Genomic DNA, 115,343 nt, shown 5'->3' with positions numbered 1-115,343 from the left:
GTTGCATGGCGATTTCGGTTGCGGTGCCGGTGGGCAAGGCAACGGCGGATGCGCTGGTCGAAAAGCTTGTCCCGCGCATTAACGAACTTCGTGTTGCACCGGGGACCGATCCGGCCGCCGAGATGGGGCCGCTTGTGACGGCACAGCATCGCGACAAGGTTGTCGGTTATATCAACAAGGGCGTTGAAGAAGGCGCGAAGCTGGTTGTTGATGGCCGCGACATTCGTTTGCAGGGCTATGAAGACGGTTATTTCGTTGGCGGCACCCTGTTTGACAATGTGACACCCGACATGACGATTTATAAGGAAGAGATTTTTGGCCCGGTCCTGTCGATCGTGCGGACCGATGATTTCGAAACCGCGGCCGATCTTGTTGATAGCCACGAATATGGCAATGGCACCGCGATCTTTACCCGTGATGGCGATACGGCGCGTGAATTTGCCAACCGCACCCAGACCGGCATGGTCGGCATCAATGTGCCGATCCCGGTTCCGATGGCGTTCCATTCATTTGGCGGATGGAAGGCATCGCTGTTTGGCGATCATCACATGCATGGCATGGAAGGGGTGCGGTTCTATACCCGCCTGAAAACCATTACCTCGCGCTGGCCAACGGGCATTCGCAAGGGTGCGGAATTCGTCATGCCGACGATGAAGTGATGCCGCTGGCGGCAGAAATCTTAAACTGAGCCTATCGGGCGGGGAACATCGGTTTCCCGCCCGGTTTTTATTGGGCGCGCGCGAGGAACTTTGAGGAATGCGACCAACGGTTTTGCTTTTCATGTGCTGCTGATCTAATCTTCGAAAAAATAAAAACAAAATGACCGGGAAGATCGGCGGAGGAATATCAATGAGATCGAGTGCAATGGGTGCGCCGGATTTGGCGGCATCTTCACCTGCATCGCAACCGGATGGCAAGCCGGGGCCGGAATTCGGGCCGTGGTTGGAAAAGGCATCGATCCTGATCGTCGATGACGAACCGGGCATGCGCAATTTCCTTGTCCGCACATTGGGGCCGCGCGCCAAACGGGTCGAAGAAGCCGCCGATTGCGAAGAAGCGACGAAGCTTCTGGATCAGCATCATTTTGATGTCGTGATCCTTGATAATATCATGCCGGGCAAGTCCGGGGTTGAGTGGCTGACCGAGCAGCGCGAGATCGGCTTTTTTTCCGATGCCATCCTGATGACTGCCTATGCCGATCTGGATACCGCGATCAAGGCATTGCGGGCCGGTGCGGTTGATTTTGTCCTTAAACCGTTTCGATCCAACCAGATTTTGAATGCGGTGGCGCGCTGCCTTGACCGGATGCGGTTGCGGCGTGAAAACCATGTTTTGCGCCATGAATTGCGCGCAACATCCGATCACGTCCTGTTACGCGACAAGCTGATTGGCTATTCTGCGCAAATCCAGGAAATCCGCGAGACCATTGCACGAGTGGCACCACTTCCGACATCAATCCTGATTTCCGGCGAAAGCGGCACGGGCAAGGAAGTGACCGCACGGTCATTACATGCGTTATCTGACCGAGCCGAAAAGCCGTTCGTGCCGATCAATTGTGCCGCCATTCCGTCCGAGATGATAGAGGCCGAATTGTTCGGGCACCTGAAAGGGGCCTTTACCGGGGCGCAAACCACGCGCGACGGGCTTTTCATGCATGCGCAGGGTGGTACATTGTTTCTGGATGAGGTCGGGGAATTGTCGCTGGCGACGCAAAGCAAGCTTTTGCGCGCGATTGAAAGCCGCCGTATCCGCCCGGTAGGGTCGGAGCGCGAGGCACCGGTCGACTTGCGGTTTGTCTTTGCCACCAATGCCGATCTGGAGGCCGAGGTTGAGGCGGGCCGTTTCCGAGCCGATCTGTTTTACCGGATCAATGTCATGCATATCGCTATGCCGCCGTTGCGGGAGCGCGGGGATGATGTGCTGGAACTGGCCAGTTTGTTCATGAGCAAACTTTCAAAGCAGCTTGGCGTGCCGCAAGTGGCGATGGATGGGGCGGTGCGGGCCGGATTGACGCGATATGACTGGCCGGGGAATGTGCGCGAATTGCGCAACCTTGTCGAACGCACCCTGATCCTTGGGCGGTTCCCGGCCGAGTTTCGTGATGAACAGGCCGGTGCCGAAGGACATGCCGACCATGACGAAACGCTCGAGGAAATGGAGCGCCGTCACATTATGGCGATGGTGCACAAGACCGACGGCAATCGTAGTGAAGCCGCAAGGCGTCTGGGCATTTCGCGCAAGACAATTGACCGCAAATTTGCCGATTGGGCCGACTGATGCAGTGGCCGGGCCGCCGCACCAAACGCACGCGGTCTGTGCGGTTCAAATTGCTGGCGATTGCGTTATTGCCAACACTGGTCATCCTGCCGCTTTTGCTGGGCGTGATGATGGTGCGTTGGAACAGCAAGTTTGACGCGCTTTTGACATCAAAGGTCAATGGCGACCTGACGATTGCCCATCAATATTTCACCCATATCCTTGAAACCACCGGGGAGCAGATCGAGGCCCTTGGCCAATCGGTGACGTTTCGTGAGGTTCTGACATCGGGGGATCGGGCGCGGATTGATGATCTGCTGGCGGCGAAACGGGCCGAGCTTGGTCTTGATTTTCTGTATATTGCCAACCGGCAGGGGCTTGTTTCGGGGGCGGCCCCCCGGCAGGCCAACCCGCGGCTTGATGCAGACTGGCCGGTGATTTCAACCGCCCTTTCGGGGGCGTCCTTGACCGGGGTGGACATCTTTGACAATGCCGATCTGGCGGCGATTTCGCCCGATCTGGCGGCACGCGCGCGGCTTGATCTGGTGCCGACACCCAATGCAGTGCCAACCACGCGCGATGCCGAAACGCGCGGCATGGTTGTGCATTCGGCAAGTCATGTTTCCCTGCCCATGGTGGGGCCCGAGGACATTGATGGCGCGCTGGTCGGGGGCATATTGTTAAACCAGAACCTTGTGTTCATTGATACGATCAATGATCTGGTTTACCGCGAAAGCAGCCTTCCGGAAGGCAGTCAGGGGACGGCGACGCTTTTTCTTGATGATGTGCGAATCAGCACTAATGTGCGGCTGTTTGAAGGGCGACGTGCGCTGGGCACCCGTGTTTCGAGTGCGGTGCGCCAGAATGTTCTGGAAGACGGGAAGGTGTGGCTTGATAGCGCGTTTGTCGTCAATGACTGGTACATTTCGGCCTATGAGCCGATTGTGGACAGCTTTGGCGACCGTGTCGGGATGCTGTATGTCGGGTTCCTTGAAGCGCCGTTTGCCCAGACGAAATATGAAAGCCTGCTGATCATCATTGCGGCGTTTCTGTTTGTCGCGACGCTGAGCGTTCCGATCTTCCTGCGATGGGCGCGCGGTATTTTCAAGCCGCTTGAACGTATGACCCAGACGATTGCACGGGTCGAGAGCGGAGACTTTGGCGCACGAACCCATATTGATCAGGTGCAGGATGAAATATCGCTGGTGGCGGAACATCTTGATGATCTGCTTGATCAGGTGCAGGAACGTGACAAACGTTTACGCGCCTGGAACGAGGAACTGAATGCGCGGGTCGATGCGCGCACCAGCGAACTTCGCGAAGCCAACCGCCAGCTTGAAGCGACGACCAAGCAATTGATCATGTCCGAGAAACTGGCAGCCATCGGTGAAATTACCGCCGGTGTGGCCCATGAAATCAACAATCCGGTGGCGGTGCTTCAGGGGAACCTTGATGTGGTGCGTGATTTACTGGGCGAAAATGTGCGAATTGCCGAAACCGAATTCCGCCTGATTGATGAACAGGTCAGCCGCATCAACCTGATTGTCACCAAGCTTCTGCAATTTGCCAAACCCGAAGAATATGCCGGATTTGTCGAACGCCATTCACCAGGCGAGGTGATTGGCGACTGCCTGCCACTGGTCCAGCATCTGTTGAACAAGGCCGATATCGAGGTTGCGCGCGAGAGCCAGGCCAGACGGCTTATTCTGATGAACCGGACGGAATTGCAGCAGGTGGTGGTCAATCTGATGGTCAATGCCCTGCATGCCATGCCCGGAAGTGGCACCCTGACCCTGATTGACGAGGATTTTGATCGAAACGGAAAACCTGGCATTCGCATTTCGATCCGCGATACGGGAACGGGGATGTCGCAAGACATACTGGGGCGTATTTTCGATCCTTTCTATACGACCAAGCGCCGCGAAGGCACGGGGTTGGGCTTATCGATCAGCAAAACCCTGATTGACCGGCAGGGCGGGGCCATGGCGGTTGAGAGCGAGCCGGGCAAGGGCACGTTATTCACCATCTGGTTGCCTGAAGCGGATTGATTGTTCTGCCATTAGGTTGGACATTTTGTCCGGATGGTGCATTGCACAGTAAAAATTTGTTGGACATTTTGTCCACCCGCGTGCGCTGCAATATGATGATTGTCTTTCCAAAACTTCCAGAAAATCAGGCAACAGGCTGAATGGCATAGCGATTGCGACGGTGTGGTTTCCGGGTCTTACCGATATGGCCTTGCAGCATTCATCCGATTTGGGGGGATGGGGCCGCCGGATGAACATAATACCGGGAGGAAAAAAACAAATGTTTGATCGCCTTAAAAAAGAACATATCGTCGCAGGGGACGATTTCAATCGCTGGAAAGTTCCGCCAGCATCCATCGCCATCCATCTTTGTATCGGCTCTGTCTATGCTTGGTCGATTTTCAACCCGCCACTGATCAAGGAATTCGGCGTGGTTGCGTCAAGCTCTGGTGACTGGGGCCTGCAATCTGTTGTCTGGATTTTCTCGGTCGCGATTGTATTTCTGGGGCTGGCCGCGGCATTCGGCGGAAAATGGCTTGAAGAAGTCGGCCCGCGTATGGTGGGTGTTGTTGCCGCATTTTGCTGGGGCGGTGGTTTCATCATCGGTGGCATGGGCATTGCGACCCATCAGCTTTGGCTGGTTTATCTGGGTTATGGCGCGCTTGGCGGTTGTGGCCTTGGGCTTGGCTATGTGTCGCCGGTATCAACCCTGATCCGCTGGTTCCCGGACCGTCGCGGCATGGCAACCGGTATGGCGATCATGGGCTTTGGAGGTGGTGCGATGATCGCAACGCCGATCAAGGAAAGCCTGCTTTCATTCTTCTATAAGGTGCCGGAATATCTTGGCCCGGAAAGTGCCGTGAACCTTGTCACCGAAGGCGGCAAGCGTATGGCCGAAGTCGGTGGCCAGATGGTCGAGGTTGTTGTGGCCGGTGCGGCACAGGTTGCGTCGGCGCCGGTGGCGATCGAGCAGGGTGTATATGTTGCGGGCACGGGCAATACCGGTGCGGCGGCGACCTTCTTTACGCTTGGCATTGCCTATTTCATCGTCATGGTCATTGCGGCGTTTTCGTATCGTGTACCACGCGAAGGATGGCTCCCGGCTGGCTGGACACCGCCGACCGCGGATACTGCATCCAAGCGCATGATCACCCAGAACAACGTTCATATTGATCAGGCCCTGAAAACCCCGCAATTCTATATGCTTTGGATCGTGCTGTGCTTTAACGTGACGGCAGGCATCGGGGTGATTGGCGTTGCCAAAACCATGATGAGCGAGATTTTCGGCAGCACCCTGCCGTTGGTGGTCAATTCCGGCTTTGCCGCGACCTATGTGTTCATGATTTCGGTCTTTAACATGTGTGGCCGGTTCTTCTGGGCGTCGATTTCGGACTATATCGGACGCAAGAACACCTACTACTGCTTCTTCATCCTTGGAATCATCCTGTATCTGTCGATCCCGTATGCTGCGGGTCAGGTCAGTGTGAACCCGGTCGTGACGTGGCTTGTGATGTTCTATGGCGCAACCATGATCATCTTCACCATGTATGGTGGTGGTTTTGCAACCATTCCGGCCTATCTGGCAGATGTGTTCGGCACCAAATATGTCGGTGGTATCCATGGTCGTCTTCTGACCGCATGGAGTGTCGCGGGCGTGCTTGGCCCGCTTGCCATCACCCAACTGCGTCAGACGTCGGTCGGCAATTCGATCAAGGAACTGGCAGCCAAGATCGATCCGACAGCGTTTCAGGCAAAGTTCGGTGCGGGTATGGAACAGCTTGATCCGCTGATTGCGGCCAAAACCGTGACGATTGGCCGTCTGATGGAAATCGCCCCGGCTGGGACGGTTGATCCGACGCCAAGCCTTTATAACACCACCATGTATGCCATGGCGGCCCTGCTGGTGATTGGCCTGATTGCCAACGCGCTGGTCAAGCCGATCCATGACAAGCATTACATGGAAACCGCAGCGGACCCCGCCAAACCGACCCCGACCGGTCGCGAGGCAACGTCTGAGGCGTAACGCCGAACCCCGGTGCCGGTCGGCTTTGGCCCTGACCGGTATACCACTGGGCCCGGGTATGTTTGTCTGTCCCCGGCCCCGCCTGGACATGATAGTGCATCAATGTCATGTCCGGTCCTGTTGCAGGATTAACCTTTCGGCTTTTATGGCCATTCGGGTTATCCTGCAATCAGGACACCCGCCCCGCAAATGGTGTCCATCAATCACATAAAGTGCGCCAACAGACGGGGGTTCCCCGAAAGGCGCCGGATACGCCATGATCGACAAACTCGAAATGTTTATCGTGCTTGCCAGAGAGCAGCATTTTGGTCACGCCGCCGAGGAATGCGGTGTGACACAGCCGACCCTTTCCAGTGCCCTGCGCCAGCTTGAAGACCATCTTGGTGTGGTGCTGGTGCGTCGTGGTTCGCGCTATCAGGGGCTGACGCCAGAAGGCGAGCGGGTTCTGGAATGGGCGCGCCATATTGTCGGAAGTTCGCGTTCGATGCGTGATGAAATGCGTGCGATGCGGTTCGGTCTGACCGGCCAGGTGCAGATTGCGGTGATCCCGACCGCACTTTCGATGGTGCATGAATTGACCACACCGTTTCGCGAAAAGCATCCCGATGTGACCTTTGCGGTACTGTCGCGGACTTCGACCGAAATTCAGGCGCTGCTTGATAATCTTCAAATTGATGTCGGAATTACCTATCTGGATAATGAGCCGCTTGGCCGTGTGACATCGATCCCGCTTTATTATGAGCGTTATCATCTTGTGACATCGAATTTCGATGATATCGGTGACCGCGAAAGCATCACTTGGCGGGAGGCGGCAGAGTTTCCGTTATGTTTGCTGACACCCGATATGCAGAACCGGCGGATTATCAATCAGCATCTGACCGAGGCAGGTGCGCGCGTTAATCCGACGCTTGAAAGTGATTCGATGATTGCCCTGTTTACCCACGTTCATACGGGGAACTGGGCCAGCATCATGCCGGTCAAGATGGTCAAGGAATTCAGCATGCGTGATCGGGTCAAATCGATCCCGATTGTTGATCCGGATGCGTCGCATCTTGTGGGTATGATCGCGGCAAAGCGCGAACCGGCAACACCGGTTGTGTCGGCATTGCTGAAAGAGGCAAAGAATATTTCTGAACTGGAGCCCGCCTGAGAGGGCTTGATAGGTTTTCGCTATCGCGTAACGGGATGGCTTTATTGAACCGGCGTTGGCAATCACCGACACTGTTAAGAATAACAAAGAATTCAATAGACTGCTAAGTGAGAGAGGCTTGCATGTCTGCGACAGAGACGACCGAGGAAATATCCGTCCGGGTTGGTACCATTTGTGATGGTCTGGCCGGACTTGAAGGGCCGCTTTTGCCGATTCTGCATGAAGTGCAGGAGGAATTTGGCTTTATTCCCGAAGGCGCGCTTCAAACCATTGCCAAGAAACTGAACCTTAGTCGGGCGGAAGTCCACGGGGTTGCCAGTTTCTATCATGATTTCCGAGAGGAAAAACCGGGCAGGCATGTGATCAAGATTTGCCGAGCGGAAGCGTGCCAGTCGATGGGCGCAGACGATCTGGGTGATCATGCGAAGCGCAAGCTTAAAGTCGATTGGTCGGAAACGACCGGCGACAAGAGTGTGACGCTGGAGCCGGTCTTCTGCCTTGGGCTTTGTGCCTGTGCACCGGCGGCCATGGTGGATGGCAAGGTTGTTGGCCGGGTAAACAAGGATCGTCTTGATCGCATCCTGAGCGAGGTGGGATCATGACAATCAAGATTTACATCCCGCTTGATTCTGGTTCTGTCGCCCTTGGTGCGGATGACGTGGCAAAGGCCATTGCCGCCGAGGCGATCAAACGCGGTGAAGATGTGAAGATCGTGCGTAACGGTTCGTTTGGCATGTATTGGCTGGAGCCGATGGTTGAGGTCGAAACATCGCGCGGTCGTCTGGCCTATGGCCCGGTCGCGGTCGAAGATGTCGACAGCCTGTTTGACGCCGGTTTCCTGAACGGGAGCGATCATAAACGTTTCCTTGGCCACACGCAGGATATCCCGTTCCTGAAGGCGCAGACGCGTCTGACCTTCCAGCGGTGCGGGATTATCGATCCTGTGTCGCTTGACGATTACCGTGCCAATGACGGGCTTAAGGGGCTAGAAAATGCCCTTGGGATGACGTCCGAGGATATCGTCAAGGCGGTTACGGATTCAGGCCTTCGCGGTCGCGGTGGTGCCGGTTTCCCGACGGGTATCAAATGGAATACCGTGCGTCAGGCGCCCGGTGATCAGAAATACATCGTCTGTAATGCCGACGAAGGCGATAGCGGCACATTTGCTGATCGCATGATCATGGAGGGCGAGCCGTTCGTCCTGATCGAAGGGATGATCATTGCCGGTCTCGCGACCGGGGCGACCAAGGGATATGTCTATACCCGGTCGGAATATCCCGATGCGATCCGCATCATGAACGAAGCGATAGAAGTCGCACGAGCAAACAAACTGCTGGGTCCCAAGGTTCTGGGATCGGATTACGCGTTCGACATGGAAGTCCGCATGGGGGCGGGGGCCTATGTCTGCGGCGAGGAAACCTCGCTTTTGAACAGCATGGAAGGCAAGCGGGGCGTTGTCCGCGCCAAGCCGCCCCTTCCGGCCCTTGAAGGGTTCATGGCCCGACCGACAGTTGTTAACAACGTTATCTCGTTGTGCTCGGTGCCGGTGATCCTTGAAAAGGGTGCGGAATATTACCGTGATTTCGGCATGGGCCGTTCACGCGGAACCATTCCGATTCAGATCGCGGGCAATGTCAAACATGGCGGCCTTTATGAAACGGCCTTTGGTCTGACATTGGGCGAAATCGTTGAACAGATCGGTGGCGGTACGGCAAGCGGTCGCCCGGTCAAGGCGGTTCAGGTCGGTGGTCCGCTGGGCGCGTATTTCCCACGCGAACTGTTTGACACACCATTTGATTACGAGGCATTCGCCAAGGCGGATGGTCTGATCGGTCATGCAGGTGTCGTCGTGTTTGACGACAGTGTCGACATGATGAAACAGGCCCGTTTTGCCATGGAATTCTGCGCGATTGAATCATGTGGCAAATGCACACCATGCCGCATCGGGTCAACACGTGGCACCGAAGTTGTCGACAAGATCGCACGCGGCGAAGATCCCGAAATGCAGAAGGAACTTCTGGCCGATCTGTGTGAAACGATGAAGTTCGGGTCGCTGTGTGCGCTGGGCGGATTTACGCCCTATCCGGTAATGAGCGCACTGACCCATTTCCCTGATGATTTCAAGCCCCATGCGCTTGATATAGCCGCGGAGTGAGAGCGATGTCCTTGATACAAGAAGTCGACTACGGAACCCCCGCCGCGAAATCCGAAAAGACTGTTACGATCAATGTTGACGGATTTGATGTCACTGTGCCCGAAGGCACGTCGATCATGCGGGCTTCAATGGAGGCGGGCATTCAGGTGCCGAAGCTATGCGCGACCGATATGGTCGATGCGTTCGGTTCATGCCGTCTGTGTCTGGTGGAAATCGAGGGCCGCAATGGCACCCCGTCATCCTGTACGACCCCGGTCGCGGATGGCATGGTTGTTCATACCCAGACCGAAAGATTGAAGAAAATCCGCAAAGGCGTGATGGAACTTTATATTTCCGATCACCCGCTGGATTGCCTGACCTGTGCGGCGAATGGTGACTGCGAATTGCAGGATATGGCCGGTGCGGTTGGCCTGCGCGACGTGCGTTATGGTTATGATGGAGGCAACCACGTCAAGACCCGCCAGAATGGTGAGGAAAACCCGCGCTATATGGCCAAGGACGAGAGCAACCCGTATTTCACCTATGACCCGTCGAAATGTATTGTCTGTTCGCGGTGTGTGCGTGCGTGCGAGGAAGTGCAGGGGACTTTTGCCCTGACCATCGAGGGGCGCGGGTTTGAAAGCCGGGTGTCGCCGGGCATGCATGAAAACTTCCTGGATTCAGAATGCGTGTCCTGTGGTGCCTGTGTTCAGGCCTGCCCGACGGCAACGCTTCAGGAAAAATCGGTGATCGAAATCGGTCAGCCGGAACATTCGGTCGTCACTACCTGTGCCTATTGCGGGGTCGGCTGTTCGTTCAAGGCGGAAATGCGCGGCGATGAGTTGGTGCGCATGGTGCCGTACAAGGATGGCAAGGCCAACCGCGGGCATTCGTGCGTTAAGGGGCGGTTTGCTTATGGCTATGCCAGTCATAAGGACCGTATCCTGAACCCGATGATTCGCGAAAACACGTCTGATCCGTGGCGCGAAGTCAGTTGGGAAGAAGCCCTTAGATACACGGCGGACAAGTTCCGTTCGATTCAGGCAAAATACGGCAAGGCCGCGATTGGCGGGATTACGTCATCGCGTTGCACGAACGAGGAAACCTTCCTTGTGCAGAAGCTGATCCGGGCCGGGTTTGGCAATAACAACGTTGATACGTGCGCGCGCGTCTGCCATTCGCCGACCGGTTATGGCCTGAAAACCACATTTGGGACATCGGCCGGGACGCAGGATTTTGACAGTGTCGAACATACCGATGTGGTGATCCTGATCGGGGCAAACCCGACGGACGGGCATCCTGTTTTTGCGTCGCGCCTTAAAAAGCGGTTGCGTCAGGGGGCGGAGCTGATCGTGATTGATCCGCGTCGTATTGATCTGGTGCAGTCGCCGCATATCAAGGCCGCCGCCCATCTGGCATTGCGTCCGGGGACGAACGTTGCGGTTCTGACGTCGCTTGCGCATGTGATCGTTACCGAAGGCCTGTTTGACGAGGCATTCATTCGCGAACGGTGCGACTGGGATGAATTCCAGGATTGGGCGGCGTTTGTATCCGATCCACAAAACAGCCCGGAAGAAGTCGAACGCCAGTCGGGTGTTCCGGCAGAAACCGTGCGCAAGGCGGCGCGTATTTTTGCGCGCGGTGGCAATGGCGCGATCTATTACGGGCTTGGCGTGACCGAACATAGCCAGGGATCAACCACGGTAATGGCGATTGCCAACCTTGCAATGGCGACGGGTAATATCGGGCGTCCGGGCGTGGGTGTGAACCCGCTGCGTGGGCAGAACAACGTGCAGGGTTCGTGTGATATGGGATCGTTCCCGCATGAATTACCGGGTTATCGCCATATTAGCGATGATGCGACGCGCGACGTGTTTGAAAAAATCTGGGGCGTCAAACTTGATGACGAACCGGGTCTTCGCATTCCCAACATGCTTGATGCCGCTGTCGAAGGCACGTTCAAGGGTATTTATATTCAGGGTGAAGACATCCTGCAATCGGACCCGGATACCAAGCATGTTGCCGCCGGTCTTGCGGCGATGGAATGCGTTGTGGTTCATGACCTGTTTTTGAACGAAACGGCAAATCATGCGCATGTGTTCCTGCCCGGTTCGACCTTCCTTGAGAAGGATGGGACATTTACCAATGCCGAACGTCGTATCAACCGTGTTCGCAAGGTGATGAGCCCGAAAAACGGCTTTGCCGATTGGGAAGTGACCCAGAATCTGGCGCGTGCGATGGGGCTTGATTGGAGCTATACCCATCCGTCGCAGATCATGGATGAAATAGCCCGCACCACGCCAAGCTTTGCCGGGGTCAATTATGATCTTCTGGAACGCGAGGGTTCGGTTCAGTGGCCGTGCAATGAAAAGGCACCGTTGGGTACCCCAGTGATGCATATCGACGGGTTTGTGCGCGGCAAGGGCAAGTTTGTTGTGACCGAATATGTTGCGACTGACGAGCGTACCGGTCCGCGGTTCCCGCTATTGCTGACCACCGGGCGTATCCTGTCGCAATACAATGTTGGGGCACAAACCCGCCGTACAGCAAACAGCGCATGGCACAAGGAAGACCTGCTGGAAATCCATCCCCATGATGCCGAACAGCGTGGCATTCGCGAAGGGGACTGGATCCGTCTGGCCTCGCGGTCGGGTGAAACGTCGTTGCGAGCAACGATTACCGACCGGGTTGCACCGGGGGTGGTTTACACGACCTTCCACCATCCGGGCACACAGGCCAACGTGATCACCACCGATTATACCGACTGGGCGACCAACTGCCCGGAATACAAGGTTACCGCGGTTCAGGTCACGCCGAGTAACGGGCCGACCGAATGGCAGGTGGAGTATGACAAGCAGGCTGAACAGTCACGCCGGATCCTTCCACGTGTCGATGCGGCCGAATAGGCGCGAAATGTTGCCCGGTTTCATGATAGGATCGTGTCATGAAACCGGGTGTTTTCGTCCGTAAAATCAAGAATTCCGGCGGGAGATTAAACGTTAATGGAACCTGACAAACTCGTCTATATGGCCAATCAGATCGCGACCTTTTTCACATCAAAACCCCACGCCGAAGGGGTCGAGGGGGTGGCCGGGCATATCAGCGATTTCTGGGAACCGCGCATGCGCAAGCAGCTTTTTGACATGATCGAAAGAGGCAATGGCGGTTTCCATCCGCTGGTGATCGAAGCCGTCCCATTGATCCGCAAGGTCAAACAACCGGCGTGACAGCAAAAATGACATCGGCAAATCGCATCATTGATGGCCGTGACCATGATCCGGCGCGTGCCGTGACGCGCGGCGATGGCACTGGTGATGCACCGATGATCCTGCAGCCGGAAATCCCGGCGGCACTGACGTTCAATGGCACGTCCCACGCGGTAATGATGGTGTCGCCGCACGATCTTGAAGATTTCATGATCGGGTTTGCCCTGTCCGAAGGCATTGCCGATCATGCCGGGCAGATCAATTTGCGTGATGTGCGGAAAACCTTGCAGGGTTATGTGATCGAGGCCGATCTGGATGAGGATATTCTGGACCGGCTTGCAATCCGTAAGCGCACTCTTGAAGGGCGTTCGGGTTGCGGGCTTTGCGGGGTGCAGTCGCTTGAGGCGGTGGCGATGGACCGGATCGGTAAGGTGACGCCTTCAAATATGCCACAAGACATCGTGCTTGGTGCGATTGACGCCCTTCCCGATCAGCAGACACGCAACCGCGAAGGCGGCGGTCTTTTGCATGCCAGTGCCTTTGTCGATGCGACTGGCTCCATCCGCATTGTGCGCGAGGATATCGGGCGTCACAATGCGCTCGACAAGGTTCTGGGTGCTGTGGTGCGTCAGGGTGTTGATAAAGCCGGTGGTTTCATCCTTATGACCAGCCGCTGTTCATATGAAATCGTCACCAAAACCGTGCAATGCGGGGTGGGCGGACTTGTAACCCTTTCGGGACCGACATTAACCGCGGTCAATCTGGCGCGAAAGGCGGGATTGACGATGATCTGCCGCGAACGGCGCGGGTTGTTCCGGCGTTTTGCCTAAGCCAAATCAGGCGGAATCCCGTTCGACAATTTCAAATCCGATATCGATGCAGTTTTTTTGCAGCGGCTTTTTGTCGATGCGTGCCATTAAGGCTGTCGCCGCCTGAGAGCCCAGATAAGCCCGGTCAACGTGAAGCGATGTCAAACTTGGTACTGTGAAAGCGGCAAAATTCTGGTTCCCAAAGCCGATCACTGCAATGTCTTCGGGGATGCGCAGATTGCGTGTCTGTGCTTCGATGATGACCCCATGCGCCAGCAGGTCGGAGCTGCACATGACAACGCCGTTCTTGAAGCCCTCATCAATAGCCTGTGCAAGCGATTTTCGTCCCAGTTCCAGACTGGCGGGACTATCTAGGCATATCTCTTTGACGGGATTGTTGCCTAGCTTGCGAAAGGTTTCGCAGAAAGCATCCTTACGTCGCAGCGCACGTTCGTCGGCGGCCGAAATGGCCAGCGCATTGCGATAGCCCTTTTTATGCGCAAACTTCGCGGTTTCCTCGCCCGATTTTGCATGTGAAAAGCCAACACAGGTATCAATCGGGGATTCCGTCATGTCCCAGATTTCAACAACCGGAATTCCGGAGCCCAGAAGCATCCGTTTGCATTTTGCCGAATGATTGATCCCGGTCATCATGATGCCATCGGGACGGCGGCTTAGCATGGTTGCGAGGACCGATTCTTCTTCTTCCATCGAAAGGCCGGTTTCAGCAGTCAGAACATGATAGCCATGCCCACGCATCACCTGAATGAAATGCTTGATGAATTCGGAATAGGCGAAGTTGGTGATGGACGGGATCAGGGCAACAATCAGGTGACTTCGCTTGGATGCCAGAGCCCCGGCGACCATGTTTGGTACATAGCCGGTCAGTTCGATTGCATCTTTGATGCGTTGAAGTGTCTTTGCGGAGACTTTGGACGGATCGTTAAGGGCACGCGAAACCGTCACCTGCGACACACCGGCAAGTCGCCCGACAGATTCCATCGTTACGGTGCCCGAATGGTGTTCTTTGTTCTGAGACATTGTGTGCGATGTTTCGTTTTTCGGCAAAACGGTTTCTCTGTTGAAGTCATTTTGTGAAGGCGCCCTTGGCATCGGCTTGATCCGAGGGCACCTGCACATTGGCATCACTGGATGGCAATCGCGTTTTATCTTAATTGCCAGATGCCGTCAGGTCCCGTTTCTTTTTGTGAGAAATTGCAACCGAGAACCAGACGGAAAGTGCAATCAGTATCCACAACAGAACCGCGATCCAGCTTTTGGTGAAGAAGATCGAGAGCGTACCAAACGATTCAATGCTTTTGACGAAATAGATTTCCGCCGACGGACCAAGGATAAAACCGATGATGAAGGGGGCGATTTCCAATCCGATTTTATGGGCAAAGTAGCCAAATAAACCGAATATCAACAACGTCCAGACATCAAACATCACGCCGTAATTGATGGTGTATGCGCCAACAACGCACATCATCAAAATGATCGGAAACAGGATGTTTTTCGGGATCATCACCACCTTGGCGATGTGCCGGATGGCAAAGATCATGACAATCAGCATCACGATGTTTGCTGCAAGCATGGCAACAATCATCGCATCCCAGGTTACCGGATTGTTGCCGATAAACAGGGGGCCGACCTGAATGCCCTGCAAGGTGAAGGCACCGATCAGGATGGCGGTTGTCGAATCACCGGGAATGCCAAGCGAAAGCAACGGTACCAGCGCGCCGCCGGTCAGGCCGTTATTCGCACTTTCCGATGCCATGACGCCGGAAGGTTCGCCTTTGCCAAAGCGTTCCGGATTTTTTGAAAAGTTTTTTTGCTGGCTATAGGCCAGGATCGACGCGGCACTGCCGCCGACACCGGGCAAAATGCCCACAAAAGTACCAATCCCCGAAGATCGTATCAGGTTGACGAACTGACCTTTGAAGACGGAAAAATCGAAACGTTTGCCTTTGCCAATCTTGACCGATGAAAGACCTTTTTCGTCCTTCATGCCACTTTCGGCTTCGATCAGGATGGTCGACAGGCCAAAGATCCCGATCAGTACCGGCAGCAGCGAGAAGCCACCTTCAAGGTAATATTCCAGAAATTCCGGTACCAGGCGCAATTCGCCATTGCCGCCGCGCGAAATATCGTAGGCACCTATCAGGCTAAGGAAGATACCAAGCACGCCACTGAAAACGCCAACGAGCATGTTGCTGCTTAGTGCTGCCATAACGGTCAGCGCAAAGAAGATGATCAGGAATTTTTCAACATATGAAAATTTGATCGCAAAGTCGGCAAGTGCGGGGGCAAAGAAGAAGAGTGCCGCCAGACTGATGATGCCGCCGACAAAAGATGAAATGACTGCGATCCGAAGGGCGCTTTCACCGTCGCCCTTTTGGGTCATGGGGTAGCCGTCAAATGTGGTGGCGATTGAGGATGGCGTTCCCGGGATATTCAAAAGAATAGCCGGAACAAGTCCGCCCGAAATGCCGCCAACATAAAGACCCAGCAAAAGGGCCAGACCGTTTTCCAGACCAAGGGAATAGGTCAGCGGTAAACACACCGCGACCGCCATGGTTGCCGTCATTCCGGGGATCGCACCAAAAATGATGCCGATCACCGTGCCGGATGCAACCAGGGTAAAGAAGAACGGCGTTAAAATGGAAAGAAAATCCATATCAAATCTCTCGTGTCGTTCTTGGCTTAAGGAAGCGATATGTTGAAAAGTTCCGACAGCAGGTACCAGACAACGCTCGGTGCTATCAGGGCATTCAGGCCCGCGATCAGCAGATGCCGCTTATCGCGCTGCTGCAGGTAAAGCACGCTCATGGCAAACAGGTAGGGGATCGAACAGATATAAAACCCGAGGCCGGTATTCGGATAAAAGTCGCCCACCCATGGCATGGCGATGAAATAAAGAACGGTACCGGCGAGGGTTCCGAAAAAACGCATATGGTCAATTTTGGCCGGCCACCAGGGGACGGAGCCAACCGTTGCCAAAATCGCGCGACTGCGCGTTGCCAGTATCGCAACCAGTAAAATGCCAAGCACAATGGCAACGATGGTTGGAAATACCGTGTGCGATGTATCGAAATCAATGGACACTGATAAAAGCGATTCCAGTGACATGAAGTATCTCCTTCTTATCCCGCGCTGCCCAATGTGCTGAAAACGTGTCGGTTTTAGCGGCGGGCACGGTTGTCGGGATAGTCTTCATCTGTCGATGTTCCTGTTGGCCCGGCAGATGGCCGGGCCAACAGGGAATGGCTAGTTCGTTGAAATCGAAGAGATGATTTTCCGGATGGTTTCGCTTTTACCTTCAAGATAGGCAGAGGCTTCTTTCGATGGCAGGAAGTTCGGAATGAAGAAGGAATTCTTCTGGGTTTCCTGAATTTTGCCTTCGGCATAGATTTCGGCAAGGGCATTGTCGATGGTTTCGACGATTGCCGGATCCATGTCTTTGTTGAAGAGGAAGAAGAACTCTTTATCAAAGGTGAAGTCGTTCGTGCCGTCCATCGTGACGCTTACATTCGGTGTGGTGTAGCCGAGCAATTCTTCGCTGGTCGTGTTGCCCATGCCTTCCGGATTTGCCTGTTTGATGGTTTTTTCACGGGCTGTTACCCAGATGAAACGCATCGCTTTCTGGTCGTCCTGCGGAAGCTGGGTGAACTGTTCGTTTGCCTGTACGGAGCCGTTGATCACATCGGCCTGACGATCAAATAGAAGCTGGTTTTTATCTGCCTGCGAACCGGTATTGACGGCGACGATGTTTTCTTCAGCGCCCGGATACATGATTTTTGCTGCGTTTTTCATCGCAGAAAGACCGATTTCCGAAACGCCACCAGCCTGAATGGCGACGCGAATGCGCTGTCCGGCAGCCGCAGCGGCAAAAACGTCTTCCATTGATTTGAATGGAGAGTCTTTCGCGACAAGGTATGCGTTGCCCGGATTGATCGAGACGGTGGCACCGACATTGTATTTTTCAAAAATATTGTCGTAACCGCGAACGCCATAAAGGTTGCCCATATAGGCACCGTCATGGAACATCATAAGCGTCGTGCCACGTGAATCGCGATCAAGTGCCTTGAAGGCTTCGCTCACACCAACGGCATCAACCTTGACGTTGATATCGAGTTTTTTCGAAAGTGCTTCGGCGATGATTGCGCTGTTCTGATAGGTGTCGCCACCGGTTGACTTCGAGCCGATGACCAGTCGAACGTTGCTTGGCAGGTCGGCTGCGTTGGCAAGAGACGGTGCTGCGAGCATGGCTGCAAGCCCGACGGCAGTGGCGAGGGTTTTGAAAAGTCCGGTCATTGTTTCCTCCCGAATGACGCGATCCTGAATAAGGGCTCCTTGCCCGAGATGCCCGGCCGGGGTGGTTCCCGATAGGCCTGCGCTTTGCTTGTTCTTGTTATTGTTGCCTGTAAAATTCCAAGCTTAATGAAAGCGCATACATAAATTCATACAAGTCGATTTAACTTCTGTCAATCTCGGAATATTTGGTCTTTTTGTATAAGCTTCACACGGGAAAATACCTGTAAGATAACTTGACAACATTGATGTGTATGCGCATACATGGCATCATAAATGAAATTGCATTGTTCTGTCGGGTTTGCATGTGCATAGTCACCCGGCAGGGCAGATACACGGGAGGAACGCCATGTCCGAAAAGCAAAAAAAATCTGCCGAAGACTTTAGAAGCGCGCGCTGGTTTGCGCCCGACGATCTGCGTTCGTTTGGTCACCGTTCGCGTCTGATGCAGATGGGGCTTGATCCGGAAGACTGGACAGGTCGCCCGGTCATCGGAATTCTGAATACCTGGTCGGAATTGAACCCGTGCCACGCTCATTTCCGCGAACGTTCCGGTGACGTCAAAAAAGGCGTGCATCAGGCGGGTGGTTTCCCGGTCGAACTTCCGGCGATTTCGGTTGATGAGTCTTTCACCAAGCCGACCTCGATGCTGTATCGCAACCTGCTGGCGATGGAGACGGAAGAGCTGATCCGTTCGCATCCGCTCGATGGTGTGGTTTTGATGGGCGGTTGCGACAAAACCACGCCGGGTCTTGTCATGGGTGCGATTTCGGCGGGTGTGCCGATGATCTATCTTCCGGCTGGCCCGATGTTGCGGGGGAATTATGCCGGTAAAATCCTTGGTTCCGGGTCGGATGCGTGGAAATACTGGGATGAACGCCGTGCGGGTAACATCAGTGACGAGGAATGGGTGGGGGTCGAAGGCGGCATCGCACGTTCTTATGGTCATTGCATGACCATGGGCACGGCATCGACCATGACCGCGATTGCCGAAGCCATGGGGCTTTGCCTTCCTGGCGCGTCGTCGATCCCGGCACCGGATGCCGGTCATATCCGTATGTCGACCCAGTGTGGTCGTCGTATCGTCGATATGGTCTGGGAAGATCTGACGCCTGAAAAAATCGTCACCCCGGCGTCGGTAAGAAATTCTGCCGTTGTTGCGATGGCGACCGGCTGTTCGACCAATGCGGTGGTGCATCTTCTGGCGATGGCGCGCCGTGCCAGCATTAAGCTTGATCTTGATGATCTTGACGCTCTTGGCCGTACCACGCCGCTGATTGCCAATATCCGGCCGTCGGGCAAGGGGGATTACCTGATGGAAGATTTCTTCTATGCCGGTGGTCTGCGCGCCCTGATGGCGGAACTTGGCGACAAGCTTGATACAAGCGTTACGACGGTGACCGGCAAGACGCTTGGCGAAACGCTTGAGGGGGCGACGGTTTATAACGACGATGTCATTCGTCCGCTGTCTAACCCGGTCTATCACGAAGGATCGCTTGCCGTGCTGCGCGGCAATCTGTGCCCGGACGGGGCGGTGATCAAACCGGCCGCCTGTGATGAACGGTTCCGCAATCATCAGGGGCCTGCACTTGTATTTGACAGCTACCCGGAAATGAAAAAGGCGGTTGATGACGAAAATCTTGATATCACGCCCGATCATGTGATGGTTCTACGCAATGCCGGGCCGCTTGGCGGGCCGGGATTCCCGGAATGGGGGATGCTGCCGATCCCGAAAGCGCTGATCAAGCAGGGGCATCGTGACATGTTGCGCATTTCGGATGCGCGTATGTCGGGCACGTCTTATGGGGCGTGTGTGCTTCATGTTGCGCCGGAAAGCTATATCGGCGGGCCGCTCGCCCTTTTGAAAACCGGCGATATCGTGAAGCTTGATCTTGATAACCGTCGTCTGGACATGCTGGTGGATGAAGATGAACTCGAACGGCGTCGCGCGGCTTGGAAAAAGCCCGAGGATCGCTATCAGCGCGGTTATGGCTGGATGTTTGGCAAGCATGTCACCCAGGCCAATGAAGGCTGTGATTTCGACTTCCTGTCGCCCGACTTCGGCAAAACCGCCGGTGAGCCGGATATCTTCTGATCCGCCGGTTGGTTGATCCGGCAATGATCGATGACAAACTGGTGGCGCACCCATCGCGCCACCTCCAACAGAATTCAGGGACTTTGACCAATGGCACTTTCCAAAGCCGATTTGCGTGGCGTGCTGTCCGGGATTTCCGGCATTCTTGTTACGCCTTATGATGAAAACGGCGATGTCGCGCCGAAAAAACTCTCCCCGATCATTGATCGTGCGCTGGCCGCGGGTGTCCATTTTCCGGTGGTAAACGGCAATACCGGCGAATTTTATGCGCTGACTACGGACGAGGCCATCGCCATGGCCAGATCGGTTGCCGAAATGCTTGATGGTCGCGCGCCGATGCTGGCCGGGGTGGGGCGTGGCATTCGCGATGCGGTTGCATTGGCAAAGGCATCGGCGGACGCCGGTGCCGAGGCGCTTATGATCCATCAGCCACCAGATCCCTTTGTCGCGCCGCGTGGTGTTGTCGACTATCTTAAACGCATTGCCGATGCGTCGGATGGTTTGCCGATGATGCTGTATCTTCGCAACGATACGATTGGCACCAAGGCGATTGCCGACCTATGTGCAGTTGAAGGTGTTGCCGGTGTCAAATGGGCGACGCCAAATCCGATGAAGCTGGCCGAGGCGATTTCAGCCTGCGATCCTGATATCGTCTGGGTTGGCGGGCTTGCCGAAGTCTGGGCGCCGACCTTCTATGCGGTGGGCGCGCGCGGCTTTACGTCGGGTCTGATCAATGTGTGGCCGGAACGTTCGATGGCGATCCATGCGGCCCTTGAAGGCGGCGATTACGAAACCGCCCGCAAACTGATTTCGGAAATGCGGGCATTTGAAGATGTCCGAGCCGAAGAAATGAACGGTACCAACGTGACCGGGGTTAAATCCGCGTTGCAGATTCTGGGCAACGATTGCGGACCGACGCGCCCGCCATCAGCTTGGCCCCTGACGCCTGCGCAGCATGACAAGCTTGTCGTCTTCATGCGCGAAAACAAACTCGTGAAATAAGCGCCGGGATATCCCCGCGTAAAGGAGGCACCAATGTCCTATAACCTGACAGGAAAACATCTGATTGCTGGCCAGTGGGTCGCAGGCGAGCAGACCTTCCAGTCCGAACCAGCCCATGGCCCGGCCAATACTTTCCCGGTCGGCACCCCGGCCCTGGTCGATCAGGCTGCCAGGGCCGCCGAAGACGCATTCTGGTCCTATGGCTATTCCACCCGCGAAGAACGGGCTAAGTTCCTGAATAGGATCGCCGATGAAATCGATGCCCGCGGTGCGGAAATCACCGAAATCGGTACCCAGGAAACCGGCCTGCCGGAAGCGCGCTTGAATGGGGAGCGCGGTCGTACGGTTGGCCAGCTTCGCCTGTTTGCCAGCCATATCCTTGCCGGTGATTATCTGGATCGCCGTCATGACGAAGCGCTTCCGGATCGCGCCCCCCTGCCGCGTCCGGACCTGCGTCTGATGCAGCGCCCGATTGGCCCGGTGGCGGTGTTTGGTGCGTCGAACTTCCCGCTGGCATTCTCGGTCGCTGGTGGCGATACCGCCGCCGCCCTTGCAGCCGGTTGCCCGGTCGTGGTCAAGGGCCATTCGGCCCATCCGGGTACCGGCGAGATTGTTGCGCAGGCGATTGATGTTGCGGTCAAGGCATGTGGCATTCATCCCGGTGTGTTCAGCCTGATCCAGGGTGGCAAACGCGATGTCGGCCAGAGCCTGGTGCAGCATCCGCTGATCAAGGCGGTCGGCTTTACCGGGTCGCTGGGCGGTGGTCGTGCATTGTTCGATCTGTGCGCGCAGCGCCCGGAACCGATCCCGTTCTTTGGCGAGTTGGGCTCGGTCAACCCGATGTTCCTGCTGCCGAACGCCATGAGTGCGCGCACCGAAGAACTCGCCAGGGGCTGGGTCGGGTCGCTGACCATGGGGGCAGGGCAGTTCTGTACCAATCCGGGGATTGCGGTTGTCCTTGACGGTCCGGATGCCGATGCGTTCGTCGCAACCGCCAAGGCGGGCCTTGGCGATGTGGCGGCGCAAACCATGCTGACCGATGGTATGGCTGATGCCTATCGCAGTGGGGCGAAACGCATTGCCGCGACATCAGGCGTCAAGGAAGTCCTGACCACGTCATGTGATCTTCGCAATGCGACGCCGTATCTGTTTGAAACCAGCGGTGAAAACTGGCTGGCCAATCATGTGCTGGGCGAGGAAGTGTTTGGGCCGCTTGGGCTTGTTGTCCGGGTCAAGGATATTGCCGAAATGCAGGCGATTGCCAGGGCGCTTGAAGGTCAGCTGACCTGCACGATCCATATGGATGGCGGGGATGCGGCGGATGCGCGTTCGCTGTTGCCGATCCTTGAACGCAAGGCGGGTCGTATTCTGGCCAATGGTTTCCCGACCGGGGTTGAGGTTTGCGACACCATGGTGCATGGCGGGCCGTACCCGGCATCGACCAATTTCGGGGCGACGTCGGTTGGCACCCTGTCGATCCGTCGCTTCCTGCGTCCGGTCTGCTATCAGAACATCCCGGCGGATGTCCTGCCCGCTGATCTGGCCTGATCGCCTTTCATTGATTTGCTGGGGTGATCGCACCCCGGCGTACTTACGGAGTTAAGATAATGAGCGATTATGTCCTTGGAGACGCGACGCGCGAGAAGCTTAAACGGGTCAGCACGGCATCGCTTTGCACCGCCCTTTTTAAACGCGGCCTTCGGAACCAGTTTATTCAGGAGGTTGGCCCGGTTGCGCCAAAAGGCGAGAACATGGTCGGGCAGGCCTATACCCTGCGCTATATCCCGGCACGTGAAGACCGCAACCCGATCGAGGTTTTCCGCGATCCTAACCATCCGCAACGTGTAGCGGTTGAGCAATGCCCGGCTGGTCATGTTCTGGTGATGGATAGCCGCAAGGATGCCCGGGCGGCATCGGCGGGCTCGATCCTTGTAACCCGTCTGGTGAAGCGCGGCGTTGTCGGTATCGTTACCGATGGTGGTTTCCGCGATGCGGAGGGTATTGGCAAACTTGATATTCACGCCTATCACAACCGTCCGTCGGCCCCGACCAACCTGACCCTGCACGAGGCCTATGACCTTAACGTGCCGATCGGGTGTGGCGATGCGCCGGTTTTCCCGGGGGATGTTCTGGTCGGGGATAAGGATGGCGTTGTTGTCATTCCGGCCCATCTTGCCGACGAACTGGCCGAAGAATGCGCAGGCATGGAGAGCTTCGAGGACTTCGTTCTGCAAGAAGTTCTGGCCGGCAAGCCGATCATCGGCCTTTATCCGGCGACCAAGGACGAAACCAAAGCCAATTATGAGGCATGGCGCAAAAAAACGGGTCGCTGATCCCGTTATGCTTTGCTGAATATCGCGTAAAGCCGCCCCGTCTCGGGCGGCTTTTTGCATTTCGGGTCTAGCCAAGTGATCCGGTCAGTTTGCCGGTGGATTGGCGAACATGCTTTCGTCATGGCGCAAAAGGCTTTGGCCGATTGCACCCTGCAATGCCAGATCCTTGTCCCACGGCAGGTGGATGATCTTGGGCCCGTTACGCAGTTCCGGCACCTGTGCCTCGCGAAGGCCACGTTCGATTTCGGGTTCCATCAGATCGTAGGCCCGTGCGCCGGAACCGGTGATCAGGATGCGTTCCGGTCCCAGAAGGGCGATCAGATTGGCAATGCCATATCCGAGTACCTTTCCGGCGTGGCGGAACAGATCGGCAAGATCTTCGTGGCCGTCACGTGCCCGTTTGACCAGATCCATCATCTGTTTTTCGCTGGGATGCAGGTTGTTGGCATCGGGCATATCAATCAGGCCACTGGCATCGCGCAGAATGGCGTAATCCCCGATATAGGCTTCGATACAACCGCGTCGTCCGCAATTGCAAAGCGGGCCATCGGGTTGATATTTCATGTGACCGAATTCGGCGGCAGCGCCAAAATGGCCATTATACACCGCCCCGTTCAGGACAAGCCCCATGCCGACGCCGTAGCCTAGCATGATGACGGCAAAATCACCATTGCCGCCAAGATCGTTATTCTGGGTGATGGCAGTTGCAATGCAGTTAGCATCGTTTGACATCTGTACAATGCCGCCAAAGCGTTCGCGCAACGGTTTGGTGATTGCGATATGTCGATTGCGAAGGGCCGGTGACCAGATGATTTCGCCGCTGTTGCTGTCGGCAACGCCCTGAATGGCGATACCGATCCCGATGGGCGGGTTTGGTGCAATGTCGCGGTTATCGGAAATGAACTGATCAATCAGATCGCAAAGTGTTGTCACCAGCGATGTTTCATCAAGATCACGTGTGTTGATGCTGTGCTGGATGCTGCGTTCAATCTCGCCCTTGAAATTGCCCAGTGCGATTTCAACCAGATTGATCGTTAGTTTAACGCCAACCACACAGGCCGCGCCGGGCACAAGATCAAGTAGAACCTTGGGGCGGCCGCGTGTAGCGCTTTGGCCGTTATTGCCATTTGTGCCGTTTGGTGCGCCTTGTGTTTCCTTTACCAGCCCCTGGGCAATCAGATCGGCGGTCAGCGATGTTACTGTCGCCGGGCTTAATCCGGTGGCGTTGCCGATATCGATACGGGCGGCAGGGCCATGAATACGCAGAAAACGCAGAATGGCAATCTGGGATGGCTGGCGTGGGGTATCGTGATCGGTTCGACGGCTCATCGGCGGGGCCTGTTATTCTGCAAGGCGGGATCGGAACCGGGGGCAAACCCGGTTCCGGATAAGGGCATGTTTTTTATCGTTTTGGCAAGCTGGTGATGCGGCGGGTTAAAGCAATCCACGTGCGGCCAGATTGGTCATCAGTGCCGTAATGCCAAAGGTCCATGGCGCAATGGTATCGGACCGCTCGACCTGATTGCAAAGCTTGCCGAGGCAGGGGGTCGAAATGGTAACGAGATCGCCCATTTCGTGGGTGAAGCCCTTGCCAGCACCACCACGATCATCGGTGGGCGCAAACATGGTGCCCAGAAACAGCATGAAGCCATCCGGATATTGATGATGTTTGCCGCATGCCTGTGCGGCGAGGCTTTCGGGTGAACGGCTGATCTGGCTCATGGAGGATCCAGCATCAAGGTGATAGCCATCCTGCCCGTCGACCGCCATTTTAAGATCGGCCTGCTTGACGGTTTCAAGCGTGAAATTACCATCAAAAATGCGGATGAACGGCCCGATGGCGCAGGAGCCGTTATTGTCCTTTGCCTTGCCCAGAAGCAGGGCGGAGCGGCCTTCGACGTCGCGCAGATTGACATCATTGCCAAGGGTGGCGCCGACGATTTTGCCCTTTGAGCTGACAGCCAGAACCACTTCGGGTTCCGGGTTGTTCCAGTTTGAAATCGGATGCAGGCCGACATGCGCGCCATGACCGACGGCGGACATCGGCGGGGATTTGGTAAAGATTTCCGCATCCGGGCCAATCCCGACTTCAAGATATTGCGACCATGCGCCTTTGGCGATCAGGACTTCCTTGATGTCGGCGGCCTTTTTCGATCCCGGTTCGATTTGCGACAGGTCATCGCCGATGATGCCGGTGATTTCGGTGCGAATCAGATCGGCCTTGCTGGCGTCCCCACGCGCCTGTTCTTCGATCACACGTTCCAGAAGGCTTGCGACAAATGTCACGCCACTGGCTTTGATCGCCTGAAGGTCATTGGGGCTGAGCAGATGAAGGGTTTGCGATCCTGCACCGGGTTTTGATGCGGCAACAATGTCATCCAAAGTACCCACCAGCGGGAAACCGGACGGATTGCGAAGCTGCGATACCAGGTCGTCGCGTTCAAGAAGCTGACTTATGGTTGGGGCCAGTTTGCTGATATCGCGAAGGTTGCCCTGATCGACAACAACCGGGGTTGGGCCGGAAACGCGCGGGTCCCAGACGCGACCAACCAGAATGGCATTGCCATGATCGTCGGGCAGGATGTCGCTTGCGGTATTTGTGAAGTCGATAGTCATTGAAGGGCCTCTTTGTTCGGGGCGTTGGTGGCACCCGGTCCGGCAAGATGCAAAAGATGATCGGGCATTTTGCCCAGAATGATCATTCCAAGAACGTCATCATGGGTAACATCTTTGGTCGGGACGGTGCCGACCAGCTTGCCGTTCTTCATAACATGCAAACGATCAGACAAATCAAACACATCATGAAGATCGTGACTGATCAACAAAATACCGAGACCGTCACGTTTTAGCTGATCAATCAGTTCACCGACCATGCGGGTTTCATGCACGCCAAGGGCGGCACAGGGCTCATCCATGATCAGAACGCGGGCTTCGAACAAAAGGGCACGCGCAATTGCCACCGATTGCCGTTGCCCGCCCGAAAGTGCAGAAACGGGGGATGTGAATTTATGGAAATTCGGGTTCAGGCGATGAAGCACTTCACGCGCCTTGTGTTCCATCGCGGCATCGTCAAGAAAGCCAAATTTATCAACGATTTCACGGCCGAGAAACAGGTTCTGCGCGGCATCAAGATTATCGGCAAGGGCAAGGTTCTGATAGATGGTTTCGATATTGTTGTCGCGCGCATCGCGGGCGTTTTCAATCTTGGCTTCGCGGCCATCAACAATGATCTGGCCGGTGTCGGCCTTATATGCACCCGAAAGCACCTTGATCAGGGTTGATTTGCCAGCGCCATTATGACCCAGAACGCCGACGACTTCGCCGGGATAAAGATCAATGGAAACCCCATCGACCGCCTTGACCCCGCCAAAGCTGATATGGATGTCGCGCATTTCGACCAGCGGGCTTTGACCGGTTTTGATATCGTTCATTTCCCCATACTCCTAACTGGTCGGGTCGCTATAACGACGATGGAAATATTTGTCGCTGAACACGGCAAGGACAAGCACAAGGCCGATGACGATGCTTTGCAGTGATGTATCAACACCCAGAAGCGCCATGCCGCTTTGCAGGCTTTGCATCACAAGGGCACCGATCAGTGCGCCATAGATGGTGCCGACACCGCCGGCCAGCGACGTTCCGCCGATCACAACCGCGGCAATCACGCGCAATTCGTCAAGCGTGCCAAGGTCATTGCCCGCCGATTGCAGGCGTGCCGATGAAATCGCCGCACTGATCGCGCACAGAACTCCCATCAGGGCAAAAACCGCAACCGTCATGCGTTTGACGTTAATGCCTGCCAGTTCGGCGGCCTGTGGGTTGCCGCCCATGGCGAAAACGTAGCGCCCGAACCGGGTGCGTTTGGCAACGATGGTCAGAACAATCGCCACAAGGGCAACAATCAGAAGCGGAATCGGAATGCCGTGCGAAATCATAAGGTTTTCCGGCGTCACCGGAATACCGCGATCTTCAAGAATGCGTTCGGCTGCACGTTCGGGTAGATGATAGGCGTTCAATGTGATGATCGCCACCAGAACCAGCCCGGCCTTGATCAGTGTATTGGTATATTCCGCCCAGATCGGTTTGACCGGGAACTGGAAGGAAAGCCTGCGGCGACGTTCCATGATGGCGGCATAGATGATGGCGACAATGGAGATGGCTGCGACAATCCAGCTCCAGGTTGCGCCAATCGTGCCTTCGATCCCGCCGCCCAGCAGCATGAAATTGTGATCAAGCGGGGCAACAGTACGCCCTTGCGTGACCCACCATGCCGCCCCGCGCCAGACCAGAAGCCCGCCCAGGGTCACGATAAAGGCCGGAACGCCAAGATAACCAACGGCAAGCCCCTGTATGCCACCAATTGTCGCCCCGATCACCAACCCGACAAGAAGGGTGATGATCCATGTCATCGGGTGGTTGTATTCAAGGAATTGCGGCAGGATGTCGGATTGCACGACACCCATGATCATCGCAAGAACACCCAGTATCGCACCGACCGAAAGGTCGATATGGCGGGTGACGATAATCAGCACCATCCCGCACGCCATCACGGCAACGGATGCCGTCTGAACCGACAGGTTAAAGATATTGCGCGGGGTGATGAAGCGTCCGCCGGATGCGATGTCAAAGCCGATCCAGATAACCAGAAGCACAACGGCGAGCCCCACAAGGCGGCGGTCGACTTCCATCTTGGCAAGTAGTCTTGTCATGTAAAATGCTCGTCAGGCAGCGGGGCCGGTCGATCAGATGCGGCCGGCCCCGGGGTTTAACAAGGTCGGAGGGAGGAAACCTGCCTAGTTACAGGCAGCGACCTTGCCGCTTTCAACCCCTTTGCAGACGACGTCCTTGGATACCCAGCCCGCGTCGATCACAAGATCAAGCTTGTTCTGGGTGATCGCGACCGGATCAAGGAAGTAGGACTTCATGGTGACACCGTTCGGGCTGTTCCAATCCTGGGTTCCTTCGACGTCACCCAGTTTGGTGCCTTTTGCCAGTTCAACCGCGATTTCGGCCGCGCGCTGTCCCAGAAGGCGGGCATCTTTCCAGACCGAAACCGTCTGGGTGCCAAGCGCAACACGGTTAAGGGCGGCGTGATCGCCATCCTGACCGGAAACCGGAATGCCTTGCATGCCCTGTGCGGAAAGGGCGGCCACAACGCCACCCGCCGTGCCGTCATTCGAGGCGACAACGGCGTCAACCTTGTTATCGGCAGCAGTCAGGAACTGTTCCATGTTGCGCTGGGCGATGGCTGGCTGCCAGCTATCGGTATAGGCTTCGCCGACGACCTTGATGTCGCCGCTATCGATTGCCGCCTGAAGGATTTCAAGCTGCCCTTCATGGAGGATATTGGCGTTCGGATCGGTTGGTGCGCCTTTGATGAATACGTAATTGCCTTTCGGCTGTTGGGTAAACACGGCTTCGGCCTGAAGACGGCCGACTTCCTTGTTGTTGAAGGTAATGTAATAGGCGTTCGGGTCTTCGATCAGGCGGTCATAACCAACCACCGGAATGCCTTCATTGATCGCCTGCGTGACTGCAGCACCAATGGATGAGGAATCCTGTGCCAGAACGATCAAGGCATCTGCGCCACGCGAAATCAGGCTTTCGATATCGGAAAGCTGTTTGGAGGGCGAGCTTTGGGCGTCGGCGCTGATATATTGTGCGCCAGCTGCTTCAAGCGCCTTCACAATGGCGGCTTCGTCGGTTTTCCAGCGTTCTTCCTGGAAGTTCGACCAGCTGACACCAACGATCAGATCGTCGGCAAAGGCGTTAGCGGAAAACAGCACGGCACCGGCCAGTGCGACCGAGGAGAGGAGTTTTTTCATCTGTTTCTTCCCTGAATGATATGTGTCTTGCAGTGACATTTATTTTTGTTGTCGAAAAAATGTTGACGCCTTCGATCCGTCCTGTCAAATTTTTTTTAATGAACAAATTAAAAATCTCGCTTATTACGCTCAAATCCACCGTTAATCCGCATCATTGGTTGATTTCAGGCGGATTTGAGTTGGTGCAGTGCAGCATTTAATTTGATAGTGAAAAATAAAAGATGAAAACAAGTCAGGGAACGTCATGACAGCGAGTTATCACGACATAAAGGGCAAATCGGTTCTGGTGACCGGTGGCGCGTCGGGCATCGGGGCGTCTATCGTCCGGGCCTTTTGTGCGCAGGGTGCGCGGGTCGGCTTTTTTGATATCGATGATGCTGCCGCGGAAAAACTGTGTGCCGAAATCGAAAACGATCTGGGCGTGCGCCCGCATTATATGTCGCTTGATCTGCGTGATCAGGTTCGGATTCCCAAGGCCGTTACCGAAATGGCATCGAAAATCGGTGTGATTGATGTGCTGGTCAATAATGCCGCCCGCGATGACCGCCACAGTCCAGAAGAAACCGGGCCGGATGAATGGCGTGAGAAGCTTGATGTCAATCTGTCACATCAGTTTTTCTGTTCGCGTGCCGTGGCAAAGGGCATGGCCGAAAAGGGCCGTGGCAGCATCATTAATTTCAGTTCGGTAAGTTACTTGATGGGGTTGCCCGATCTGGTCGGTTATGAAACCGCTAAGGCAGGAGTGGTTGGCATGACGCGCGCACTGGCGAGGGATTGGGGGGCGGATGGCATTCGGGTCAATACGGTCATTCCGGGCTGTATCATTACCCAGCGGCAGCTTGATCTTTGGATCAGTCCGCAAGACGAAGAACGCATTCAGCAGCAGCAATGCGTCAAGCGCCGTCTGGTCGGGGATGATGTTGCGCAGATGGTTCTTTTCCTAGCATCCGACGTATCATCGGCGTGCTCGTCACAAAGCTTTATCGTCGATGGCGGGCTTGTCTGATAGTCTGCCACCAATCAAGTAAATTCGCACCATTTCGTCCCGTTTCCCGCAGTCAGAGTCCATCATGCTCCAATCCCGATCCATCCCTAATGCCATTACCATCGACGAAAAAGCCAATCCCTATCGCGACTGTATTCAGGGACTGGCCAATCAGCCGATTACGGTTGTGCGACTATTGCGTGATGCGGTGAATGAAAACCCGGTTGTTGCCAGCGACCGGAAATTCGATGTGCCCGAAATCCGCGATGTGGTCGGGCGTTTGGTGGAAAACCGGCCACGCATTGCGATTATTGGCGGGGCCCCGGATCATCCGGCACATTTGCTGGATCGGCCACAGGCTTTGATGGCGGCAATTCGCATATGGGAAATGGGTGGGGTGCCGTTCCTGTTTCATGTGCCGGTGATTTGCGATGGCACCGCACAGAATAATATCGGCCAAAGCTATTCCCTGGCGTCGCGCAACCACACGGCTGCTGCGGTCAATATCACCTTTGAAGGTCACAGTTATCATGCGGCTTATGTCATTGCCGGGTGCGACAAATCCCCCGCCGCGGTAGTGGCCGGTTTGGCGGCCGCCGATCAGGCACGCAAATATCGTGGTGATCAGGCCCCGGTCTGGGCGGTGTTCGCCCCGTCCCACGTTCTGAAGGGCGGGGAAATCCCAGATGGGACGCGCCGGTTGCTGGATAAAATTGCCGATGATGCGGACCGGGCGGGGCATGATGACCTTGGTTCGGATATTCGAGAAAACATGCGCTATATCCTGCAATGCACGTCTGACGAAGCCTTTGCCGGATTGCTGGACCGGGCGCGGTTATTGGGCATTATCGATTGCAAGATGGAACGCCGGGTTCTTGATGAGCTTGCCGGGGCGACCTGTGATTCCAAGGGGGGAATTTGCGCCTTTAACGGCACGGGCAATTCATCGCGGACCATGCTGGCAGCCTTTGGCCTGACACCGCCCGAACTGGAATTGCTTACCGATGTGCCGCCCTATGCAGCAGTGGCGGCCGGGATTGATGCGCTGTTTGGGGTCTTCAACAAACCCGAATATGCGATCAGCAATCTGTTGAAACGCAACTTTGCCAATTTCGTGCGTATTCATAATGCCACGGGGTCAAGCAGCAACATGCTGCTGCATTTGCCCTTTATGATGCGCTATGCCGGGTTTGACGTGACGATTGATGATTATCAGGATGTGCGTCTTAAAACACCGGTGCCGGAAATCTTCGCCCATAGCCTGACGGAAAATCGCGATACCTTTGTTCTGGCCCAGCAAATGGCCGAAGGCAAAAATCGTGGTATGGAGAGTATCTATCGCGTTTTGGCCGATCTTGGTGTGGCGATGGATCTGGATGCGCCGACGGTTCTTGGCAAAACATGGGGCGAACGGATTGCCAATCTTGAAAACCCCGTCGATCTGTCACTTGGCGATAAATCGGTTATCCGGGCGACCCCTGTACGCAAGCGGTCCGGCGTGGATGTTCTGACCGGCAGCTTCTTTGAAAATTGTGCGGTCAAGACATCGGGCATGAGTGACCAACTGATCGAACATTTCGACAATCACGTTTTCATCGTGCGTTATTACGAAAACGAGCATGTCTGTAACGCTGATTTTGCCTCGCCCGATCTGGTGACGCGTTTGATTGAAACCGATGGCGTGGACGAAGAACTGATTGCTGCCGTGGTCCGGCGCAATGGCGGCAACCGGGTTGATATGGATGCGCCCAAGGACATGCTGGCACAGGGGCATTTGTCCTTTGCCTTTGTGATTGGCGGGCAGGGGCCGGAAGCCTATGGCATGCCGGAAATGTTTTCACCTTCACAGAATCTGCGCCACCATCGCATCCTTGAAGCATCCAGCATGCTGATCACCGATGGTCGTTATTCCGGCGTGACCAAGGGGGCATGTATCGGCCATATGGTGCCAGAGGCATTCGTGGGGGGCGGTATCGGTCATTTGCGTGATGGTGATGTGTTGCGTCTTGATCTGACCAAAAATACGCTTGATTGGCTGGATCGCGATGCGTTCCTTGCAGGCACCGAAACGGCCGGAAGCCCGGTTGATCTGGACGATCGTGCGCCATTATTTGCCGAACGGCAAAAACGCATGATCGCGCGTCAATTCGATATCGCGGCCAGCAATGTGATGGATCATGTATCGAACGCGGCACGCGGGATTGTCCCCGGTGTGGTGGATCGTCGTGCGGTCAATCCGTGGCGAAACTGATCTGAGGGGCAGGGATTTCTACTACGCCCTTGCGAAATCAGTATGATCCAATACCTCATCAGGGAAAGAACCGGCGTCGCCGGAAAATCCGATATCGACAAGGAGGATCATCATGACCAGCAAGCTGACCGTGCAGACGCCGGACGGAAATTTCGATGCCTATGTCGCCATGCCGACCAAATTACCGGCACCGGTGGTGGTGGTTATTCAGGAAATCTTTGGTGTGAATGCCGTCATGCGCGGAATTGCCGATGATTATGCCAAACAGGGCTATATCGCGGTTTGTCCTGATCTGTTCTGGCGGATCGAGCCGGGGATCGAAATCACCGACAAGACCGAAGAAGAATGGAAACAGGCATTTGGCTATTATCAGGCATTCAATGTCGATAAAGGCGTCGAGGATATTGCGGCAACCCTGACGGCAGCACGCAAGATTGATGGTGCAAATGGTAAGGCAGGTGTTGTCGGTTTCTGCCTTGGCGGCCTTTTGACCTTCCTGTCGGCGACGCGCACCGATGGCGATGCCTTTGCAGTCTATTACGGCGGCGGCATGAACAATTATGTCGGCGAAGCCGGGAAGATAAAACAGCCGGTGATCATTCACTTGGCCGGGAATGATGAATATATCCCCGCCGATGCACAGGCCGTTATCAAGGATGCGCTTGATGACCATCCGTTGACCGAGCTTCATTTCTATCCCGGTCGCGATCATGCGTTTGCGCGCAAGGGCGGGGCGCATTACGACGAGAAGGATGCAGAAACCGCCAATGCGCGGACGGCCGAGTTTTTCCAAGCCAATCTTGTGTGATCGTCACAACGTGATCCCAACGAGGGCCGCAAATCTGCGGCCCTTTTAATTTACAAGATCAATGATCGTTGCTGGACCAAGGGATGGTTTATTTGTATGAGGAATGCAAATAAACCGATCATGGGAGGAATAAGTAAATGAAACTTCTGCGTTTTGGAGCTGCCGGTGCGGAAAAGCCCGGGCTTCTTGATCCGGATGGTGTAATCCGCGATCTTTCAGCGGTGATCGAGGATTTTAATCCCGATACCATTTCCGATGCGACCTTTGCCAAAATCGCAGCCCTTGATCCCAAAAACCTTCCGGCAGTTTCGGGCAATCCGCGAATTGGTGCCTGTATTGCCAAACCGGGCAAGTTCATTTGCATCGGTTTGAACTATTCCGATCATGCCGCCGAGGCGGGCATGCAGGTGCCGCCCGAGCCGATCATCTTTTTCAAGGCAACATCGGCGGTTTGCGGCCCGAATGATGATATCGAAATCCCGCGTGGGTCGGAAAAATCTGACTGGGAGGTTGAGCTGGGCATCGTGATCGGCAAGCAAGCCAAATATGTGACCGAGGCGGAGGCGCTTGCCCATGTTGCCGGTTATTGCGTGGTCAATGATGTGTCTGAGCGCGCGTTTCAGCTTGAATATGCCGGACAATGGGTAAAGGGCAAAAGCCACGATACTTTCGGCCCGATTGGCCCGTGGCTGGTGACGCGGGACGAGATTGCCAACCCACAGAACCTTCGCCTTTGGCTGGAGCTGAACGGCGAACGCGTTCAGAATGGCAGCACGGCAACCATGGTTTACGGCGTTGCCCATCTGATCAGCTATCTGTCGAAATTCATGACCCTGCAGCCGGGCGACATCATCACGACTGGCACCCCGCCCGGTGTTGGCATGGGCATGACGCCGCAACGCTTCCTGAAACCCGGAGATATCATGCAACTTGGTGTTGAAGGGCTGGGAAGCCAGCGTCAGAAAACCGTTCAGGCCTGATGAGGCTTGTGAACAAAATGAAAAGCCCCGCAGTGTATGTTGCGGGGCTTTTTTGATGAATCAGCCTACGGCCATGGCATCAAGTTCCTGCCGGTGGGCATGAAGCTTGTGAAAAATGGCATAGCGCCGATCATGGGCGTCCTTTGCGGTTTGGTCCGGGGCGAGGATGGTTTCCTTGCCAGCCATCCGGCGCGATGCAAGGGCAAGACCGCCTTCGGGATCAAGGGCCGCAGCACCAAGCATGGCGGAACCCAGTAGGACCGGTTCGGCGCAATCGGACATCACGACATTGCATCCGGTAACATCGGCATAAAGCTTGACCAGAAGCGGGCTTGCGGTGTGTCCGCCGCTGAGATGGATGTGTTTGATGTCATAACCCGTCGCGTTCAGCGCATCGATGATATGGCGTGTGCCATAGGCAATCGCGCAGGCAGTTGCCCAGTAAAGGTCAAGGAAGCTTTCCTCGCTTTGATCAAGGCTGAGACCTGAAATCACGCCGAGTGCTTCTGAGTCGGCAAGTGGCGACCGATTGCCATGAAAATCGGGCAGAACATGCAGTCGGGGCGCAAGATCGGGTGTTTCCATCATCCGGGGCAAAAGTTTTTCCCCTGCAAGCTTGTGCGCATCACGGCCCATGTCATGCGAAAACGGATGCATCGCCACGATATGATCAAGCAGCGCACCGGTTGCAGACTGACCGCCTTCGTTGAGCCAAAGACCCGGCGCAATCGCCCCGAAATAGGGCCCCCAGACACCTTTAATGAAACGCGGTTCGGAGGATAGAGCCATATGGCAAGTGGATGTTCCGGCAATCATGGCAAAGCGTTCATCAAGATTGCCATCCAGATATTCGCCAAGCGTACCAAGGGCACCTGCATGAGCATCAATCAAGCCTGCCCCCACGACGCAATCGGTGGTCAGGCCAAGTTCGGCGGCCCCCCGATCTGACAGATTGCCGATCAGATCACCAACACCCAATGCCTTGCGGTCAATTCCGGCCTTGGCAGGGAAATCTTCCAGGCCGATCTGATCAAGAAACGCGCGATCCCAAGGATATTTCTGGTGAGCCAGATAAGTCCATTTACAGGTGATCGTGCAGCAGGACCGGTCGTTGCTGCCGGTTGCGCGGAAAGACAGGAAATCGGCAAGGTCATATGCCGCGCCCATTTTATCCCAGTTCTGACGATGATGGCGTTTCAGCCACATCAGTTTGGGCAATTCCATTTCGGGGGACATGGTGCCGCCGATATATTCTAGCACCTTGGCGCCGGTTTTGGTGCATTCTTCGGCTTCGCGGATGGCACGGTGATCCATCCAGACAATAACATCCCAGTTATCCGCACCACCCGGTGTTACGCCAAGCGGACGGTTATCGGTATCGCGGATCACGAGCGAACAGGTGGCATCAAATCCGATGGCTGCGACCTGATCGGCGGCAATATTTGATTTTGCCAGCGCATCGCGAACCGACTGGCAAACCGATTGCCAGATATTTTCCGAGTCCTGTTCGACAAAATCAGGTTTTGGCTTGTTCATGGCGATGGCATGGGCAGCGCTGCCAAGCAAATTTCCATCGGCGCTAAACACGCCTGCGCGTGCGCTTCCGGTGCCAACATCCACACCGATGATGAACTTATCTGTAGGGCTCATTTGATCTTCCTCCCGCGGGGCCGATTGGTAGTGTGATGCGTTTTGAGCGCAAATCCGACCCTGATTTCAAGCGATTTCCGCGTATCTTTTTGTCCGCAATAAATTTACATGATGCGTAATTGAGCAAAAGTGCATCATTTGGTCAAATGCTCATTTTGGTTGACGGTGATATTCGCATTTGTATAGGCTTTTGTCATCAAACCCAATGAAGCCAGGTTCAACATGGCCCCCGGAAATGTCCAAGATAACGCCCGTACCCAGACACTGGCACCGATCATGACCGGTAAGGGTGTCGTTCTTTTTGATTGTGACGGTGTCCTGGTCGACAGCGAACCGATCTCCTTGGCGACACTTGTCGATGTGCTTGATCATTACGGTGCACCGCTAAGTCTAGCAGAAGTTGCAGCACGCTTTACCGGGCGATCAAGTGCCGCCCCGATCGAACATATCCGCCTTGAAACCGGACGTGACATCGCCCTCGAATTCAAGCCGTTCTTTTATGAGCGCCTGTTTGCCCGCTATGACGTTGAACTTCGGAAAACAGACGCAATCGATACGGTCCTTGCCGCGCTTAAAAAACGCAAGATCGCGTTTTGCATTTCATCAAGCAGTTCGGTGCAGCGGCTTGAACGGACAATGAAGGTGACGGGACTGGGCCATTGGTTCGGAACCGATATTTACAGTGCCGATTTCGTCCTGAACGGTAAACCGGCACCGGATCTGTTTTTATATGCCGCTGATAAAATGGGGTTTCGTCCGGATCAGGCAATCGTGATCGAGGATTCGATTGCCGGGGTGAAGGCCGCCGTGGCAGCAGGCATGACCTGCATCGGTTATATCGGGGGCGGGCATTATGCCGGGCAGCGTGAAGATGCATCGACCCGGCTTTATGACGCCGGGGCCGATATTGTTTTCGATGACATGCGTGATATCGTCACCCTGATCGAGCAGAGCTAGAGTCTGCCTAGCGCTGCCGCAGCAGGCTTTGATAGCGGGCCTGACTTTGGCTGAGATGTTCGCGCATTGCGGTGCGGGCCGTTTCGGCATCACGCGATGCAATTGCATCAAAGATGCGATGATGTTCGGCCAGAATTTTCTGCATATAGTTTTTCTGGTCTTCGACCTCGGGAGGGCGGCGGCGCAATTGCGCGCGCGGGATGGTTTTATCGCCCAGATGTTCGAGAAACTCGACATAACGCCGGTTATTGGTCGCATCGGCAATCGCGCGATGGAATTCGAAATCGGCCTTTTCGGTCGGATTGCCGCGTTCAAAGCAGTCGGTCATTTCCTGCAGGGCTTCGTATATTTTGGCCTGCTGTGCGGCAGAGCTTCGTGCACAGGCAAGACCGGCGGCCTCGATCTCGACGGCCATGCGCAGTTCAAGAATTTCCAGGACATCGGAAATCTGCGCGGAATCGACGGCAAAGATCGTACTGCCTAGTTTGCGCGGATTGGGAGCCAGCACAAACACGCCTGCTCCTTGGCGCGGTTCGAGCAGGCCATCGGCCTTAAGGGCCGCAATGGCTTCGCGGACCACCGTGCGGCTGACTCCGAACTGTTCAGTCAAAACCGGCTCGGTCGGAAGTTTGCTGCCGGGCGTGCGCATGCCGCTTTCAATTTCGTGACGCAGGCTTGCAATGACCTTTTCGGTCAGCGAAACTTTTCGTGGCGCGTTCTGCGCGGAGTTGTTGCTCATTTTCTTGCTCTGCAAAACCGCTATGATCGGAACCAGATGTTAATAATGATGAATTTAACATCCTGAAATAGTCCTACGATGTTGGTGACGGAAAGTCATCATATGATTTTGATATAGTGATGAGGCGACGACAATGGCCAAATCGGCCGAACCGGAATATCGCTGGAACAGTGGCCCGTTCAGGGTCGGAATTGTCCCACGGGGCGGGGCCGTTTCGCGCATCGACTGGGTGCGTCCCGACGGTAACGGGGTGGTCAACCTGTTGCGTCCGGTTGACGATTATTCCCTGACATCGGGCAACCCTTCGCATCTTGGATGTTTTCCGATGGTACCCTTTGCCAACCGGCTGGGTTATGCCCAGTTCGAATTCGATGGCAAAACCATCAATGTTCCGGCAAATCGGGCGCCGGACCCGCATGCCATTCACGGATTTGGTATTTCAAGTATCTGGGAGATCGAACGTCCAACGGTTGATACCATGCGGTTCAATCACAAACATGATGATCCGCAGACCGGTTTTTGTTATGTCGCCTGGCAGCAGATCAAGGTCGCAAACGATACCATTTCAATCGAAATCGGTGTGCGCCATCTTGGCAAGGACCCGATGCCATACGGGATCGGGTTGCATCCATGGTTCCCTGGCGGCGAAAGTGCGTGGGTACAGTTTGTTGCGACCGACTGTTTCGGAACGGACGAAGGCAAGTTACCCACTACGCGCACGGTGATCGATCTTGGTCGCGATTTTGCCGATGGAAAAATGATCCGCCATCACAAGGGGCTGGATATTCATTATATCGGCTGGAACAAACAGGCGACGATGGTCTGGGCAGACCGGCAGTTAAGCCTGCTTCTGGAAGCCAGCGATACGTTGGCGAACCTGCAATTCTATATCCCGGACAACGGCCAGACATTTTGTGTCGAACCGGTATCGCATGTGCCAAACGTCCATAATCGTCCCGATTTCAAGGAATTCGGCGATGTCAGGGTGCTGGGCTATAATGATACGCTTTCGGGTGTCATGACGCTGACGCCAAGCCTTTTGACCGGATCGGGTCATGGTCTTGTCGATCAGGATGAAAAACAGATTGGCAGGCGCGATTATTCACTCGTCGACTGATTGCTTCCCCTTTACCCTGCAAGTATTTGCCGATAAAACTTACAAGTAAGAATGACAAGATGACAAGTTGACGGGGATTGGGGAAATGACCGGCTTGCAACTTAAAATCCAGAAGCGTGAAAAGCTTGCGGATCAGCTTTACGGGCAGATACTTGAGCAGATTGTATCGGGCAATCTGTCCGAAGGGGCCAAGCTGCCCTCTGAAAATGAAATATGTGCGTCCTTTGGTGTGTCGCGACCCGTGGTGCGCGAAGCCCTGCGCAAATTGCAGTCTGACGGGTTGGTCTATGCCCGTCAGGGCGTTGGATCATTCGTCAAGAAACGACCACCACAAGGGTTGATCGAGTTTGGCGGGATCAATGATGTGGCCGGGTTACTGCGCTGTTTTGAAGCCCGCATTGCGATCGAGGGGGCAACCGCGCGCATGGCCGCCGAACGCGCCACACTGCGTCATCATCGCGACATCGAACGTGCGCTTAAGATGCTTGAAGAAGGCATTGCAGCCGGTGATATAGCCGATCAGGCGGATTTTGAATTCCACATGTCAATCGCACGCGCCAGCGGCAATGATATCTTTGTCACCATGCTGACGTCCCTACATGGCGTGATTGCCAAAACCATGAATGTCGCCTTGAACATCACGCGCACCGGATCGGCCGAAAGGGTAAAAAAGGTTCTTTTGGAACATCGTCAGATTTATGACGCGATCAGTGGACAGGACGGCGAAAGCGCGGAATTGCTGATGCGCTATCACCTGCATCAAGCCCGCCAGCGGGTAACCGACCATGCGCGTGATATGTAACGTCGCGACTTCCACGCACAGAACATCCTGTAAAGTTTCCACGCAAATTTGTTGACAAGTGCCCCTGTGCGCCTGCACACAAGTCATATGACGAATTGCGTCGGAAAGAATACAGGAACGGATCATGTCAGGTGATATTTCAGCCGTACAGCAGCCCCGCATTCTGCTGGAGGAACGGTTTGAACTGGGCGAATGCCCGAACTGGGACGGCGACAATAACCGCCTTTACTGGGCCGATATCATCGGTCAGAAAATCCATGCGCTTGATATCGAAACCGGGCAGCGCCATAGCTGGTCATTTGAAAGCGAAGTCGGCTGTTTCGGTCTGACCGATCAGGGGCGTCTGGTCGTGGCGCTGAAAAGTGACATTATCCTGTTTGATCCGAAAACCGGGGTGCGCGAAAAGCTTGCCGCGGTCGAAGGCGATAATGACATGAGCCGCACTAACGACGGCAAAATCGGCCCGGACGGGGCATTCTGGGTCGGCACCATGGATCAGAATGCCGACAAGCAGCCTGTGGCATCGCTTTATCGCGTGACCGGATCGGGGGAAGTCGAACACAAGGTCGGCGGGATCAAGATTTCCAACGGTCTGGCATGGTCGCCCGATGGTCGCATTATGTATCATTCGGATTCTCGTGGGCCTTGGGTCAATCGCTGGGATTTTGATGCCAAGACCGGCGCGATCAGTAATTGCGAGCTTTTCCTTGACCTTAACGACACGGTCGGACGCCCGGATGGTGCGGCGGTTGACATGGAAGGCTGTTATTGGAGTGCAGGCGTTTCGGCGGGCAAACTGAACCGGTTTTCCCCTGATGGTACCTTGTTGCTATCAATTGATATGCCGATGCCAAATCCGACCATGCCGTGCTTTGGCGGGGTGGATATGAAAACGCTTTATGTCACCAGTCACATGGAAAATTACCCGGCTGATAAACGCGCCGAATTCCCGGATGCGGGCAAACTTGTCATGCTGCGTGTCGATGTCGCGGGGGTGCCGGTCAACCGGTTCCGCGAAGATGTATAGATACTGAAAACAAAAGGGCCGTGCGGTTTGCAGCGCAAGGCCCCTTTGCCATTTTCTGTACGTTTTCAGGTGGTTTTGATTTCGGCGCGCACGATGCCGACACCTTCAAAAATCGCTTCGATACGGCCATGTTTGGTCAAGGTCGGCGGGGCGCAGGCCCCGGTGGTGATGACATCGCCTGCTTTTAAGTGCTGACCGCGTTTGGCGAGGAACCGCACCAGATAGGCCAATCCGCCAAACGGATCAGGCCATGCGGCGGGGTCGCTGTTTTGCGCCAGAACCTTGTCATCGGACCGTGTTTCTACCGGGCCATTCAGAAACGTCATATCGCGCCAATCGGCAATTTCCGGGCCAAGCACCAGATAGCCGGTGGAATTCAAATCGGCCAATGTCGAGACCGGCCCCTGTTTTTGGGTAAACCGGCGATCTGCGATCTCTATCGCCAGATGCACGCTTTTGATGTGATCAAGGATCGCTTTGGCGGTAGCATTGGCACCAGGAGTGCTCGCCATGACCACGGCAATCTCGGCCTCGATATTCGGGAAATGGACATCATTTGTGGTGATGGTGGCTCCGTCGGCAATGATCCGGCCATCAAGCAGCGGCCCGATCAACGGCCCGTCAAGCCCAAGCCCCGCCTGTGCGGCACGTGTTGCCACCGAGAGCTTCCAGCCGGTTTGTTTTGCACCTGTCAGGGCAAGGGTTGCCTGCTGAACCTCGTACGCCGTTTCGAAGTCGGTCGGGTTGGCACCGTCGGGCAGGGGATCAATCAGAATGTTTTGGGTGAAAGCATCGGCCAGAATTCGGCTTGCCTTGGTGATGTCGGTCATTCCCTGTGCCTATCCTTCTGTTTTTGGAGTTTTTTTCGTGGCGTTCTCAGCAGCCTAGCGGAGCATTTGGATGAAGTCATCATATCAATTTCCGGGAGTCGTATCTTTTTGATGTAGGCTGCGTTTGTATGATGATTTTCGATAAAGGCGATAACGGTGAATAATCCCGGAAAGTGGCGGTTTTACACCCATACTAAAGTCGCTAAGTAATATGATTGACACAATGATATGATGAATTTATAGAATCATCATAGGTTATGTCGCTGACTTGTGAATTGAAGGACGTTTTATGCATTATCAGGATCTGAAAACGGCAATTGGTGCCGGTCTTCTGTCTTTCCCGGTCACTCCGTTCAGGGCGGATGGTTCGCTGGATATGGATACCTACCGCACGCATGTCGGCTGGCTGGCGCAATTTCCGGCAGCAGCCCTGTTTGCGGCTGGTGGCACTGGGGAGTTTTTCTCTCTGACTCCGGCGGAAGTCGTTCAGACCGTGCGTGTCGCCAAGGAAGTCGCAGGCAACACTCCGATCATTGCCGGTTGCGGTTATGGCACCGCCATGGCCGTCGAACTGGCCCGTGAATGCGAAAAAGCCGGTGCCGATGGCCTGCTTTTGCTGCCGCAATATCTGATCGGTGCCAAGCAGGAAGGTCTGTATGAACGCGTCAAGGCGGTCTGCAATGCGGTCAAGATTGGTGTGATTGTTTACAACCGCGACAATGCGATCCTGTCTGCCGAAACGCTTTCTAAATTGTGTGATGAATGCCCGAACCTTGTCGGTTTCAAGGATGGTCACGGCGATATCGAACTGGTCACGCGCGTTTGTGTTACGATGGGCGATCGTCTTTCCTATATCGGTGGCATGCCGACGGCCGAAGTTTTTGCCAAGGCTTATAAGGCGGCGGGTGTGACCACCTATTCGTCGGCAATATTCAACTTTCTGCCCAAGCAGGCGTTGGAATTCTATGACGCGTTGACGAATGACGACGATGCAACGATGAACCGCATCCTGACCGAATTCTTCTATCCGTATCTGGCGGTCCGTGATCGCGGCACAGGTTATGCCGTATCAATCGTCAAGGCCGGCATGCGGGTTATCGGGCGCGATACCGGCCCGGTGCGCAGCCCGCTTACTGATCTGAGTGCAGAAGAACATGACATGCTGGCTGAAGTTATCTGCAAGGCGTTCGGCGAGGACGTATTGAAGGTCGCCTAAGCTGCACGAACCGGCAGGTGGCTTCTGCCGGGACTACCTCTGCGACGCTGCAAAAGCAAATGGCGCGCAAAATTCGGTTGTCAGAAAAACCATTACTTGTTGTTACAAGTAACAAGATGTAAGATTTTCTGACAACAACTGGTCCCATCAGGGAAAACAAGACTTTAACGTTAAACGACATAAAGTCACGGGAGGAATATCAATGAACAAGTTTATGAAAACCACGACGCTGACACTTGCCGCAGCGGCGATGTCGGTCGCTTTTGTTGCCGGTGCGCAAGCACGTGAATGGCGCGGCTGGAATATCCATCCGGCAGACTATCCTGTTTCGACCGGGATGGAGGAATTCGCCCGCCTGATCAATGAAAAATCCGGTGGAAACCTTGAAGCCAAGGTTTATCACGGCGGCGTTCTGGGCGATCAGCCCGATGCCATCCAGCAGGTTCGCCTTGGCGGTCTGGACTGGGCTGTTTTCAACCTTGGCCCGTTGGGTGAAGTCGCACCCGAAGCCAACGTTGTTTCGCTGCCTTTCATCTTTAAAAACGTCGATGCCATGCATGACGTCATGGATGGTCCGGCAGGTCAGCAGATCGCAGACGGCCTTGCAAATGCGGGCCTTCAGGCACTTGGCTGGTACGATTCAGGTGCGCGTTCCTTCTATAACACCAAGCACCCGATCAACACGCCAGAAGACCTCAAGGGGCTTAAATTCCGCGTGATGAGCAACGATCTGTATGTACAGATGGTTGGTGCCCTTGGCGGTAACGCAACCCCGATGCCGTATGGCGAAGTTTACCAGTCGCTGAAAACCGGTGTGATCGACGGTGCAGAAAATAACTATCCGTCTTATGACAGCTCTGGCCATTTCGAAGCGGCGAAATACTATTCCGTGACCCAGCACCTGATCCTTCCGGAATGCCTGTGCGTCAACAAGGCGCTGTATGACGGTCTGTCGGATGACGAAAAGAAAATCCTTCAGGAAGCAGCCGATGAGTCGGTCAAGGTTCAGCGCGCTGCCTGGGCAGAACGTGCAGAACAGTCCAAAGAGAAAGTTGTTGCTGCCGGTATCGAAGTGAACGAAATCGCTGACAAGGCCGCGTTCCAGGATGCGATGAAGCCTGTCTATGACAACTTCATCAAAGCCAACCCGGATCTGGCCGGTCTGGTCAAGGCGATCCAGGACGCCCAGAAATAATTGATCAAGCCATGGAAGGGCGGCGACATTCTCGCCGCCCTTCTTTACGCTTGTATCCAGTCTTTTTCGTTAATCCATTTCTGGCGGCGTGCGAATGTTTTCTCAACTCACCGGGATGCTTGACCGTTTGGGTGGCAGACTTGCCAAAATCCTTAATCTGATCGGCGGAATTGCGCTGGTGGCGCTTATTCCCGCTTTTGCCTGGCTGGTTTTCGGGCGCTATGTGCTCAATGAAACCCCGACCTGGGTCGAGCAGCTTTCTCTGATCCTGATCGTTCTGATCACCTTTCCGGTTGCGGCCGCCTGTATCCGCGACAACAGCCATCTTTCGGTATCGTTTTTCCGCGATGCATTGCCGCCCAAGGCGGCGGCGTTCATGGCCCTGATCAGCTATGCCGCAATGGTGGTGTTTGGCTATTACATGTTTATCGGCGGATATGATCTTGTTGTCTTTAACTGGGCCAAGAAAATGCCGATCATTCACATTCCCGATGGCATGCGGTCGATCCCTATGATGGCCTGCGGGGCAGGCATCGCTTTTTACAGCGTTGTCCATATCCTTAAAATCCTCAGTGGCTGGAACACCATCGCACAAAGCCGCTTTTACAGTGACGAATTGCTTGATAAGGACACCGAATAAATGGGCATGACCATTCTTTTGGGCCTGTTTGCCATTGGCATTGTCATTGGTATGCCCGTTGCCCTTGCACTTGGCGTTGCTGCCCTTGCGACTTTCTTCTTCGAAGGTCTGCCAACCCTGATCGCATTTCAGCGCATCGGTTCGGGGATCAGTGCCTTTTCGCTTCTGGCCATTCCGTTCTTTATCTTTGCCGGTGAACTGATGCTGCATGGCGGGATCGCCAACCGGCTGGTGCAGTTCGCAACCGCCCTTGTCGGCAGCCGCCGTGGCGGACTTGGCATTGTAAACGTATTTTCATCGATGCTGTTTGGCGGCATTTCCGGGTCTGCTGTTGCCGATACCTCCGCGCTTGGCTCGATCCTTATTCCGGTGATGAAAAAGGAAGGCTACCGTGCGGATTATGCGGTCAACGTCACGGTGACCTCGTCGATTGCGGGTATCATGATCCCGCCCAGCCATAACATGATCCTGTATGCTGTCGCGGCCGGCGGCGGGATTTCGATTTCCAAGCTGTTCATGGCCGGTCTGGTGCCGGGTATCATCATGTGTCTGTTGCTTGGGCTTGCCACGTGGCTGGTAGCGATAAAACACGGTTACCCGTCGGTTCCGTTTCCGGGATGGCGCGTTGTCGGGGTTACGGCCATTCGTGCCATCCCCGGATTTTTCACGGCGGTCATTATCGTCGGCGGCGTTCTGAGCGGTATCTTTACCGTGACAGAATCCGGTGCGATTGGCGTGGCTTATGCGTTAATCATTACCGGGATTGTTTATCGTGAACTCAATTGGGCGGGCTTTGTTGCTGCGGTCAAGCAATCGGCTAAAACGACGGCTCTTGTCATGTTGCTGGTCGGGTGTGCATCGGCCTATGGCTATATGCTGGCCTTCTATCAGGTGCCCGATGCACTGGCCCATGCGATTACATCGATCACCGATAATCCGATCATGGTTCTGTTGCTGATCAATCTTATGTTGCTGGTGGCGGGCATGATCATGGATATGGCGGCATTGATCCTGATCTGTACGCCGATCTTCCTGCCGCTGGCGACCCAATTTGGCATGGATCCGATCCAGTTTGGCATGGTTTTGATGATGAATTTGGGCCTTGGCCTTTGTACGCCGCCGGTGGGTTCCTGCCTGTTTGTCGGTTGTGCGATTGGCGGGGTGAAGATTGAAAAGGCCGTCATGACGATCTGGCCGTTTTATCTGGCGATCCTGACGGCGCTTATGCTGACAACCTATGTGCCTGCGATTTCGCTGACGTTGCCGAACCTTGTGTTTGGTGGTGGCTGATCGCGGGGCAAGATGACTTCAAAGAGGAAGACAATGAAACGTTTGCTGATTACCGGTGCTGCTGGCAACCTTGGGAAAATCCTGCGTGAGGGGCTGAAAGGCTATGCCGATGTGCTGCGCCTTTCGGATATCGCGCTGATGGATCCGGCTGGTCCGGGCGAGGAAGTCGTGCCGTGCGATCTTTCGGATCGTTCGGCTGTTCATGAATTGACCAAGGATTGCGACGGGATCATTCATCTGGGCGGGATTTCGGTCGAAGCTGCATTTGATGACCTGCTGCAGGCCAATTTCCTTGGCACCTATAACCTGTATGAAGGTGCCCGCAAAAACGGCAAACCACGCATCCTGTTTGCCAGTTCGAACCACGCCATCGGGTTCCACAAGCGCACGACCAAGCTTGATGACAAATCCGAACTGCGCCCTGACAGTCTGTATGGCGTCACCAAATGCTACGGCGAGGCCTTGGCGAGTTACTATTTCGACAAGTTCGATGTTGAAACCGTCTCGCTTCGTATCGGGTCATGTTTTGAAAAGCCGCGCGATCGCCGGATGTTGTCGACCTGGATGAGCCCGCGTGACTTCATTTCCCTGATGAAGGCAGTGTTTGATGCACCGATGACCGGCCATCTGGTGATGTATGGGGTTTCAAACAACCGCACCAAATGGTGGAGCAACGACCATGCCGAACTGATCGGCTGGCAGCCTCAGGATAGTTCCGAGATATTCCGCGCAGAAATCGAGGCAGCCTTCCCGATCGAAGACCGTCACGACCCGGCTGTGATCTATCAGGGTGGTGGTTTTGCTGCCAAAGGCCACTTTGAAGACTGATCAAATCACCGCTCACTTTAAAGTCAAAGGTCTGCGCAAGCGGGCCTTTTGCTTTTGGGATTGACCCTGAAACCGTGCGCTGTATAAGCATTGATGAAAATGATAACCGTTATCATTACTGACTAAGCCGGTGAGAGACATGACGGTCAGGGACCGTTTCTGGGATGGGATATATCAACAATACCACGGGCGCCTGTTGCGTCAGGTGCAGAAATATCTGCCCGCTGGCGAAGAAAGCCATGATGTGTTGCAAGACCTTTATATCCAACTTCGCAAACGTGCCGTCGACCCGCGCGAAGTTGACAATCCGCCTGCCTATCTGATGCGAATGGCAACCAATCTGGCGATTGATACGCTGCGCCGTCGCAATCGAAATCCGCTTGATTTTACCGATCCCGCCGACCTTGCCGATATACCCGATGCAATTGGGGATAGTGTGACACCAGAACAAATAAGTGCAGACCGGCAACGTATCGCTATTGTCGGTCGGGCGATTGATGGATTGCCGCCGCGCTGCCGGGATGTTTTCCTGTTGTGCAAGCGCGATCATCTCAGCCCGGCGGAGGCCGCAGAAGCCCTTGGCATCAGTCGCAATATGGTCGAAAAACACTTGCGTCATGCTCTTAAACATTGTCGAACGGTGCTGGCGCGATATGAAAACTGAATATCCTCTTTGTGCGTTGCCATTCGTCTTTTACATATCAAGCTATTCGATCAATTGCCGGATCCCGCCATTGCCATGACAGAGTTTCGCTATCCCGACGACTGCCAAAGCAATGAAGACATTGCCGATTTTTGGGCAATCCGACTTGACCAGGGGGATCTGGATCGATGTGAGCAGATGGCTTTTGAGAACTGGCAGGCTGAAAATTCAGGCAATGTGCGGCTTTTGATGCGGGCACGCCAGACATGGCGCAGCATGGAAATAGCCGTAACGGATAGTCCGCGACCAGCGCAGGAAAACACTGAAAGACAACCCGTCGATCTTGACGGCATCCGCGCCGATCTTGAACGTCTTGGCGCACTTGAAGGCGGGCAGGGGCGATTGCCGGGAATGCGATCCGGCAAACGCCGGTTTCGGCCGAAGCTGGCGGCAGCTATCGGATTGGTCCTCGCTGGTCTGTTTGTGCTGGGCGGGCTTCGTCGCGATCCAGATCTGATCGCAGCCAACGATGCCAGCGCGGTCCGCGAAATTCACGAACTGACAGATGGTTCACGGGTCTGGATGGAACCGGGAACACGGCTTGCGGTCAAATATGATGATACCGGGCGCGATATTACGGTTCTTGAAGGTGGCATTTATATTGAAGTTGCTCCTGACAAATCCCGGCCTTTACGGGTTCGTCTGAATGATATTACCGCCCAGGCCGTCGGCACCGCCTTTGTGGCTTCGAAATGGGGGGGGCTCGCCCGGGTGGAAGTCAGCGAAGGTTTGGTCGATCTGCGCCAGAGTGACGGCAACATACGTTTGGCAAAGCTTTCCGCCGGGCGTGCCGCGTGGCAGTTGCCAACGGGTGACATGCGTTATGGTACGCGCGATGTGGATCGCATTGCCGGATGGCGGAATGGTCGCTGGATGGTTAACGAGATGTCGCTTGAGGAATTGATCGCACGGATTTCGCCGCTTTTGCCGGGGCAGAACTTTATCCTTGATCCGCGTATGGGCGATATTTTCGTTACCGGAAATTTCGATCTGGCAAAACCCGACAGTGCGATGAATGCTCTGATGGCAGCCTATGACCTTGAAAATAAGGCCTATCCGGGTGGTTTTCATCTGATTTCAAAAAAATAAACAAAATGACCTCCTCATTCCCGCGAGCCATTCGTCATGAGGGTAATAGTGATTTGCATTATTATCTTTCAGATATGGGGGAATGATCTTGAAACACGAACGAAGCGCGATGATGCGCCTGCTTGGAACAAGCGCACTTGTGTCTGTCCTGATGATCTGCAGTACCGGAATGGTGCAGGCACAGGACGCTAATACGGTCCATACAATCCGCATTGAAACGCAAGATCTTCGCGCGGCACTTGATCAACTGGCGACCGAGTTTGGTTTGCAGCTGATTGTACAGGGCGATCTTGCAGGGGTGGTTGCAACGCCGTTTGCAGGGGATGTAACCGCGGCGGAAGCATTGCGGACCCTGCTGGCAGGTAGCGGGTATGATTTTGAGTTTATCGGGGCTGACAGCGTAAAAATCATTCCGGCGGCAAAGTCGGATAGTGGCGAGATCATCCTGCAGGATATTGTGGTTTCGGCAAGTCGTTCGAAACGCTCAATAAAAAGCATGTCTCCCTCAGTGGTGGTAATTGGCCGCGACCAGATTGAGGCGCAGCTCGCAAAGTCCAACAGTCTTTCGACCCTTTTGCGGGATGCTGTTCCCGGCTTTATGTTCGATGCGCAAATCCTGACCAGCAGCACGGAAACTTTCCGAGGGCGCGACATACAGGTGCTTGTTGACGGGATTGGTCGCAATACGCCGCTACGTAATTCCAGCCGCATTCTGTCTATGATTGATCCGGAACTGATCGAAAGCATCGAAGTTATTCCGGGTTCAAGCGCCCTGAACGGAGAGGGTGCAACCGGGGCGACGGTCAATATCGTAACCAAGACCGGGACACCGGGGGAGAACATCTTTGTTGTCGATACCCATGTAAAAGCATTCACTCAGGATATCGGTGACAGCCTTGCGCCGTCGCTTACGCTTTCCGGCAGCGGTGGCGTGGGGAAATTCGACTATGCTGCAAGTGTTACCGGATCAACATCCGAAAACCAGTATAGCGGCTATGGGAAACAAATGCCGTCCGACCCGATGATGGGGCAGGGTAGTTTTGACAATGCCGAGAACCTGAACCTGTTTGGCAAGCTCGGCTATGGTTTTCTTGAAGGACACCGGGTTTCGCTTTCGACCGAAATCGTCCGGTTCAGTCAGAAGCCGGATTACTATCCCGACGTGCGGGCCAATCCTGCGGCAGTGAATTTTTTGGCCCCATATGACGGGCAGCCGCTTGAGGAAGAAAGCGAATATTTGACTGCTGGATACGAGTTTGATCTGGGGGCTTTGGGCCGTGGCGATCTTAAACTGTTTTACAATGACACCTACAAGCAGGCGTCGCGGGCACAGTATGATGCGACCTATAATTTTGCACTGGTCGCATTACCGGGCAGCCCCGCGGTTGAGGATCCGCTGGGACAGTCGGTTATTGATGCGCAGAAATATGGAATCAAACTTTCAACCGATACCGGAATTGACGATTTGTATGACGGACTGACACTTAGCTGGGGCGGGGATCTGACATTTGATGAGATCAAGTATCGCACCGTTAGTGGACGCGACATCGGCGCACCAATGGATCAGGACGGCAAGGCGGTTTTTGCCCAATTAAGTGCGCCGATCACGCGTTTTGTCGATGTTTCTGGCGGCGTTCGTTATGAGACATATGATCTGACGGTCGATGATTTCCTGCGGCCTAACTATATGCGCTATGTCGGTGGCGTCGCGACTGCCTTTTTCCCTGCAGCGCAATTTACCGGCGGCAGCACGACCTATGATGCGGTTACCTATAACGCATCTGCGGTGGTTCACTGGACCGATCAGTTTGATACATCACTGAGCTATAGCGAAGGTTTTGCCGTTCCCGATGTTGGTGCCTACACCCGTCGTGCCGGGACCCAAGGGGTACCACTGAATTTCTCGCAGATCGATGTCGAAGCATCCAAGGTCAAGACATATGAACTTGCCGCAAGTTATGACACGCGTAATTTCCGGACGTCTGGGGCGGTATATATGAGCACCAACGAACACGGTAACAATTTTGACCCTGCGACCAATGCGCTCAGTCAGGAAAAAGAACGCATCATCGGTGCGGAGCTGAGTGCGGAATATGATCTGACCGAAAATACCTATGTCGGGGCTTTGGCGTCTTATGTTGAAGGAAAATATGACAAAGATAAAGACGGCGATCTGGAAAGCTGGCTGCCCAACAACCGCATTCCATCGCCCTTCCGGTTCACGGGCTATGTCGACAGTTATGTCTGGGATGATCTGAATGTTCGGTTTGATGGCTCATATACCGCCCAACGTAACCGTATCAAAGACGAGACAATCAAACCAAGTCTGGTTTTCAACCTGTCGGCCAATTACCCGGTGATGGGCGGAACGGCGCGGCTTGGCATCGAGAATATTCTTGATACCAGCTATGAAAACCCGGCAGCAACCGCCCTTCGTGGATATTCCATTGCCGGACTTGGCCGGACGATCCTGATCGGATTCCGTCGAGAATTCTGATCTGGCGGCATAGCAGCATAGCAACCCGGCGGGGCGTCCCGCCGGGTGTTTCGGTGTTCAGGAGACGGAATGTTTACAAGTTCGGAACCGCGTCACGGGATTGTCCTGTTTGAAATGAAAGATGCCCAAAGCGAAGCGGACGGGGCTGCCTATATCACCGCCCTTCATGCGCTTTCGGTCCGAACACAACCGGTGCTTCTGATCATGACGGTTCAGGGCCATACTGATCAGGATCACGAAACCCGCAAACAGGCCGCCCTTTGGTTTAAGCAAAATCGTGACAGGTTATCGGCGTTTCTGTATGGCGTGATCCGGGTCGATGACCACGACCACGAAGGTCATGCAGAAGAATTGGAGAGCAGCAACTTTGCAAAGATGCTGCCATTTCCGATTAAACATGCTGATAGCCTTGAAAAGGCTTATGCGATGGCTGAGAACTGGCCAAAGCGCTAGCGTTTTCGGATTGCCAGAAACAGGAAATAGGCCGTCCCAATCAGTGCCGCGATCAGGCCGGTTGGCAGTTGTTGCGGATAAAGCAGGTTTCTGGCCATCCATTCGGCCACCATCATTACATTCGCCCCGATCAGAACCGCACCAAGCAAATGGCCGCCTGCAAGCCGATACCCGGCAATACGCGCCAAATGCGGTGCCATCAGTCCGACAAAACTAAGCGGCCCGACAAGCAGGGTGGCACTGGCGGCAAGGATGGCAGCAAGCAGCATGATGAAGAACTGAAAGCCTGAAATGCAAAGGCCTAGCGAGGTGGCCTGATCATTGCCAAATGATGCCAGTTCAAGCGGACGACGAACCGCAATCACCACAATCAGCAAGGCTACTGTAACCCCCGCGACGATGAGGACTTCGTCCATGCTGGTAAAATATGTGGTCCCGGCCAGCCATGAAATCAGCATTGAGGTCTGTGTGCCGCTGCGGGTCAGAGCAATCCGTACAATAGCCCCCAAAATGGCGGTTAAAGCAAGGCCGTTGAGTAATAGGTAATGCGGGGCGTGGGTGAATTTTCGGCATAGAAGTAATAAAATGATCAGCGAAATGATCCCACCGACCGCCCCGACAAACATCAGATCGGCGCGTTGCCCGAAGCCAAAGAAGACAAGGGCGATGATCATGGCAAGTGCGGTAGCAGAACTGACGCCCGTAATTTCAGGGCTGGCCAAAGGATTACGACCAACGCGTTGAATTAACGTGCCTGAAACCGCCAGTGCCGCACCACAAATGATCGCGGCAAAGGTGCGTTCGGAACGCTGGAGGAGGATGTCATGGAAGCTTTCACCGCCGGTCAGAAGCACGAAATCATGGCCGTTAAACGATACAAACAAAGATAAGCCGAGGCCTGTAACCAACCCTAATACCAGTACCAGGCTCAGCACATTTTTCGAGACAATCTGCTGATCGGGGTGGTGGTCCTCGCTTTGCTGGCCGGGCATGATCCGTGCCTTGCGCAGGATCAGAATGATGAAGGGGGCACCGATCAATGCGGTGGCCGCACCTGTCGGAACGATGTCACCGCCAAGCCCATTCATCTGCCGGACAAGGAAGTCGATGCACAGCAATGCAAAGCCCCCGGTCAACAGCGAATAGATCATCAGATCGCGCGAACGCGTCAGACCGGCAATGCGCAAGGAGGCTGGAACCGCCAGACCGATAAAACCGATCAATCCGGCGGCCGAAATGACCGATGCGGTAATGAAGACGGCAAAGCCCAGAATCAGCAGTCGCAAGATGGTTACACGCGCACCAAGCGAGCTTGCGATGTCGTCACCAAGGGCAAGAAGATCAAGCGGGCGTGACAGCAACAGCACAACCGCAACACCAACCAGCAGGCGGGGCAAAACAAACTGCGTTGAGTCCCAGCCATTTTGCGCGAGGTCTCCTGCCCCCCACATGAAGACCGATTGCAGATATTGTTCGTTAAACAGCAGGAAAATCTGCGTGCCCGATTGCAGCATCAGATTGATGATCATCCCGGCCAGGATCAGCCACAGTGTCGCATTGGCGCGCCGCGATGCAATCAGATAAACCGCGCCAAGGGCGATCATGCCACCGGCAAGGGCAGCGGCTTCCTTGAATGGGGCCAAGGCCGCAGGGGCCAGAAGCAGAAATACCGTCAGGGCAAATTCAACACCGGCACCAACCCCAAGGGTGGTCGGCGATGCCAAAGGGTTGCGCAATACCGTCTGGATCGCCGCCCCAGCCAAGGCCAGACCGGCTCCGCAGATAAAGGCCATCGCGATACGGGGCAGGGTGCTGAAATGAAACAGGATTTGGTCGAAATCGGTTTCGTCGGGATGAAACAGCACATTCATCCCGGCGCCGTTTTGCAGGAACGGCCAAAGGTCGTTGATCAGGATGGCAACGGAACAGATCGCAAGGACAAGGCACAGGATCGCCGGGCCGCGATGGAAAAAGCGGTTCATGTCACTATTGATGGCGCGTGTCATTGCAGGGTTCGCTTCACGGGACTTTTGGCCGCTCATTTAACCGGGCCGCTTTCCATACTTTCGGCAAGAAGCCGGGCAAAGCGCAAGGCCGATGGCATGCCGCCATAGGCCCATACGACGGGCAATTCATAGACCCGGTCATTCTTAACGAAATCAAGGATGTTCCAGACCGGGGATGCCCAGACTTTTTCACGGATCACGTCGGGCACCGGGTTCAGATACACCAGTGTATCCTGCGCGCGGGGCCCAAGAATCTCGACGCCACCCTTGGCAAAGCCCCAATTATTGACTGGCCCCTGATAGGCCAGCGGCAGGTCCATTTGTGCAAGTACTGTGCCGGGCAGAGATGATTTGCCATAAAGTCCGATATGACTTTCGGAGACGAACTGGGTAATGGCAAGGGCGCGACCCGGCGGCATGGCGGCCCGGACACGATCGCCATATTCAGCGAATTTGACATCGGCATCGTCAAGCCATGCTTTGGCTTCGGCTTGACGATCAGTGGCCTTGGCGAGGGTTTCGAAAAGTTTTTGCGCCTCGGGCAGGGCATCGCGATTGTTGTTATAGACCGACAATACGATGGTTGGGGCGATGGCATTGAAACTGTCATATGCCATTTCAAGGTTCTTGCTGATCACGATCAGGTCGGGCTTGGCCGCGCGCAGGGCTTCCATATTGGGGGCGGCGCGCTGGCCAATATCGGTGAAGTTCTCGGGAAGGTCCGGCTTGGCAACCCAGTCAAGGTAATCGTCGGGATCGGCAATTGCGACCGGGTCCAACCCCAGTGCAATGACGGTTTCGGTTGTTGCCCAATTGGTCACGGCAATGCGTTTAGCAGGGGCATCAAGCTTTAGGGTGCCGTGCTCATGTTCAATGGTGATCGGATCGGCATGGGCCATTTGGGGCGTAAGTGGTGCGGTTAAACCGGCGATCACGAAGAGGCGAAGAAACAGGTGTCTGATCATATCGGTTTACGATCCCTGTGCGGTGGTCTTGGTCACGGCATCAGCAAGCTGTTCGGCAAAACGTGCTGCCGACAAAAGCCCGCCAAATGTCCAGCTTGCAGGGACTTCATAGATGGTGTTTTGTCGGTTGAACGGCAGCGCCTTCCAGACCGGAGAGGCAAAAAGTTTGGCCTTTACCGGATCGAGGGTGGGTTCGATATAGGCGACATGAGCCGGGCCGAGTTTGGCAAGATCGCCAATTTCGCCATTGCTGAAACCCCAGCCATTAAGCGGGCCGGTCCATGCATTGGCAAATCCCATCCGCGCCAGTGTCGATCCGAAAAGCGATGTAGTGCCGTGAATGCGGAAATGGGCACCATCAAGGATACGTACGACCGAGAATTTGGCATCATCACCAACGGCCTTGCGGATGCGGTCGGCGGCGGCGGCGATCCGTTGATTGGCCGACGCGATGATTTCCTCGGCCTTGTCGCTGCGCCCGGTCAGTTTACCGATATTGCGTGTGAGCTCCTCGGCCTTTTCAAGGGCGGACTGATCGCTGTTATAAATCGAATAGACCATGGTTGGGGCAAGAGCCGATAGCTTGTCATAGGCCATGGCGACTTCGTTACTGATCAGGATGACGTCGGGGCGACTATCGCGCAGAACTTCGAGGTTAGGGGATCTGCGTTCGCCAAGATCGGCAAATTCAGCGGGTAGGGCAGGTTCGACGACCCATGCGCGATATCCGTCGGCCTCCGGGATGGCGACCGGATCAAGACCAAGGGCCAGAACCGTTTCCGTCAGTGACCAGTTCGATACGGCAATCCGGGTCGGGGATGTTGCGAAATTTACCGTTCCCATTTCATGGCGATAGGTTTCAGCCAATGCGATTGTCGGGGCGATGGTCGGTGCAAGGATGCCGGTTGCAATCATGCAGGAACAGGCAATTGAAGCGATCAGACGGTTTCGCATGGTCAGGGTCCTAGGCTATGTAACTGACATAATGAGTGGATTCCGGCAAGCGGATCACACCTATTTCGGTTTGGAAAATATCGCGAAGCGTATCGGCCTGCATGAAGTCGGCTGCTGTGCCCTGCCAGCACGTTCGGCCGCCGCGAAGTGCGAGGATATGATCGGCAAACCGCCCGACCATGTCGATATCGTGCAGAACGGCAATCACGGTAAGGCCGATTTCGGATTTAAGATTGGCGACAAGTTGCAGGATGTCGCGTTGATGACCGACATCAAGGGCGGATGTCGGTTCATCAAGCAACAGAACCGGGGCATCCTGGGCAAGCAGCATGGCGAGCCAGACACGTTGGCGTTCCCCACCCGAAAGACTTGCGACAAAGCGGTCGGCAAATTCGGTGACGTGGGTCATTTCCATGGCACGGTCGATTTTTTCGTGATCTTCCGCGCGATATCGGCCAAAGGCGCCGCGCCACGGATATCGGCCAAAGGCAACCAGTTCGCGGACACTGAGATGGGCTGGGACAATCGGGCTTTGCGGCAGATAGGCGACCTTGCGGGCGAAATCGCGTGTGCTGTGGCTATCAAGGATTTGCGTATCTAGCGTAATCTGGCCGGATGCCGGTTTGTTTTTGCGGGCGAGCAATTTCAAAAGCGTGCTTTTGCCCGATCCGTTATGTCCGACAATCGCGCTGAATTCGCCTGTCGGGAAGCACACCGATATATCGCCAAGCAGCGTTTTCGGGTTCTTGCCTTCGCTTTGGAAGGAGACATTTTTCAGATCGAACATTGGGCGGAAACTCGCAAGAAGTCGGTGCCGATGCGAAATGACGGATTATATCCGGCAACGCAGGCAACTGAATATGAGAATGCCTATCAATAACCAAATGAAAATGCAACCGAGTTGCGATTGAGATCCATGGTTTAAGTCAATCATCATACAAAATGACTTTTCAGTTTCTCCCTTTCGCGATAGCAATAGACATAATGATTTCCCTGCGCCGGATCGTGGCTTGATGGCCGACTGGTTTGCATTAAGGGGACAGGTTAAAACGGGGGAAACCCGCCAGAATATCAGGGAGATATTATGTCCAAAGTTAAAACGGTCCTGCCAAATCTGCGCTGTACGCTGGGCGAAGGACCGCATTGGGATGTCGAGGATGGTGTCCTTTATTGGGTCGACATTGTCGGTAAAACCGCATTCGCCTTGCGCCCGAGCGATGGCGGATCGCGCAGCTGGACTTTCAATCAGCCAGTATCGGCCATCGTACCACGCACGATTGGCGGGCTGTTGGTGGCCTTGGCCGACGGTTTGGCGTTTCTGGATGCCGAAAGTGGACAGACCACGCCGTTTGTTGCCCCAGATGCAGACCACCCCGGCAATCGGTCGAACGAGGCGCGTGTCGATCCGGCAGGGCGGTTCTGGCACGGGACCATGCAAAACAATATTGGCCCGAATGGTGAAGACCTGCCAGTGACGGTTTCGACGGGAACTTTGAACCGGGTCGAGCCGAATGGCGATATCAAACGCTTTGTTGCCGATATCGGGATTTCCAATACGTTGCTGTGGTCGGCCGATGGCAAAAAAATGTTCTTTGGCGACACGATCAGGAACACGCTTGATGTCTATGATTTCGATATGGCGACCGGTGTGCCTTCAAACCCGAAACCGTTCTTTGGCCCGCACGCGCGCGGGAATATGGATGGATCGGCAATGGATGCGGATGGCTATATCTGGAACGCGCGTTGGGGGGGAAGTTGCCTGATCCGGTTTGCACCCGATGGATCGGTGGATCGTATAGTCGAATTGCCGGTGACCCAGCCGACCAGTTGTGTTTTTGGTGGCCCGGATCTCAAGACGCTTTATATCACGTCAGCATCCGTCGGGCTGGACGGCAATGGCAACGATCTTGAAGGTGCTTTGTTGTCGATTGAAACCGATGTGGCGGGGCAGGTTTGCACCCGCTTTGCCGGTTAGGCAGGTACTGGGTTCCATGGTGTCAGGCGGTTTTGCCGCCTGAGTGTCGTGATGAAATAACATAACTTTAATCAGTAATTTTGCCGCTTTTTGGCCTTGGTTTTCTTGCTGTTTGCGTTCACGATTAGGGGTGGGGGACTACACCCGATAAAAACACGAGCAAACTGAGGCCATAATGAAACTCTCTTCATGGATTTGGGGAAGGTTGCAGGCGGTATTGATGATCGGGCTTTTGGCCCTGGTCACGGGCTGTACCGGACTACAATCCAATCAGCACCGGGTTACCGGCACCGTCGTTTTCCGCGAAAGGATTGCGCTGGCACCAAACAGTGCAAACCTTGTCGTGCGACTTCTTGATGTATCAAAAGCCGATGCGCCGTCGATGGAAATTGCATCCATCACCCATCCGGCGACCAATCCGCCGATGGTATTTATCCTGCCCTATGACGCCAAACAGATTGATCCACGCCATCGTTATGTGATCGAGGCAAAGATCGAGACCAAGAATGGCGATCTTCTGTTTCGCAATGATCAGGCATATCCCGTGCTGACCAATGATGCGCCCGATGATGTCGCGGTTCTGGTCAAGCGGGCCGGACCGGAATCCGCCGCCGCCGCACGGAATGGCGGCAGCTCCGATGTTGATCGCGATGTAGCGGCCATCAAGGCGCAATTGCCCGATCTGCGCGTGATCCCGGGCAGTTATAGTGCCGGGGACAGCAAGGCGACATTCAAGGCCTATGTCACGACAGACGGTGAGCCGGTCTATGTCGAGGAACATCGTGACCTTGGCGATTATGGCAGTTCGGACATCAAATTCTATTACCGTAATGGCACATTGCTGCGCTTCACCGAAGATGCCAAGCGTATCAATTTTGGCGGCAGCAGCGATGGCGAGACATTGAACTTTACCCTGAATCTTGATTTTGCGATGGGACGGTTTGCCGGTGGATCAAAAACCGTCAATGGCACGCCGGGTACCCCGGATGAACATGAAGTCAGCGGTGCGATGGCACAAAGCAAGGTCGCATTAAGCCGGATCGAAGCCGCCCTGGGCGAGGCGGCAATGGCCCCGGTTACCGGACGCCAGACCTTTGTCTGCGAGGATAAAAGCCGGTTCTATGCAACATTTGAAGGCCGCAAGGGTGAGGCGGTCGTGGAATTCCTTGGCCGGGAACCCCTGATTCTGAACATCAAGCGGACCGGGTCGGGATACGAATATGCCAACGAGATATATTCAATTCGTGGGAAAGGGCAGGAAGCGATCTGGACCGGGCCGAGTGGTTCGACCAAATGTGCGGTTTCGGCCGAAATTACCGGGCTTGCACTGGCCCCCGGCGATTTCCCCGTCGTCGATATCGAGGAACTTGAAAAGCCCGACAATCCGGAATGGACACGTTTGATCAACGAACTGATGCCAGCAATCAATTCCTGTCTTGCCGTATCAAGCGGTGATCTGACATCGGTTCTGAAAGCCTGGCCGTTGAACCATGGCATGGTCGGCGTTCGCACGATCAACAATAATGGCGGGCGCTATGACTGCCTTGCGCCAACCGATGGACTTGGCGAGGTTCATACTGAACTGGTCGAGGCCAATACCAACCGTCTGCCAGGCGAGGGAACCGTGCGCTTCACTCCGGCAAGCGGGGCCTATCCCGGCGGAGAATGTTTCAGCCATCAGCGGCTTGAACATAACGGTATCTTTATCGGCTGGCTGTCGCGCAACAACTGCACTAGTTGATGATCGAAAAGCCCGCAACAGAGAAACCCCGCAGCATCGGCTGCGGGGCTTTTTCATTAGATTAAGGTCGGTTTTCTCAATGTGCCAACTTAATGTGTCATCTGGCCAGTGGCCCGAAGGATGCCCGTGGAACCTGAAAGGGCATCGCCATTGCCAAGATTGATGCCAAGGAACCGGTGGCGATCAAAATGTCCGGGCATCAGAAGCTCGTTGGCAGGGGCCGCATGGAAGTTGAAGCGCGCGTAATAATCCGGGTCGCCGACCAGCAGAACTGACTGGTGCCCGGCTGACTGTGCAGCATTGAGCGCCGCATACATCAAACCCGCACCAACGCCCGAGCCGTTATAGGCTTTTTCAACCGCAAGCGGCCCCAGCAACAGCGAAGATCCGCTGTCACCGGCTTTGACATTCCACAACCGGACAGTTCCGATCATGTGTTTGCCATCAAAGGCGACAAACGCCAGACCATCAGCCGGAAGGCGGCCACGACGCAGCAATTCAGAGGATTTCTGAAAGCGCGCCGGACCCATGACGCGATCAAGCAGCTTTTCACGTTCAACGTGCGAAAGGCTGTTTTCGCGATCAATCACGATCATTGATGCGATCCCTAGATCACATAGGCGGTCAGCGGTGCGAAACCGTTGAACGCCACCGAGGCATAAGTGGTGGTATAAGCACCGGTTGCTTCGATCAGAACCTCGTCACCGATTGTCAGTGCAACCGGCAGGTCGTAGGGTTTCTTTTCGTAGAGTACGTCGGCCGAATCACAGGTCGGACCGGCAAGAACGCACGGTGCAACATCGCCGCCGTCATGGATCGTGGTGATCGGATAACGGATTGCCTCGTCCATGGTTTCGGCGAGGCCGCCGAATTTACCGATATCAAGGTAAACCCAACGCACATCGTCATCGGCATGTTTGCGCGAAATCAGAACGACTTCAGCTTTGATCACGCCTGCATCGCCAACCATGCCACGGCCCGGTTCTATGATGGTTTCGGGCATGTGATTGCCGAAATGGGTGTGAAGCGCGTCAATGATTGCGGCACCGTACGCTTCGGTTGCCGGAACGTCGCGCAGATAACGGGTCGGGAAACCGCCGCCCATATTGACCATGCGAAGGCCGATGCCCTTTTCGGCCAGGGTGCGGAAAATCGAAGAGGCTTCTGCAAGGGCGATGTTCCAAGCATCAAGATTGCACTGCTGCGATCCGACATGGAAGGAAACGCCATAGGCGTCCAGACCCATGTGATGGGCATGTTCGAGTACTTCAAGCGCCATGCTCGGCGCGCAACCGAATTTGCGCGACAGCGGCCATTCGGCACCTTCGCCATCGGTCAGGATGCGGCAGAACACACGCGAAGCCGGCGCAACACGGGCAATCTTTTCGACTTCTTCGACGCAATCAACGGCGAACAGACGAACACCCATTTCGTAGGCACGCGCAATATCGCGTTCTTTCTTGATAGTGTTGCCAAACGAAATACGCTCTGGGCTCGCACCTGCGGCCATTGCCATTTCGATTTCGGGCACGGATGCAGTGTCGAAGTTGCTACCAAGATCGGCAAGCAGGCTGAGAACTTCCGGTGCCGGGTTTGCCTTGACCGCATAGAAAATGCGGGAATCCGGCAGGGCACGGGTGAAGGTTTCGTAGTTACGCTGAACCACGTCAAGGTCGACGACCAGGCACGGACCTTCCGGTCGGTTCTGGGCGAGAAAATCGATAATACGCTGCGTTGCCATTGGGGCGTTCTCCCATTCCACGATATGGCAGCTTGCGGTACCTGATGCGTTTAGGCGCGGTGGAGGCGCATTAACGCGGACTACCGTCAGGCTGATAAGCTCCGGTGCCTACCGGAACTTGCGAAACTTTTTGCCTCGCTATGGATGGGAGTTTCCCGTCCGCACGTAGGGCAATGATGGTGTGCCTCTTCAGTGTCGGTGGTATTTGGACAACCACCTGAGACCAAAAAAGCCCTACACCGTCGTTGCTTTAAGTAAGTCCTACAGGGTTCCATAAGCAGGACCACCACAGGCACGTGCGACTTTGGGCAAGTCGCGATGTACGCCTGTTAAACTCCACGTGCAAGTGAAATTTTATGGCGTTTTGTCATGGAACAACCGCAGAAACGTCGAACAAAGCATGTTGCTTCGCACAAAATGGCGCGAAAGGCCGGTTTTTGGATTGGCAAGAAGGTGATTTATCGGATTTCAACATGGGGCATTGCAATTTGTGCATATCCCGCAGCCTGCCCGAGATGTGATTGACCGCGTCCGATTACCAGAGTAGCGGTAAATAACAGGCTGCTATTGCGCGCCGAATTTAAACAGGATGGAACGGATTGGACTGGCTGGTTGTTGCCGTATTTGGCGGAGTCTACATCGGCATGGCGCTGGGGCGTTGGCCGGGGCTTGCGATCAATCGCACGGGGATTGCGCTGATCGGGGCGCTGGTGCTTTTGTTAAGCGGCGCGGTTGATGGGGATGCGGCACTCGCATCGGTCGATTTCGCGACACTTTCGGTTTTGCTGACCCTGATGGTGTTGTCATCGCAATATGCCGCCAGCGGTTTCTTTGACTGGATCGGTAGCCGGATCACCCATCTTGATTTGACTCCTCGCGGGCTTCTGGCCGGGGTGATTGCAATTTGTGGCGGCCTGTCGGCGGTGATGACCAATGATGTTGTCGTCTGGGCGGTGACGCCGATCCTGATACAGGGGGTAATGGCGCGCCGTCTTGATCCGCGTCCCTATGTGATTGCCGTGGCGTGTGCGGCCAATGCCGGATCGGCCGCGACCCTGATCGGTAATCCGCAGAACCTGATGATTGCCGAATTCGGGCAGCTTGATTTCACAGCCTTTCTTCTGGCGTGTGGTGTGCCTGCCCTGATCGGGCTTTTGATTGTTTATGGGGTGATTGCCTTTGGCCCGATGACGCGCGCCGCGTTTGATCAGGTGCCAAACGGTGCGGCATTGGATGAAGGCGCGCCGATCCGTCTTGACCGGCCGATGCTGATCAAGGCATTGGCCGCGACCCTTGCGGTAATTGCGATCTTTATCTTTGTCGAGGACCGCGCGCTTTGGTCATTGCTGATTGTGGCCGTGCTGTTGCTCAGCCGAAGGCTTGGCACTGATCAGGTGTTGGGCAGGGTCGACTGGCATTTGCTGGCCCTGTTTTGCGGGCTGTTCATCGTTACAGGGGCAATGGCCGGGGATGATGCGATTGCCGCGTTTTTCCGTGATGCTTTGTCCGGGCTTCGGATTGATAATCCGGCGGTGCTGGCAACCCTTTCGCTTGCGGGCAGTAACACGATTGGCAATGTGCCGTTGGTCATGATGTTGCTGTCGCTTGGCCCGGACTGGACGCCGGAGCTGTTGCATGGGCTTGCGGTTTTCAGCACATTGTCGGGCAACTTTTTAATTGTCGGTTCGGTTGCCAATATCATCGCGGTCGAACAGGCCCGTGCCGCCGGTATTACCATCGGCTTTGGCGATTATGCCCGCATCGGCATCCCGGTTACCCTGATCAGTCTTGCGTTTGCGTGGGGCTGGATCATGCTATTTGTTTGAATGGATTTATCATGACCAAGATTAAAATCACCGCTGGCCCTTTTACCTTTGACGGGGTGCTTGAAACCGACAAGGCGCCGCAAACCTGCAAGGCTTTCATGGATCGCATGCCGTTTGAAAGCAAAGCCGTCCATGTCCGATGGAGCGGCGAGGGCGTGTGGATGCCGCTTGGCGATTATCAGTTTGGTGTCGGTTACGAAAACCATACCAGTTTTCCGGCTCCGGGCCAGATCATCCTCTATCCCGGCGGGATCAGCGAAACCGAAATCCTGCTGGCCTATGGCGGTGTGCATTTCGCATCCAAGGTCGGCCAGCTTGCCGGAAACCATTTCATCACGGTCACCAGCAATCTTGAGGACCTTGATAAGCTCGGCAAGATGACGCTTTGGGAAGGTGCCCAGCCTATCCGGTTTGAGATGGTGTGATCGCGTCCGCAGTGTGAAGCCGCACACTCGCTTATATGACCTGACTGATCTAGAAGCCTTCTTATCTTTGGGGCAGGCAGGCGAGTGCGGACGTGTTCGAGACAATAAATCTTTGGATTCAGGATCATCAGCAACTGGTCTATACGCTGATCTTTACCTATTGCGTCAGCAAGGCCAGCATCCTGCCGGTTTTTGTCGGCATCTTTGTCGTATCCGAAAGCCTTCTGATCGGGCCATCCATGGCTGCGATGATTTCCGGCGCATTTGTCGGAGACATGGTGCGCTTTTGGCTGGGCCGGAAATATGGCGATGCGATTGTCAGAAAACTTCCTGACTCGTTTTCAAAGTGGCTGGGCAAAACCATGTGCCTGTTCGAGCATTATGGTGTCGCCTATATCATGCTGTGTCGCTATCCCAACACCGTCCGCTCGATCAGTGTGTTTCCGGTCGGCATGAGTTCCATGGCATTTATGCGGTTCCTGCCTCTGAGCATCATCTCGATCCTGATCTGGATCGGAGCGTTCTTTGCGCTTGGATACGTCTTGGGCGAGGGGATGTCGGAACTTCTGGAACGCAATCTGACGCTACTCAGTCCGATCCTGCTTGTTATGTTTCTTGCCTTGGGCTGGCTGGGCTTGCGCCGGATCGACAAGCTTGAGCAACAGGCCGAAAAGGCAATCAGGTAGCCAAAAGAAAACGGCAGCCTGATCTGACTGCCGTTTCTGTCTTCGGGCTTGGCGCGAGCTTATTCAGCCGCAATCGTTTTGCCGTCTTTTTCGAGCATCTCGCCCTGTTTGCGTTTGGCAAGAATTTCACGCGCCTTGGCGTAGCTTTCATCGTGCCAGAAGATCAGGCAGCCATTACAGCCACGGCCGCAGCATCCCTTGGTGCCGATGCGGGGCGTTCTGAAAGAGCGTTCTTTCTGGCGGTCATCAAGGGCGCTCTGAAGCGCTTCGCGTTTGGCGTCATAGCGTTCTTCATTGCCTTTGCCCATTTCGATCTTGTGGCCTTCCTGATCAAGTTTCAGGCGTTGCCATTCGTCTTCGGACAGGGCCTTTTCCTTGCGCACGATGGTCATCGGCAGGATTTCGCGCTTCAGGAATTCAGGGTCTTCCTGTTCAAACAGGGAGAACGGCAGGCGGATGCGTGGATGGGTGTTGGCATGAACTGCTTCGCCGACCTTACCGGTGGCAGCATCAATGAATTCATACATGCGGATGAAAATGGTCTGGCGCGAGCGCGGCGGTACGATTTCGATCACATCGCCGGGCAGCATGCGGTTTTTGACCGACATGATGAAGGCGTCGTCTTCGACTTCCTCGATCATCCCGGCAAATTCCCAATCGGACACATTGGTGTTGCTGTCATAGCCATGTGCATAATTGGTCAGGCGGCCGTCATGGAATGCAAGCGTATAGCCGCGGTTCGGGATGGTCGCCAGTTCCTTCATATATTCTTCGGCAGACCAGTTTTCAGGATCTTTGTACCAGTCATCAATCGCCATGCGATAGGCACGTGCAACGAGGCCAGCGTAATAGGGGCTTTTGCCGCGGCCTTCTACCTTGAGGCTATCGACACCGATTTTCAGGTAATCTTCAAGTTTCGGCATGATGCAAAGATCGCGCGAATTCAGGATATAAGAACCACGTTCGTCTTCCTGAATTTCCATCAGTTCGCCCGGACGCATGTCTTCTTCAAGGAAGAAGTCAAACATTTCGAGGTTTTCTTCGGTCAGTTTGAGTTCCTTGACCGTGCCGTCCTTGAGCTTCATGTGGACTTTGTATTTCCAGCGGCACGAATTGGCACATGCCCCCTGATTGGCACCACGTTCGGCCATGAAGTTTGACAGCAGGCAACGCCCGGAATAGGTCATGCACATCGAGCCATGCACAAAGGCCTCGATCTTGATGTCCTGGCATTTGGCGCGGATTTCGGTCAGTTCCTCGTAGGAAACCTCGCGGCCCAGAACGACCAGTTTGGCACCGATGCTTTGCCAGAATTTGACCGATTGCCAAGAACAGACATTGGCCTGGGTCGAAACATGCAGATCAAGTTCCGGGGCATGTTCGCGGACGAACATGAAAACACCGGGATCGGCAACGATCAGCCCGTCGGGGCGGACCTTGCGCACGGTGTCGACATATTCCGGCAGCTTGTCGATATCCTTGTTATGCGAGAACAGGTTCAGCGTCAGGTAAACGCGAACGCCATGTTCATGGGCAAAGTCGATCCCTTCGACCACATCATCAAGCGACATCTGGCTTTTGACCCGAAGTGAGAGGTCCGGCGTGCCCATGTAAACCGCGTCAGCCCCATAAAGGACGGCAACTTTCAGTTTTTCGAGCGAGCCAGCGGGCATCAGCAATTCGGAACGGCGCGATTGATTACTCATCACTTGCGGGTCTTTTCTATTTTGTCGTCTGCGGGAAATCTTGTGCTGCGGCTTCTATCACAGCCTGCTGCTTGTGCCGATTAAAATCGCATATTTGCGCTATGTTGCATAGGAGCATTGCTGCGCAACAGCCATGTCCTTGCATTACGCAGTGTTGCTGTCACTCTCTATCAGGCGACGGTGATGCAGACCCCTGCCTGTTCAAAGGCATCATTGATGTGGGGCGGTGGGATCATGTCGGTAACGAAATCACTGAAATCCGTGGTTTCGGCAATTCGCATGAAGGGATGGGCTTGGAATTTCGATTGATCCGCAATCAGGATGCTGTGCCGTGACGAGCGGATCGCTGCATTCTTGATCGCGACTTTTTGCCTGTCATGATCGAGCGGGGTGCCATTTTTATCAAAGCCCGAACACCCGATCACGCAGTAATCAAAGGCAAAGCGTCGAATGGCTGCGGGGGCGTCGTTGCTGACCAGGGATCCGTCGCTGCCATATATAAGGCCACCGATAACGTGAATCTCCTGATGCGATTGCGCCGAGGCGATTGAAGCGCACAGCAAGCTGTTGGTCACCAGTCGCAGGTTACGATGTTTACCAAGGGCACGAGCAAGGGCTTCGACCGTGGTGCCGACATCAAGAAATACAGATGCCCCGTTCGGGATCATGCGTGCTGCGCGCTCTCCGATACGTTGTTTGGCTTCTGGCGAAAGGCGGTTTTTCTGTTCATGCCCCAGACGGACCATGCTGTTGGGCAGGCCTGCGCCGCCATGAAAACGTTGCAAAAATCCCTGTTTGCTGAGATCGATGACATCGCGACGAATGGTTTGTGTCGACACGTCAAAAATGTCGGCCAAAGCTTCAAGAGTTGCAAATCCCTGATCACGGATGATGTGAAGGATTTCATTTTGTCTGGGGCTCAGATCGACTGGAATATCGTGCGTCGTCGGCGATGTCATTCTTCTGCCTTGTAATCTTTTCTGGTTTCGAATTGTAAATTAGTTTACATAACGGGCCAGTTTATTGCGATGGAAAAAGGATATTGCAACATGCAATTGCATATTGATACGGGAAACTCTGTCCTGCGCTGTGCGGGCAAAGTATTTGATCCTTGGACACTTTGCTGGAAAGCTCGGGACTATGAGGTCGCCGGTTTGGTTGCGATATCCGAGGTGAACTTACAGGCGGTTACCCCACAAGAGGCTGTGCGCTGGTTGTTTCAGAATCAAAAAGTGCGTCAGGTTCCGGTTGCGGTCATTGGCGCAAAGATTGCTAGTGACGCTGAGTGCGCGGATGCCGAAGCGCTTGGGAAGGGGTTGGCTGAAATTGGCTATACCCTGCTGACTGGCGGGCGCACTGGTGTTATGGAAGCCGCGTCACGCGGGGCTTATGAGGCGGGGGGCCTGGTCCTTGGTCTGTTGCCCGGTGATGAGTTCGAGACGGCAAATCCATATGTCACAATCCCGTTGGCAACCGGTATTGGTCCGACGCGTAATTCCGTTATTGCAAGGTCCGCACGGCTTTTGATTGCTGTGGGCGGTGGATATGGCACGATCACGGAAATGGCTTATGGACTGCATTATGATCGTCCTGTTTTCGCTCTGCCCAGTGCGCCTGTTGTGCCCGGCGTCGTGCGTTGCGAGGATGTCGATGCTGTTTTGTCAAAGATCGCCAGTGCATTTTTGGGGCTGGGTGTGAATTGACAGGCGCGGCGATTTTTGTGTTCGCAAATGTCATTAAACTTACATTTGTGTAAATTTTCAGACTCGCATAGCTTGGCCCTCGGACGATGTTCGGTGGGCCATTTTTTTGGCCGCGATATCGTTTCCCTTCTAATCTTGCCACTCTGGAATTTTTTTATGGGTCTGGTGACTTTTTTATATTGTTTGTATCTGGTGACACCGATTCTTCTGTTGGTGGTAGGGTCATTTGGCACGAGCTGGACCAACAGCCTGCTGCCCAGCGGTATGACATTCGATTGGTACCTTGAGGTCGCCGGGGATTCCAGTTTTCAGCGAGCCTTTCTGACCAGTTTGCAGGTCGTTGTTGCTACATGTGTTATCAACGTTCTGCTTGGGGTGCCGTTTGCTTACGCTGTGTTTTCGGCAGCTAACCGTGGCATTCGACTGGCCGCGCGTATTTTCACCTTATTGCCCGTTGCTGTACCTGAGCTTGTCTTGGGCTTTGGATTTATTATCGTATTTTCAAGCAATTATACCCCTTGGCTCGGTACGACCTGGCTTCTGGTCTGTGCGCATGTGGTGTTGACGCTGCCATATCTGGTGGGAACACTCCTTGGGGATATGGATCGGCTTGGTATTGCTGGAATGGAAAGGGTTGCCGAAACGCTTGGTGCAGGTTTCTGGCAGCGTTTTCGCGATATCGTTATTCCCTCACTCCGCTACAGCCTCTTGTCCGGTCTGATGATGGTTACAGCGATTTCCATTGGTGAATTCCAGATTTCCAACCTTGTGGCGGGCTTTCTTTCGCGAACCTATCCGGTTGTCCTGTTGCAGGCATTTTATGGTGCGACCGGGTTGGCTTGTGCGGCCACGGTGGTTTTGATCTTTCTTGCCTTGATGGCGGCATGTGCCAGTGCTGCCGGGGCGCATTTCTCACATTTTCGTCAAAAGGCACGCCCATGACCATCCGTTTTGAAAATGTCACCTATCGTTATGCGGATGGCAAAGGCGGTCTTACTGATATCAATTTTGATGTCAAAACCGGAGAACTGTTGGCGGTGATCGGTCCCTCCGGTTCCGGGAAGAGTACGCTTTTGAAGCTTCTCGCCGGATTTATGGACCCGCAGCAGGGACGCATCGAGATCAGCGGTCGGGATATGAAAGGTGTTGCTGCACGGCATCGTGATCTTGGTATTGTGTTTCAGTCCTACGCCCTGTTCCCGCACATGACGGTGCTTGAAAACATAGCCTACCCGCTTCAGCTTCGCCGTGTTGCACGCGATGAACGAATTGAGCGCGCATGCAAAGCCTTGCAGGAGGTCGGTCTGGCTCATGCCGGTGATCGCCTGCCCGCGACCCTTTCTGGAGGGCAGCAGCAGCGTGTTGCGCTTGCACGTGCGCTTGTCTATCAGCCAAAGGCGCTTTTGCTTGATGAACCGTTGTCAGCGCTTGATGCTTCTTTGCGTGGCGAGATGCGTGATCTGATTACCCATATCCAGCGCACGGCCAACATCGCTGCGATCTTGGTTACCCACGATCAGGAAGAAGCCTTGTCCATGGCAGACAGGGTCGCCGTCATTCATGAAGGCAGTTTGCTTCAGCTTGCCGCGCCGCGTGATCTTTACGACAATCCGGTTGATAAAACAGTCGCCGCCTTTGTCGGCAAGGCCAATCTGTGGCCGGGCAAAGTGCTGTGCCCCAACCGGGTATTGACCGAGCTTGGCGAAGTCGTTTGTAACGCAGAGGATTGGCAAGTCGGCGCATCCGTGACCCTGCTTGTTCGCCCCGAAGCCGTTACGCCGGTGATCAGTGCGCCCTCCGCCGCAGAGGGTGGGACGCATCATAGCGTCAATTATTTCCAAGGTGATCTTGTTCAGGACAGGTTCCTTGGCGCAGTACGTCGATACGACATTGCCCTTGGAGACCAGATCATAACTGGTGAAACAGGATATCGTGGCACTGTTGCGGGTGTCTCGATTGCTCCGGACCAGGTTCGGATTCTTCGCTCATAGTCCATTCCGATATCCCCCCCTCAAGGAGACATTCGATGAATTTCAAGTTCAAGGCGGCGCTGGTTGCTGCTCTATCTCTTGCGCCGTTTACCGCCAGTGCCTTTGACGGGCCTGAGCTTTATGATGGTGAACAGGCCCTTTATGAAAAAGCGCAGGAAGAAGGCCTTATTGTATCATTTGATACCGGGCCGACCTGGGCAAACTGGTCATCACAATTCAAGAATTTCAAGGCCCGCTATCCGGGGGTTGAAATGGTCTATAACGATCTAGGCTCGGCTGCGACTGTTGTTGCGCTGGACAAGTCGCGCAATCGTCCGCAAGCCGATACTGCCTATTACTTTGCCGGTTCTGCACTTGATGCGGTTGCCAAGGATGTTGTTGCGCCGTTTGAGCCTGTCAATTTTGACAAGCTGCCGGATGAGCTTCGTGAGAAAGACGGAAAATGGTTTACCGTTCACAAGCTCAATATTGCATTTCTGGTAAACAAAAAGCTGGTCAAAGAAACGCCGGAAAGCTGGGCTGATCTTCTGAAATCCGAATACAAGAATTCGATTGTCTATCTTGATCCGCGCTCGACTGGTCAGGGGCAGGTTGTTGTTTTTGGTGCAGCATTTGGCAACGACGGCGATATGGATAACATTCAGCCGGGTATCGATTACCTTGCGCGTCTGCATAACAGCGGCAATGTCCTGCGCACCGTCGGGACGACGCCCTATGCGCAGTTCCTCAAAGGCGAAATTCCGATCTGGATTGGATATGAAAATGATGGCTTGAAAGCGAAATACAAGGACGGCATGGGGGATGACATTGATGTCGTCATCCCGAAAGAAGCATCGGCGGCTGCGCCTTATGCGATCAGCATGGTTAAAAACGGTCCGAACCCTTCGTCTGCAAAGCTTTGGCTCAACTACATCATGACAGATGAGGGCCAGGCCACCTTTGCCGAAGGATATGTCCGTCCGTCGGTTCCGGGTGTCAAGCTGTCTCCGGAAGTGGCTGATAAAATGCCCGACGCCCCTCAGATTCACCCGATTGATATCGTCAAGGCGACTGCGCTGAAGGCGGATATTGATACCGGTTGGTCCAAGGCCGTTCTTGGTGATTGACTGAGTTTCTAACGCAATAAAAAGACCTGAAAAGCGGAGAATGAAGATAATGGTTGGACGTCACAAGAGCACGTTGCTCTGGCTTGCATTACCGGCAACGGTGTTTCTCGGTGCGTTCTTCATTTTGCCGCTGGTTTTCGTGGTTGCTGACTCGCTCTCGGATGGTGGCTCTGCCTATGGCAGGGTCGCCTCCGATCCTGTTTTCTGGGCCGGGTTGCGTGGCAGTCTGGTGATCGGATTGGCCGCACCGCTCTTTTCTTTGATCGTGGGCTATTTCGTCTCTTTGCATCTGTCGCAAAAATCAGAACGGTTTCGCTCAGCTTTGATGTTTCTGATCTCGTTGCCGCTGACGTTTTCCGGGCTGATTATTGCTTATGGATTTATTCTGACCTTTGGCAGGGCGGGATTTGTTACAATGCTTTTGGCGGAAGTCGGGGCTGAGCCTTCTGTTGTTGGCGGATTTATTTTCTCGCCAATCGGCTTGGGATTTGCCTACTCATACTATCTGATACCGCGGGTAGTGATGATCTTGTTGCCACCACTTATAAATTTCGACCGAAGCCAGATTCAGGCGGCAAAGACTATGGGGGCATCAGGTTTTCGGGCGCATGTTGATGTTTTGGTGCCCCAACTTGTACCGGGTTTTGTCTCGGCATTCTGTCTTACATCGGCGGTGGCGTTTGGTGCGTACGGTACGGCGTTAGCTCTGGTTGGGACACAAGTAAATATCCTGCCTCTGGTGCTCTACTCCAAAATTGCGGAAACGGGCAGTGATTTGCCTGCTGCATCGGCGATTTCAGTTGTTTTGATGTCGATTTGTGTACTGGTGATTTCGGTCGCGGAAACGGTCACTACAGAAAAGAAGCCTGCGCGCCTGGATGCATAGCAAGGCGCGATTTTAATGTCTCACACATCTTGCAATCCTGTGTTGAATTTTAATCTTGACCAAATGATCAGGATTGGACATGCTGTATGGGTCAGAGAGAGGCATCTGTACGCGCTATCAACCGGGAATAACCCGAAATTCAAAAAAGGCGCGACAGATCGAATACTGGGAAACAGTCCGGCAATAAGCCGGACGGATACGCCAAGAATGTCATTGATTGAAGACCCAGAGTTGGTCGGGCCCGCCCGTCCGCATACGCCATAAATCGATCCGAAGCTTTTTTAGGCTTCCAAGGGCGGCTGGTTTTTTGAGAATGCCATTCTTGTTTTGTCTCTCGCTGACGCCAGGAGAGGACGCCTTTTTGGCAGGGAGACAAAACATGACCATCTTGCAGGGCAAGCAAGTTTCGAAATCAGGTGCTATCCACGGCTCGGGACATATCGGCCATAATGATCCCGATGACGGTTTTTCCGATCTGCATCCGGCCTATTCCACCTTGCAGGCCATGGCCGAAAGCAATCGCTGCCTGTATTGCTATGACGCGCCATGCGTTGCGGCATGCCCGACATCAATCGATATTCCGGGCTTCATCCGTAAAATCAGCACCGGCAACCCTGATGGGGCAGCCAAAACCATCCTGTCGGCCAATATCATGGGTGGCACCTGTGCGCGTGCCTGCCCGACAGAAGTACTGTGCGAACAATCCTGTGTGCGCAATGTGTCCGAAGATGTCGCGGTTGAAATCGGCAGTCTGCAACGTTTTGCGGTTGATCACCTGATGGCGCGCAATGAATTGCCCCATCCGTTCAAACGGGCACCCCTGACCGGTAAACAGATCGCGGTGGTCGGTGCCGGTCCGGCGGGGCTTTCATGCGCGCATCGCGCGGCGATGCTGGGCCATGATGTGACTGTGTTTGAAGCCAAGGCGAAGCCGGGCGGGCTTAATGAATATGGTCTTGCGGCGTACAAAATGACCAATGATTTCGCCCAGCGAGAGGTTGAATTCCTTTTGGGCATCGGCGGCATTCGGATTGAGTATGGCAAGGCGCTTGGCCGTGACATCAGCCTTGAGGCTTTGCGCGACGGATATGATGCGGTGTTTGTTGGGGTCGGGCTTGGCGCGACCAACGAACTTGGCCTGCCGGGAGAGGCATTTGATGGTGTCGATGACGCGATTGCCTTTATCGAGCAGCTTCGCCAGACCGAGCCGAAATCCGACATGCCGGTTGGCAATAATGTGATCGTGATCGGCGGTGGCAACACCGCAATTGATGCCGCGATCCAGGCCAAACGCCTTGGCGCGGACGAAGTCACATTGGTCTATCGCCGCGGGGCTGAACATATGTCGGCCACAGAATATGAACAGGAACTGGCCAAGATCAATGGCGTGGTCGTGCGCCACTGGGCCAAGCCGGTGGCGATCAAGGCCAATGGCAAACTGATCGGCATGGAGTTCGAGAAAACGGAACTTCAGAACGGCAAGCTTGTCGGCACCGGCGAGAAATTTGAAATCCGCGCCGACCAGATTCTGAAGGCCATCGGTCAGAAAATCAAAACAGATGATCTTGCCGGGATGGAAATTGCCGGTGGCAAGATCGTGGTCGACGAAAATTACCAGACAACCGCCTCTGGCATCTTTGCCGGTGGGGATTGCATCAAAAGTGGCGAGGACCTGACAGTTCAATCGGTCGAAGACGGCAAGCAGGCCGCGATTGCCATCGACGCGTTCCTTAAAACCGCATAAGCCAGAAAGGGAGAGAGAAAATGGCTGATCTAAGCTGCAAAATTGCCGGGATCAATTCACTGAACCCGTTCTGGCTGGCCTCCGCACCGCCGACCGACAAGAAATACAACGTTGTTCGCGCATTCGAAGCCGGATGGGGCGGCGTTGTCTGGAAGACACTGGGGATTGACCCGCCGGTGGTTAACGTATCGTCGCGCTATGGCGCGCATCATGACCAGAACCGCCGTTTGCTTGGTATCAACAATATCGAACTGATTTCCGACAGGCCGCTTTCGGTCAACCTTCAGGAAATCCGTGAATGCCGTAAAGAATATCCCGATCATGTGATTATCGGATCGATGATGGCCCCGATTGAAGAACGGGCATGGAAGGATTTGGCACAGCAGATCGCCGAAAGCGGTGTGCATGGGATCGAGCTTAACCTTGGCTGCCCGCACGGCATGTGCGAACGCGGCATGGGATCGGCCATCGGGCAGGTTCCTGAAATGGTCGAACAGGTCACGCGCTGGGTCAAGGATGCGGTTGATATTCCGGTCTTTACCAAACTGACGCCAAACATCACCAATATCCTGTGGTCGGCGGAGGCCGCGTTAAAAGGCGGGGCGGATGCCGTGTCGCTGATTAACACCGTTAACTCGATCATTTCGGTCGATCTGGACAGCATGGTTCCCGAGCCGATGGTTGATGGCAAGGGGACGCATGGCGGTTACTGCGGGTCGGCCGTCAAGCCGATTGCCCTTAACATGGTCGCCGAAATTGCCCGTACGCCGGAAACCCGCGATCTGCATATTTCCGGCATCGGTGGCATTACCACATGGAAAGACGCCGTTGAATTCATGGCGCTGGGATCAAATGCGGTGCAGGTCTGCACGGCCGCGATGATCTATGGCTTCAGGGTCGTTGACGATCTGATCGACGGCATGAGCCAGTGGATGGATGACAAGGGTTACACCAGTGTCGAACAGTTCACGCGTGCGGCCGTGCCGCAGGTCGCGAATTGGAATGAGCTTAACATGAATTTCGATACCAAGGCGGTGATCAACCCCGACAATTGTATCGAATGTGGTCGTTGCCATATTGCATGCGAGGATACATCGCATCAGGCGATTGCGATGAATGTCAAGGAAGACGGGCACCGTGAGTTTGTTGTCATCGACGAGGAATGTGTTGGTTGCAATCTTTGCTATCATATTTGTCCGGTCCCTGATTGCATCACCATGGAGCCGGTCAAAACCGACAAGCCTTACATGACCTGGCCGGAACATCCGTTAAACCCGATGCGACAGGCAGCCGAATAACGCCAAAGCCGAAAGACAGACAAAAGGATATCTACATGACCGTTCAACCAAGTGTGCGTAATCTGTCGATCAATGGCGACCGGCTTTGGGGCAGCCTGATGGAGATGGCAAAGATTGGCAAAACTGCCAAGGATGGCGTTTGCCGATTGGCGCTGACCGATCTGGATCGTGAAAGCCGCGATTTGTTCATCAAATGGTGCAAGGCCGAGGGATGCACGATCCGTATCGACAAGATGGGCAATATCTTTGCTCGCCGTGAAGGTCGTAATCCTGAACTGCCCCCTGTCGTTATGGGAAGCCACCTTGATAGTCAGCCGACGGGTGGAAAATATGATGGTGTTTATGGTGTGCTTTCGGGACTTGAAGTGATCCGGACGCTCAATGAAGCCAAATATGAAACCGAAGCACCGCTTGAAGTCGTTTGCTGGACCAACGAAGAAGGGTCGCGCTTTGCCCCGGCAATGGTGGCATCAGGCGTTTTTGCCAAGGTGTTCGATCTTGATTACGGCCATTCGCGTGCTGATGTCGATGGCAAGACGATGGGCGAGGAATTGAAACGCATCGGCTATCTTGGCGATCACGAAGCCACGATTGACGCCCATCCGATGGGCGCGTATTTCGAGGCCCATATCGAACAGGGCCCGATCCTTGAAGATGAAGGCAAGGATATCGGCATTGTCACCGATGCACAGGGGCAGCGCTGGTACGAAATCAAGTTCACCGGTGTTGAGGCCCATGCCGGCCCGACGCCGATGAAAACCCGCAAGGATGCATTGTTGGGTGCGTCGCGTGTGGTTGATCTGGTCAACAGGATCGGTCTGGATCGTTCCCCGTTGGCCTGTGCGACGGTTGGGATGATGCAGATTCACCCCAATTCACGCAACGTGATCCCGGGCGAGGTGTTCTTTACTGTTGATTTCCGACATCCTGACGACGCGGTCCTAGCCGATATGGATAAGGCGCTTCGCGAAGGAGTGGAGAAAATCGCATCCGACATCGGCCTGAAAACCGAGTTGGAACAGATTTTCTATTACGCCCCGGTCCCGTTTGACAGAACCTGTGTCGATGCAGTCCGCAATGCTGTCGAAATCGGCGGATATTCCGCTCGCGAGATTGTGTCGGGTGCCGGTCATGATGCGTGCTACCTGGCGCAAGTGACCCCGACGGCGATGATCTTTATCCCGTGTGTTGATGGCATTTCACATAACGAGATTGAAGAAGTTTATAAGCATTGGTCGGATGCAGGCGGGCAGGTTTTGCTGCATGCCGTTCTGGCCAAAGCCGATGAAACGGTCATGACACAGTCGGTTTAAGCGATATCGAGAACCTCCCCTGAATACTCCAGACTGGACCGGCCTTTGTGCCGGTCTTTTTTTGTCAGTTGCTGTTGGATTTGGGCAGGTGAAGGGCGACCCATTCGGAAAGTTGCCCTTTTCTGTCCAGTTCCGTGATCAAGTCGTTGATCCGGGCGATGTGTGGAACGCACGGGCTGCTGCGCGAAAACATGAATTGAACTTCATTCACTGCCAGTGGTGGTTCAATGGCAATTACCTGTTGCTCGATACCATCAATCGCGACATTGGCCATGCCGTCATACCGCCCCAGCAACACATAGTCGACCCGCCCGTTCATCAGGATATCGAATATGCGGTTGCCGGTTGGTGAATAAATCATGTCGAGCCGATCATTGGCATACCGGTCAATGAAATCGCCGTAGCTTCCGCCTTGGGGACGGGCACCGCTGTGACCGATCAGGCTTTCTATGTTTTGCACGGAAAATTGTCGGTCAACATGCTGAAAGACCATGACATCATCGGATGCATACGGAAGGGAATAGATGAAAGTCATCGCCCGTTCGGCCGTGGAATAGGCGCCTGCCATCACATCTATTTCACCGGCTTCGAGCATCTGGATCGATCGGTTCCACGGGATTTCAAAATGTACTTTCAGGCTGATATTGTTTTCCTGCGTGTATCGACGCAGGATATCAATCGAAATGCCTTGTGCATGGCCATTGCTGTCGAAGTAAGAAATCGGTTCCCATCCTGCCGCACCACCAACGACAATCTGTTTGCAGGTATCAGATGCGGCATGGGCATGATTAGAGATTGCGGACAGGACCATGCACGTCAGAATAAGCATAGGCATGATGTCAAATCCGATCGCGTACATGAATACGCGTTGAAAATGCATGCTGGCCCCCGTTTGAAAATAGATCAGTGTTTGTCGATTTCAGATTTGGGGGATGGGTATATTTTTCAACTATTCGTTAGTGTGGGGCAGGCAGCTTTGTTGCGGTGGTTGTCTTTAAGACAGCCCGACGCCTTTCAGGATGATGCGCACGACATTTTCCTTGGCCTCGGCGAATTGGGTATCCGATAACGGGTGATCGTTATTGAAGATTTCGATCTGACGGGCAAAGTCGGCGTAATGCTGGGTTGTGGCAAAGATCATATACATTAGCGAGTAGGGTTCGACCTTGTCCATCTTGCCTTCTGTGATCCAGCGATTGATTACCACCACGCGGCTATCAAGCCAGTTTTTGACTGTGGTTGAAATGTAGTCGGACGAGAACTTTGCACCACGGATGATTTCGTGCGCCCAGACGCGCGAACCGTGCGGGCGGGCACGCGACAGATCCATCTTGGCTTCGATATAGCCGCGCAGAATTTCGGCTGGGTCGGAACTGTTTTCAAATGTCATTGCCGCTTCAAGCCAATGATCGCAAATGTCTTCCATGATCCGTCGGTAAAGGGCTTCCTTGGTGCTGAAATAGTAATGCACATTGGCCTTGGGCACCTTGGCAATTTCGGCAATCCGCGCGGTGGTTGCGCCCTTGAAGCCGTAATCGGCAAAAACCAGCTCGGCAGCGGCAAGAATTTGCTCTTCGTTTTCCTGGCGAATGGCGGCTTTATGTGCGCCGTTTTGCCCGGATTTGACTGCACTCATCGACGTTCCCCGAAATTGCGTCATTTATCTTGACCGTTTGGTCAGGTTAAAATAATCTCTACTTTAGATACTAAAAAGCAAGTTTAAAATACGCGCCGAACCAACCAGAGTATGTCCAGAATTTTGAACAACTCCGGTGAAAGATAAACAGAAATTCGGTGCCGTAAACAAAAATCAGGGTCGCTGAAATGGCATTTGGCAGTCGAAAATTCGAAACCAGTTCCCGGTGACTTTAAAGCGCTAGTGCATGGGAGATTCCCGTGCTAACGATTTTTTCCTGTGCCGCCATGCGGTGCAGTTCTGACCACCCTGTGTGTGACATATCACGCATCCGGGGTGTGATGGATATTAAATGAAAGTCGGACATTGGTTTGGTCACGGATTTTGTCCGTCAGAACGATGTCAGGGAAGCACAAGAAAGGTACGGGAGACCTTTTTATGACAGCCACCACGAAAATCAGCCGGCCGAACGATCTTTCGGCATTCTGGATGCCGTTTACGGCAAACCGCCAGTTCAAGCAGGCCCCACGCATGCTTGTCAGTGCGGAAGGCATGTATTACCAGACCGATGACAACCGCCAGATTCTGGACGGTACTGCTGGGCTTTGGTGCTGCAACGCAGGTCACAAGCGTCCCAAGATCGTCGAGGCGGTCAAGGCACAGATGGACGAACTGGATTATGCCCCGGCATTCCAGATGGGCCATCCCAAGGCGTTCGAGCTTGCCAGCCGTCTGGCGCAGCTTATGCCGGGCGATTTGAACCATGTTTTTTATACCAATTCCGGTTCTGAATCGGTTGAAACCGCACTTAAAATCGCGATTGCCTATCACCGGGCACGCGGGGATGGGCAGCGGACCCGTTTGATCGGTCGTGAACGCGGCTATCACGGTGTTAACTTTGGCGGTATTTCGGTTGGTGGTATTTCGGGCAACCGCAAGACCTTTGGCCAGATGCTGGGCGGGGTTGACCATATCCGTCACACCTATCTGCCTGACGAAAACGGCGTTACCCGCGGCCAGCCGGAACATGGTGCGTTTCTGGCCGATGATCTGGAACGTATTTGCGCGCTTCATGATCCGTCGACCATCGCTGCTGTGATTGTCGAACCGGTTGCTGGGTCGACCGGTGTTCTGATCCCGCCAAAAGGCTATCTGGAACGCCTGCGCGAGATTTGCACCAAGCATGGTATTCTTCTGATCTTTGATGAAGTCATTACCGGTTTTGGTCGCCTTGGTGCCCCGTTTGCCGTTGATTATTTCGGTGTTCAGCCGGATCTGGTGACAACGGCAAAGGGGCTTACCAACGGGACAATCCCGATGGGGGCTGTTTTCGCGACCGACGACATCCATGATACCTTTATGTCCGGCCCGGAAAACATGATCGAGCTTTTCCATGGTTACACCTATTCGGGCAATCCGGTTGCCTGTGCGGCGGGCCTTGCGACGCTTGAGACCTATGAAGAGGACGGCCTTTACACCAGAGGGCAGGAACTTGGTCAATATTGGGAAGATGCGGTTCACAGCCTGATTGATCTGCCGAAGGTCAAGGATATTCGTAACCTTGGCCTGATCGGCGCGATCGAGCTTGAAGGGATCGAAGGTTTCCCGACCAAGCGCGCCTTCAGCGCGTTCCTGCAGGCGTTCGAGAAGGGCATTCTGATCCGCACGACGGGCGATATCATTGCGCTTTCGCCGCCGCTGATCATTGAAAAATCACATATCGATCAGCTGTTTGGCACGCTACGCGATGTGCTGAAAGAAATCGACTAGGGATTTTTTCCCCTGTTCCGCTGCGGACAGGGTGGGCGAAAGCCCTTAGGAGACGTTACGTTTCACGATTTTCCGGTTTGCGTCCCATCATGGGAATTGGGGACGCAAACTGGACCAAACCACAAGATCGGCAAAAGCCGGCATATGGCACATATCAGATCAAGGAGGTATCTCGGATGTCTATGCTGAGAGGCGGACTGATTCAGATGAGCCTTAAGGGTTCAACCGAACAGTCGCCAGACGAAATTCGTCAGGCCATGATCGACGCGCATCTGCCCTATATCGAAGAGGCAGGGCGGCAGGGCGTGCAGGTTTTGTGTTTTCAGGAAGTTTTCACACAACCCTATTTCTGTCCGAGCCAGGATGCGAAATGGTACGCCGCGGCCGAAGAAATCCCGAATGGCCCGACCACGCAGTTGATGTGCGAACTGGCCAAAAAGCATAAAATGGTCATCGTCGTTCCGATCTACGAGCAGGAAATTACCGGTGTGTATTACAACACCGCCGCCGTGATTGATGCCGACGGGACCTATCTTGGCAAATATCGCAAAACCCATATTCCGCAGGTTGCCGGTTTCTGGGAGAAGTTTTTCTTCAAGCCCGGCGTTTCGGACTGGCCGGTGTTTGATACCCAATATTGCAAGCTTGGCGTTTATATCTGCTATGACCGACACTTCCCGGAAGGCTGGCGTGCGCTGGCGTTAAATGGTGCGGAATATATCGTCAATCCGTCGGCAACCGTGGCCGGACTTTCGGAACATCTGTGGAAGCTGGAACAACCCGCATCGGCAGTTGCCAACGGATGTTATATCGGGGCGATCAACCGGGTTGGCCGGGAAATGCCGTGGAACATTGGCGAGTTTTACGGCCAGAGCTATTTTGTCAATCCGCGTGGCGTGATTGAAAAGGAAGCATCGCGCGATCAGGACGAACTGATCGTGCATGACATGGATATGTCCATGGTACGTGAAGTGCGGAACACATGGCAGTTTTTCCGCGACCGTCGGCCTTCGACCTATACCCGCCTGACCGACGGCAACTGAGATTTAACGGCGAACGGAGCATGTGTCCCGCTCGCCGTTTTGCTTTGACCGACATTTTATATTCCGGCGCCAAATGACCGGGCAAAAGACAAGTCGGCAAGGTTCAGGGCAACGACCCTGAGGGAGGCTTTAGAGAGACATTCGATCAGGGGATACCCCATGACGTTAAAAGCAGTCGTCAATAATGTGGCGCAAATGCCCGCATCCGCCGACGCAGTTGTTGATATTCAAAAACTGTCGTTGACCTTTCAAACCGCTGACGGGCCGGTCTATGCCCTGTCTGATGTTGATCTGAAAATCGAACGCGGCGAGTTCGTTTCCTTTATCGGCCCGTCGGGCTGTGGCAAGACCACGCTGTTACGTGTGATTGCCGATCTGGAAAAGGCCACGGGTGGCGATATTTCGATCAATGGCGTTTCCCCGCAGGAAGCGCGTGAAAATCGTGCCTATGGCTATGTGTTTCAGGCGCCGGCATTGCTGCCGTGGCGCTCGATTGAACGCAACGTGACCCTGCCGCTGGAAATTATGGAAATTCCCCGCGAAGAACGCATCAAGCGGGGGCACGAGGCACTTAAACTTGTTGAACTGAACGGGTTTGAAAAGAAATTCCCGTGGCAGCTTTCGGGCGGGATGCAGCAACGTGCATCAATTGCGCGTGCTCTAAGTTTCGATGCCGATCTGCTTCTGATGGATGAGCCGTTCGGGGCGTTGGATGAGATTGTGCGCGATCATCTGAACGAACAGCTTCTGAAATTGTGGGCGCGGACCAACAAGACGGTGGCCTTTGTCACCCATTCGATCCCCGAGGCGGTTTACCTGTCGACCAAGATCGTTGTGATGTCGCCAAGGCCGGGCCGGATCATTGATGTGATCAAAACCGATTTCCCGAAGGATCGAGGCCTTGACATCCGCGAAACGCCAGAATTCTTGGAAGTCGCCCATCGTGTGCGCGAAGGGCTGCGGGCGGGGCATAGCTATGACGAGTAATGCCGCAACGATGAATGGTGCGATGGGCGGTGCATCGCTCTGGTCGCGTTTGATGTCCGGGCAGGCTGGTCCGGTGACGGTGGTGCTGATTGCGCTGTTTGTCATCTGGTATATCGGGGCGGTGTTCATGAACGCGCCGACCCAGATTGACCGCTATAACCGTGCCGGGGAAATCTGGACAACGACGCGTTTGATCGAAGATACACTGGCGCAGGAACGACCGATCCTTCCGGCCCCGCATCAGGTCGCGCAGGAAATGTATAAAACCATTTTTGCGACTGCGATCACGTCGAAACGGTCGCTGGTTTACCATAGCTGGGTGACGCTTTCATCGACTCTGCTGGGGTTTGTGATCGGAACCGCACTTGGCATTCTGCTGGCGGTCGGAATTGTTCATGTGATCACACTTGAAAAAAGTCTGATGCCGTGGGTGATTTCATCCCAGACCATTCCGATCCTTGCGATTGCACCGATGATTGTCGTTGTGCTGGGCGCGATTGGCCTTAAGGGACTGGTGCCAAAGGCGATTATTTCGACCTATCTGTGTTTCTTCCCGGTGACGATCAGCATGGTCAAAGGGCTGCGGTCGCCGCAGGTGATCCAGCTTGATCTGATGCGGACCTATAATGCCTCGAAATGGCAGACCTTCTGGGCGTTGCGATTGCCATCGGCGATGCCCTATCTGTTTGCCAGCCTGAAGGTCGCGATTGCGATCAGTCTGGTGGGGGCAATTGTCGGTGAATTGCCGACGGGGGCACAGGCAGGGCTGGGCGCACGCCTTTTGGCCGGGTCCTACTACGGGCAGACGATCCAGATCTGGTCGGCATTACTGACGGCGGCCTTCGTTGCCGCGATTATGGTGGTGTTGGTCGGCTGGTGTGAACGTCGCGTTCTTGCCCGGATGGGAGTACGCGGATGACCGACGTGAAACTTGATAAATTCTGTCTGGTTGCGGCAATCGCGGCTTTGCTGGCTTTGATCTTTCCGCTGAGCGGGGTTGATCCGGAAAGCGGCAAACAGATCGCCTTTGTCAGCGACATTTTCGGTATTGCGGTGGCGATGGCACTATGCGTGATTGCCGGTGCTGCATTTACGTGGCTTGGTGTGGGGCACATTCAGTATGCGGCGATCATCCTTGCGGTGGCGGTGTTTGGCTGCTGGCAGGCGATTGAAGCACTTTATGATTATGGTATTGCCGGTCACGCTGGAACCGGGTTCTGGTTGTTTATCCTGTCGCTTTGGGCGTTTGTCTGGCGGGGGATTGATGTTGTTGCGCGCTATCGCAGCCTTGAAACTGCCAAACAGCAATCGGCGAATATTCTGGTGCCAATCGCGTTTGGTGTCTGGTTGCTGTTCCTTTGGGAAGTGATCGTGGCCGGTTTTGGCGTGCCGCAGGTTTTGCTGCCTGCGCCAAGTGCCATTGGCGTTCGCTTTGTCAATTCGACCGACATTCTGGCTGCCGATTTCCATCAGACCTTCATCAAGGCCGTGATCAGCGGCTATGTGATCGGTTGCGGCAGTGCCTTTATCGTGGCGATTGCGGTGGATCGGGTACCGTTTCTGAAACGGGGGCTTTTGCCGCTGGGCAATATGGTGTCTGCCCTGCCGATCATCGGTGTGGCACCGATCATGGTGATGTGGTTCGGGTTTGACTGGCAATCCAAGGCGGCAGTGATCGTGATCATGACGTTTTTCCCGATGCTGGTGAATACCGTGACCGGGTTGAATGCTGCAGGCGCGCTTGAGAAGGACCTGATGGCGACTTATGCGTCGGGTTACTGGTCGACCCTGTTTCGGTTGCGGCTACCGGCCGCAATGCCGTTTGTCTTTAATGCACTTAAAATCAACTCCACGCTGGCGCTGATTGGCGCCATCGTTGCCGAATTTTTCGGCACCCCGATTGTGGGTATGGGATTCCGGATATCGACAGAAGTCGGGCGGATGAATGTCGATATGGTCTGGGCGGAAATTGCATTGGCGGCCCTGGCGGGGACCGCCTTTTACGGAGCTGTGGCCTACGTCGAAAGAAAGGCGACGTCATGGCATCCGTCATTTCGGGTACGTCGCCATTAAAGGCATCAAAAGACGGCCCGTCGGGAGGACTTGACAATAACCTGAGGAGACATCGACGAATGAAGAAAATATTTGCGACTGCGTTAGGGTTAAGTGTCGGTATGGCATCGTTTGCGGCGATGGCAGCGGACGAAGTCACCCTGCAGCTTAAATGGGTAACCCAGGCACAGTTCGCCGGTTACTATGTGGCGCAGGACAAGGGGTTCTATGAAGAAGCCGGTCTTGACGTCACGATCAATCCGGGCGGCCCGGACATTGCCCCGCCACAGGTTATTGCCGGTGGTGGTGCCGATGTGATTGTCGACTGGATGCCATCCGCACTGGCATCGCGAGAAAAGGGTGTTGCGCTGGTAAACATTGCGCAGCCCTTTGCCAAGTCGGGCATGATGCTGACCTGCCTTAAGGAAACCGGTGTTGAAAGCCCGGATGATTTCCCGGGCCGGACGCTTGGTGTCTGGTTCTTTGGCAATGAATATCCTTTCCTGAGCTGGATGTCGAAGCTTGGCATTCCGACCGATGGCAGCGAAAAGGGTGTTACGGTTCTGAAACAGGGCTTTAACGTTGATCCGCTGTTGCAAAAGCAGGCCGATTGCATTTCAACAATGACCTATAACGAATACTGGCAGGTCATTGATGCCGGTATCACCGAAGATCAGCTTAAGGTCTTCAAATACGAAGATCAGGGTGTCGCGACGCTTGAAGACGGCCTTTATGTTCTTGAAGACAATCTGAAAGACGAGGCTTTCGTCGAGAAGATGGGCCGCTTTGTTGCTGCGAGCATGAAAGGCTGGCAGTGGGCAAAGGAAAACCCGGAAGACGCCGCAATGATCGTTCTGGATAACGACGCAACCGGTGCCCAGACAGAAAAGCATCAGATCCGCATGATGCAGGAAATCGCCAAGCTGCTGGATGACGACGGAAAGCTTGACGAAGCGGCCTATCAGCGCACCGTCGATAGCCTTCTGTCGGGCGGCTCCGACCCGGTTATCACCAAAAAGCCGGAGGGTGCCTGGACCCACGCCGTCACCGACAAGGCGTCGATGTAACGATCCGATCCTGTCACCCGGCAGGTGTAGCTGACCTGCCGGGTGACAGGCCATCTGACGAAACTGAAAACGGGCAGGGATGCCGGGGCTTCCCCGCAACTTTCCGGGCCTTACGATAGACTGACAGACAAGGAGCCACCCATGTCCATGGTTATTCGTGGCGGAACAATCGTTACCGCCGATCTGACATATAAATCCGATATCCTGATTGAAGATGGCAAGATTGCCGCGATCGGTCAGAACCTGACCGGGGACAAGATTGTTGATGCCGACGGCTGCTATGTCATGCCCGGCGGGATTGACCCGCATACCCATCTTGAAATGCCCTTTATGGGCACCTATTCCGAAGACGATTTTGAAAGCGGCACCAAGGCCGCAGTTGCCGGTGGAACGACGATGGTTGTCGATTTCTGCCTGCCTGCCCCCAATCAGTCGCTGCTTGAAGCGCTTCAGGCGTGGGACAACAAATCGACCAAGGCGGTTTGCGATTATTCTTTCCACATGGCGATCACATGGTGGGGCGAGCAGGTCTTTGACGAGATGAAAATCGTTGTCGAGGAAAAGGGCATCAACACCTTCAAGCATTTCATGGCCTATAAGGGGGCGTTGATGGTCGATGATGATGAAATGTTTGCATCCTTCTCTCGCTGTTCGGAACTCGGCGCGATGCCGCTGGTTCATGCCGAAAACGGCGATGTGGTCGCGACACTTCAGCAACGTTTGCTTGATGCTGGCAATAACGGGCCCGAAGCACATGCCTATTCCCGGCCTGTCGATGTCGAGGGCGAGGCGTGTAACCGTGCGATCATGATTGCAGATATGGCCAATGTGCCGCTTTATATCGTGCATGTGTCCTGCGAACCGGCGCACGAAGCCATCCGCCGTGCGCGTGCCAATGGCAAACGCGTGTTTGGTGAGCCGCTGATTCAGCATCTGATTCTGGATGAAAGTGAATATGCCAACGCGGACTGGGATCACGCGGCCCGTCGCGTCATGTCGCCGCCTTTCCGCAGCAAACTGCATCAGGACGGTCTTTGGAACGGTCTGGCATCCGGCAGCTTGCAGGTTGTTGCGACCGACCATTGTGCTTTCACGACAAAGCAGAAACGCATGGGAGTTGGTGATTTTACCAAAATCCCGAACGGCACCGGCGGTCTTGAAGACCGCATGCCGCTGCTGTGGACCTATGGGGTCAATACCGGTCGTTTGACGATGAACGAATTCGTTGCCGTGACCTCGACCAATATCGCCAAAATCCTGAACGTCTATCCCCGCAAGGGCGCGGTTCTTGTCGGTGCGGATGCGGACCTTGTGGTCTGGGACCCGAAGGCATCGAAAACCATCACCGCCGAACATCAGCAATCGGCAATTGATTACAACGTGTTCGAAGGCCATGAAGTCACCGGTTTGCCACGCTACACCATCAGCCGCGGTCGGATTGCCGCTGAAGAAGGCGTCGTGATTGGCAAATGCGGCGATGGTGAATTCGTGCGGCGGGATGCTTATCCAGCAGTGAACAAGGCGCTTTCGAAATGGAAAGAGCTGACGTCTCCGCGTAAAGTAGAGCGCAGCGGTATTCCTGCCGGGGTGTGATTTATCATCATTCAAATAAAATCAGGGAAACGGGTGTTTTGGGATCGCCCGTTTCCATTTGATAGTGATCATGCCGGACTGAAAAGCTTAAGTCCGACAATTCCGGCAAGGATTAGGGAAATGGACAATATCCTTGCGACACTCAGCATTTCGCCAAGTACCACCACGCCAAATATCACCGCACCAACCGCACCGATACTGGTCCAGATCGCATAGGCGGTACCAAGCGGGATGCTGCGCATGGCAAAGGTCAACAGCCAGAAACTTCCGGTCATGGTCGTCAGGGTGAAAATTGTCGGAAGGGGATTGGTAAAACCGTTGGAATATTTAAGGCCCGCAGCCCAGCAAACTTCCAGAATTCCGGCCAAAAGTAATGCAACCCAAGCCATAACGGCCTCCTTGTTCAAAGGGGCCGTCCCCGGTCGTCATCATCAAGCGTATTCGGTCGTCCGATCACGTGACAGCACGCTGTCATTGTCTTCTACCTTGATATAGGGGCAGAATGCCCCACTAGCAAATGCCTACCCAGCAATGCTGCCATGCCATCCTGATCAAAATAAATGGACGTTATCCTGCCGATGTCAGCCAATGCAAACAGCCTGTCCGATCATCCCAAAGTCGCCGGATTGATTCTTGCCGGGGGCGAGGGGCGACGTATGGGCGGAAACAAGCCGTTTCGTGAACTGGCAGGCAAACCTTTGATTGCGCATGCGATCAGCGCGGCATCCGCGCAATGCAATCACCTGATGATTTCCAGCAACGAAGGCGGGGCATTTTTTGCTGAATTCAATCTGCCGGTCGTTCCAGACAGTCCCCAACCGGGGCTGGGGCCGTTGGGCGGGATTCTGGGCGGATTATTGAGCTTGCCCGATGGTGTCGACTGGCTGGTTTCCTTTCCCGTCGATTGCCCGATTGTACCCGATGATATGGTCGCCCAATTGATTAAGGCGGCGACAGAGGGTGGTAAAAAAGCAGCCTTTGCCAGCCATGCCGGACGGGATCACTACCTGTCTGCTATCTGGCATCGCGCCGGGGCTGGTATCATTGGCAACCAACTTCGCGATGAAGACCGCCGCGTTGGCGGGGCACTGCGTGCCATGGGGGCCGCGAATGTGACGTTTCCGGTGCGGTCTGGCGACATGGCTCCGTTTATAAATGTCAACGCGCCCGAAGATCTCAGTGCGCTTGATGAAATGCTGTCGGGATATATCGATGAAAAGCGTCTTTGAGTTTCGACGTGTACTGCAAGTATCTGGTGGTTTTACGATAAGGCATTCACACAATTTTCTTGCATAGCAAATGCATATTATCCCTATGATTAAATCTGTTTTGTTTTAAACGTATCGTTTCGCCGAGGTTTTGAATAAAACGGACCTTGTTGATGCCGTTTATTCGGCGTCCAGCTTAAATAATTAGGGCTTATCATGCATTCGACCTTTGCAATATTTTCTGTCGCTTTTGTCTTTCTGGCTGTTGTTCTGACGTTTTTGAGCGTCAAGATCGTGCCGCAGGGTTACGAAATTACCGTCGAACGGCTTGGTCGGTATTTGCGGACACTTGATCCTGGAATGCATATCCTGATCCCGGTTTTTGATCGTGTCGGACAGCGCATGAGCCTTATGGAACGTGTGCTTGATATCCCCAGCCAGGAAGTGATTTCGCGCGATAACGCATCCGTTGTGGTCGACGGTGTGGTCTTTATCCGGGTAACCAATACCAAAGATGCCGCCTATAAGGTCGAGCGCCTTGATTATGCCGTACAGAATTTGGCCATGACCAATTTGCGCAGTGTTCTTGGTTCCATGGAACTTGATGAAATGCTGTCAAATCGGGAGAAAATCAGCCTGCTGCTTCTGGCTGTTCTTGATGAAGCGACCAGTGATTGGGGGGTTAAGATCACCCGGGTTGAAATCAAGGATGTACAGCCGCCCGAGGATCTTACGGAAGCGATGAACCGTCAGATGAAGGCCGAGCGCGAGAAGCGCGCGCTGATTCTTGAGGCCGATGGCGAAAGAGAAGCCAACATCAAGCGCGCCGAAGGTGAAAAATCTGCGGCGATCCTGGCTGCCGAAGGACGCATGGCCGCTGCCGAGCTTGATGCGCGGGCACGCGAACGCACCGCCGAGGCAGAAGCCAAAGCAACCGAAACGGTTTCCAAAGCCATCCGCGAAGGCGATGTTCAGGCAATCAACTACTTTGTCGCCCAGAAATATGTTGAATCGCTTGGCCAGATCGCATCAAGCCCTAACAGCAAACTTGTCTTCATGCCGCTGGATGCGTCTGGTGTTGTTGGATCGATTGGCGGTGTGACCGAATTGATCAAAACGATTTCTCAGACAAACAAAAGCTAAAACGATCTCGGGATTGCCAAAATGAATTTATTTTCTGAACTGGGCATCGAGTTCTGGCATTGGTGGATTCTGGCCTGCCTGATGCTGGTGCTTGAAATGTTGCTGCCGGGGATCATTTTCCTATGGTTGTCAGTTGCGGCAGCAGCAGCGGGTTTTGTTGTCCTGTTGGTTCCCGATGTCTCGGTGGAACTACAACTGATCGCATTTGGTGTGTTTAGTGTGCTGTCATTTGTAATCGGGCGGCGGTTCTTTCGTCCCGCATGTTCGGGGGCGCAAGAGGAAGATGTCAGCAGCACGCGGTCATCGCTGGTCGGAAAAACGACTGTTCTGACAGAAAAGACGACCAATGGCCGCGTTCGTCAAAACGTCTATGGATCAAGCTGGGTCCTGAAGTCGGATGAGGAACTTGTTGAAGGTCAGAAAGTCCGTGTCTGCGGGATTGAAGGAAGTACGCTTCTTGTGGAGGCGGTCAAAGCCGACGATCCAGATTAATTAATATGGCCCGCAAGTTAAAATCCCCGATCTGCAAGATCGGGGATTTTTTCATTTGGCTAGTTCACGGCGCAGGGTCGCCATGGCTTCCAGGGTTTGTAGCCGTCAAAGAATCTTGCAAGGAACTGATCGACCTTTTCGCGGTTTGTGGCGCGGTCAGCTGAGGAGAGATCCTTGTCATACTGACTGCAGTTTTTTTCTACGGCATCGCCAATCGATTTCCAGTCCGCATGCTGATCATGGCCTGGAAGGCCTGTCGCGATGGCGCACCAACCAACAGCTTCGACGGGGTCACCAAGGGTGCGGGCTTCTTCAGCAAGATAGGCAGCTGCACGCATTTCACCACGTTCGGCGGCTTGACGCAGATATTGATAACGGGCGGCGTCACTGTCTGCAAACCGATTGGCAAGCAAGGTTGCCGCCCGCGGATCGCCAGCTTCCCATGCAGTGCCCAGATGCTGTTTTGCCTGATCGGGCTTGCCCTGATCCATGGCGTCAAGGGCAAGCCACAGCATCGCCTGTGTCTGGTTCTGATCTGCAGCCTGTTGATAAAGCGGTCTGATATTGTCGGTTTTCGCACCGGTTGCTTCCAGTCTTCGGGCGATGACCATGCTGGCATCCGGATTGTGATTGTCGGCTGATGCTTTCATCAACTCCCAGCCACGTTTTTCATCGGCATTGACGCCAACCCCGTTAATCATCTGACAGGCCAGAAGGTACTGCGCGGTGGCGTTGCCCTGTTCGGCAAGCGGGGCAAATGTTTTGGCCGAAGCTTCGAAATTGCCGTGACGATACGAATTTACCCCTTCATCAAGCGGGGATGCGGCGGTTACCGTCGCCATCAGGCAAAGCGTGATGCCTGCCGTCACGGTCGAGGATTTCAGGATATGCGCGATCAAATTTTTCATGCTGCTTCCTGTATATCGCTTTTTGTTAGCCAACGAAACCGGGCGAAAAATCCGGGACCCGACTGTGACGTTCGGGGGAAGGGCATCCTTATCGGGCCCCAGACAAGTGCGCTCACGGGAGGGAGGCTTCATCTATGGTTTTGTTGTTTTGCTGGCGGGTTGTCGTTGCTTGCTCGGACCGGATGGAGTCAAGGAAATCGCGCACGCGCTTTCCGAGATCGTCGGATTGATGGCGCAGACGATCTGTTGCCTGTCGCAGGCCATCGACGGCCTTTAGATTGTCATCTGCTGCTGTGCTGACCTGTGCAATTGTTGCGTTCATTTCACTGGCCGCGGTGGCGGATTGTTCGACGTTGCTGGCGATTTCGGCGACGAATTCCTGTTGTTCGTCAACTGCTGCCGACATTTCGCCGACCGTTTCGTGAATGCCGGTGATGCTGTCGCGGATGGTGGTGATGGCCTGTACCGCGATACCGGTTGTTGTCTGGATCCCGGTGATGCGCTGGGCAATCCGGTCGGTTGCCGTGCCGGTCTGATTGGCGAGGTTTTTGACCTCTTGCGCGACAACTGCAAAGCCTTTGCCTGCGTCGCCTGCACGGGCGGCTTCGATCGTTGCATTCAGAGCCAGAAGGTTGGTCTGGGCGGCGATATCCTGAATAAGGTTAAGGATTTCGCCGATTTCCTGCGCACCGGTTTCAAGCTCGTGCATGGTTTCGCTGGTGTGGCGGGCGGCATCTACCGCGTTGGTGGCGGCATCCACCGATTGCTGGGCGCGAAGGCCTGTATCACGGACTCGCTCAGACAGTGACTTTGCCGCATCGGAAACAGATGCCATATTGATCGATATTTCCTCGGACGCACCGGCAACTCCTGTGGCGTTACTGGATGCGACTTCGGCCTGTTCGCGCACCTGATTGGAGGTTATCTGGATGTTCTCGGCCTCGCGTGAGACATCCTTTGCAACCTGCATTACCGATGCTTCGAACGCGTCGGCCAGTTCCAGCATGGCGCGGCGGCGTTCGGTTTCGGCAGTCTCGCGTTCGCGGGCGACATTTTCCTCGGCCCGCTGGGCGGCAAGGCTGGTTTCGCGGAACTGTCCTAGAATTTCGGCCATGCGACCGATTTCATCGCGGCCAGTATCGCGAACTTCTGTCGAAAGATCGCCATTTGCGACGCGGCGCATACCGTCAATCACACGCAGCAGGCGTTTGATAAGGTTACCACGGACATAGAAAATCAGGATGAGAAGCGAGATCACCACAACCGCAATACCGATCAGGGCAATCACTTGTTGATCGCGAACCACCTGCGAGAGGGCATTGGCAGCACTGTTATCGACCTCAAGACGTTTGGCGTCAACGAGTTGCGTGATGGATGTACTCAATGCTTCGGCGCTGGTCAGGGTCGCATCAAGGGTCTGTTCTGTCTTGTACTGATTGTCCCATTCGGTTTCGCGAAGATCAAAAACGCTGTCTTTACCTGCGCCATAAACCAGCAATGCCTCGGCCAGTTTTTTTATCTGCGTGCCATCATTGTTATCGGGCAATTTTTCCAGCGCGTCTGAAATGCGAAGCTCCGCCCAACTCCATTGATTGCGGACCTCGTCCATGGCATCGCCTTCTGGCACGGCGATGGCGGCGGTCAACATGCCAAATGCAAGGTTCATGTTGGCGCGGATTTCGGAAATCAGCTGTGAAAATCTGATGGCTTCTTCCAGCTCAGCCACCGTATCGCTATTGCCATCTACAACACGCGATATGCCGCGCGAGACATCGATATCAACAACCTCGACCAGCGGATTGATGAATTCCGAAAGATCGCTATAGGCAAAGACCATATCAAGGGTCAGATCACCGCGCTGCTTTTCAAGTTCAAGCCGCTGCATGGTCAATTCATGCAGCGTATTGCGGCGTGCAACAATATCGTCAAGCTGTGCGGTCAGGGTTTCAATTGCGTCGACAGCAACGGTTTGTTCCGGTTCCACGGTCTGGTTCGGTACCTGATCCGGTGTTTCTGCGTCACCCGCATTTGCGTTCGTTTCGGAATTGGTCGGGGCAACCGGCAACATCAAAGGTTCCGGATTGGTCGCTGCAATTTCGCCAAGCCGGGTGCGGGCATCGCCTATCAGGGCATCAAGGCGTGCCTCGGTTTCAGCCAGTTCATCGGCATTGCGCGATGTTGCCAGTGCCGGTGCCTGAGCCGCCAGTCCGACACCATCCATGGCAAGTTCCATCTGCCGGATGATCGAGGGTAGGCTATCATTAGTTATGTCGGCGACAAGCGCCCGACTGTTGCCAAACGAGATCCAGGAAACCACCGATGAAATACCGGCCAGCACCAGAATCAGGGCAAAAGAAGCCATGAGCCGACCTTGAATGCCAAGGCCAGCGCGACGTTTTTTAATCGCGGTATTCACTGTTTCCTCCCTGTCGTGCCCGCCATGAGCCAGACATTCCCTGTATGGGACCTTGCATCCGGTTTGCCGGATGTCTTCGGTTTTTATCGATCCATAAAAGCCGGATCGTGTTTTGAAATCGGTACGAACAAATAAGTTGTTAGAGAAATTGTTGGGACGGCCGGGGATGATAAATCACCCCCGGCACCCCCAGTTGTGAGGCCTGGATTATTTCTGGGCCGCACTCCATTCCGCGATCAGATCGTCGTATTTGACGGTCTCACCCTGCGGTTTTTCGTTATCAAGTTTCGGTTTCGGAGCACCGGGCTGGTCGAACCAGTACTGGGCATCCTGTTCCTCGTTCAGTTTCGGTGCGCATTCGCCACCGATACCTGCACGTTCCAGACGTTCCAAAACACGGTCCATCGCGGTTGCAAGGTTATCCATGGCTTCCTGCGGGGTGCGTTCGCCGGTTACAGCTTCGGCAACGTTCTGCCACCAGAGCTGAGCCAGTTTCGGGTAATCCGGAACGTTGGTGCCGGTCGGCGACCACTGGACGCGAGCCGGGGAACGATAGAATTCAACCAGACCACCCCAGTTCGGTGCGATGTCGGTCATCGCCTGGGTATCAAGGTCAGACTGACGGATCGGAGTCAGACCGGTAAGGGTCTTTTTGAGCGAGGTGGTTTTCGCCGTGACGAACTGCGCATAAAGCCATGCAGCTTTACGACGCTCAGGCGGGGTGGACTTCATCAAGGTCCAGGAACCCACATCCTGATAGCCAAGCTTCATGCCTTCTTCCCAGTACGGGCCGTGCGGCGAAGGTGCCATACGCCATTTCGGCGTGCCATCTTCGTTCACTACCGGGGTGCCTTTTTTCGCCATATCGGCGGTGAAGGCGGTGTACCAGAATATCTGCTGGGCGATCTGGCCCTGTGCCGGAACCGGACCGGCTTCGCCAAAGGTCATGCCAGCGGCTTCTGCCGGAGCATAGGCTTTAAGCCAGTCGATGTATTTGGTCAGAGCGTAAACAGCCGCCGGGCCGTTGGCCGCACCACCACGGGTGACGCTGGAGCCTGCAGGTGCGCAGCCTTCAACGCGGATACCCCATTCATCAACCGGAAGACCGTTCGGGATGCCCTTGTCACCAGCGCCAGCCATCGAAAGCCATGCGTCGGTGAAGCGCCAACCCAGAGACGGGTCTTTTTTGCCGTAGTCCATGTGACCATAGACTTTTTTACCGTCGATTTCCTTCACGTCGTTGGTGAAGAATTCGGCGATGTCTTCGTATGCCGACCAGTTGACCGGAACACCCAGGTCATAGCCGTATTTGTCCTTGAACTGCTTTTGCAGGTCTTCACGCTGGAACCAGTCATAGCGGAACCAGTAAAGGTTCGCGAACTGCTGGTCGGGAAGCTGGTAAAGTTTGCCATCCGGACCGGTGGTGAAGGACAGGCCGATGAAGTCTTCAAGGTCGAGCGTCGGCGAGGTAACGTCCTTGCCTTCGCCTGCCATGAAGTCGGTCAGCGGAACGACCGCATCGTAACGCGAATGCGTACCGATCAGGTCGGAGTCATTGATGTAGGCGTCATAAATGTTACGACCGGACTGCATTTGGGTCTGCAGTTTTTCGATCACGTCGCCTTCACCGATCAGGTCATGGGTCAGCTTGATCCCGGTGATTTCCGAGAAGGCTTTGGCCAGAACCTTTGATTCATATTCGTGCGTGGTGATGGTTTCGGATACCACGTTGATTTCCATGCCGCGGAACGGCTCGGCTGCTTTGATGAACCATTCAAGTTCGGCCATCTGGGCATCTTTATCAAGGCTCGACGGCTGGAATTCGCTATCGATCCATTTTTTTGCCGCGTCGGTGTACTGGTCTGCTGCTGCCGGATTGGCAAATACCGCAAGACCGAGTGCGACCGCAACTGCACTGCCTTTAAGAATGGCAGAGGAGCCTTTGGCTTTGACGATCATGTCGTTCCTCCCTGGTTGTCTTCCATTGCACTTCCGGAAAAATCCGGTTCACCCGTGACGGGGGAAGACAGTACCCGCCGCGATGAATGACGACAGGAATGGCACCGTTGCAGGAAACAGTACCGTTCCGGATTGTTCAGCCCCATCGCATCACGATGATGAGCCAGAAAAGGGCAACGATTGATGCGATCCAGATGGCGGCATCGCTAAATGCCATAAAGCCGAGATGGATATAGGCTGCACCAAGCAAACTGATGAAAAGGCGATCCCCGCGGGTTGTTTCCAGTGGCAGGAAGCCACGGCGCGGAACGGTTGGTGAAACCGCCTGCCATATTCCCATTCCGATCAGCATCAAAATGATGCAGGAAAAGAACACGGCGGTAATCGGGGTCCAGGCCATCCAAGTCATTGTTTTATTCCTTCCTGTTTTCCGATTACACGCGGCCCATCGCGAAGCCCTTGGCGATGTAGTTGCGAACGAACCAGATCACCAAAGCGCCCGGCACGATTGTCAAAACACCCGCCGCTGCCAGAACACCCCAATCAAGCCCCGATGCCGAAACGGTACGGGTCATGGTGGCCACGATCGGTTTAGCATCAACCGACGTCAGGGTGCGGGCCAGCAACAATTCAACCCAGCTGAACATGAAGCAGAAGAAGGCCGTCACACCGATACCCGAACGGATCAGCGGAATGAAGATCGTGGTGAAGAAGCGCGGGAAGGAATAACCGTCGATATAGGCGGTTTCGTCGATTTCCTTTGGAATGCCCGACATGAAACCTTCAAGGATCCAGACGGCCAGCGGCACGTTGAACAGGCAGTGTGCAAGTGCCACAGCAATGTGTGTGTCAAACAGGCCAACACTTGAATAAAGCTGGAAGAACGGCAGCAGGAACACGGCAGGCGGTGCCATGCGGTTGGTCAGGAGCCAGAAGAACAGATGCTTGTCACCGGTAAAGTTATAGCGGGAAAAAGCATATGCCGCGGGCAGAGCAACCAGAAGCGAGATCACGACGTTGATCCCGACATAGATCATCGAGTTGATATAGCCCGAATACCATGCCGGATCGGTCAGGATGGTTGCATAGTTTGCTAGTGTCGGATTATCCGGGAACAGGGTCATTGCGCCCAGGATTTCCGAATTGGTCTTGATCGACATGTTGAACAGCCAATAAATCGGCAGCAACAGGAACACGATATAAAGAAGAAGTGCGATATGACGTTTCTGGAACCGCATTTTATTGTTCCTCCCGCTTTCCGGCGTTCATTACGACGGTATAGAAAACCCAGCAAACCAGCAGAATGATCAGGAAGTAGATCAGCGAGAATGCCGCAGCCGGACCAAGGTCGAACTGACCCACTGCAATCGTGACCAGAAACTGGCTGAGGAATGTGGTGGCCGTGCCGGGCCCGCCGCCCGTAAGCACGAAGGGTTCGGTATAGATCATGAAACTGTCCATGAAGCGCAGCAGGACACCGATCACGAGGACCGACTGCATTTTCGGAAGCTGGATAAACCGGAACACGGCCCAGTTCGAAGCACCGTCAATCTTGGCGGCCTGATAATAGGCATCCGGGATCGACCGAAGACCGGCATAGCACAGCAGAACAATCAGGCTGGTCCAGTGCCAGATATCCATCACAAGGACGGTCACCCACGCATCCATCGGGTTCTGGCTGTAGTTGTAGTCCATGCCAATCATGTTAAGCGCATAACCACCAAGACCGATATCGGCACGGCCAAAAATCTGCCAGATGGTGCCAACCACGTTCCATGGAATAAGCAATGGCAAAGCCAGAAGAACCATGCAGGCCGAAACACCCCAGCCTTTGCGTGGCAGGGTTAACGCAATGCCAATACCCAGCGGAATTTCGATGAACAGCACGCTGCCGGTATAAATGATCTGGCGGATCAGGGCATCATGCAGACGGCTGTCTTCAAGGACCTGACGGAACCAGTCGGCACCGACAAAGAAACGGGTTTGCGGATCAAAAATATCCTGAACCGAATAGTTCACGACCGTCATCAAAGGAATGATCGCGCTGATGGCGACGATAAAGAAGACCGGCAGGACGAGGAACCATGCCTTATTGTTGGTAATCTTGTTCATTTCCCCATCCCCCTCATGCGACCAGCTGACTGTCGGCGTAAAGCTTGGTCCATTCCGGTGCAAACCGGAGGATGCCACTTTGGCCTGTGATCTGCTGATCTTCGCTAACCTTGACCTTCATTTCGGATGATCCGAAACGGGTGGTCGCGATCTTGTATTGGCCAAGGTCTTCGACTTTGACGATATTGACCTCGATCCCGTTATCGCCTTCGGAACCGTTACCGGTTTCAATGCGCAGGAATTCGGGACGGATGCCAAGTTCAATCGGGCCTGATGCCTTGGCAACGGCTTCGATGTGGCGATCCGAAAGCGCGATGCGTTTGCCATCAATCCATGCTGCACCTGCATCGATATTGCAGGGCATGATGTTCATGCCGGGGCTTCCGATGAAGTAACCGACAAAGGTGTGGGCCGGATTTTCAAACAGTTCCTGCGGGGTTCCAAGTTGCACGACCTTGCCGCCATACATGACAACGACTTTGTCTGCGAAAGTCAGGGCTTCGACCTGGTCATGGGTCACATAGACCATGGTAGGGCGCAGTTTGTTGTGAATTTCCTTAAGCTTGCGACGCAGGACCCATTTCAGATGCGGGTCAATCACGGTTAGCGGTTCGTCAAACAGGATCGCCGAAACATCGTCGCGAACCAGTCCGCGGCCAAGCGAAATCGTCTGTTTTTCGTCCGCACCCAGACCGCGTGCTTTTTGCTTTAGCTTGCCGGTTAGGTCGAGCATTCCGGCAATTTCGCGAACACGTTCGTCAACCCGTTTTGAATCAACGCCACGATTGCGCAGCGGGAAGGCAAGGTTTTCGTAAACGGTCATGGTGTCGTAAATGACCGGGAACTGGAAAACCTGCGCAATATTGCGTTCCTCCGGGGCCAGTCTGGTGACGTCCTTGCCATCAAAAAGGACCTGTCCCTCGGACGGGGTCAGAAGACCGGAAATGATGTTAAGCAAAGTGGTCTTGCCACAGCCCGACGGGCCAAGAAGGGCATAGGCCCCGCCATCTTCCCAAACATGTTCCATGCGGCGAAGGGCGTAGTCCTCGTCCCCTTTCGGGTCTGGGAAATAAGAGTGCGCAAGGCTTTTAAGATCGATACGTGCCATTTTAATTCTCCAACCTCAGGCGGCCTTGCCGTTTTGAATTTCAACGGGCGGTGCCGCCACAAGGCGATCATTGGCGTCATAGGCAAACAGACGTCTGGGATCGACATAGAAGGTGGCTGCCTCGCCAAGCCGCGGGTTGTGCACACCTTCTTCCTGGATCACCCAGGAAACATCATTGAAATGGACATGGACAAAAGTCTCGGAGCCAGTGATTTCAGCAAGTTCAACCTGGCCCTGCATCGCAACGCATTCCGCACTGGTCTGATCGACCGACAAATGATTGGCACGAACCCCGATGGTGTATTGGCCATTCGCGAGTACCGAAAGATGGCCGGTCAGCGGGACCTGATGGCCGCTTGCCAGATAAAGTGCACCATCACGGACTTCGGCCTTGACCAGATTGATCGGCGGATCGGAAAAGATCAGACCCGTCTCGACAAATGCCGGGTTGTGATAGACCTGCGTCGTCGGGCCGAACTGGGTTACGCGACCTTCATGCATCACCGCGCATTTGCCGCCCAGCAAAAGAGCCTCCATCGGCTCGGTGGTGGCGTAAACGACAATTGTGTCGCGTTTCGCCAGAAGGTTCGGGATTTCTTCGCGCAGTTCTTCGCGCAGTTTATAGTCAAGGTTGACCAGTGGTTCATCAAGCAGAAGCAGAGTGCAATCCTTGACCATGGCGCGCGCCATGGCGGTGCGCTGCTGCTGACCACCCGACAGTTCCTGTGGCAGTCGATCTAGCAGATGTTCGATATGCATCAGTTCGGCGGTGGATTTCACACGGCGTTCAATTTCAGCAGCATCAACGCCCTGCAATTTAAGCGGTGATGCGATGTTGTCATAGACGCTCATCGACGGGTAGTTGATGAACTGCTGATAGACCATGGCGACGTTGCGTTTCTGAACCGGCATGCCGGTAACATCCTTGCCATTGACCAGAATGCGTCCGCCGGTTGGTGGTTCAAGACCGGCCATAATGCGCATAAGCGTCGTTTTGCCAGCCAGTGTCCGCCCGAGCAGGACGTTAAATGATCCCGGCTCCAGCGACATCGACACATCGTCGACGTGGGTTTCCCCTTCCACGGTCTTGGTTATGTTTTCAAGCGTAAGGGTCATTTCGCATTTGTTCCTTCGCCAGTTTTCACGGCGTTATTCGATTTGGTTTCAGTCGCAAACCATTGCGCAATGGCGGTCTGGGTGTCCTTTGACAGATGCAGGCCGAGTTTGGATCGGCGCCACAGAACGTCATCGGCAGTACGCGCCCATTCCTGAGCCGCCAGATAGCGCAGTTCGCATTCGTAAATATCATCGCCAAGATGCGTGCCCAGCCCCGAAAGGTCGGATGCATCGCCAATGATGGTGTGGGTCAGTGTGCCGTAGTTTCGCACATAGCGGTAGAGTTGAGCCGCCGGAATCCACGGAAATTTCTTTTGCGTTGCAGCAAGATAGCTTTCGAAATCGCCATTAGGCATGTCGCCCCCTGGAAGGGGCACGCTATCGGTCCAGCGATCATCCGCAAACCCGAGATAGGGCGAAAGTTTGCTCATCGCTGATTCGGCCAGTTTGCGATAGGTGGTGATTTTGCCGCCGTAAATGTTCAGAAGTGGCGCACCCTTGTCACCATTATCGATTTCAAGAACGTAGTCGCGCGTGACCTGGGATGCGTCTTCGGAGCCATCGCCATAAAGCGGGCGAACACCGGAATAGGACCAGACGACATCGGCCGGTGCGATCTTGTGAGCGAAATAGGTGTTGGCCAATTCGCACAGATAGCTGATTTCATCGCTGCTGATCGCGACTTTGGACGGGTCGCCTTCGTAATCGCGGTCCGTAGTGCCGATCAGAGTAAAATCCTGTTCATAGGGGATGGCAAATACGATGCGACCATCGGGATTCTGGAAGATATAGCAGTAATCATGGTCAAACAGTTTTGGCACCACGATGTGACTGCCCTGCACCATGCGGATACCTTGCTTCTTTTTCGCTTCGACGCGTTTTTCAAGGATTTCGGCACACCATGGACCGGCAGCATTGACCAGCGAGCGGGCCTTGATCGTGTGTTCACCCGCACTGTCGCGAACCGCAACAGACCAAAGATCGCCCTCGCGACGTGCCGATATACATTCGGTGCCGACACGGATAACTGCACCGCGATTTCGGGCATCCATGGCATTAAGCACAACAAGGCGCGCATCCTGCACCCAGCAATCGGAATAGATGAACGCCTTTTTCATGCCAGTTACCAGTGGGGCACCGGCGACATGATGATCAAGGTGGATGCCTTCGGAGCCAGGAAGTTTTTCGCGCCCCCCCAGATGATCATACAGGAACAGGCCCAGTCGAATCATCCAGGCCGGACGTAATCCTTTAACGTGGGGGAGAACAAAGCGAAGCGGCCAGATGATGTGCGGGGCAGCGTTCAAAAGCACTTCGCGCTCGATCAGGGCCTCTCGCACCAGACGGAATTCGTAATGTTCCAGATAACGCAACCCGCCATGGATCAGCTTTGTGCTGGCCGATGAAGTCGCACTTGCAAGGTCGTTCTTCTCGCAAAGAAAGACTTTAAGGCCGCGGCCGGACGCATCGCGCGCAATGCCTGCACCGTTGATGCCACCGCCGATAATGGCAATGTCGTATGTTTCTGAAGTGAGCAACCGCTTCCTCCCTGATTGCCCTGATTTGTGACAGATGTTCTCAACTGTCATTCTGTTATGTCAAAAACGTTACGAACCACCCAAAATAATTGCAAGCGAAAATTATGAAGAATTTTAATTTTCGATAACGAAATAAGAAAGTGGGGTTGTAGTGTATTGTTATAATTGAGGTCTTCGATTCTGCACGATTTGTTTCGGCTCTCCGTTCGATGACGGGATGATCCGGTTTGATCTGGAAAGTTGATCAGAATCGTTTGAATCCGAAAAAAATAAAACAGATCACCTGTTCCCTAATTGCATAAGATTGCAACGTCACCCCGGTGCAATTTGCCCCGGGCGCGAAAGCTTACGGTTTTGCCAGCCGACTATGCGAAAATGCCAGCCATGGCTGATGGGCAACGCAATCTTGTTGCAAAGCGCGGCGGTCGAGGTGTTTGCGATTGCCAAATGGTCTTTTAACTTGCGAAGATGTGGCAACCACCAAGGATCGAACTAGATGATGTTCATGACTTTCATGCTTCGATCCCAAAGCAAAACTCCGGAGGCATTCCTATGATTTCTTTAAAAGACCCGTCCTTGTTCACCCAGCAAGCCTATATTGGCGGTGAATGGGTCGACGCCCCAGACGGCAAAACCGAACAGGTCACCAATCCCGCGAATGGCGAAGTGCTTGGCACTGTGCCTGTTTTGGGCCGCGATGCCGTTGCCCACGCGATTGAAGTCGCCGAAAAGGCGCAAAAGCAGTGGAAGAAACGTACTGCCAAGGAACGCTCGACCATTTTGATGAAATGGTACGACCTGATGATGGAAAATCAGGAAGATCTGGCACGCCTGATGACGGCCGAACAGGGCAAGCCGCTTGCAGAGGCTCGCGGTGAAATAGCCTATGCGTCGTCTTTCCTGCAATGGTTTGCCGAGGAAGGCAAACGCATCTATGGCGATGTTATTCCGACTTTTGCACAGGGGCGCCGGGTTGTTGTTCTGAAAGAGCCGGTTGGCGTTTGTGCGGCAATCACGCCGTGGAACTTCCCCACCGCGATGATCACGCGCAAGGCGGCACCGGCTTTGGCGGTGGGCTGTGCGATGGTCGTCAAACCGGCAATAGAAACTCCATATTCGGCTCTGGCCATGGCAGTTCTGGCCGAACGCGCCGGTTTGCCAAAGGGGCTTCTATCTATTGTGACCGGTGATGCCAAAACCATCGGTGCCGAAATGACCGAAAACCCGACGGTTCGCAAATTGACTTTTACCGGTTCAACCGCAGTTGGACGTTTGCTGATGCGTCAATGTGCCGACACGGTCAAAAAAATCAGCCTCGAGCTCGGTGGTAATGCTCCGTTCATTGTCTGTGAAGATGCCGATATTGATGCCGCAGTCGAAGGGGCGATTGCCTCGAAATACCGCAACAGTGGCCAGACCTGTGTTTGCGCAAACCGTATCTTTGTTCATGATGCTGTCTATGACGAGTTTGCCGAAAAATATGCCGCCAAGGCATCGGCGATGAAAGTTGGCGATGGCACCGAAGAAGGTGTTGTCCTTGGCCCGCTGATCACGGAAAAGGCTGTCGAGAAGGTTGAAAACCAGATTGCCGACGCCGTTTCCAAAGGTGGCCGGGTTCTGACCGGTGGCAAGCGCCACGCAAAAGGCGGCAGCTTCTTTGAGCCAACCGTGATTGCCGATGCCAACCGGGATATGCTGGTCTTCCGCGAGGAAACTTTCGGTCCGATGGCACCGCTGATCCGCTTCCACAGTGATGATGAAGTGCTGGAAATGGCCAATGATTCAGAGTTCGGTCTGGCCTCTTACTTCTATTCACGCAACATTAGCCGCATTTGGAAGCTGGCCGAGGGCCTTGAAACCGGTCTGGTCGGTGTCAATGCTGGTGTGATCGCAACCGAAGTTGCCCCGTTTGGCGGCTACAAGCAATCCGGTATCGGCCGCGAAGGTTCAAAATACGGGGTAGAGGATTACCTTGAAGTCAAATATGTCTGCATGGCAGGCATTGACGATTAAGGCATTTTCGGACTTCCGAAACGAAAAAGGCGCTGTCGAAATGACAGCGCCTTTGGTTTTTACGCGCAATCACAATGTTATGCTGCGTTCTCGTTCTTTTTCTTGTCATCGGATGTGATCGACTGGACCGAGCCATCCGAAAGTTCAGACTGAAGTGCTGTGAAAACGTCGAACATATTCGGGTTGAATGCAATTTCAGCCTGCATGCGATCACGTCGTTCTGACGGTGTTTCATCGTCGTTGTTTTGCTTGTTGGCGAGCGACGCGCCGTTCAGCTTTTCCTCGATCGCATCAGCAATCGCTTTTTCGATGGCTTGACGTTCGGTTGCGCCCATCTTGGCCAGACTTTCCTCATCAATGCCCATCGATTGAAGGATCTTGCGGCGCATCTCTTCGATCTTGCGTTCTTCAAGCTCCTTCACATAAGTCGTGAAGCCGTGTTCCTTGATATAGGCGATATCGGCATTTTTTTCCTTGTTCTCTTCGGGGAGCGGTCGACTGTTCGACGCAATGGTTTTTGCCGCCGCATAGGTGCTTTTGACGCTGGACGCCGTGTTGGTGATGCTCATCAGGGTGTCATACATTGCCATCCCGATCCTCCATGGGAAAATAATGCCGGTAAAATCCTGTCATGGGACTTAAGGCTGCAAATCCCGTGCCGCGATTTATCGGTGAGCTTCACCGAACAAACGGAATTAGCGTATCAAGCATTCGCCCGGCTGCCTTGCCATCCCAGCCGGCAGGTCGGAAAGGGGACGGGGGCATTTTTACCTCCAACAGGCTGGTGGCTTTTTTGACCAGGTCTTCCGGTTCACAAATTTCCAGTGCGGAAGCACTCAATGCAGTCGGACGTTCTGTTGTCGGTCGCAAAATACATCCAGCTTTTCCAAGCCAGGCGCATTCATCAATCATACCGCCAGAATCCGTTATCACATAGCGGGCGCGAAAAAGAACTGACAGGAAATCGGGATAGAGCATGGGGGATGTGACCTTGATGTTTTCGGCATCCCGAATACGGCGCCAAAGACCGCTTTTTACAAGGGATTCTTGTGCGCGGTGGTGAAGCGGCCAGACGATTTGAGTTTCCCGGGCAAGGTCAACAATCGCATTCACGATTGATGATAGTCGAACAAGGTTATCAATATTTTCAGCCCGATGTAGCGTCAGTAATACAGGCCCGGTACCGGGCGAAGAAGGATCAATTGGTATGCTCGTTCCACCAAAGCGGAGCATCGCATCAATTATGATATTACCGACATTTTGGATTCTCTTTGCGTCGATGCCTTCTTTGCGCAGGTTGTTGGCCGCAGTTTCATGAGGGGCCCAATGCATGTCGCAAAGGATGTCAATTTCAGTCCGGTTGGCTTCTTCGGCGATGGCATCAAACCCGCCTCGCAAGCCGGCTTCGAGGTGGATCAGAAAAATCGAATGTCTTCTTGCCGAACGCGCGACACCCAAAGAGCCGTTAACATCACCGATGACGATCGTTGCCTGCGGCAGTGATTGGTCTAGCACCCGGCAATAGGCATCGTCTGCATTCTGAACGAGTGTGCTCCGGTTATTTCCCGGTTGCCCGATTCCAAGTCGGATTTCAGGAGCAGGTATACCAAGCGAAAAACACAAACCTTCGGAAAGGGCCGGGTCCCAGTGTTGGCCGGTATCGATCAGACGAAGGGTAAAAGGTAAATCATCGCGCCTTTCCCACCACCTTAGATAAAGGGCGGCAGCCTTGATCAGGTTGGGGCGGGTGCCATAGACCAGATCGATGATCATTGCGGCGTTTTTCCTGATGAATGCTCAAGCTGGATGAGCGTATGATAACGTGTTGTGTTTTATATCATTTTGACTGATCAGCTACCAAACGGGATAGGTGGTTTGTCAATAAATGTGATAAAATTTTCGAAAACGAATTGTTTTTTGGTATGATTCTTTTCTAAATAGAAACAGAAAATCAGTTGAACCGGTCGGATGAACGGTAAAAATCAGCCGCCGCAAAGGACCGGAACGGTACGGCAGACCAACTGTCGGCTCGGGAGGAAACAGAAATGACCGATACACGTTACATTCTGGCAATTGATCAGGGTACCACCAGCTCACGCGCCATCGTGTTCGATGCCACCGGCCGATCCGTGGCGGTCGCGCAACAGGAATTTCCCCAACATTTTCCCAATAGTGGCTGGGTGGAACATGATCCTGAAGACCTTTGGGAAACGGTTGTTGCGGTTTGTCGCGAAGCATTGTCGCGGATCGATATTGCCAACGTTGTGGCAATAGGCATCACCAACCAGCGTGAAACCACCGTGGTTTGGGACCGCAAGACGGGCAAAGCCGTTTATAATGCCATCGTTTGGCAGGATCGTCGGACTGCGGCTTTGTGCCATGATTTGAAAAAGCGTGATCCGGACCTTGAAACTGATGTCAATAATCGAAGCGGGCTTTTGATCGATCCGTATTTCTCGGCAACCAAGGCTGCGTGGATACTCGATCATGTTACCGGCGTACGGGCGCTGGCCGAACAGGGTGACCTAGCGTTTGGTACGGTCGACTCATTCCTGCTGTGGCGTTTGACCGGCGGAAAATCGCACGCGACGGATGCCACCAATGCCGCACGCACCAATCTTTTCAATATTCGCGACAATGTCTGGGATGACAGGTTGTGCGAAATCTTCCGTGTTCCCAAGCGCATGTTGCCGGAAGTCAAGGATTGTGCTGCCGATTTCGGAATGGTGGATGCCGATATCTTTGGGCGTGAAATTCCTGTCCTGGGTATGGCAGGCGACCAGCAGGCGGCCGCATTCGGTCAGTGCTGCTTTGAGCCAGGCGACATCAAAAGCACCTATGGCACCGGTTGTTTTGTGATTCTCAATACCGGGGATGATGCTGTGACATCGCAGCATCGTTTGCTGACCACGGTCGGTTATCGTTTGAATGGCAAAACCAGCTATGCCATCGAAGGGGCGATTTTTGTTGCCGGAGCGGCGGTGCAGTGGCTGCGTGATGGTCTTGGCATCATCAAATCGGCCGCCGAAAGCGAAGGTTTGGCCAAATCGCTTGACGATAATCACGGCGTTTATCTTGTTCCGGCCTTTACCGGACTTGGTGCGCCTTATTGGGATCCGGATGCGCGCGGTGCCATTTTCGGATTGACCCGTGACACGGGGCCACGTGAATTCGTTCGTGCCGCACTTGAAAGCGTTTGTTATCAGACCTTTGATCTGTTCGAAGCGATGGCGGCAGACGGTGTTTCGCCCAAGGCCGTTCGGGTTGACGGTGGTATGGTTGCCAATGACTGGTTGTGTCAGAACCTCTCAGATATTCTTGATATTCCGGTTCAGCGCCCGGTTGTGACGGAAACAACTGCACTTGGTGCTGCCTATCTTGCGGGGTTGCAGGCGGGGGTTTACCGCGACCTCCATCATATCGCCGAAAACTGGCATATGGATGCTGAATTCAAACCAGAACTTGAAGCTGGTCGCCGGAAACATCTTTTGGGCGGCTGGAAGAGTGCGGTCAAGCGAACCATGACAGAGCAGGGCTGAATAGTTTCGCTGTTGTCCGATGGCTTTACAGACTGGTCATCGCATAAATTGCTTTGTAAGATCGGGACGGTACCACGTGGTACTGTCCTTTCTTTTTGCGGATATTCGTCCGTATTTTCATAGAACTGCTGCTATTGGATACAGGGTGCGACCGTTTGGGGACCGTCACCGGGCGGCCAGGGGGGAAGATGCTTGATCTGATCGTTGGAAAAGTTGGACCTGTTTTTTTGACGATCCTGTGTGGTTATCTTTTAACCCGTTTCCGCGTCATCAGCCGCGAAGGCATTCCGTTCCTTGCCCGCCTTGCGATGAATGCCTTTATTCCGGCTATGCTGTTTCAAACCCTGTCGCAATCCGACATCAGTGCGCATTTCGATTTGCGCTTGTGGGGTAGCTACTATGCGGGCGCACTTCTGAACTTTTTACTGGTGTTTATGGTGGCACGGGCGTGGCTTAAGGCGAGAACGGACGAGGCGGCTGTAACCGCCATGGGCGGGGTTTTCTCCAATATTGTGCTGCTCGGTATTCCTCTGGTTCAGGCGGTATACGGTGAAGAAGGTCTGGTACCGCTTCTGATTATCCTGTCGATCCATCCGCTGACCTTGTTGGGGCTTACTGTAATGATCGTGGAAGGTTCGCGTTCCGGCGGCGGGCATTGGTTGCCCAATGTCGTTCGCAGTGTCATTCGGGTTTTGCGCAATCCGATTATCATTGCGATTATCCTTGGTGTACTGGCGTCCCTGATTGATCTTCGATTGCCCGAAATGATTGATGGAACACTCGAACGGTTTCGGACGGCAGGGCCCACAATCGCGTTGCTTCTGGTCGGGGCCGGGCTTTATGGGCAGTCCGTTCGTGGCAATATGTCCGCAAGCATGCTGTGCACTGTTGCGAAAATGTTTGTGCAGCCGGTTCTTGTGTTCCTGATCGCTCATTTTATTTTTGATTTGCAACCGCTGTGGTTGACCATCGTGGTTCTGATTGCAGCTCTTCCTGCGGGGGCGAATGTGGCAATCATTGCTGGTAGCTATAATGTTTGTATTGATCGGTCTTCCACGACCATTCTGATCACGACGCTGATCAGTGTGATCACTTTGCCGCTTATTGTGCTTTATGCCGGGGCATCATGACGGCTGCCTTCGGCCGCGGACAGAATTTGGTCCATCAAGCTTATTTCTGCTGCGATCCCTTGCATTCGATGATCGTGGATGCCTGAGCTTAGGGCATCAATGAAGCAATCAATGGCGTTGTCATGCCCTTTGTCAGGGCTTTTAAAAATGCCTTTTCGCATGACAGTGTTGCCATTGATCACAAGCTTCCGCCAATCTTGGATCGTGGCGGAAAATCCCGGTGCAAGGACCTCAAGAGTTTCCTTTGGCATATTGCGTCGGGCGGCATGCATGAAAGAAACTTCGCCTCGTGATCCGTCGGCAAAGTGCATGTACCAAACGCTGTCACCGGCCTTGCGATCAATCCAGTCACATGAAAGGCTGATCATTTCAGCACCTGTCAGATAGCCAATCAGATCAATGAAATGACTGATTTCTCCGATTGTTCTGCCACCTTGATCAGGACGGTACAGCCAGTGATCGGAAGGGAGTGGATTGGGACGTACCTGATAGCGGAATTGCTTTTTGCCTTTGACTAGATGCTGTTTCAGGCAGGCTGTCATCGGCGCAAAGCGACGATTATGTCCAACCATGAATACCTGTGTTTGGCTCAATCCTGCGGCCTGTTTGAGTGCGCCGATCTGTTTCGGATGGATGCAAAGCGGCTTCTCCAGCCAGACATGTTTCCCTGCGCCCAAGGCCTTACTGGCGAGGTCAGCATGGCTATCGTGCCGGGTGGCAATAAACACCGTATTGATATCGTGATTTGACAGAATTTCATCCGGATCGGATGCGGTAGTTATATCCGGCATATGCCGGCAGATGGCCAGTGCCGAAAGACCTTTGCCCGAGACGACCGCATTCAATGCGACCTTTTTGCGCAGCTTTAATCGAGGGAGCAAAACGCTGTTCATGTAATTTCCCGCGCCTATCAATCCGATCCGGACCGGCATGACATTAGGCTTGCTGATCTTTTTGACTGGGGCTGGTGGTTGCGGTTTGCTATCGGTTCGATGATATTTAATGACCGTCGCCATTATGGTCGGGTCATCACCTCCTGATAGAAAATCAGAAGCTTCATGCAGGTTAATCCGATGGGAGATAAGCGAGGTCGGGTCGAGCTTTCCACTTTCCATCAGGGATAGTGCTGCCGCCATGTTCCGTTTTACCGTCCATCGGGCATGGCCGATCGGGTAGTCCTGTCCCAGTTGCTCGTAGTTCGCGTCATAACGGCCCGGGCCATAGGACCGCACCTGCCGGATGGTAATTTCCTTGCGATACAGGATATTGCGCGGTGCGTTCACAGCAACGTCTCCAACGCAGACAATGATGCCACGATCACGGCAAAGCTTTGCGGCCGATTCAATTACGGTGCGTGCTGCTTTGTTATTATTACTGCAAACAAGCACAGCATCGAATTGGTCAACAGGGGCGGCGCTGATATCTGCATAAGCATACTTTACCCCGCTTTCTTCTGCTTTTTTTCTGCGCTCTGAAAACGGTTCAATCACGGTCACAATCGCACCGGCTGCGATTGTGATTTGAGTGACTATTTGACCGATTAGGCCGCATCCAATCACGGCTACCTTCTGCCCGATCTCAAGTTCTCCTTGGTGGGCGGCATGAACTCCGATGGCATAAAGGGTGGCAAAGGCTGCCATCTCGTCTGATACAGTGTTGGGGACGGGGCAAGCCAGATTGCGTGGGACAATGTTATATTCTGCATGATTGGCATGCTCCATACCCGCACAGGCAACGCGCTGACCAATATCAAAGTCGGTGACATCCGAGGCCATTGCCTCGACAGTTCCGCAATTGGCGTATCCGGTCGCCATTGGTCTGCCAAGGCGTCCTTTAACGGCATTGAGGGTTGCCTGCGCGCCGTCGCGACGAAACTTTTCAATTGTCAACGCTACCAGATCCGGTCGCTGCCATGCCTTTCTAATAAGGGACGCTTTGGTTTCGCTAGCTTGCTGTCTTTCCGTACCATTACTGATGACAGATATCTCTGTGCGGACCAGAATAGTACCGGGCAATAGGGCGGGAACGGGGCAGTCGGCCACGGCAAGCCGCCTTTCACCGGGAAACCGTAATAATGCCCGCATATCCGTCATGATATCGTCCTGATGCACGTTAGGGATGAAATATGGAACAGGAATTAAATCATATCAGTATGTGCAGGTCGATCCGTCATTGACGGGACTTTGGCAGGCGTTTAGCAAAGCCGATGTCATAATCACGGAATCCGTCATATGAAAAAAAATGTCTCGGCAAAGCGTAGTCGCAAACTGTTATTCGTCTGCGGAGAGGATTGGTCTTTCGTTTCCCATCGGATTGGTTTGGGTCGGGCCGCACTTTTGCGTGGCGATGAGGTGATTGTCGCGTGCAACGCGAATGACGCCGCTGTCCAACTGCGATCCGAGGGTTTCCGTGTTATCGATGTGCCGATTGCGCGCGGTGGACTTAGCCCTTTGAAATCGCTGAAGACGATCAGGGCGCTTGCATGCCTTATCCGTCGAGAGCAACCGGATGTGGTTATCAATGTCGCAATACAATGTGTTGTTTTATCTTGCCTTGCTGGGTTGATGGTTGGCGCGCGTCGTTCCGTAAACATGGTAACCGGGCTCGGGTTCATGTTCGTTTCAAACGGGACCAAAGCGCGTTTGGTGCGTGCTGTGGTTTCGATGTTGTTGCGATTTTATGCCAGATGCCCATCAATCCACATCATTGTTCAGAATTCGGATGATTTCGATCTGATGCGTGGATTTGGCTTCCGCAAGACGCGCCTTTCTCTCGTGCGTGGTTCCGGGGTGGATATCAGGCAATTCCATCCGGGGAAGCAGGATGGAATTGATGGTTTACGCAAAACTGTGATCTTCGTGGCCCGAATGTTGTGGTCCAAGGGATTGGCGGAACTGGTTGATGCCGCGCGTATCCTCAAATCCAGAACCCGAGATTACCGAATACTTTTGGTCGGTGATTCTGATCCGGTAAATCCTGACTCTGCCGATACCAAAAGCCTTGTGAAATGGCAGAATGACGGTTTGATAGAGTGGCTTGGCAAAAGAAGTGATGTTGCTGAATTGCTCAGGCAATCTGATCTGGCTGTTCTGCCATCTTGGCGGGAAGGGTTGCCGAAGTCTTTGCTTGAGGCCGCTGCGAGCGGTCTGGCGATGGTTGCAACAGATGTTCCAGGCTGTCGTGAAATCGTAAAACAGGAACAGACCGGTTTGCTGGTAGGGTTGGGTGATGCGGAAGCTTTGGCAGATGCGATTGAGAACCTTATGGAGGACGATGCAAAGCGTCAGAAGTTTGGCCAGAATGCGCGTGTCATGGTCGAGCAGGAGCTGTGTGATGCAGTGATCATCCGCGAGACCCTTGATGTTATCTCCGGCAAGCCGGGATTAATGCCGTAATAAAATTGGAAAACTGAGACTATGAAACCAAGATGGGCTCCGCATGGCGGGGCCTTTTGTTTTCTAAAATTTCCCATTGCTATCGAATTCTAAAATTTGTATACAATATACATATATGCAGTTTGGGCCTGCGAATTCGCGGGTTTGGGCGATTAAACGGTCTAACCCACTAATGGGCGCGCGACCAAATCAGGAGGTTACTTTCCATGCAGGTAAACTGGACTGGCGTATTCCCCGCCGTTGCCACCCAGATGAATGAAAATGGTTCAATCGATTTCGATATGACCGCCCATCAGATCGAAGCCCTTATCAAGGCCGGTGTTGACGGCCTTGTCATGCTGGGCTCGGTCGGCGAGAACGCAGCCCTTGAGCCGGAAGAAAAAATCGCGGTTCTCAAGCTTGCTGTCGAAGTTACCAACGGTCGCATACCGGTTCTGTCGGGCGTTGCCGAAAACTCGACCCAGGCTGCCATTCGCTACGTGCAGAAATGCGAAGAACTTGGCGCTGATGGCCTGATGCTTCTGCCGGGTATGATCTATACCGCCGATCCGCGCGAAAATATCAAGCATTTCCGCTCGGTTGCTGCCAAGACCAAGCTACCGATCATGATCTATAACAACCCCGGTGCCTATCGCATCGATATCAAGCCTGAAGAATTCAACCAGCTTGCCGATGTGAAGAACCTGGTTGCGATCAAGGAAAGCTCCGGCGACCCGCGCCGTATTACCGACATCTATAATGCCTGTGGTGATCGTTTCGTTCTGTTCTGCGGCATGGATGACCTTGTCATGGAAACCCAGGTTCTGGGTGCGGTTGGCTGGATTTCGGGCTTTACCGATGCTTTCCCGCAGGAATCGGTCGCACTTTGGAAGCTGCTGTCTGAGGGGAAATACAAGGAAGCGCTTGAAATCTATCGCTGGTTTACCCCGGTCCTGCATATGGATGTTCATGCCAAGCTTGTTCAGTATATCAAACTGGCACAGGAGATGACCGGCGTGGGTAAGGCCCATGTCCGTGCTCCGCGTCTTCCGCTGGTTGGCGAGGAGATGGAACGCATCCGCGCAACCATCCAGAAAGCCATCGACACACGCCCGAAACTTTAATTCGCTTTGCAATCAACGCATTCATCGCATCAGCTCCGTAAGGCGTGATTGCATTTGCGTATGATTTGATGGCAAGTGTGAGCTCTCCTGTGATTTTCGCAGGGGAGTTTGCTGCCATCTGGCACGAGACGAGAGATCAAGATAAAACGCGCACACCAAAGCAGTCAGGGCCCGGAACATGCCAAAACCTTCTTCCGCTTCAAAGTCCCCCTCACAGTCAAAACAGCATGCCGTCGTTGTCGGCTCCGGGATAGTCGGGGTCAATGTCGGTTTGGCTCTTTTGAAGAAGGGCTATGACGTCACCCTTCTGGATCGCGGAGAACCGGGGATGGGGGCATCCTTTGGTAATGCTGGGGGAATTGCCGTCACGGAATGCGCGCCTATTGCCATGCCGGGGGTCTGGACAAATGTGCCAGGCTGGCTGATGGATCCGCTGGGGCCGCTTTCGGTGCGCTGGTCCTATTTGCCCAAAATGATGCCGTGGCTGATCCGTTTCCTGGCCGCCAGTTCGAAAAGCCGGGTAGAGCAGATTGCAACCGAATTAGCAGCCATCCTCAACCGCGCTTGGGAAGATTACGATCCGGTGATCGCAGAAGCAGGCCTTTCCGGTGCGGTGTTTAAAAAAGAAGGCGCTATGGGTGTTTATCGCAGCGAGAAAACACGCCGGGATGCCGAATACGGAATTGATCTTCGCCGTCGTAACGGGGTCAAAATTCGTGATCTGACCAAGGATGAGGTCAGGGATATTGAGCCTGATCTGGCCCCGATCTTCGCCTGCGGTGTGATGGAGGAGGATTGGGGCAGGGTTCTGGATCCGTTCAGGATTGTTCTGGGCCTTTACAACCATTTCATCGAACGCGGTGGAAAGTCTCAGAATGCCGAGGTTACCAATTTCGTTTACCGCGATGGCAAACCGCGTGCCGCGATGACGGCACAAGGTGAGCAGATTACCTTCGACAAGGTTGTTATTGCATGCGGTGCATGGTCAAAAACGCTGGCCACGCGACTTGGTTCATCGGTGCCTCTTGATACCGAACGGGGCTATAACACAACGGTCCCTTATAATGGCGTGAAGCTATCGCGCATGATTATTTGTGCCGATGACAGCTTTGTTCTGACGCCGATGGAAATGGGTATTCGTGTGGGCGGGGCGGTTGAGCTTGGCGGTCTGGTTGCTGCCCCCAATTATGATCGCGCCAAGGCCCTGTTTGCCAAAGGCAAGGAAGTTCTTCCGAAACTCAGTGCAGAAGGGGGTACAGAATGGATGGGATTCCGCCCCTCAATGCCGGATTCCAAGCCTGTGATTTCGGCAAGCCCCAAACATGAAAATGTCTTCTTCGCATTCGGTCACGGCCATCTTGGCCTGACCATGGCGGCCACCACCGGACGGCTGATCGCCGACCTGATGAGTGAAGCGACTCCGCCTATTAACATGACCCCGTATCGTATTGATCGTTTCCAAGGATAAGGCCGCCCCAAATGGCAAAACACAGCTTCTTCTGTATTGATGGACATACCTGCGGTAATCCGGTGCGTGTGGTTGCCGGTGGTGGACCAAAGCTTGAAGGTGCAAATATGCTTGAAAAGCGTGCGCATTTTCTGGCGGAATATGACTGGATACGAACCGGACTGATGTTCGAGCCGCGTGGCCATGACATCATGTCGGGCTCGATCCTTTATGAACCGACCCGCGATGATTGCGATGTAGCCATCCTGTTTATCGAGACGTCTGGCTGCCTACCGATGTGCGGTCACGGCACAATTGGGACGGTCACCATGGCAATCGAGGAAGGTCTGGTAAAGCCGAAAACCCCGGGAGTACTGCGTCTTGAAACGCCTGCCGGGCTGGTGATTGCCGAATACAAACAGGTTGGCGATTACGTGGAATCGGTCAAGCTGACCAATGTACCGTCCTTCCTGTATAAAACGGATATCGAGGTCGATTGTCCCGATCTTGGCCCGATCAAGGTTGATGTTGCTTATGGCGGCAATTTCTATGCGATTGTCGAGCCACAGGAAAACTTCCGTGACATGGCCGAATACGCGGTTGGCGATTTTCAGCGCATCAGTCCGGAACTTCGTCGTCGCCTGAACGAGGTTGGCGAGTTCATTCACCCACTTCACCCGGATATCAAGGGCCTGTCACATATCCAGTGGACTGGAAAACCGACCCAGCCTGACAGCACCCATCGCAATGCAGTGTTTTACGGTGATAAGGGGATTGATCGATCTCCCTGCGGGACGGGCTCTTCTGCGCGTCTGGCACAATTGGTTGGCAAGGGGCAGTGGGACCCAGCGCATGAGCTGGTTCATGAAAGCATTATCGGATCGCAGTTCCGTGTCTCCGTCGTCGAACAGACAAAGGTCGGCGACTATGACGCGGTCGTGCCCGGGATCGAGGGCTGGGCACGCAAGCATGGTTACAACACGATTTTCATTGATGACCGTGATCCTTACGCGCATGGATTTATCGTGAAATAGGCGTTTGATCGGGGCCGGTTTCTGTTCTCAAGCTCCTGATACCGTAGCGGCGTGATTGCAATTATATTGCGCGTAAACCAACGCATCGGTATGACTAGAAAAAGGGGGGCGGTGACGTTTGGGGATATGAAGCCGGACCCGATACCGCACAGGACAGATAAAAAGAGCCAAAATGACCGCATCACCGCGTTTTACCCGCCGCACCATTACTGATCAGGTCACTGAAGATTTGCGTGCCCGTATCCTGTCGGGTGACTTCCCGGCCGGGTTCCAGTTGCGTCAGGATGCGATTGCTACCGAATATAATGTGTCTCGAATCCCGGTCCGTGAGGCGCTTCAACGTCTGGATGCCGAAGGTCTGGTATCGTTCCAGCCGCATAAGGGGGCGATTGTTGCCCATCTCTCGCTTGACGAGATCGAAGAACTTTTTGAAGTTCGCAAAATGCTGGAATGCGAATTGCTGCGTCATGCCGTGCCGCGTCTGACACCCGAAGACATCAAATCGGTCGAAGACATACTAGCCGTTTACGACGAATCCTTTCGGTCTGGGGATATTTCGAAATGGGGCGAACTTAACCGTGAATTCCATGATCGGCTTTATCGTGCGTCGAACCGGCCCAAAACGCTGGAAATCATCCGCATGATCGGAAACAACACGGTCCGCTTCACACAGGCACAGCTCGCTCTTTCCGGGGCAACTGATCGGGCCGAACGCGAACATCACCATATACTTGATGCCTGCAAGGCGCGCGATGTCGACTATGCGGTCGAACTTCTCGAAGCCCATATCGAGAATTCGAAAAACAGCCTGATCGAATGCCTGCGTGGTGCCCGCGCCAGCGAGGGCCTCTCGAACTGACGTCAATTGTTACCGGACAATAAAGCCACGTCCGATTTCATCACTCCCATCCTGCCAAAAGCTGGCTTCGCCGCTGTAATGAGCCTGTCCGGATACTTCGGCAATTATGGCCGGGAAGGGCCCGCATCGGTTTGTCCTAACAACGCTGCCATCGAATTCTGATCCGATAACACTTTCAAACCTTCGAACCGTGCCGGGCATGATCAATCCTTTGGCATGGAGAATGGCAAGCCTTGCGCTAACGCCTGATCCAGTCGGGCTGCGGTCAACCTGATTATCGGCAAAGACACATATATTGCGTGTCGGTTCCTGGGCGGATGCGTCTTTGCCATCGGTCAGGATCGCGCCATACAAAAACGCCAGATCATCATGATCAGGATGGTTTAGCGTGACACTGGCGTTGACCGCGTTGCATACGGACTGCGCAATATCGATCAGATCGCGTACCGGCGAAGACCCGACCGCAAGGCCGAATTGTCCTGCATCAAGCACGGCATAGAACGCACCGCCATAACCGATATCTGTTTTGAATGTCTGGTCATCGGCAAGTGCGAGCTCAATATCAGCAGCAAACATGAAGGATGGGACTGATTTGAAGCGGACGGCACCACTTTTCCCATTGGTCACCGATACTTCGGCACGTACTAGCCCACAGGGGCATTCAATATTAACCGGCGTTATCGGTTCGACAGGCGCGACCAACCCGTAATCAACCGCATATCGGCCAAGGGCGATGATGGCGTGGCCGCACATGGTCGAATAGCCTTCATTGTGAATGAACAGAACCGCCAGATCAGCATCCGGCAGGCTCGGTTCGACCAGAATGGCACCATACATGTCGTAATGACCGCGCGGTTCGAACATCAGAAACCGCCGCAGATGATCTAGTTCGACGCGGGCATATCGACGCTTGGCCAGAATATCGTCGCCCGGAATCGCTGGATATCCCGATGTGATAATCCTAAGCGGTTCGCCGCCGGTATGCATATCAATGACTTTGATCGGGGATTCCCGGTCGGGCAGGGACAGTTTGGAGGGCATTTGGCGGCTCATTTCGGTGTTCTGCAATTTTTTAAAGGAAATTCGGGGCTGGATTCCGGCTAAAGTCGGGTGCTTTATCTGGCGCGGCAGGTCTATCTTAGCGGCCTTGAGCATGCGCGCAATAGTCCCGCACCCGGATTTTCGCATCAGACGCGACCTTGCGGGTCATAAAAGTGAAACCTATATGTGGTTTCGCGCAAAAAATTTGCGTCTCGCACTTTCTGTCATTTTTTCTTAAAAAAGGTGTTTACAGGTCTGGCGAGGGGCCCTATAACCCGCCTCCACCGACGGGGTGCGGCGCCAAGGAGACGGCGACGCGGACTGGAAGGTAGAGGGCTTC

The 115,343-nt window shown here is 54.3% G+C and carries 98 protein-coding genes (1 of these 98 running past the window's edge); 62 read left to right on the top strand and 36 right to left on the bottom strand.

Annotated elements, in window-relative coordinates; all coding sequences use genetic code 11:
- From BC440_RS16570 to fdhD, 10 genes are all read left to right on the top strand, one after another.
- A protein-coding gene (locus BC440_RS16570) for a CoA-acylating methylmalonate-semialdehyde dehydrogenase (protein WP_062953560.1) crosses the window boundary here: on the top strand, positions 1–659 show its 3' end. The gene continues 841 nt to the left of window position 1, outside the view; only the last 659 of its 1,500 coding nucleotides appear in the window; the start codon falls outside the window, past its left edge; it ends in the stop codon at positions 657–659.
- Between the two features lie 190 nt (positions 660–849).
- Entirely contained in the window at positions 850–2,277 is a 1,428-nt protein-coding gene (locus tag BC440_RS16565) for a sigma-54 dependent transcriptional regulator (RefSeq protein WP_071240626.1), read from the top strand.
- Positions 2,277–4,304, top strand: a complete 2,028-nt coding sequence (locus BC440_RS16560) for a cache domain-containing protein (RefSeq protein ID WP_071240625.1) — start codon at positions 2,277–2,279, stop codon at positions 4,302–4,304. The genes BC440_RS16565 and BC440_RS16560 overlap by 1 nt, the downstream gene beginning before the upstream one ends.
- Positions 4,305–4,563: 259 nt before the next feature.
- Positions 4,564–6,306, top strand: a complete 1,743-nt coding sequence (locus BC440_RS16555) for an OFA family MFS transporter (RefSeq protein WP_139192135.1) — start codon at positions 4,564–4,566, stop codon at positions 6,304–6,306.
- Positions 6,307–6,562: 256 nt separating this feature from the next.
- Positions 6,563–7,456: a LysR family transcriptional regulator gene (locus BC440_RS16550; protein WP_071240624.1), complete on the top strand. Its 894-nt coding sequence runs from the start codon at positions 6,563–6,565 to the stop codon at positions 7,454–7,456.
- 122 nt (positions 7,457–7,578) lie between these two features.
- Complete coding sequence (locus tag BC440_RS16545) at positions 7,579–8,058, top strand: formate dehydrogenase subunit gamma (RefSeq protein WP_071240623.1); 480 nt, start codon at positions 7,579–7,581, stop codon at positions 8,056–8,058.
- The gene (locus BC440_RS16540) at positions 8,055–9,611 is read left to right on the top strand and encodes an NADH-quinone oxidoreductase subunit NuoF (protein ID WP_071240622.1); all 1,557 of its coding nucleotides are present in this window, start codon (positions 8,055–8,057) and stop codon (positions 9,609–9,611) included. Before BC440_RS16545 ends, BC440_RS16540 begins: the two co-directional genes overlap by 4 nt.
- Before the next feature lie 5 nt (positions 9,612–9,616).
- Positions 9,617–12,496 carry a formate dehydrogenase subunit alpha gene (fdhF, locus tag BC440_RS16535; RefSeq protein ID WP_071240621.1) on the top strand — a complete coding sequence of 960 codons (2,880 nt, stop codon included), beginning with the start codon at positions 9,617–9,619 and terminating at the stop codon, positions 12,494–12,496.
- Between the two features lie 96 nt (positions 12,497–12,592).
- Entirely contained in the window at positions 12,593–12,817 is a 225-nt protein-coding gene (locus BC440_RS16530) for a formate dehydrogenase subunit delta (protein ID WP_071240620.1), read from the top strand.
- An 8-nt stretch (positions 12,818–12,825) separates the two neighbouring features.
- Positions 12,826–13,626 (top strand): formate dehydrogenase accessory sulfurtransferase FdhD, encoded by an 801-nt coding sequence (gene fdhD, locus BC440_RS16525; protein ID WP_071240619.1) that lies wholly within the window; start codon positions 12,826–12,828, stop codon positions 13,624–13,626.
- 6 nt (positions 13,627–13,632) lie between these two features.
- Here the strand turns inward: fdhD and BC440_RS16520 are convergent, their stop codons facing one another.
- The 4 genes from BC440_RS16520 to BC440_RS16505 form a co-directional block, all read right to left on the bottom strand.
- A complete protein-coding gene (locus tag BC440_RS16520; RefSeq protein ID WP_037992670.1) occupies positions 13,633–14,646 on the bottom strand; it encodes a LacI family DNA-binding transcriptional regulator in 1,014 nt (337 codons plus the stop codon).
- 130 nt (positions 14,647–14,776) lie between these two features.
- Positions 14,777–16,282, bottom strand: a complete 1,506-nt coding sequence (locus BC440_RS16515; protein WP_071240618.1) for a tripartite tricarboxylate transporter permease — start codon at positions 16,280–16,282, stop codon at positions 14,777–14,779.
- A gap of 26 nt (positions 16,283–16,308) precedes the next feature.
- Positions 16,309–16,734, bottom strand: coding sequence for a tripartite tricarboxylate transporter TctB family protein (locus BC440_RS16510; RefSeq protein WP_007090598.1), 426 nt, complete (start codon positions 16,732–16,734; stop codon positions 16,309–16,311).
- Positions 16,735–16,872: 138 nt separating this feature from the next.
- Entirely contained in the window at positions 16,873–17,919 is a 1,047-nt protein-coding gene (locus tag BC440_RS16505; RefSeq protein ID WP_037992808.1) for an ABC transporter substrate-binding protein, read from the bottom strand.
- Between the two features lie 346 nt (positions 17,920–18,265).
- On the opposite strand from BC440_RS16505, the gene araD reads away from it, so the two are divergent.
- From araD to BC440_RS16485, 4 genes are all read left to right on the top strand, one after another.
- The gene (gene araD / locus BC440_RS16500; RefSeq protein ID WP_071240617.1) at positions 18,266–20,011 is read left to right on the top strand and encodes an L-arabinonate dehydratase; all 1,746 of its coding nucleotides are present in this window, start codon (positions 18,266–18,268) and stop codon (positions 20,009–20,011) included.
- Between the two features lie 90 nt (positions 20,012–20,101).
- Entirely contained in the window at positions 20,102–21,013 is a 912-nt protein-coding gene (locus BC440_RS16495) for a dihydrodipicolinate synthase family protein (RefSeq protein ID WP_071240616.1), read from the top strand.
- Between the two features lie 33 nt (positions 21,014–21,046).
- Positions 21,047–22,561, top strand: a complete 1,515-nt coding sequence (locus BC440_RS16490; RefSeq protein WP_071240615.1) for an aldehyde dehydrogenase (NADP(+)) — start codon at positions 21,047–21,049, stop codon at positions 22,559–22,561.
- 59 nt (positions 22,562–22,620) lie between these two features.
- Positions 22,621–23,346 carry a ribonuclease activity regulator RraA gene (locus tag BC440_RS16485; protein WP_071240614.1) on the top strand — a complete coding sequence of 242 codons (726 nt, stop codon included), beginning with the start codon at positions 22,621–22,623 and terminating at the stop codon, positions 23,344–23,346.
- An 84-nt stretch (positions 23,347–23,430) separates the two neighbouring features.
- Here BC440_RS16485 and BC440_RS16480 read toward each other — a convergent pair whose 3' ends face one another.
- The 5 genes from BC440_RS16480 to xylF form a co-directional block, all read right to left on the bottom strand.
- The gene (locus BC440_RS16480) at positions 23,431–24,675 is read right to left on the bottom strand and encodes an ROK family transcriptional regulator (protein WP_037988569.1); all 1,245 of its coding nucleotides are present in this window, start codon (positions 24,673–24,675) and stop codon (positions 23,431–23,433) included.
- Positions 24,676–24,780: 105 nt separating this feature from the next.
- Complete coding sequence (locus tag BC440_RS16475) at positions 24,781–25,962, bottom strand: fumarylacetoacetate hydrolase family protein (RefSeq protein WP_071240613.1); 1,182 nt, start codon at positions 25,960–25,962, stop codon at positions 24,781–24,783.
- Positions 25,959–26,777 (bottom strand): ATP-binding cassette domain-containing protein, encoded by an 819-nt coding sequence (locus tag BC440_RS16470; protein ID WP_071240612.1) that lies wholly within the window; start codon positions 26,775–26,777, stop codon positions 25,959–25,961. The genes BC440_RS16475 and BC440_RS16470 overlap by 4 nt, the downstream gene beginning before the upstream one ends.
- Positions 26,778–26,789: 12 nt before the next feature.
- Positions 26,790–28,055: a sugar ABC transporter permease gene (locus BC440_RS16465; protein WP_202965941.1), complete on the bottom strand. Its 1,266-nt coding sequence runs from the start codon at positions 28,053–28,055 to the stop codon at positions 26,790–26,792.
- Positions 28,056–28,139: 84 nt separating this feature from the next.
- Positions 28,140–29,171 (bottom strand): D-xylose ABC transporter substrate-binding protein, encoded by a 1,032-nt coding sequence (gene xylF / locus BC440_RS16460; protein ID WP_071240611.1) that lies wholly within the window; start codon positions 29,169–29,171, stop codon positions 28,140–28,142.
- 244 nt (positions 29,172–29,415) lie between these two features.
- On the opposite strand from xylF, the gene BC440_RS16450 reads away from it, so the two are divergent.
- From BC440_RS16450 to BC440_RS16435, 4 genes are all read left to right on the top strand, one after another.
- Positions 29,416–30,177, top strand: a complete 762-nt coding sequence (locus BC440_RS16450) for an SDR family NAD(P)-dependent oxidoreductase (RefSeq protein WP_071240609.1) — start codon at positions 29,416–29,418, stop codon at positions 30,175–30,177.
- Between the two features lie 64 nt (positions 30,178–30,241).
- The gene (locus BC440_RS16445; RefSeq protein ID WP_071240608.1) at positions 30,242–32,407 is read left to right on the top strand and encodes a dihydroxy-acid dehydratase; all 2,166 of its coding nucleotides are present in this window, start codon (positions 30,242–30,244) and stop codon (positions 32,405–32,407) included.
- 112 nt (positions 32,408–32,519) lie between these two features.
- Positions 32,520–33,215: a dienelactone hydrolase family protein gene (locus BC440_RS16440; RefSeq protein ID WP_071240607.1), complete on the top strand. Its 696-nt coding sequence runs from the start codon at positions 32,520–32,522 to the stop codon at positions 33,213–33,215.
- Between the two features lie 137 nt (positions 33,216–33,352).
- Positions 33,353–34,195, top strand: a complete 843-nt coding sequence (locus tag BC440_RS16435; RefSeq protein ID WP_071240606.1) for a fumarylacetoacetate hydrolase family protein — start codon at positions 33,353–33,355, stop codon at positions 34,193–34,195.
- Positions 34,196–34,255: 60 nt separating this feature from the next.
- Here the strand turns inward: BC440_RS16435 and BC440_RS16430 are convergent, their stop codons facing one another.
- Positions 34,256–35,845: an FGGY-family carbohydrate kinase gene (locus BC440_RS16430; RefSeq protein WP_071240605.1), complete on the bottom strand. Its 1,590-nt coding sequence runs from the start codon at positions 35,843–35,845 to the stop codon at positions 34,256–34,258.
- Between the two features lie 222 nt (positions 35,846–36,067).
- Between BC440_RS16430 and BC440_RS16425 the strand changes: the two genes are divergently transcribed.
- A complete protein-coding gene (locus tag BC440_RS16425; protein ID WP_083379400.1) occupies positions 36,068–36,802 on the top strand; it encodes an HAD family phosphatase in 735 nt (244 codons plus the stop codon).
- 7 nt (positions 36,803–36,809) lie between these two features.
- On the opposite strand, the gene BC440_RS16420 is transcribed toward BC440_RS16425, so the two are convergent.
- Positions 36,810–37,541 (bottom strand): FadR/GntR family transcriptional regulator, encoded by a 732-nt coding sequence (locus tag BC440_RS16420; RefSeq protein ID WP_007091580.1) that lies wholly within the window; start codon positions 37,539–37,541, stop codon positions 36,810–36,812.
- A gap of 133 nt (positions 37,542–37,674) precedes the next feature.
- Here BC440_RS16420 and BC440_RS16415 point away from each other — a divergent pair, with 133 nt between their 5' ends.
- The 3 genes from BC440_RS16415 (at position 37,675) to BC440_RS16405 (ending at position 40,487) form a co-directional block, all read left to right on the top strand.
- Positions 37,675–38,658, top strand: a complete 984-nt coding sequence (locus BC440_RS16415; RefSeq protein WP_071240604.1) for a hypothetical protein — start codon at positions 37,675–37,677, stop codon at positions 38,656–38,658.
- Positions 38,659–38,743: 85 nt separating this feature from the next.
- Positions 38,744–39,460, top strand: coding sequence for a FadR/GntR family transcriptional regulator (locus tag BC440_RS16410; protein WP_071240603.1), 717 nt, complete (start codon positions 38,744–38,746; stop codon positions 39,458–39,460).
- Positions 39,461–39,584: 124 nt separating this feature from the next.
- Complete coding sequence (locus BC440_RS16405) at positions 39,585–40,487, top strand: SMP-30/gluconolactonase/LRE family protein (protein ID WP_071240602.1); 903 nt, start codon at positions 39,585–39,587, stop codon at positions 40,485–40,487.
- Positions 40,488–40,552: 65 nt separating this feature from the next.
- Here BC440_RS16405 and BC440_RS16400 read toward each other — a convergent pair whose 3' ends face one another.
- On the bottom strand, positions 40,553–41,317 hold the full coding sequence (locus tag BC440_RS16400; RefSeq protein ID WP_071240601.1) for a fumarylacetoacetate hydrolase family protein: 765 nt from the start codon (positions 41,315–41,317) through the stop codon (positions 40,553–40,555).
- A 289-nt stretch (positions 41,318–41,606) separates the two neighbouring features.
- On the opposite strand from BC440_RS16400, the gene kdgD reads away from it, so the two are divergent.
- The 9 genes from kdgD (at position 41,607) to BC440_RS16355 (ending at position 51,228) form a co-directional block, all read left to right on the top strand.
- The gene (kdgD, locus tag BC440_RS16395; protein WP_071240600.1) at positions 41,607–42,533 is read left to right on the top strand and encodes a 5-dehydro-4-deoxyglucarate dehydratase; all 927 of its coding nucleotides are present in this window, start codon (positions 41,607–41,609) and stop codon (positions 42,531–42,533) included.
- A gap of 202 nt (positions 42,534–42,735) precedes the next feature.
- Positions 42,736–43,728 carry a TRAP transporter substrate-binding protein gene (locus tag BC440_RS16390; RefSeq protein WP_007091574.1) on the top strand — a complete coding sequence of 331 codons (993 nt, stop codon included), beginning with the start codon at positions 42,736–42,738 and terminating at the stop codon, positions 43,726–43,728.
- A 94-nt stretch (positions 43,729–43,822) separates the two neighbouring features.
- On the top strand, positions 43,823–44,368 hold the full coding sequence (locus BC440_RS16385; protein WP_071240599.1) for a TRAP transporter small permease: 546 nt from the start codon (positions 43,823–43,825) through the stop codon (positions 44,366–44,368).
- A complete protein-coding gene (locus BC440_RS16380; protein WP_007091572.1) occupies positions 44,369–45,658 on the top strand; it encodes a TRAP transporter large permease in 1,290 nt (429 codons plus the stop codon).
- 33 nt (positions 45,659–45,691) lie between these two features.
- Complete coding sequence (locus BC440_RS16375; protein WP_071240598.1) at positions 45,692–46,486, top strand: NAD(P)-dependent oxidoreductase; 795 nt, start codon at positions 45,692–45,694, stop codon at positions 46,484–46,486.
- Positions 46,487–46,625: 139 nt separating this feature from the next.
- Positions 46,626–47,150, top strand: a complete 525-nt coding sequence (locus tag BC440_RS16370; protein ID WP_071240597.1) for a sigma-70 family RNA polymerase sigma factor — start codon at positions 46,626–46,628, stop codon at positions 47,148–47,150.
- Between the two features lie 75 nt (positions 47,151–47,225).
- Positions 47,226–48,278, top strand: a complete 1,053-nt coding sequence (locus BC440_RS16365; RefSeq protein WP_247643596.1) for a FecR domain-containing protein — start codon at positions 47,226–47,228, stop codon at positions 48,276–48,278.
- 82 nt (positions 48,279–48,360) lie between these two features.
- Positions 48,361–50,775 carry a TonB-dependent receptor gene (locus BC440_RS16360; protein WP_071240595.1) on the top strand — a complete coding sequence of 805 codons (2,415 nt, stop codon included), beginning with the start codon at positions 48,361–48,363 and terminating at the stop codon, positions 50,773–50,775.
- Positions 50,776–50,844: 69 nt separating this feature from the next.
- Positions 50,845–51,228: a hypothetical protein gene (locus BC440_RS16355; protein WP_037988610.1), complete on the top strand. Its 384-nt coding sequence runs from the start codon at positions 50,845–50,847 to the stop codon at positions 51,226–51,228.
- On the opposite strand, the gene fhuB is transcribed toward BC440_RS16355, so the two are convergent.
- The 4 genes from fhuB to BC440_RS16335 are packed head-to-tail and all read right to left on the bottom strand — an operon-like array spanning position 51,225 to position 55,940.
- Positions 51,225–53,234 (bottom strand): Fe(3+)-hydroxamate ABC transporter permease FhuB, encoded by a 2,010-nt coding sequence (gene fhuB / locus BC440_RS16350; protein ID WP_247643595.1) that lies wholly within the window; start codon positions 53,232–53,234, stop codon positions 51,225–51,227. The two genes, BC440_RS16355 and fhuB, sit on opposite strands and share 4 nt — an antisense overlap.
- 32 nt (positions 53,235–53,266) lie before the next feature.
- A complete protein-coding gene (locus BC440_RS16345) occupies positions 53,267–54,199 on the bottom strand; it encodes an iron-siderophore ABC transporter substrate-binding protein (RefSeq protein WP_071240593.1) in 933 nt (310 codons plus the stop codon).
- 6 nt (positions 54,200–54,205) lie between these two features.
- Positions 54,206–55,153, bottom strand: coding sequence for an iron-siderophore ABC transporter substrate-binding protein (locus BC440_RS16340; RefSeq protein ID WP_083379399.1), 948 nt, complete (start codon positions 55,151–55,153; stop codon positions 54,206–54,208).
- Between the two features lie 10 nt (positions 55,154–55,163).
- Complete coding sequence (locus tag BC440_RS16335) at positions 55,164–55,940, bottom strand: ABC transporter ATP-binding protein (protein WP_063094618.1); 777 nt, start codon at positions 55,938–55,940, stop codon at positions 55,164–55,166.
- A 297-nt stretch (positions 55,941–56,237) separates the two neighbouring features.
- On the opposite strand from BC440_RS16335, the gene BC440_RS16330 reads away from it, so the two are divergent.
- Together BC440_RS16330 and BC440_RS16325 are read left to right on the top strand one after the other, a co-directional pair.
- A complete protein-coding gene (locus BC440_RS16330; protein WP_071240592.1) occupies positions 56,238–57,128 on the top strand; it encodes an SMP-30/gluconolactonase/LRE family protein in 891 nt (296 codons plus the stop codon).
- A 175-nt stretch (positions 57,129–57,303) separates the two neighbouring features.
- A complete protein-coding gene (locus BC440_RS16325; RefSeq protein ID WP_071240591.1) occupies positions 57,304–58,869 on the top strand; it encodes a YbaY family lipoprotein in 1,566 nt (521 codons plus the stop codon).
- An 89-nt stretch (positions 58,870–58,958) separates the two neighbouring features.
- Here BC440_RS16325 and BC440_RS16320 read toward each other — a convergent pair whose 3' ends face one another.
- Together BC440_RS16320 and BC440_RS16315 are read right to left on the bottom strand one after the other, a co-directional pair.
- Positions 58,959–59,465, bottom strand: coding sequence for an N-acetyltransferase (locus BC440_RS16320; protein WP_071240590.1), 507 nt, complete (start codon positions 59,463–59,465; stop codon positions 58,959–58,961).
- Positions 59,466–59,476: 11 nt separating this feature from the next.
- A complete protein-coding gene (locus tag BC440_RS16315; RefSeq protein WP_071240589.1) occupies positions 59,477–60,610 on the bottom strand; it encodes a type III PLP-dependent enzyme in 1,134 nt (377 codons plus the stop codon).
- A 599-nt stretch (positions 60,611–61,209) separates the two neighbouring features.
- Between BC440_RS16315 and BC440_RS16310 the strand changes: the two genes are divergently transcribed.
- The 3 genes from BC440_RS16310 (at position 61,210) to BC440_RS16300 (ending at position 63,547) form a co-directional block, all read left to right on the top strand.
- A complete protein-coding gene (locus tag BC440_RS16310) occupies positions 61,210–62,436 on the top strand; it encodes an SLC13 family permease (protein WP_071240588.1) in 1,227 nt (408 codons plus the stop codon).
- An 11-nt stretch (positions 62,437–62,447) separates the two neighbouring features.
- Positions 62,448–62,861, top strand: coding sequence for a DUF3830 family protein (locus BC440_RS16305; protein WP_071240587.1), 414 nt, complete (start codon positions 62,448–62,450; stop codon positions 62,859–62,861).
- Positions 62,862–62,953: 92 nt separating this feature from the next.
- A complete protein-coding gene (locus BC440_RS16300) occupies positions 62,954–63,547 on the top strand; it encodes a VTT domain-containing protein (protein ID WP_071240586.1) in 594 nt (197 codons plus the stop codon).
- Positions 63,548–63,606: 59 nt separating this feature from the next.
- Here BC440_RS16300 and BC440_RS16295 read toward each other — a convergent pair whose 3' ends face one another.
- Positions 63,607–65,253, bottom strand: coding sequence for a U32 family peptidase (locus BC440_RS16295; protein WP_071240585.1), 1,647 nt, complete (start codon positions 65,251–65,253; stop codon positions 63,607–63,609).
- A 170-nt stretch (positions 65,254–65,423) separates the two neighbouring features.
- Positions 65,424–66,212, bottom strand: a complete 789-nt coding sequence (locus BC440_RS16290; protein ID WP_063094636.1) for a DeoR/GlpR family DNA-binding transcription regulator — start codon at positions 66,210–66,212, stop codon at positions 65,424–65,426.
- Positions 66,213–66,302: 90 nt separating this feature from the next.
- Here BC440_RS16290 and BC440_RS16285 point away from each other — a divergent pair, with 90 nt between their 5' ends.
- From BC440_RS16285 to BC440_RS16250, 8 genes are all read left to right on the top strand, one after another.
- A complete protein-coding gene (locus tag BC440_RS16285) occupies positions 66,303–66,956 on the top strand; it encodes a TIGR00725 family protein (RefSeq protein ID WP_063094638.1) in 654 nt (217 codons plus the stop codon).
- Positions 66,957–67,049: 93 nt separating this feature from the next.
- Positions 67,050–67,898, top strand: coding sequence for an ABC transporter permease subunit (locus BC440_RS16280; protein ID WP_247643594.1), 849 nt, complete (start codon positions 67,050–67,052; stop codon positions 67,896–67,898).
- On the top strand, positions 67,895–68,947 hold the full coding sequence (locus BC440_RS16275; RefSeq protein WP_071240584.1) for an ABC transporter ATP-binding protein: 1,053 nt from the start codon (positions 67,895–67,897) through the stop codon (positions 68,945–68,947). Before BC440_RS16280 ends, BC440_RS16275 begins: the two co-directional genes overlap by 4 nt.
- Before the next feature lie 35 nt (positions 68,948–68,982).
- Positions 68,983–70,053 (top strand): extracellular solute-binding protein, encoded by a 1,071-nt coding sequence (locus BC440_RS16270; protein ID WP_071240583.1) that lies wholly within the window; start codon positions 68,983–68,985, stop codon positions 70,051–70,053.
- Positions 70,054–70,102: 49 nt separating this feature from the next.
- Positions 70,103–70,939, top strand: a complete 837-nt coding sequence (locus tag BC440_RS16265; RefSeq protein WP_007091548.1) for an ABC transporter permease subunit — start codon at positions 70,103–70,105, stop codon at positions 70,937–70,939.
- A 379-nt stretch (positions 70,940–71,318) separates the two neighbouring features.
- Entirely contained in the window at positions 71,319–72,683 is a 1,365-nt protein-coding gene (locus tag BC440_RS16260) for an NAD(P)-dependent oxidoreductase (RefSeq protein ID WP_071240582.1), read from the top strand.
- Positions 72,684–72,703: 20 nt separating this feature from the next.
- Positions 72,704–73,981 carry an NAD-dependent dihydropyrimidine dehydrogenase subunit PreA gene (gene preA / locus BC440_RS16255; protein ID WP_071240581.1) on the top strand — a complete coding sequence of 426 codons (1,278 nt, stop codon included), beginning with the start codon at positions 72,704–72,706 and terminating at the stop codon, positions 73,979–73,981.
- Positions 73,982–74,016: 35 nt separating this feature from the next.
- Positions 74,017–75,294: a Zn-dependent hydrolase gene (locus tag BC440_RS16250; RefSeq protein WP_071240580.1), complete on the top strand. Its 1,278-nt coding sequence runs from the start codon at positions 74,017–74,019 to the stop codon at positions 75,292–75,294.
- A 64-nt stretch (positions 75,295–75,358) separates the two neighbouring features.
- On the opposite strand, the gene BC440_RS16245 is transcribed toward BC440_RS16250, so the two are convergent.
- Positions 75,359–76,129 (bottom strand): transporter substrate-binding domain-containing protein, encoded by a 771-nt coding sequence (locus tag BC440_RS16245; protein WP_247643593.1) that lies wholly within the window; start codon positions 76,127–76,129, stop codon positions 75,359–75,361.
- Positions 76,130–76,288: 159 nt separating this feature from the next.
- Positions 76,289–76,930 (bottom strand): TetR/AcrR family transcriptional regulator, encoded by a 642-nt coding sequence (locus BC440_RS16240; protein WP_037988647.1) that lies wholly within the window; start codon positions 76,928–76,930, stop codon positions 76,289–76,291.
- Positions 76,931–77,368: 438 nt separating this feature from the next.
- On the opposite strand from BC440_RS16240, the gene BC440_RS16235 reads away from it, so the two are divergent.
- The 7 genes from BC440_RS16235 to hydA all read left to right on the top strand — a co-directional run bounded on the left by BC440_RS16235 (position 77,369) and on the right by hydA (position 85,442).
- On the top strand, positions 77,369–78,700 hold the full coding sequence (locus tag BC440_RS16235; RefSeq protein WP_071240577.1) for an aspartate aminotransferase family protein: 1,332 nt from the start codon (positions 77,369–77,371) through the stop codon (positions 78,698–78,700).
- A gap of 176 nt (positions 78,701–78,876) precedes the next feature.
- Complete coding sequence (locus BC440_RS16230; RefSeq protein ID WP_037988718.1) at positions 78,877–79,743, top strand: nitrilase-related carbon-nitrogen hydrolase; 867 nt, start codon at positions 78,877–78,879, stop codon at positions 79,741–79,743.
- A gap of 195 nt (positions 79,744–79,938) precedes the next feature.
- Positions 79,939–80,730, top strand: a complete 792-nt coding sequence (locus BC440_RS16225) for an ABC transporter ATP-binding protein (protein WP_071240760.1) — start codon at positions 79,939–79,941, stop codon at positions 80,728–80,730.
- Positions 80,720–81,649 (top strand): ABC transporter permease, encoded by a 930-nt coding sequence (locus BC440_RS16220; RefSeq protein ID WP_071240576.1) that lies wholly within the window; start codon positions 80,720–80,722, stop codon positions 81,647–81,649. The genes BC440_RS16225 and BC440_RS16220 overlap by 11 nt, the downstream gene beginning before the upstream one ends.
- Entirely contained in the window at positions 81,646–82,803 is a 1,158-nt protein-coding gene (locus tag BC440_RS16215; protein WP_071240575.1) for an ABC transporter permease, read from the top strand. The genes BC440_RS16220 and BC440_RS16215 overlap by 4 nt, the downstream gene beginning before the upstream one ends.
- A gap of 59 nt (positions 82,804–82,862) precedes the next feature.
- Positions 82,863–83,849 (top strand): ABC transporter substrate-binding protein, encoded by a 987-nt coding sequence (locus tag BC440_RS16210; protein ID WP_071240574.1) that lies wholly within the window; start codon positions 82,863–82,865, stop codon positions 83,847–83,849.
- Positions 83,850–83,990: 141 nt separating this feature from the next.
- Positions 83,991–85,442: a dihydropyrimidinase gene (hydA, locus tag BC440_RS16205; protein ID WP_071240573.1), complete on the top strand. Its 1,452-nt coding sequence runs from the start codon at positions 83,991–83,993 to the stop codon at positions 85,440–85,442.
- Between the two features lie 68 nt (positions 85,443–85,510).
- On the opposite strand, the gene sugE is transcribed toward hydA, so the two are convergent.
- Positions 85,511–85,831: a quaternary ammonium compound efflux SMR transporter SugE gene (gene sugE, locus BC440_RS16200; protein WP_071240572.1), complete on the bottom strand. Its 321-nt coding sequence runs from the start codon at positions 85,829–85,831 to the stop codon at positions 85,511–85,513.
- Between the two features lie 189 nt (positions 85,832–86,020).
- Here sugE and BC440_RS16195 point away from each other — a divergent pair, with 189 nt between their 5' ends.
- From BC440_RS16195 to BC440_RS16185, 3 genes are all read left to right on the top strand, one after another.
- Positions 86,021–86,671 (top strand): NTP transferase domain-containing protein, encoded by a 651-nt coding sequence (locus BC440_RS16195; protein ID WP_071240759.1) that lies wholly within the window; start codon positions 86,021–86,023, stop codon positions 86,669–86,671.
- A gap of 195 nt (positions 86,672–86,866) precedes the next feature.
- Positions 86,867–87,793 (top strand): SPFH domain-containing protein, encoded by a 927-nt coding sequence (locus BC440_RS16190; RefSeq protein ID WP_071240571.1) that lies wholly within the window; start codon positions 86,867–86,869, stop codon positions 87,791–87,793.
- A gap of 21 nt (positions 87,794–87,814) precedes the next feature.
- A complete protein-coding gene (locus tag BC440_RS16185) occupies positions 87,815–88,285 on the top strand; it encodes an NfeD family protein (RefSeq protein WP_071240570.1) in 471 nt (156 codons plus the stop codon).
- A gap of 59 nt (positions 88,286–88,344) precedes the next feature.
- On the opposite strand, the gene BC440_RS16180 is transcribed toward BC440_RS16185, so the two are convergent.
- The 9 genes from BC440_RS16180 to glpD form a co-directional block, all read right to left on the bottom strand.
- Complete coding sequence (locus BC440_RS16180) at positions 88,345–89,193, bottom strand: sel1 repeat family protein (protein WP_071240569.1); 849 nt, start codon at positions 89,191–89,193, stop codon at positions 88,345–88,347.
- A 112-nt stretch (positions 89,194–89,305) separates the two neighbouring features.
- Positions 89,306–91,555: a methyl-accepting chemotaxis protein gene (locus BC440_RS16175; protein ID WP_139192134.1), complete on the bottom strand. Its 2,250-nt coding sequence runs from the start codon at positions 91,553–91,555 to the stop codon at positions 89,306–89,308.
- A gap of 261 nt (positions 91,556–91,816) precedes the next feature.
- Complete coding sequence (locus BC440_RS16170; protein ID WP_110252839.1) at positions 91,817–93,568, bottom strand: ABC transporter substrate-binding protein; 1,752 nt, start codon at positions 93,566–93,568, stop codon at positions 91,817–91,819.
- A gap of 136 nt (positions 93,569–93,704) precedes the next feature.
- The gene (locus BC440_RS16165; RefSeq protein ID WP_007091528.1) at positions 93,705–93,977 is read right to left on the bottom strand and encodes a DUF2160 domain-containing protein; all 273 of its coding nucleotides are present in this window, start codon (positions 93,975–93,977) and stop codon (positions 93,705–93,707) included.
- A gap of 25 nt (positions 93,978–94,002) precedes the next feature.
- The gene (locus BC440_RS16160; RefSeq protein WP_007091527.1) at positions 94,003–94,806 is read right to left on the bottom strand and encodes a carbohydrate ABC transporter permease; all 804 of its coding nucleotides are present in this window, start codon (positions 94,804–94,806) and stop codon (positions 94,003–94,005) included.
- Position 94,807: 1 nt separating this feature from the next.
- Positions 94,808–95,680, bottom strand: coding sequence for a sugar ABC transporter permease (locus BC440_RS16155; protein ID WP_007091526.1), 873 nt, complete (start codon positions 95,678–95,680; stop codon positions 94,808–94,810).
- A 13-nt stretch (positions 95,681–95,693) separates the two neighbouring features.
- Positions 95,694–96,788, bottom strand: coding sequence for an ABC transporter ATP-binding protein (locus tag BC440_RS16150; RefSeq protein WP_063094670.1), 1,095 nt, complete (start codon positions 96,786–96,788; stop codon positions 95,694–95,696).
- A 15-nt stretch (positions 96,789–96,803) separates the two neighbouring features.
- Positions 96,804–97,904, bottom strand: a complete 1,101-nt coding sequence (locus BC440_RS16145) for an ABC transporter ATP-binding protein (protein WP_071240567.1) — start codon at positions 97,902–97,904, stop codon at positions 96,804–96,806.
- Positions 97,901–99,442 carry a glycerol-3-phosphate dehydrogenase gene (glpD, locus tag BC440_RS16140; protein ID WP_071240566.1) on the bottom strand — a complete coding sequence of 514 codons (1,542 nt, stop codon included), beginning with the start codon at positions 99,440–99,442 and terminating at the stop codon, positions 97,901–97,903. The genes BC440_RS16145 and glpD overlap by 4 nt, the downstream gene beginning before the upstream one ends.
- Before the next feature lie 552 nt (positions 99,443–99,994).
- Between glpD and BC440_RS16135 the strand changes: the two genes are divergently transcribed.
- Positions 99,995–101,455 (top strand): NAD-dependent succinate-semialdehyde dehydrogenase, encoded by a 1,461-nt coding sequence (locus tag BC440_RS16135; RefSeq protein WP_071240565.1) that lies wholly within the window; start codon positions 99,995–99,997, stop codon positions 101,453–101,455.
- A 77-nt stretch (positions 101,456–101,532) separates the two neighbouring features.
- On the opposite strand, the gene BC440_RS16130 is transcribed toward BC440_RS16135, so the two are convergent.
- Both BC440_RS16130 and BC440_RS16125 read right to left on the bottom strand, forming a co-directional pair.
- On the bottom strand, positions 101,533–102,045 hold the full coding sequence (locus tag BC440_RS16130; RefSeq protein ID WP_071240564.1) for a hypothetical protein: 513 nt from the start codon (positions 102,043–102,045) through the stop codon (positions 101,533–101,535).
- A gap of 88 nt (positions 102,046–102,133) precedes the next feature.
- The gene (locus BC440_RS16125) at positions 102,134–103,228 is read right to left on the bottom strand and encodes a UDP-N-acetylglucosamine 2-epimerase (protein WP_071240563.1); all 1,095 of its coding nucleotides are present in this window, start codon (positions 103,226–103,228) and stop codon (positions 102,134–102,136) included.
- A gap of 272 nt (positions 103,229–103,500) precedes the next feature.
- On the opposite strand from BC440_RS16125, the gene glpK reads away from it, so the two are divergent.
- Both glpK and BC440_RS16115 read left to right on the top strand, forming a co-directional pair.
- A complete protein-coding gene (gene glpK / locus BC440_RS16120) occupies positions 103,501–104,994 on the top strand; it encodes a glycerol kinase GlpK (protein WP_071240562.1) in 1,494 nt (497 codons plus the stop codon).
- A 188-nt stretch (positions 104,995–105,182) separates the two neighbouring features.
- Entirely contained in the window at positions 105,183–106,124 is a 942-nt protein-coding gene (locus BC440_RS16115) for an AEC family transporter (RefSeq protein WP_071240561.1), read from the top strand.
- Here BC440_RS16115 and BC440_RS16110 read toward each other — a convergent pair.
- The gene (locus BC440_RS16110; RefSeq protein WP_083379397.1) at positions 106,106–108,217 is read right to left on the bottom strand and encodes a bi-domain-containing oxidoreductase; all 2,112 of its coding nucleotides are present in this window, start codon (positions 108,215–108,217) and stop codon (positions 106,106–106,108) included. The genes BC440_RS16115 and BC440_RS16110 overlap by 19 nt on opposite strands.
- Before the next feature lie 138 nt (positions 108,218–108,355).
- On the opposite strand from BC440_RS16110, the gene BC440_RS16105 reads away from it, so the two are divergent.
- The 5 genes from BC440_RS16105 to BC440_RS16085 all read left to right on the top strand — a co-directional run bounded on the left by BC440_RS16105 (position 108,356) and on the right by BC440_RS16085 (position 113,962).
- A complete protein-coding gene (locus BC440_RS16105) occupies positions 108,356–109,519 on the top strand; it encodes a glycosyltransferase family 4 protein (protein WP_007091515.1) in 1,164 nt (387 codons plus the stop codon).
- 206 nt (positions 109,520–109,725) lie between these two features.
- Positions 109,726–110,622 carry a dihydrodipicolinate synthase family protein gene (locus tag BC440_RS16100; RefSeq protein ID WP_071240559.1) on the top strand — a complete coding sequence of 299 codons (897 nt, stop codon included), beginning with the start codon at positions 109,726–109,728 and terminating at the stop codon, positions 110,620–110,622.
- Positions 110,623–110,800: 178 nt separating this feature from the next.
- Positions 110,801–112,090 (top strand): FAD-binding oxidoreductase, encoded by a 1,290-nt coding sequence (locus tag BC440_RS16095; RefSeq protein ID WP_071240558.1) that lies wholly within the window; start codon positions 110,801–110,803, stop codon positions 112,088–112,090.
- Between the two features lie 11 nt (positions 112,091–112,101).
- Complete coding sequence (locus tag BC440_RS16090; protein WP_071240557.1) at positions 112,102–113,103, top strand: 4-hydroxyproline epimerase; 1,002 nt, start codon at positions 112,102–112,104, stop codon at positions 113,101–113,103.
- A gap of 172 nt (positions 113,104–113,275) precedes the next feature.
- The gene (locus BC440_RS16085; protein ID WP_007091511.1) at positions 113,276–113,962 is read left to right on the top strand and encodes a GntR family transcriptional regulator; all 687 of its coding nucleotides are present in this window, start codon (positions 113,276–113,278) and stop codon (positions 113,960–113,962) included.
- Between the two features lie 9 nt (positions 113,963–113,971).
- On the opposite strand, the gene BC440_RS16080 is transcribed toward BC440_RS16085, so the two are convergent.
- Positions 113,972–115,015 carry a proline racemase family protein gene (locus tag BC440_RS16080; RefSeq protein ID WP_247643592.1) on the bottom strand — a complete coding sequence of 348 codons (1,044 nt, stop codon included), beginning with the start codon at positions 115,013–115,015 and terminating at the stop codon, positions 113,972–113,974.
- Positions 115,016–115,343 lie beyond the last annotated feature (328 nt).

The sequence above is a fragment of the Thalassospira sp. MIT1004 genome, from assembly GCF_001858545.1.
GTDB classification, from domain to species: Bacteria; Pseudomonadota; Alphaproteobacteria; order Rhodospirillales; family Thalassospiraceae; genus Thalassospira; species Thalassospira xiamenensis.
The sequence above is the reverse complement of the archived record's forward strand: the minus strand, read 5'-3'. Positions and strand labels throughout refer to the sequence as shown.

Excerpts from the sequence above, each read along its gene's own strand:
- BC440_RS16565 (WP_071240626.1), top strand. The coding sequence starts at position 850 with ATGAGATCGAGTGCAATGGGTGCGCCGGATTTGGCGGCATCTTCACCT.
- BC440_RS16560 (WP_071240625.1), top strand. The coding sequence starts at position 2,277 with ATGCAGTGGCCGGGCCGCCGCACCAAACGCACGCGGTCTGTGCGGTTC.
- BC440_RS16555 (WP_139192135.1), top strand. The coding sequence starts at position 4,564 with ATGTTTGATCGCCTTAAAAAAGAACATATCGTCGCAGGGGACGATTTC.
- BC440_RS16550 (WP_071240624.1), top strand. The coding sequence starts at position 6,563 with ATGATCGACAAACTCGAAATGTTTATCGTGCTTGCCAGAGAGCAGCAT.
- BC440_RS16545 (WP_071240623.1), top strand. The coding sequence starts at position 7,579 with ATGTCTGCGACAGAGACGACCGAGGAAATATCCGTCCGGGTTGGTACC.
- BC440_RS16540 (WP_071240622.1), top strand. The coding sequence starts at position 8,055 with ATGACAATCAAGATTTACATCCCGCTTGATTCTGGTTCTGTCGCCCTT.
- fdhF (WP_071240621.1), top strand. The coding sequence starts at position 9,617 with ATGTCCTTGATACAAGAAGTCGACTACGGAACCCCCGCCGCGAAATCC.
- BC440_RS16530 (WP_071240620.1), top strand. The coding sequence starts at position 12,593 with ATGGAACCTGACAAACTCGTCTATATGGCCAATCAGATCGCGACCTTT.
- fdhD (WP_071240619.1), top strand. The coding sequence starts at position 12,826 with ATGACATCGGCAAATCGCATCATTGATGGCCGTGACCATGATCCGGCG.
- BC440_RS16520 (WP_037992670.1), bottom strand. The coding sequence starts at position 14,646 with ATGTCTCAGAACAAAGAACACCATTCGGGCACCGTAACGATGGAATCT.
- BC440_RS16515 (WP_071240618.1), bottom strand. The coding sequence starts at position 16,282 with ATGGATTTTCTTTCCATTTTAACGCCGTTCTTCTTTACCCTGGTTGCA.
- BC440_RS16510 (WP_007090598.1), bottom strand. The coding sequence starts at position 16,734 with ATGTCACTGGAATCGCTTTTATCAGTGTCCATTGATTTCGATACATCG.
- BC440_RS16505 (WP_037992808.1), bottom strand. The coding sequence starts at position 17,919 with ATGACCGGACTTTTCAAAACCCTCGCCACTGCCGTCGGGCTTGCAGCC.
- araD (WP_071240617.1), top strand. The coding sequence starts at position 18,266 with ATGTCCGAAAAGCAAAAAAAATCTGCCGAAGACTTTAGAAGCGCGCGC.
- BC440_RS16495 (WP_071240616.1), top strand. The coding sequence starts at position 20,102 with ATGGCACTTTCCAAAGCCGATTTGCGTGGCGTGCTGTCCGGGATTTCC.
- BC440_RS16490 (WP_071240615.1), top strand. The coding sequence starts at position 21,047 with ATGTCCTATAACCTGACAGGAAAACATCTGATTGCTGGCCAGTGGGTC.
- BC440_RS16485 (WP_071240614.1), top strand. The coding sequence starts at position 22,621 with ATGAGCGATTATGTCCTTGGAGACGCGACGCGCGAGAAGCTTAAACGG.
- BC440_RS16480 (WP_037988569.1), bottom strand. The coding sequence starts at position 24,675 with ATGAGCCGTCGAACCGATCACGATACCCCACGCCAGCCATCCCAGATT.
- BC440_RS16475 (WP_071240613.1), bottom strand. The coding sequence starts at position 25,962 with ATGACTATCGACTTCACAAATACCGCAAGCGACATCCTGCCCGACGAT.
- BC440_RS16470 (WP_071240612.1), bottom strand. The coding sequence starts at position 26,777 with ATGAACGATATCAAAACCGGTCAAAGCCCGCTGGTCGAAATGCGCGAC.
- BC440_RS16465 (WP_202965941.1), bottom strand. The coding sequence starts at position 28,055 with ATGACAAGACTACTTGCCAAGATGGAAGTCGACCGCCGCCTTGTGGGG.
- xylF (WP_071240611.1), bottom strand. The coding sequence starts at position 29,171 with ATGAAAAAACTCCTCTCCTCGGTCGCACTGGCCGGTGCCGTGCTGTTT.
- BC440_RS16450 (WP_071240609.1), top strand. The coding sequence starts at position 29,416 with ATGACAGCGAGTTATCACGACATAAAGGGCAAATCGGTTCTGGTGACC.
- BC440_RS16445 (WP_071240608.1), top strand. The coding sequence starts at position 30,242 with ATGCTCCAATCCCGATCCATCCCTAATGCCATTACCATCGACGAAAAA.
- BC440_RS16440 (WP_071240607.1), top strand. The coding sequence starts at position 32,520 with ATGACCAGCAAGCTGACCGTGCAGACGCCGGACGGAAATTTCGATGCC.
- BC440_RS16435 (WP_071240606.1), top strand. The coding sequence starts at position 33,353 with ATGAAACTTCTGCGTTTTGGAGCTGCCGGTGCGGAAAAGCCCGGGCTT.
- BC440_RS16430 (WP_071240605.1), bottom strand. The coding sequence starts at position 35,845 with ATGAGCCCTACAGATAAGTTCATCATCGGTGTGGATGTTGGCACCGGA.
- BC440_RS16425 (WP_083379400.1), top strand. The coding sequence starts at position 36,068 with ATGGCCCCCGGAAATGTCCAAGATAACGCCCGTACCCAGACACTGGCA.
- BC440_RS16420 (WP_007091580.1), bottom strand. The coding sequence starts at position 37,541 with ATGAGCAACAACTCCGCGCAGAACGCGCCACGAAAAGTTTCGCTGACC.
- BC440_RS16415 (WP_071240604.1), top strand. The coding sequence starts at position 37,675 with ATGGCCAAATCGGCCGAACCGGAATATCGCTGGAACAGTGGCCCGTTC.
- BC440_RS16410 (WP_071240603.1), top strand. The coding sequence starts at position 38,744 with ATGACCGGCTTGCAACTTAAAATCCAGAAGCGTGAAAAGCTTGCGGAT.
- BC440_RS16405 (WP_071240602.1), top strand. The coding sequence starts at position 39,585 with ATGTCAGGTGATATTTCAGCCGTACAGCAGCCCCGCATTCTGCTGGAG.
- BC440_RS16400 (WP_071240601.1), bottom strand. The coding sequence starts at position 41,317 with ATGACCGACATCACCAAGGCAAGCCGAATTCTGGCCGATGCTTTCACC.
- kdgD (WP_071240600.1), top strand. The coding sequence starts at position 41,607 with ATGCATTATCAGGATCTGAAAACGGCAATTGGTGCCGGTCTTCTGTCT.
- BC440_RS16390 (WP_007091574.1), top strand. The coding sequence starts at position 42,736 with ATGAACAAGTTTATGAAAACCACGACGCTGACACTTGCCGCAGCGGCG.
- BC440_RS16385 (WP_071240599.1), top strand. The coding sequence starts at position 43,823 with ATGTTTTCTCAACTCACCGGGATGCTTGACCGTTTGGGTGGCAGACTT.
- BC440_RS16380 (WP_007091572.1), top strand. The coding sequence starts at position 44,369 with ATGGGCATGACCATTCTTTTGGGCCTGTTTGCCATTGGCATTGTCATT.
- BC440_RS16375 (WP_071240598.1), top strand. The coding sequence starts at position 45,692 with ATGAAACGTTTGCTGATTACCGGTGCTGCTGGCAACCTTGGGAAAATC.
- BC440_RS16370 (WP_071240597.1), top strand. The coding sequence starts at position 46,626 with ATGACGGTCAGGGACCGTTTCTGGGATGGGATATATCAACAATACCAC.
- BC440_RS16365 (WP_247643596.1), top strand. The coding sequence starts at position 47,226 with ATGACAGAGTTTCGCTATCCCGACGACTGCCAAAGCAATGAAGACATT.
- BC440_RS16360 (WP_071240595.1), top strand. The coding sequence starts at position 48,361 with ATGATCTTGAAACACGAACGAAGCGCGATGATGCGCCTGCTTGGAACA.
- BC440_RS16355 (WP_037988610.1), top strand. The coding sequence starts at position 50,845 with ATGTTTACAAGTTCGGAACCGCGTCACGGGATTGTCCTGTTTGAAATG.
- fhuB (WP_247643595.1), bottom strand. The coding sequence starts at position 53,234 with ATGACACGCGCCATCAATAGTGACATGAACCGCTTTTTCCATCGCGGC.
- BC440_RS16345 (WP_071240593.1), bottom strand. The coding sequence starts at position 54,199 with ATGATCAGACACCTGTTTCTTCGCCTCTTCGTGATCGCCGGTTTAACC.
- BC440_RS16340 (WP_083379399.1), bottom strand. The coding sequence starts at position 55,153 with ATGCGAAACCGTCTGATCGCTTCAATTGCCTGTTCCTGCATGATTGCA.
- BC440_RS16335 (WP_063094618.1), bottom strand. The coding sequence starts at position 55,940 with ATGTTCGATCTGAAAAATGTCTCCTTCCAAAGCGAAGGCAAGAACCCG.
- BC440_RS16330 (WP_071240592.1), top strand. The coding sequence starts at position 56,238 with ATGTCCAAAGTTAAAACGGTCCTGCCAAATCTGCGCTGTACGCTGGGC.
- BC440_RS16325 (WP_071240591.1), top strand. The coding sequence starts at position 57,304 with ATGAAACTCTCTTCATGGATTTGGGGAAGGTTGCAGGCGGTATTGATG.
- BC440_RS16320 (WP_071240590.1), bottom strand. The coding sequence starts at position 59,465 with ATGATCGTGATTGATCGCGAAAACAGCCTTTCGCACGTTGAACGTGAA.
- BC440_RS16315 (WP_071240589.1), bottom strand. The coding sequence starts at position 60,610 with ATGGCAACGCAGCGTATTATCGATTTTCTCGCCCAGAACCGACCGGAA.
- BC440_RS16305 (WP_071240587.1), top strand. The coding sequence starts at position 62,448 with ATGACCAAGATTAAAATCACCGCTGGCCCTTTTACCTTTGACGGGGTG.
- BC440_RS16295 (WP_071240585.1), bottom strand. The coding sequence starts at position 65,253 with ATGAGTAATCAATCGCGCCGTTCCGAATTGCTGATGCCCGCTGGCTCG.
- BC440_RS16290 (WP_063094636.1), bottom strand. The coding sequence starts at position 66,212 with ATGACATCGCCGACGACGCACGATATTCCAGTCGATCTGAGCCCCAGA.
- BC440_RS16285 (WP_063094638.1), top strand. The coding sequence starts at position 66,303 with ATGCAATTGCATATTGATACGGGAAACTCTGTCCTGCGCTGTGCGGGC.
- BC440_RS16275 (WP_071240584.1), top strand. The coding sequence starts at position 67,895 with ATGACCATCCGTTTTGAAAATGTCACCTATCGTTATGCGGATGGCAAA.
- BC440_RS16270 (WP_071240583.1), top strand. The coding sequence starts at position 68,983 with ATGAATTTCAAGTTCAAGGCGGCGCTGGTTGCTGCTCTATCTCTTGCG.
- BC440_RS16265 (WP_007091548.1), top strand. The coding sequence starts at position 70,103 with ATGGTTGGACGTCACAAGAGCACGTTGCTCTGGCTTGCATTACCGGCA.
- BC440_RS16260 (WP_071240582.1), top strand. The coding sequence starts at position 71,319 with ATGACCATCTTGCAGGGCAAGCAAGTTTCGAAATCAGGTGCTATCCAC.
- preA (WP_071240581.1), top strand. The coding sequence starts at position 72,704 with ATGGCTGATCTAAGCTGCAAAATTGCCGGGATCAATTCACTGAACCCG.
- BC440_RS16250 (WP_071240580.1), top strand. The coding sequence starts at position 74,017 with ATGACCGTTCAACCAAGTGTGCGTAATCTGTCGATCAATGGCGACCGG.
- BC440_RS16245 (WP_247643593.1), bottom strand. The coding sequence starts at position 76,129 with ATGCCTATGCTTATTCTGACGTGCATGGTCCTGTCCGCAATCTCTAAT.
- BC440_RS16240 (WP_037988647.1), bottom strand. The coding sequence starts at position 76,930 with ATGAGTGCAGTCAAATCCGGGCAAAACGGCGCACATAAAGCCGCCATT.
- BC440_RS16235 (WP_071240577.1), top strand. The coding sequence starts at position 77,369 with ATGACAGCCACCACGAAAATCAGCCGGCCGAACGATCTTTCGGCATTC.
- BC440_RS16230 (WP_037988718.1), top strand. The coding sequence starts at position 78,877 with ATGTCTATGCTGAGAGGCGGACTGATTCAGATGAGCCTTAAGGGTTCA.
- BC440_RS16225 (WP_071240760.1), top strand. The coding sequence starts at position 79,939 with ATGCCCGCATCCGCCGACGCAGTTGTTGATATTCAAAAACTGTCGTTG.
- BC440_RS16220 (WP_071240576.1), top strand. The coding sequence starts at position 80,720 with ATGACGAGTAATGCCGCAACGATGAATGGTGCGATGGGCGGTGCATCG.
- BC440_RS16215 (WP_071240575.1), top strand. The coding sequence starts at position 81,646 with ATGACCGACGTGAAACTTGATAAATTCTGTCTGGTTGCGGCAATCGCG.
- BC440_RS16210 (WP_071240574.1), top strand. The coding sequence starts at position 82,863 with ATGAAGAAAATATTTGCGACTGCGTTAGGGTTAAGTGTCGGTATGGCA.
- hydA (WP_071240573.1), top strand. The coding sequence starts at position 83,991 with ATGTCCATGGTTATTCGTGGCGGAACAATCGTTACCGCCGATCTGACA.
- sugE (WP_071240572.1), bottom strand. The coding sequence starts at position 85,831 with ATGGCTTGGGTTGCATTACTTTTGGCCGGAATTCTGGAAGTTTGCTGG.
- BC440_RS16195 (WP_071240759.1), top strand. The coding sequence starts at position 86,021 with ATGTCAGCCAATGCAAACAGCCTGTCCGATCATCCCAAAGTCGCCGGA.
- BC440_RS16190 (WP_071240571.1), top strand. The coding sequence starts at position 86,867 with ATGCATTCGACCTTTGCAATATTTTCTGTCGCTTTTGTCTTTCTGGCT.
- BC440_RS16185 (WP_071240570.1), top strand. The coding sequence starts at position 87,815 with ATGAATTTATTTTCTGAACTGGGCATCGAGTTCTGGCATTGGTGGATT.
- BC440_RS16180 (WP_071240569.1), bottom strand. The coding sequence starts at position 89,193 with ATGAAAAATTTGATCGCGCATATCCTGAAATCCTCGACCGTGACGGCA.
- BC440_RS16175 (WP_139192134.1), bottom strand. The coding sequence starts at position 91,555 with ATGGCTTCTTTTGCCCTGATTCTGGTGCTGGCCGGTATTTCATCGGTG.
- BC440_RS16170 (WP_110252839.1), bottom strand. The coding sequence starts at position 93,568 with ATGATCGTCAAAGCCAAAGGCTCCTCTGCCATTCTTAAAGGCAGTGCA.
- BC440_RS16165 (WP_007091528.1), bottom strand. The coding sequence starts at position 93,977 with ATGACTTGGATGGCCTGGACCCCGATTACCGCCGTGTTCTTTTCCTGC.
- BC440_RS16160 (WP_007091527.1), bottom strand. The coding sequence starts at position 94,806 with ATGCGGTTCCAGAAACGTCATATCGCACTTCTTCTTTATATCGTGTTC.
- BC440_RS16155 (WP_007091526.1), bottom strand. The coding sequence starts at position 95,680 with ATGAACAAGATTACCAACAATAAGGCATGGTTCCTCGTCCTGCCGGTC.
- BC440_RS16150 (WP_063094670.1), bottom strand. The coding sequence starts at position 96,788 with ATGGCACGTATCGATCTTAAAAGCCTTGCGCACTCTTATTTCCCAGAC.
- BC440_RS16145 (WP_071240567.1), bottom strand. The coding sequence starts at position 97,904 with ATGACCCTTACGCTTGAAAACATAACCAAGACCGTGGAAGGGGAAACC.
- BC440_RS16135 (WP_071240565.1), top strand. The coding sequence starts at position 99,995 with ATGATTTCTTTAAAAGACCCGTCCTTGTTCACCCAGCAAGCCTATATT.
- BC440_RS16130 (WP_071240564.1), bottom strand. The coding sequence starts at position 102,045 with ATGGCAATGTATGACACCCTGATGAGCATCACCAACACGGCGTCCAGC.
- BC440_RS16125 (WP_071240563.1), bottom strand. The coding sequence starts at position 103,228 with ATGATCATCGATCTGGTCTATGGCACCCGCCCCAACCTGATCAAGGCT.
- glpK (WP_071240562.1), top strand. The coding sequence starts at position 103,501 with ATGACCGATACACGTTACATTCTGGCAATTGATCAGGGTACCACCAGC.
- BC440_RS16115 (WP_071240561.1), top strand. The coding sequence starts at position 105,183 with ATGCTTGATCTGATCGTTGGAAAAGTTGGACCTGTTTTTTTGACGATC.
- BC440_RS16110 (WP_083379397.1), bottom strand. The coding sequence starts at position 108,217 with ATGACGGATATGCGGGCATTATTACGGTTTCCCGGTGAAAGGCGGCTT.
- BC440_RS16105 (WP_007091515.1), top strand. The coding sequence starts at position 108,356 with ATGAAAAAAAATGTCTCGGCAAAGCGTAGTCGCAAACTGTTATTCGTC.
- BC440_RS16100 (WP_071240559.1), top strand. The coding sequence starts at position 109,726 with ATGCAGGTAAACTGGACTGGCGTATTCCCCGCCGTTGCCACCCAGATG.
- BC440_RS16095 (WP_071240558.1), top strand. The coding sequence starts at position 110,801 with ATGCCAAAACCTTCTTCCGCTTCAAAGTCCCCCTCACAGTCAAAACAG.
- BC440_RS16090 (WP_071240557.1), top strand. The coding sequence starts at position 112,102 with ATGGCAAAACACAGCTTCTTCTGTATTGATGGACATACCTGCGGTAAT.
- BC440_RS16085 (WP_007091511.1), top strand. The coding sequence starts at position 113,276 with ATGACCGCATCACCGCGTTTTACCCGCCGCACCATTACTGATCAGGTC.
- BC440_RS16080 (WP_247643592.1), bottom strand. The coding sequence starts at position 115,015 with ATGAGCCGCCAAATGCCCTCCAAACTGTCCCTGCCCGACCGGGAATCC.